At 68.9% G+C, this 112,408-nt stretch carries 109 protein-coding genes, 1 tRNA gene and 1 pseudogene (2 of these 111 only partly in view); 34 read left to right on the top strand and 77 right to left on the bottom strand.

The features are described 5' to 3' along the window. The 3 genes from ACYU7G_RS17005 to ACYU7G_RS16995 form a co-directional block, all read left to right on the top strand. Positions 1-83, top strand: the 3' end of a protein-coding gene (locus ACYU7G_RS17005; protein ID WP_461110013.1) for an undecaprenyl-diphosphate phosphatase. It extends 742 nt beyond the left edge of the window; only the last 83 of its 825 coding nucleotides appear in the window; the start codon falls outside the window, past its left edge; the stop codon is at positions 81-83. 9 nt (positions 84-92) lie between these two features. Then, complete coding sequence (locus ACYU7G_RS17000) at positions 93-1,055, top strand: aldo/keto reductase (protein WP_461110012.1); 963 nt, start codon at positions 93-95, stop codon at positions 1,053-1,055. A gap of 101 nt (positions 1,056-1,156) precedes the next feature. Next, positions 1,157-1,242 (top strand) — tRNA-Leu (locus tag ACYU7G_RS16995). 265 nt (positions 1,243-1,507) lie between these two features. On the opposite strand, the gene ACYU7G_RS16990 is transcribed toward ACYU7G_RS16995, so the two are convergent. The 5 genes from ACYU7G_RS16990 to ACYU7G_RS16970 all read right to left on the bottom strand — a co-directional run bounded on the left by ACYU7G_RS16990 (position 1,508) and on the right by ACYU7G_RS16970 (position 5,018). Further along, entirely contained in the window at positions 1,508-2,752 is a 1,245-nt protein-coding gene (locus ACYU7G_RS16990; RefSeq protein WP_461110011.1) for a site-specific integrase, read from the bottom strand. Between the two features lie 28 nt (positions 2,753-2,780). After that, positions 2,781-2,978, bottom strand: coding sequence for a hypothetical protein (locus tag ACYU7G_RS16985; protein WP_461110010.1), 198 nt, complete (start codon positions 2,976-2,978; stop codon positions 2,781-2,783). Between the two features lie 548 nt (positions 2,979-3,526). After that, a complete protein-coding gene (locus tag ACYU7G_RS16980; protein WP_461110009.1) occupies positions 3,527-4,126 on the bottom strand; it encodes a hypothetical protein in 600 nt (199 codons plus the stop codon). Between the two features lie 588 nt (positions 4,127-4,714). Continuing rightward, positions 4,715-4,864, bottom strand: coding sequence for a hypothetical protein (locus ACYU7G_RS16975; RefSeq protein WP_461110050.1), 150 nt, complete (start codon positions 4,862-4,864; stop codon positions 4,715-4,717). After that, positions 4,821-5,018, bottom strand: coding sequence for a DUF6228 family protein (locus ACYU7G_RS16970; protein ID WP_461110008.1), 198 nt, complete (start codon positions 5,016-5,018; stop codon positions 4,821-4,823). Before ACYU7G_RS16970 ends, ACYU7G_RS16975 begins: the two co-directional genes overlap by 44 nt. A 213-nt stretch (positions 5,019-5,231) precedes the next feature. Between ACYU7G_RS16970 and ACYU7G_RS16965 the strand changes: the two genes are divergently transcribed. The 8 genes from ACYU7G_RS16965 (at position 5,232) to ACYU7G_RS16930 (ending at position 14,968) form a co-directional block, all read left to right on the top strand. Continuing rightward, complete coding sequence (locus tag ACYU7G_RS16965) at positions 5,232-5,912, top strand: hypothetical protein (RefSeq protein ID WP_461110007.1); 681 nt, start codon at positions 5,232-5,234, stop codon at positions 5,910-5,912. A gap of 97 nt (positions 5,913-6,009) precedes the next feature. Continuing rightward, on the top strand, positions 6,010-6,546 hold the full coding sequence (locus tag ACYU7G_RS16960; protein WP_461110006.1) for an ankyrin repeat domain-containing protein: 537 nt from the start codon (positions 6,010-6,012) through the stop codon (positions 6,544-6,546). Positions 6,547-7,305: 759 nt separating this feature from the next. Next, positions 7,306-8,295: a type IV toxin-antitoxin system AbiEi family antitoxin gene (locus tag ACYU7G_RS16955; protein ID WP_461110005.1), complete on the top strand. Its 990-nt coding sequence runs from the start codon at positions 7,306-7,308 to the stop codon at positions 8,293-8,295. Beyond that, complete coding sequence (locus ACYU7G_RS16950; protein ID WP_461110004.1) at positions 8,292-9,065, top strand: hypothetical protein; 774 nt, start codon at positions 8,292-8,294, stop codon at positions 9,063-9,065. The genes ACYU7G_RS16955 and ACYU7G_RS16950 overlap by 4 nt, the downstream gene beginning before the upstream one ends. Positions 9,066-9,495: 430 nt before the next feature. Continuing rightward, positions 9,496-10,008, top strand: coding sequence for a SigE family RNA polymerase sigma factor (locus tag ACYU7G_RS16945; RefSeq protein ID WP_461110003.1), 513 nt, complete (start codon positions 9,496-9,498; stop codon positions 10,006-10,008). Beyond that, on the top strand, positions 10,005-11,378 hold the full coding sequence (locus tag ACYU7G_RS16940) for a serpin family protein (RefSeq protein ID WP_461110002.1): 1,374 nt from the start codon (positions 10,005-10,007) through the stop codon (positions 11,376-11,378). Before ACYU7G_RS16945 ends, ACYU7G_RS16940 begins: the two co-directional genes overlap by 4 nt. Before the next feature lie 105 nt (positions 11,379-11,483). Then, positions 11,484-13,193, top strand: a complete 1,710-nt coding sequence (locus ACYU7G_RS16935; RefSeq protein WP_461110001.1) for an outer membrane protein assembly factor BamB family protein — start codon at positions 11,484-11,486, stop codon at positions 13,191-13,193. Next, complete coding sequence (locus ACYU7G_RS16930) at positions 13,190-14,968, top strand: hypothetical protein (RefSeq protein ID WP_461110000.1); 1,779 nt, start codon at positions 13,190-13,192, stop codon at positions 14,966-14,968. Before ACYU7G_RS16935 ends, ACYU7G_RS16930 begins: the two co-directional genes overlap by 4 nt. Here ACYU7G_RS16930 and ACYU7G_RS16925 read toward each other — a convergent pair. Further along, a complete protein-coding gene (locus ACYU7G_RS16925) occupies positions 14,908-15,558 on the bottom strand; it encodes an HAD family hydrolase (protein WP_461109999.1) in 651 nt (216 codons plus the stop codon). The genes ACYU7G_RS16930 and ACYU7G_RS16925 overlap by 61 nt on opposite strands. Positions 15,559-15,791: 233 nt before the next feature. Here ACYU7G_RS16925 and ACYU7G_RS16920 point away from each other — a divergent pair, with 233 nt between their 5' ends. The 6 genes from ACYU7G_RS16920 to ACYU7G_RS16895 are packed head-to-tail and all read left to right on the top strand — an operon-like array spanning position 15,792 to position 22,381. Next, on the top strand, positions 15,792-16,442 hold the full coding sequence (locus tag ACYU7G_RS16920) for a hypothetical protein (protein WP_461109998.1): 651 nt from the start codon (positions 15,792-15,794) through the stop codon (positions 16,440-16,442). Positions 16,443-16,449: 7 nt separating this feature from the next. Then, positions 16,450-17,406: a hypothetical protein gene (locus ACYU7G_RS16915; protein ID WP_461109997.1), complete on the top strand. Its 957-nt coding sequence runs from the start codon at positions 16,450-16,452 to the stop codon at positions 17,404-17,406. Then, positions 17,382-18,560 carry an energy-coupling factor transporter transmembrane component T gene (locus tag ACYU7G_RS16910; RefSeq protein WP_461109996.1) on the top strand — a complete coding sequence of 393 codons (1,179 nt, stop codon included), beginning with the start codon at positions 17,382-17,384 and terminating at the stop codon, positions 18,558-18,560. The genes ACYU7G_RS16915 and ACYU7G_RS16910 overlap by 25 nt, the downstream gene beginning before the upstream one ends. Further along, a complete protein-coding gene (locus tag ACYU7G_RS16905; protein ID WP_461109995.1) occupies positions 18,557-20,125 on the top strand; it encodes an ABC transporter ATP-binding protein in 1,569 nt (522 codons plus the stop codon). Before ACYU7G_RS16910 ends, ACYU7G_RS16905 begins: the two co-directional genes overlap by 4 nt. Then, positions 20,112-21,005 carry an ECF transporter S component gene (locus ACYU7G_RS16900; protein WP_461109994.1) on the top strand — a complete coding sequence of 298 codons (894 nt, stop codon included), beginning with the start codon at positions 20,112-20,114 and terminating at the stop codon, positions 21,003-21,005. Before ACYU7G_RS16905 ends, ACYU7G_RS16900 begins: the two co-directional genes overlap by 14 nt. Beyond that, positions 20,987-22,381 carry a prenyltransferase/squalene oxidase repeat-containing protein gene (locus tag ACYU7G_RS16895; protein ID WP_461109993.1) on the top strand — a complete coding sequence of 465 codons (1,395 nt, stop codon included), beginning with the start codon at positions 20,987-20,989 and terminating at the stop codon, positions 22,379-22,381. The genes ACYU7G_RS16900 and ACYU7G_RS16895 overlap by 19 nt, the downstream gene beginning before the upstream one ends. Here ACYU7G_RS16895 and ACYU7G_RS16890 read toward each other — a convergent pair. The 14 genes from ACYU7G_RS16890 to rpsP all read right to left on the bottom strand — a co-directional run bounded on the left by ACYU7G_RS16890 (position 22,374) and on the right by rpsP (position 33,504). Then, on the bottom strand, positions 22,374-23,489 hold the full coding sequence (locus ACYU7G_RS16890; RefSeq protein WP_461109992.1) for a DNA-processing protein DprA: 1,116 nt from the start codon (positions 23,487-23,489) through the stop codon (positions 22,374-22,376). The genes ACYU7G_RS16895 and ACYU7G_RS16890 overlap by 8 nt on opposite strands. Then, positions 23,486-25,009 (bottom strand): YifB family Mg chelatase-like AAA ATPase, encoded by a 1,524-nt coding sequence (locus ACYU7G_RS16885; RefSeq protein WP_461109991.1) that lies wholly within the window; start codon positions 25,007-25,009, stop codon positions 23,486-23,488. Before ACYU7G_RS16885 ends, ACYU7G_RS16890 begins: the two co-directional genes overlap by 4 nt. After that, on the bottom strand, positions 25,006-25,383 hold the full coding sequence (locus ACYU7G_RS16880) for a YraN family protein (protein ID WP_461109990.1): 378 nt from the start codon (positions 25,381-25,383) through the stop codon (positions 25,006-25,008). The genes ACYU7G_RS16885 and ACYU7G_RS16880 overlap by 4 nt, the downstream gene beginning before the upstream one ends. Positions 25,384-25,460: 77 nt before the next feature. Further along, entirely contained in the window at positions 25,461-25,772 is a 312-nt protein-coding gene (locus tag ACYU7G_RS16875) for a DUF2469 domain-containing protein (RefSeq protein ID WP_143937920.1), read from the bottom strand. Then, positions 25,769-26,401: a ribonuclease HII gene (locus ACYU7G_RS16870; protein WP_461109989.1), complete on the bottom strand. Its 633-nt coding sequence runs from the start codon at positions 26,399-26,401 to the stop codon at positions 25,769-25,771. Before ACYU7G_RS16870 ends, ACYU7G_RS16875 begins: the two co-directional genes overlap by 4 nt. Next, positions 26,402-27,217 (bottom strand): signal peptidase I, encoded by an 816-nt coding sequence (gene lepB / locus ACYU7G_RS16865; protein WP_461109988.1) that lies wholly within the window; start codon positions 27,215-27,217, stop codon positions 26,402-26,404. Between the two features lie 151 nt (positions 27,218-27,368). Then, positions 27,369-27,716 carry a 50S ribosomal protein L19 gene (gene rplS, locus ACYU7G_RS16860; RefSeq protein ID WP_461109987.1) on the bottom strand — a complete coding sequence of 116 codons (348 nt, stop codon included), beginning with the start codon at positions 27,714-27,716 and terminating at the stop codon, positions 27,369-27,371. A gap of 186 nt (positions 27,717-27,902) precedes the next feature. Beyond that, positions 27,903-28,658 (bottom strand): succinate dehydrogenase/fumarate reductase iron-sulfur subunit, encoded by a 756-nt coding sequence (locus ACYU7G_RS16855; protein ID WP_461109986.1) that lies wholly within the window; start codon positions 28,656-28,658, stop codon positions 27,903-27,905. Continuing rightward, positions 28,655-30,670 carry a fumarate reductase/succinate dehydrogenase flavoprotein subunit gene (locus tag ACYU7G_RS16850; RefSeq protein WP_461109984.1) on the bottom strand — a complete coding sequence of 672 codons (2,016 nt, stop codon included), beginning with the start codon at positions 30,668-30,670 and terminating at the stop codon, positions 28,655-28,657. Before ACYU7G_RS16850 ends, ACYU7G_RS16855 begins: the two co-directional genes overlap by 4 nt. After that, entirely contained in the window at positions 30,655-31,296 is a 642-nt protein-coding gene (locus ACYU7G_RS16845; RefSeq protein WP_461109982.1) for a succinate dehydrogenase cytochrome b subunit, read from the bottom strand. The genes ACYU7G_RS16850 and ACYU7G_RS16845 overlap by 16 nt, the downstream gene beginning before the upstream one ends. Positions 31,297-31,478: 182 nt before the next feature. Next, complete coding sequence (trmD, locus tag ACYU7G_RS16840) at positions 31,479-32,171, bottom strand: tRNA (guanosine(37)-N1)-methyltransferase TrmD (RefSeq protein WP_461109980.1); 693 nt, start codon at positions 32,169-32,171, stop codon at positions 31,479-31,481. Then, entirely contained in the window at positions 32,168-32,686 is a 519-nt protein-coding gene (gene rimM / locus ACYU7G_RS16835; protein ID WP_461109977.1) for a ribosome maturation factor RimM, read from the bottom strand. The genes trmD and rimM overlap by 4 nt, the downstream gene beginning before the upstream one ends. Positions 32,687-32,768: 82 nt before the next feature. After that, a complete protein-coding gene (locus ACYU7G_RS16830; protein ID WP_461109975.1) occupies positions 32,769-33,017 on the bottom strand; it encodes an RNA-binding protein in 249 nt (82 codons plus the stop codon). 1 nt (position 33,018) lies between these two features. Next, complete coding sequence (gene rpsP / locus ACYU7G_RS16825) at positions 33,019-33,504, bottom strand: 30S ribosomal protein S16 (RefSeq protein ID WP_461109973.1); 486 nt, start codon at positions 33,502-33,504, stop codon at positions 33,019-33,021. Positions 33,505-33,707: 203 nt separating this feature from the next. Between rpsP and ACYU7G_RS16820 the strand changes: the two genes are divergently transcribed. Further along, positions 33,708-34,055 (top strand): metallopeptidase family protein, encoded by a 348-nt coding sequence (locus ACYU7G_RS16820; RefSeq protein ID WP_461109971.1) that lies wholly within the window; start codon positions 33,708-33,710, stop codon positions 34,053-34,055. Between the two features lie 8 nt (positions 34,056-34,063). On the opposite strand, the gene ACYU7G_RS16815 is transcribed toward ACYU7G_RS16820, so the two are convergent. The 15 genes from ACYU7G_RS16815 to ACYU7G_RS16745 form a co-directional block, all read right to left on the bottom strand. Then, positions 34,064-35,272, bottom strand: coding sequence for a S49 family peptidase (locus tag ACYU7G_RS16815; RefSeq protein ID WP_461109970.1), 1,209 nt, complete (start codon positions 35,270-35,272; stop codon positions 34,064-34,066). 133 nt (positions 35,273-35,405) lie between these two features. Beyond that, a complete protein-coding gene (locus ACYU7G_RS16810) occupies positions 35,406-36,932 on the bottom strand; it encodes a molybdopterin-dependent oxidoreductase (RefSeq protein WP_461109968.1) in 1,527 nt (508 codons plus the stop codon). Positions 36,933-36,964: 32 nt separating this feature from the next. Further along, positions 36,965-38,041, bottom strand: coding sequence for an amidohydrolase family protein (locus ACYU7G_RS16805; RefSeq protein WP_461109967.1), 1,077 nt, complete (start codon positions 38,039-38,041; stop codon positions 36,965-36,967). A 52-nt stretch (positions 38,042-38,093) separates the two neighbouring features. Further along, on the bottom strand, positions 38,094-39,656 hold the full coding sequence (gene ffh, locus ACYU7G_RS16800; protein WP_461109965.1) for a signal recognition particle protein: 1,563 nt from the start codon (positions 39,654-39,656) through the stop codon (positions 38,094-38,096). Between the two features lie 60 nt (positions 39,657-39,716). Further along, positions 39,717-40,874 (bottom strand): signal recognition particle-docking protein FtsY, encoded by a 1,158-nt coding sequence (gene ftsY, locus ACYU7G_RS16795; protein WP_461109963.1) that lies wholly within the window; start codon positions 40,872-40,874, stop codon positions 39,717-39,719. Positions 40,875-40,898: 24 nt separating this feature from the next. Continuing rightward, positions 40,899-41,102: a hypothetical protein gene (locus ACYU7G_RS16790; protein ID WP_461109961.1), complete on the bottom strand. Its 204-nt coding sequence runs from the start codon at positions 41,100-41,102 to the stop codon at positions 40,899-40,901. 35 nt (positions 41,103-41,137) lie between these two features. After that, positions 41,138-44,662, bottom strand: coding sequence for a chromosome segregation protein SMC (gene smc, locus ACYU7G_RS16785; RefSeq protein WP_461109960.1), 3,525 nt, complete (start codon positions 44,660-44,662; stop codon positions 41,138-41,140). Between the two features lies 1 nt (position 44,663). After that, positions 44,664-45,266, bottom strand: a complete 603-nt coding sequence (locus ACYU7G_RS16780; protein ID WP_461109958.1) for a GtrA family protein — start codon at positions 45,264-45,266, stop codon at positions 44,664-44,666. Beyond that, complete coding sequence (gene mutM / locus ACYU7G_RS16775) at positions 45,266-46,108, bottom strand: bifunctional DNA-formamidopyrimidine glycosylase/DNA-(apurinic or apyrimidinic site) lyase (protein ID WP_461109956.1); 843 nt, start codon at positions 46,106-46,108, stop codon at positions 45,266-45,268. The genes ACYU7G_RS16780 and mutM overlap by 1 nt, the downstream gene beginning before the upstream one ends. Next, complete coding sequence (rnc, locus tag ACYU7G_RS16770) at positions 46,101-46,787, bottom strand: ribonuclease III (RefSeq protein ID WP_461109955.1); 687 nt, start codon at positions 46,785-46,787, stop codon at positions 46,101-46,103. The genes mutM and rnc overlap by 8 nt, the downstream gene beginning before the upstream one ends. Positions 46,788-46,810: 23 nt before the next feature. Further along, positions 46,811-47,002 carry a 50S ribosomal protein L32 gene (rpmF, locus tag ACYU7G_RS16765; protein WP_143937900.1) on the bottom strand — a complete coding sequence of 64 codons (192 nt, stop codon included), beginning with the start codon at positions 47,000-47,002 and terminating at the stop codon, positions 46,811-46,813. A gap of 30 nt (positions 47,003-47,032) precedes the next feature. Continuing rightward, positions 47,033-47,581 carry a YceD family protein gene (locus ACYU7G_RS16760; RefSeq protein WP_461109953.1) on the bottom strand — a complete coding sequence of 183 codons (549 nt, stop codon included), beginning with the start codon at positions 47,579-47,581 and terminating at the stop codon, positions 47,033-47,035. A gap of 103 nt (positions 47,582-47,684) precedes the next feature. Beyond that, positions 47,685-48,161 (bottom strand): pantetheine-phosphate adenylyltransferase, encoded by a 477-nt coding sequence (coaD, locus tag ACYU7G_RS16755; RefSeq protein WP_461109951.1) that lies wholly within the window; start codon positions 48,159-48,161, stop codon positions 47,685-47,687. Positions 48,162-48,163: 2 nt separating this feature from the next. Then, entirely contained in the window at positions 48,164-48,748 is a 585-nt protein-coding gene (locus tag ACYU7G_RS16750; RefSeq protein WP_461109949.1) for an RsmD family RNA methyltransferase, read from the bottom strand. Further along, the gene (locus tag ACYU7G_RS16745) at positions 48,748-50,952 is read right to left on the bottom strand and encodes an ATP-dependent DNA helicase RecG (RefSeq protein ID WP_461109947.1); all 2,205 of its coding nucleotides are present in this window, start codon (positions 50,950-50,952) and stop codon (positions 48,748-48,750) included. Before ACYU7G_RS16745 ends, ACYU7G_RS16750 begins: the two co-directional genes overlap by 1 nt. Positions 50,953-51,075: 123 nt before the next feature. On the opposite strand from ACYU7G_RS16745, the gene ACYU7G_RS16740 reads away from it, so the two are divergent. Next, complete coding sequence (locus tag ACYU7G_RS16740) at positions 51,076-52,002, top strand: HNH endonuclease signature motif containing protein (protein ID WP_461109945.1); 927 nt, start codon at positions 51,076-51,078, stop codon at positions 52,000-52,002. A 44-nt stretch (positions 52,003-52,046) separates the two neighbouring features. Here ACYU7G_RS16740 and rpmB read toward each other — a convergent pair whose 3' ends face one another. Both rpmB and ACYU7G_RS16730 read right to left on the bottom strand, forming a co-directional pair. Continuing rightward, complete coding sequence (gene rpmB / locus ACYU7G_RS16735; RefSeq protein WP_461109942.1) at positions 52,047-52,232, bottom strand: 50S ribosomal protein L28; 186 nt, start codon at positions 52,230-52,232, stop codon at positions 52,047-52,049. Positions 52,233-52,343: 111 nt separating this feature from the next. After that, on the bottom strand, positions 52,344-53,225 hold the full coding sequence (locus tag ACYU7G_RS16730) for an alpha/beta fold hydrolase (RefSeq protein WP_461109940.1): 882 nt from the start codon (positions 53,223-53,225) through the stop codon (positions 52,344-52,346). Positions 53,226-53,373: 148 nt separating this feature from the next. Here ACYU7G_RS16730 and ACYU7G_RS16725 point away from each other — a divergent pair, with 148 nt between their 5' ends. Continuing rightward, positions 53,374-56,346: a family 20 glycosylhydrolase gene (locus ACYU7G_RS16725; RefSeq protein ID WP_461109938.1), complete on the top strand. Its 2,973-nt coding sequence runs from the start codon at positions 53,374-53,376 to the stop codon at positions 56,344-56,346. Between the two features lie 76 nt (positions 56,347-56,422). Here the strand turns inward: ACYU7G_RS16725 and ACYU7G_RS16720 are convergent, their stop codons facing one another. Next, on the bottom strand, positions 56,423-58,099 hold the full coding sequence (locus ACYU7G_RS16720) for a ribonuclease J (RefSeq protein ID WP_461109936.1): 1,677 nt from the start codon (positions 58,097-58,099) through the stop codon (positions 56,423-56,425). A 37-nt stretch (positions 58,100-58,136) separates the two neighbouring features. Between ACYU7G_RS16720 and ACYU7G_RS16715 the strand changes: the two genes are divergently transcribed. After that, complete coding sequence (locus tag ACYU7G_RS16715) at positions 58,137-58,673, top strand: GNAT family N-acetyltransferase (protein WP_461109934.1); 537 nt, start codon at positions 58,137-58,139, stop codon at positions 58,671-58,673. Between the two features lie 13 nt (positions 58,674-58,686). Here the strand turns inward: ACYU7G_RS16715 and dapB are convergent, their stop codons facing one another. From dapB to ACYU7G_RS16690, 5 genes are read right to left on the bottom strand one after another with little or no spacing between them, the layout of a single operon-like run. Continuing rightward, positions 58,687-59,427 carry a 4-hydroxy-tetrahydrodipicolinate reductase gene (gene dapB, locus ACYU7G_RS16710; RefSeq protein ID WP_461109932.1) on the bottom strand — a complete coding sequence of 247 codons (741 nt, stop codon included), beginning with the start codon at positions 59,425-59,427 and terminating at the stop codon, positions 58,687-58,689. Positions 59,428-59,456: 29 nt separating this feature from the next. Beyond that, a complete protein-coding gene (locus ACYU7G_RS16705) occupies positions 59,457-60,875 on the bottom strand; it encodes a xylulokinase (RefSeq protein ID WP_461109930.1) in 1,419 nt (472 codons plus the stop codon). 36 nt (positions 60,876-60,911) lie between these two features. Then, positions 60,912-61,910: an ABC transporter permease subunit gene (locus tag ACYU7G_RS16700; protein ID WP_461109928.1), complete on the bottom strand. Its 999-nt coding sequence runs from the start codon at positions 61,908-61,910 to the stop codon at positions 60,912-60,914. After that, complete coding sequence (locus ACYU7G_RS16695; RefSeq protein WP_461109926.1) at positions 61,907-63,454, bottom strand: sugar ABC transporter ATP-binding protein; 1,548 nt, start codon at positions 63,452-63,454, stop codon at positions 61,907-61,909. The genes ACYU7G_RS16700 and ACYU7G_RS16695 overlap by 4 nt, the downstream gene beginning before the upstream one ends. Positions 63,455-63,483: 29 nt before the next feature. Further along, positions 63,484-64,446, bottom strand: coding sequence for a substrate-binding domain-containing protein (locus ACYU7G_RS16690; protein ID WP_461109924.1), 963 nt, complete (start codon positions 64,444-64,446; stop codon positions 63,484-63,486). A 174-nt stretch (positions 64,447-64,620) separates the two neighbouring features. Between ACYU7G_RS16690 and ACYU7G_RS16685 the strand changes: the two genes are divergently transcribed. The 4 genes from ACYU7G_RS16685 to ACYU7G_RS16670 are packed head-to-tail and all read left to right on the top strand — an operon-like array spanning position 64,621 to position 68,751. Then, positions 64,621-65,601: a carbohydrate kinase family protein gene (locus ACYU7G_RS16685; protein WP_461109922.1), complete on the top strand. Its 981-nt coding sequence runs from the start codon at positions 64,621-64,623 to the stop codon at positions 65,599-65,601. Then, entirely contained in the window at positions 65,598-66,587 is a 990-nt protein-coding gene (locus ACYU7G_RS16680; protein WP_461109920.1) for a LacI family DNA-binding transcriptional regulator, read from the top strand. The genes ACYU7G_RS16685 and ACYU7G_RS16680 overlap by 4 nt, the downstream gene beginning before the upstream one ends. A gap of 8 nt (positions 66,588-66,595) precedes the next feature. Next, positions 66,596-67,594: a class I mannose-6-phosphate isomerase gene (locus tag ACYU7G_RS16675; protein WP_461109918.1), complete on the top strand. Its 999-nt coding sequence runs from the start codon at positions 66,596-66,598 to the stop codon at positions 67,592-67,594. Next, positions 67,591-68,751 (top strand): mannitol dehydrogenase family protein, encoded by a 1,161-nt coding sequence (locus ACYU7G_RS16670; RefSeq protein ID WP_461109916.1) that lies wholly within the window; start codon positions 67,591-67,593, stop codon positions 68,749-68,751. Before ACYU7G_RS16675 ends, ACYU7G_RS16670 begins: the two co-directional genes overlap by 4 nt. Here the strand turns inward: ACYU7G_RS16670 and ACYU7G_RS16665 are convergent. The 3 genes from ACYU7G_RS16665 to rpsO form a co-directional block, all read right to left on the bottom strand. Next, on the bottom strand, positions 68,744-69,172 hold the full coding sequence (locus tag ACYU7G_RS16665) for a hypothetical protein (protein WP_461109914.1): 429 nt from the start codon (positions 69,170-69,172) through the stop codon (positions 68,744-68,746). The two genes, ACYU7G_RS16670 and ACYU7G_RS16665, sit on opposite strands and share 8 nt — an antisense overlap. 90 nt (positions 69,173-69,262) lie before the next feature. Continuing rightward, positions 69,263-71,473, bottom strand: coding sequence for a polyribonucleotide nucleotidyltransferase (locus ACYU7G_RS16660; protein WP_461109912.1), 2,211 nt, complete (start codon positions 71,471-71,473; stop codon positions 69,263-69,265). Positions 71,474-71,746: 273 nt separating this feature from the next. Then, on the bottom strand, positions 71,747-72,010 hold the full coding sequence (rpsO, locus tag ACYU7G_RS16655) for a 30S ribosomal protein S15 (protein WP_461109910.1): 264 nt from the start codon (positions 72,008-72,010) through the stop codon (positions 71,747-71,749). A gap of 208 nt (positions 72,011-72,218) precedes the next feature. Here rpsO and ACYU7G_RS16650 point away from each other — a divergent pair, with 208 nt between their 5' ends. After that, positions 72,219-72,695, top strand: a complete 477-nt coding sequence (locus ACYU7G_RS16650; protein ID WP_461109908.1) for a GNAT family N-acetyltransferase — start codon at positions 72,219-72,221, stop codon at positions 72,693-72,695. A gap of 6 nt (positions 72,696-72,701) precedes the next feature. Here ACYU7G_RS16650 and ACYU7G_RS16645 read toward each other — a convergent pair whose 3' ends face one another. Continuing rightward, complete coding sequence (locus ACYU7G_RS16645) at positions 72,702-72,815, bottom strand: riboflavin kinase (RefSeq protein ID WP_461109906.1); 114 nt, start codon at positions 72,813-72,815, stop codon at positions 72,702-72,704. Between the two features lie 399 nt (positions 72,816-73,214). Between ACYU7G_RS16645 and ACYU7G_RS16640 the strand changes: the two genes are divergently transcribed. Together ACYU7G_RS16640 and ACYU7G_RS16635 are read left to right on the top strand one after the other, a co-directional pair. After that, entirely contained in the window at positions 73,215-73,631 is a 417-nt protein-coding gene (locus ACYU7G_RS16640) for a hypothetical protein (RefSeq protein WP_461109904.1), read from the top strand. Between the two features lie 129 nt (positions 73,632-73,760). Next, positions 73,761-74,414 carry a hypothetical protein gene (locus ACYU7G_RS16635; protein WP_461109902.1) on the top strand — a complete coding sequence of 218 codons (654 nt, stop codon included), beginning with the start codon at positions 73,761-73,763 and terminating at the stop codon, positions 74,412-74,414. A 24-nt stretch (positions 74,415-74,438) separates the two neighbouring features. On the opposite strand, the gene ACYU7G_RS16630 is transcribed toward ACYU7G_RS16635, so the two are convergent. The 11 genes from ACYU7G_RS16630 to rimP all read right to left on the bottom strand — a co-directional run bounded on the left by ACYU7G_RS16630 (position 74,439) and on the right by rimP (position 84,827). Then, a complete protein-coding gene (locus ACYU7G_RS16630) occupies positions 74,439-75,323 on the bottom strand; it encodes a bifunctional riboflavin kinase/FAD synthetase (protein ID WP_461109900.1) in 885 nt (294 codons plus the stop codon). A 22-nt stretch (positions 75,324-75,345) separates the two neighbouring features. Beyond that, entirely contained in the window at positions 75,346-76,209 is an 864-nt protein-coding gene (gene truB / locus ACYU7G_RS16625; RefSeq protein ID WP_461109898.1) for a tRNA pseudouridine(55) synthase TruB, read from the bottom strand. Next, positions 76,206-76,643: a 30S ribosome-binding factor RbfA gene (rbfA, locus tag ACYU7G_RS16620; RefSeq protein WP_461109896.1), complete on the bottom strand. Its 438-nt coding sequence runs from the start codon at positions 76,641-76,643 to the stop codon at positions 76,206-76,208. Before rbfA ends, truB begins: the two co-directional genes overlap by 4 nt. 32 nt (positions 76,644-76,675) lie before the next feature. Continuing rightward, entirely contained in the window at positions 76,676-79,525 is a 2,850-nt protein-coding gene (infB, locus tag ACYU7G_RS16615) for a translation initiation factor IF-2 (protein WP_461109894.1), read from the bottom strand. 178 nt (positions 79,526-79,703) lie between these two features. Then, the gene (locus tag ACYU7G_RS16610) at positions 79,704-79,982 is read right to left on the bottom strand and encodes a YlxR family protein (RefSeq protein WP_461109892.1); all 279 of its coding nucleotides are present in this window, start codon (positions 79,980-79,982) and stop codon (positions 79,704-79,706) included. A gap of 17 nt (positions 79,983-79,999) precedes the next feature. Next, on the bottom strand, positions 80,000-80,929 hold the full coding sequence (locus ACYU7G_RS16605) for an amino acid ABC transporter permease (protein WP_461109890.1): 930 nt from the start codon (positions 80,927-80,929) through the stop codon (positions 80,000-80,002). Continuing rightward, entirely contained in the window at positions 80,926-81,573 is a 648-nt protein-coding gene (locus tag ACYU7G_RS16600) for an amino acid ABC transporter permease (RefSeq protein ID WP_461109888.1), read from the bottom strand. The genes ACYU7G_RS16605 and ACYU7G_RS16600 overlap by 4 nt, the downstream gene beginning before the upstream one ends. A gap of 37 nt (positions 81,574-81,610) precedes the next feature. Then, positions 81,611-82,453, bottom strand: coding sequence for a glutamate ABC transporter substrate-binding protein (locus ACYU7G_RS16595; RefSeq protein ID WP_461109886.1), 843 nt, complete (start codon positions 82,451-82,453; stop codon positions 81,611-81,613). Between the two features lie 29 nt (positions 82,454-82,482). Beyond that, positions 82,483-83,235: an amino acid ABC transporter ATP-binding protein gene (locus tag ACYU7G_RS16590; RefSeq protein ID WP_461109884.1), complete on the bottom strand. Its 753-nt coding sequence runs from the start codon at positions 83,233-83,235 to the stop codon at positions 82,483-82,485. Positions 83,236-83,348: 113 nt separating this feature from the next. Continuing rightward, entirely contained in the window at positions 83,349-84,323 is a 975-nt protein-coding gene (gene nusA / locus ACYU7G_RS16585) for a transcription termination factor NusA (RefSeq protein WP_461109882.1), read from the bottom strand. Positions 84,324-84,326: 3 nt separating this feature from the next. Then, positions 84,327-84,827 (bottom strand): ribosome maturation factor RimP, encoded by a 501-nt coding sequence (rimP, locus tag ACYU7G_RS16580; protein WP_461109880.1) that lies wholly within the window; start codon positions 84,825-84,827, stop codon positions 84,327-84,329. Between the two features lie 75 nt (positions 84,828-84,902). On the opposite strand from rimP, the gene ACYU7G_RS16575 reads away from it, so the two are divergent. Continuing rightward, positions 84,903-85,832 (top strand): DUF4439 domain-containing protein, encoded by a 930-nt coding sequence (locus tag ACYU7G_RS16575; protein ID WP_461109878.1) that lies wholly within the window; start codon positions 84,903-84,905, stop codon positions 85,830-85,832. Between the two features lie 64 nt (positions 85,833-85,896). On the opposite strand, the gene ACYU7G_RS16570 is transcribed toward ACYU7G_RS16575, so the two are convergent. From ACYU7G_RS16570 to gdhA, 6 genes are all read right to left on the bottom strand, one after another. Continuing rightward, the gene (locus tag ACYU7G_RS16570; protein ID WP_461109876.1) at positions 85,897-87,678 is read right to left on the bottom strand and encodes a proline--tRNA ligase; all 1,782 of its coding nucleotides are present in this window, start codon (positions 87,676-87,678) and stop codon (positions 85,897-85,899) included. Between the two features lie 39 nt (positions 87,679-87,717). After that, on the bottom strand, positions 87,718-88,551 hold the full coding sequence (locus ACYU7G_RS16565) for a GNAT family N-acetyltransferase (protein ID WP_461109874.1): 834 nt from the start codon (positions 88,549-88,551) through the stop codon (positions 87,718-87,720). Position 88,552: 1 nt separating this feature from the next. Continuing rightward, positions 88,553-89,695, bottom strand: a complete 1,143-nt coding sequence (ispG, locus tag ACYU7G_RS16560) for a flavodoxin-dependent (E)-4-hydroxy-3-methylbut-2-enyl-diphosphate synthase (RefSeq protein ID WP_461109872.1) — start codon at positions 89,693-89,695, stop codon at positions 88,553-88,555. A 37-nt stretch (positions 89,696-89,732) separates the two neighbouring features. Further along, the gene (locus ACYU7G_RS16555) at positions 89,733-91,019 is read right to left on the bottom strand and encodes a M50 family metallopeptidase (RefSeq protein WP_461109870.1); all 1,287 of its coding nucleotides are present in this window, start codon (positions 91,017-91,019) and stop codon (positions 89,733-89,735) included. Further along, positions 91,016-92,218, bottom strand: coding sequence for a 1-deoxy-D-xylulose-5-phosphate reductoisomerase (gene dxr / locus ACYU7G_RS16550; protein ID WP_461109868.1), 1,203 nt, complete (start codon positions 92,216-92,218; stop codon positions 91,016-91,018). Before dxr ends, ACYU7G_RS16555 begins: the two co-directional genes overlap by 4 nt. Before the next feature lie 83 nt (positions 92,219-92,301). Further along, entirely contained in the window at positions 92,302-93,639 is a 1,338-nt protein-coding gene (gene gdhA, locus ACYU7G_RS16545) for an NADP-specific glutamate dehydrogenase (protein WP_461109866.1), read from the bottom strand. A gap of 121 nt (positions 93,640-93,760) precedes the next feature. Between gdhA and ACYU7G_RS16540 the strand changes: the two genes are divergently transcribed. Beyond that, on the top strand, positions 93,761-94,060 hold the full coding sequence (locus tag ACYU7G_RS16540) for a hypothetical protein (protein ID WP_461109864.1): 300 nt from the start codon (positions 93,761-93,763) through the stop codon (positions 94,058-94,060). A 21-nt stretch (positions 94,061-94,081) separates the two neighbouring features. Here ACYU7G_RS16540 and ACYU7G_RS16535 read toward each other — a convergent pair whose 3' ends face one another. The 4 genes and pseudogenes from ACYU7G_RS16535 to ACYU7G_RS16520 form a co-directional block, all read right to left on the bottom strand. Further along, the gene (locus tag ACYU7G_RS16535) at positions 94,082-94,270 is read right to left on the bottom strand and encodes a GMC oxidoreductase (RefSeq protein WP_461109862.1); all 189 of its coding nucleotides are present in this window, start codon (positions 94,268-94,270) and stop codon (positions 94,082-94,084) included. A 163-nt stretch (positions 94,271-94,433) separates the two neighbouring features. Further along, positions 94,434-95,330, bottom strand: a pseudogene (locus ACYU7G_RS16530) (GMC family oxidoreductase N-terminal domain-containing protein); the annotation flags it as partial. Then, positions 95,327-95,914: a hypothetical protein gene (locus ACYU7G_RS16525; protein WP_461109860.1), complete on the bottom strand. Its 588-nt coding sequence runs from the start codon at positions 95,912-95,914 to the stop codon at positions 95,327-95,329. The gene ACYU7G_RS16525 and the pseudogene ACYU7G_RS16530, both read right to left, overlap by 4 nt. Before the next feature lie 96 nt (positions 95,915-96,010). Then, the gene (locus tag ACYU7G_RS16520) at positions 96,011-96,790 is read right to left on the bottom strand and encodes an IclR family transcriptional regulator (protein ID WP_461109858.1); all 780 of its coding nucleotides are present in this window, start codon (positions 96,788-96,790) and stop codon (positions 96,011-96,013) included. 131 nt (positions 96,791-96,921) lie between these two features. Here ACYU7G_RS16520 and ACYU7G_RS16515 point away from each other — a divergent pair, with 131 nt between their 5' ends. Then, a complete protein-coding gene (locus tag ACYU7G_RS16515; RefSeq protein ID WP_461109856.1) occupies positions 96,922-97,242 on the top strand; it encodes a putative quinol monooxygenase in 321 nt (106 codons plus the stop codon). Positions 97,243-97,245: 3 nt separating this feature from the next. On the opposite strand, the gene rlmN is transcribed toward ACYU7G_RS16515, so the two are convergent. From rlmN to rpsB, 6 genes are all read right to left on the bottom strand, one after another. Beyond that, positions 97,246-98,373, bottom strand: coding sequence for a dual-specificity RNA methyltransferase RlmN (rlmN, locus tag ACYU7G_RS16510; RefSeq protein WP_461109854.1), 1,128 nt, complete (start codon positions 98,371-98,373; stop codon positions 97,246-97,248). Between the two features lies 1 nt (position 98,374). Beyond that, positions 98,375-99,238: a phosphatidate cytidylyltransferase gene (locus ACYU7G_RS16505; protein ID WP_461109852.1), complete on the bottom strand. Its 864-nt coding sequence runs from the start codon at positions 99,236-99,238 to the stop codon at positions 98,375-98,377. After that, positions 99,238-99,795, bottom strand: a complete 558-nt coding sequence (gene frr, locus ACYU7G_RS16500; protein WP_461109850.1) for a ribosome recycling factor — start codon at positions 99,793-99,795, stop codon at positions 99,238-99,240. The genes ACYU7G_RS16505 and frr overlap by 1 nt, the downstream gene beginning before the upstream one ends. A 29-nt stretch (positions 99,796-99,824) precedes the next feature. After that, a complete protein-coding gene (gene pyrH / locus ACYU7G_RS16495; RefSeq protein WP_461109848.1) occupies positions 99,825-100,538 on the bottom strand; it encodes a UMP kinase in 714 nt (237 codons plus the stop codon). A gap of 123 nt (positions 100,539-100,661) precedes the next feature. After that, positions 100,662-101,474 carry a translation elongation factor Ts gene (gene tsf / locus ACYU7G_RS16490; protein ID WP_461109846.1) on the bottom strand — a complete coding sequence of 271 codons (813 nt, stop codon included), beginning with the start codon at positions 101,472-101,474 and terminating at the stop codon, positions 100,662-100,664. A 29-nt stretch (positions 101,475-101,503) separates the two neighbouring features. Further along, positions 101,504-102,487, bottom strand: coding sequence for a 30S ribosomal protein S2 (gene rpsB, locus ACYU7G_RS16485; protein ID WP_461109844.1), 984 nt, complete (start codon positions 102,485-102,487; stop codon positions 101,504-101,506). A 288-nt stretch (positions 102,488-102,775) separates the two neighbouring features. On the opposite strand from rpsB, the gene ACYU7G_RS16480 reads away from it, so the two are divergent. Next, a complete protein-coding gene (locus ACYU7G_RS16480) occupies positions 102,776-103,693 on the top strand; it encodes a M23 family metallopeptidase (RefSeq protein WP_461109842.1) in 918 nt (305 codons plus the stop codon). Here ACYU7G_RS16480 and ACYU7G_RS16475 read toward each other — a convergent pair. Both ACYU7G_RS16475 and ACYU7G_RS16470 read right to left on the bottom strand, forming a co-directional pair. Beyond that, positions 103,686-107,555, bottom strand: coding sequence for a right-handed parallel beta-helix repeat-containing protein (locus ACYU7G_RS16475; RefSeq protein WP_461109840.1), 3,870 nt, complete (start codon positions 107,553-107,555; stop codon positions 103,686-103,688). The genes ACYU7G_RS16480 and ACYU7G_RS16475 overlap by 8 nt on opposite strands. 92 nt (positions 107,556-107,647) lie before the next feature. Continuing rightward, entirely contained in the window at positions 107,648-108,553 is a 906-nt protein-coding gene (locus ACYU7G_RS16470) for a tyrosine recombinase XerC (protein ID WP_461109838.1), read from the bottom strand. Between the two features lie 66 nt (positions 108,554-108,619). Here ACYU7G_RS16470 and def point away from each other — a divergent pair, with 66 nt between their 5' ends. Together def and ACYU7G_RS16460 are read left to right on the top strand one after the other, a co-directional pair. Further along, positions 108,620-109,219, top strand: a complete 600-nt coding sequence (gene def / locus ACYU7G_RS16465; protein ID WP_461109836.1) for a peptide deformylase — start codon at positions 108,620-108,622, stop codon at positions 109,217-109,219. A gap of 116 nt (positions 109,220-109,335) precedes the next feature. Next, positions 109,336-112,068: an ExeM/NucH family extracellular endonuclease gene (locus ACYU7G_RS16460; protein WP_461109834.1), complete on the top strand. Its 2,733-nt coding sequence runs from the start codon at positions 109,336-109,338 to the stop codon at positions 112,066-112,068. Between the two features lie 64 nt (positions 112,069-112,132). Here the strand turns inward: ACYU7G_RS16460 and ACYU7G_RS16455 are convergent, their stop codons facing one another. Then, a protein-coding gene (locus ACYU7G_RS16455; RefSeq protein WP_461109832.1) for a TrmH family RNA methyltransferase crosses the window boundary here: on the bottom strand, positions 112,133-112,408 show its end. 510 nt of this gene lie beyond the right edge of the window; only the last 276 of its 786 coding nucleotides appear in the window; its start codon lies beyond the right edge, outside the window — the gene reads right to left on this strand; it ends in the stop codon at positions 112,133-112,135.

The following is a 112,408-nucleotide window of genomic DNA, read 5'->3' as shown; positions in this document are numbered from 1 at the left end:
TCCGAGGGTTCGTCTACTACCGGCTGGGTCTCGCCGCCGTGGTGGCAGCGCTGCTGCTGACCGGCGTCCTGCAGGCGTCCTAGGCTGGCGGGATGGAACTTCGACCCCTCGGCAGCTCCGGCCTGCGCGTCTCCCCCCTCGGGATCGGCACCATGGCCTGGGGCCGTGACGTCAAGTGGGAGGAGGCCCGCGGCCTCGTCGTCGACTTCGTGGAGGCCGGCGGCAACCTCGTCGACACCGCTCCCGCCTACGGTGGCGGCGTCGCGGAGAAGATGCTGGGCAAGTTGTTCGCCGGCGGGCTCCCCCGCGAGGACCTGGTGGTGGCCACCAAGGGCGGCTTCGTGATCCGCGACGGCAAGCGGGTCATGGACACTTCCCGCGGCGCGATGCTGGCGGACCTCGAGCAGTCGTTGCGCCGGATGAACACCGACCACGTGGACCTGTGGCAGGTGCACGCCTGGGGCGAGGCGCCCATCGAGGAGACCCTCTCCGCCATCGACTCCGCCATCACCCGCGGCCTGGTGCGCTACGCCGGCGTGTCCAACTTCGTCGGCTGGCAGCTGGCCACCGCCGCCACCTGGCAGCGCGCACTCGGTAGCCGGACCCCGCTGGCGTCGGTGCAGGTGGAGTACTCCCTCCTGGCCCGTCGCGCCGAGGTGGAGGTGATCGGTGGCGCCCACCACCACGAGATGGGCCTGCTGGCCTGGTCCGCCCTCGGCAGGGGTGCCCTGACCGGCAAGTACCGCACCGGGATCCCCCGCGACTCCCGCGCCGCCGCCGACCACTTCTCCTGGTTCCTGGAGCCCTACCTGCAGCCGCGTTCCAAGGCCGTCGTCGACGCCGTGGCCAAGGCCGCCGAAGGGCTCGGGCTGACACCCGCCCAGGTGGCGCTGCTGTGGGTGCGCGACGCCCCGCAGGTGGCCTCCGCGCTGATCGGCCCCCGGAACAGGACGCAGTTGGCGGAGCTGCTGGAGACCGACACCAAACGCCTCGTGCCACCCATCGTCTCCGCCCTGGACGACGTCTCCGGCGGCCCGAACGGCCACCGGGAGTGACGCAGCAGGGCGCGCAGGAGCGCGTGTCCCGCTCGAATTGTGTCGACGCCGAAGCTCCTGCTATCTTTTGTTGTCGCGTTCCCACGAGGAACACACACCCTGTCCGGGTGGCGGAATTGGTAGACGCGCTAGCTTGAGGTGCTAGTGCCCTTTATCGGGCGTGGAGGTTCAAGTCCTCTCTCGGACACAGATCAGAACCCCTGGTTGACAAGGCGAAAGTCGAGTTGACTAGGGGTTCTTCTCATTTCACCTTCCGCCACCCTCCGCCAGCTATCGCCAGTTTGGGGCACATTCGCTGCACGTTCGCTGCACGTTCGCTGCACGCGTGGGCATGGGCAAGGCCTTCGGGATCCGTTCGGAGGCCTCTGGCCGAGCGCCAACCCGGCCCCGGCACGTGGAGGGGAATCTCACGAGCTGGGACACGTCAAAGGGCGTGACGAACTGCATCTGGCTCACCGCCCTGGGTTCTTGTCGCGGGTTGGTCCCCGTGCGGCTCTGCGGCGTGCATCGGCCAGCTGAGCTGACATCCTGCGGGCCCGTTCGGCGTCACGCTCCTTGGTGGCTGTCTGATACTGCAGAGCCATCGTGGGGGTCGTGTGTCCGAGCATCGCCTGGATCTCACGAACAGACGCCCCCGCAGCCGCGGCCAGAGTGGCAGCCGTCGCCCGGAGGTCATGGTCCTTCAGTTCGGCGCGTCCGATGCTCGCTGCAGCCTTCTTGTGCAACCGCCGCAACACGTCGTCGTTCAAGGGCCTGCCGAAGACATCACAGAACAGCAGCGCCTCCGGTTTCAGCTCACCACGGGATTCGCGCCATGCCTTGAGGCTCGGAACCGTGGCCGGCAGTAGCGCAAGGGTCCGGAAGGATGCTGGCGTCTTGGGATCCTGGACCTGCAGGCTCCGCGCCCCAAGCTCCCCCACCTTGGCAACCGTCCCGGCCACCGTGACGGTTCCGGCCTGCAGGTCCAGGTCCTTGGACCTCAACGCCAGGACTTCTCCGATCCGTAGCCCACAGGTGATCTGGAGGGTCAGGGCCATCCGCGCCCAGGGCACTCCCACCGAGTTCAGGAACCGGTCCACCTCCTCCAGTGACAGAGACTGGGGCTGCCTTGCCCGGTCAGGTGCTCCCGCCCCCCGCAATGTGCACGGGGTCGCGCTGATGAACTCAGCCCTCACGGCGTCGTCAAACACGGACACGAGCAGCTCGTAGGCTTTGCCACCCTGTGTTCTGGTTCTGCTGGGGGGACCGTTCCACCGCCAGTCGTAGACGTCTGCCCGCTTCACCTCGGTGATGCGGAGGCCGCCAAGCCTCGTTCCGTCGACGTTGAGCCGGGCCAGCTTTCGGTAGTTGTCTGCCGTCGTCTGCTTGATGGGTCGACGCGTCCGGTTCTGGCGCTCGTCGATGCAGGCACTCACCCATTGCTCGACCGTGGGAACCCGTGCCTCAGCCTCCGCCGCGAGAGCCTCAACTGCTTCCCGCTCGGAGCGCTCATCTTCAGCCGCCCTCTGGGCTTCCGCCCGTGCGACTGGACTGACCCACGCACCGTACTCAATGAGCCGTCGCTCCTCGGTGACCCAGGCTTGGGCATCTGCCTTGTGCGTGAAGGTCGCTGGAGCGTTGTACCGCCGTCCATCAGGGCCCGGGTAGCTCGCCTGGAAGCGGCCGCTGGGCAACTTGCGAATCTGACCGAACCTCATGCCTCTGTCCCAATCCTCAGGACGGCGGTCAACGGAAGTCGCCGCGGAGCAAGGAGTCGATCTCGTTGAGATCGACCAAAACTCGGAAGCCGTTCCTGAACCGTGTGAGCTTCCCTTCGGCGATCCTGCGCTCCAGAGATCTCCGCGAGCTCCGGCAGTACTCGACCGCCTCGGGCAGCGTCGCGTACCTGGGACGCTCTCCAGTCCCTACCTTCGTGCGTGCCATGGTCTTCACCGTCCCCCGTGGTGCACCGCACCGCCGATGCCTCGCGCTGCATCCCGACACTGGTGCTGTTCGACGTTGGTCATCTCATCCACCCTTCCTGAACGTCCTGCCCTGGTGGCCAAGGAGTCGTCTATGGATGAGATAGCCCGCTAGGCGCAGTGTGTGGCGCAATGACGCACCACGTCGATCCGATAAGAAGACCCGAGTTCCCACTCGATGGCGCCGGACTGTTGGGTGTGCCTCAAAGCACCGATCTGAGTATCCGGATCCGGCGCCACACCCGACGACGCCTGAGTTGCCCGGCTGCCCAACACACCTACCTCGCAGCACCAAACGACCTCACAGGCCGATCTGCGGAAGTTCGGATCTGCCGATCTGCGGAAGTTCGGATCTGCCGATGAGCGACCTCTCAACGCTGACTCCGAGATGTTGCCGACTCTCCGTAGATGGTTGCCGTGCGATTTGATCTGAAGGAACGGAGTCAGCGCGGCGGGGGTGTGGGTTGCATCGCGGGGTGATTGGGAGCACCTGCCCGCTGGCCGTGTTTCTCAGCCGGGAGGAGCGGTAGACAGCAGGGGCAGGACCTGAACGTCCCAGACAGCCCTCTGCAAGAGCGCCAAGGTCAGATAGACGCCAGCAGGGACGAACGCCTGCGCTTGCCACGACAACCGAGTGAAAAAGGCCATGGCGGCAAGCAGCAGAACCGCGACAGCCAGCGGTGCGGCGATCACAAGTTCTTGATACCCGAGTGGCCAGCAATCAACTCGAAGGCACTCTCCGTGATCGGGCATCACGAACTCGGCACCTGATCGAACCCGCGAAAGCAGGGCAAGCCAGCCGGCGATCCACAAGGCACCGAACAACTGAGGCACCCGCACCCATCCAACAGACTCACCCACGGGAAACACTGCAAGAAGGGCCACACCGGCCGCTGTCAACACGATGAACACAAGCTGGACCCAAAGCGGCACAAGGGCCACATCCAACTCCATGGTGTAACTCACGGTCTCGAGGCCCACGCGGCCCAGTCCCGTCCACGCCGCAGCCATCCAGACAAAGCCCAACAACGCCATGTAAAGCACCAAGGTCAGGCAGCTCCGCCAAGGGAACGACTCCCAACTAGGGTGCTGCTCAGGCAGTGATGTCATGGCCCATAGGGTAGCCAACACGTTCCCCTGACCCAGGAGCATAGGCCTCCTGCATCACACAGTGCAGTTGACGCACTCTTCTGCCGCGCTCGGCGCGCACGGGCGCGAAGCGCGCACGGGCGCGAAGCGCGCACCGCGCTGGTTTCTGGTCACTGCTTACGACGGAGGCCCAGCCGAAATCCGACAACTCCGCTAATGACGAGCGAGCCGACGATACCCAGACCCAAGCCCCAGACATGCCCAGGCTGCAGAACCATGGCGGCGGGCCACGATTGTTCCGCAAGAGGGGCATAGGCGAACCAGCCGAAAGAGCTAGATCCCGAGAGTGCGAAGGCGACGACTCCTGCAACGGCGAGTGCGGCCCCGATGCCACCCAGGACCAAGTGCGGTGCGATTCGTGTCTTCGCCATGCAAGGCAGTGTGGCACGCATCGGGCGCCGAGCTAGCAATCCTGACCGCAGACGCACTGATCTGCCGCGACGTGGACAGCCGGTCGGTCGTACAGCCACTCGCTGGGCCCTAGGTTCGGCGTCTTGTCACTCGGAGTCGTTCCGCACACCCGAAAACAACACCCCTAGGTCGAGTGAATCATTCACCACTCAGAAGTTGATGAACCTCCGTCGCTGCCTGGAGTAGTTCCTCCCCGGGGTCGAGAGTGATGTCGAGTTGCACACTCCATCCGTCATTGTCGGGTTCAACTCGCTGGTCGAGCAGTTGAGCAGTGATGGTGATGCCCATCGCGGCAGCGTGCAACGAGCCGGATGTCACCCTCCAGTGACTCCCACTGCTTGTGCCCTTCCCAAACCGACAGAGCGTGCTCTGCCAGATCTGCGAAGTACTCGGCCAAACCACGGAGATCGAAACCGTCTCGAGGACGCGACGCGGCAGACATCCGATCCGATTGGAGTGTCACGGCAATGTCGGCGGCGGACCCCTCTTTTCGGAGGTGGGCCGGGTTGAGTTGCGAGACGATGGCTCGGTGAACATGATTCGGGTTTCAGACCCTTCAAGCGAGGTCGCTTGGCTGGAGGCAAATGGTGGCGGTCCAAATCCGACTGGGTATGACCTTGAGGGTTGGCCAGCGACTACCTGGGTTCTTCATGCGATGTATGAGAACCCCGCGCTGCAGGGGTGGGGCACCCACGATGAGCTTCACAAGCAGCGGGTGGCTGCTGGTGAGATCGCGCCGGTCATCGTCGGTGGCGTCAATCTGGACGAGGCCACGGCGGTCGCTGGATCCTCATTGGGTTATGTGACGTCTCCCGGGGCCGGTTGGGAGCGTGTGTCTTGGGGTGAGTACATCGCCAAGTCAGGCGGCAGGGTCAGCGATTGCGGGGTGCCTCCGTGCTTTCGCTGGTTCCCTGCCGGTAGTTGGCCCATCTCGATTCAGCCACCCCCGGAAGGGTCATTGGACGAGGAGAGCCTGGACGCCCTCGTCCAGATTCTGGCGGCGGCTTCGCCCCACGGTTTGGATACCCAGTGCTTCGCGTTCTACGCGGCCTTGCCGGCTTCGGACTTCGACACACCGCACCTGTGGCGCGGCCCCTTGGGAGCAGTGCCGGAGCTGATCGAGCAACGCGGTGGAACGTATGGGTCGAGCCCTTCGAACTTCTGGTCCGTGGACCGAGAGTGGTTCGTGTGGTCGGATTGGGACCTGCAGGGCACCAAAGTCAGCGGCGCAGAGGGGCTGATCGGATCGCTCCAGAACACCAGCAGTTTGGAGACCCTTTCATGGCAACGACCAGTAGCTGGGACACCGACGACATCTGGGCCGGGTCGCGTCTGACGCCGGTTGAAGTCGAACCTGGGCTGGTAGGCCGCATGACCTACGAGAAATGCAAGCACTGCTCCGGTGGTCCCAATAGAGGTGCCATGGGTGCAGCATGATGGAGCCCATGGAACCTTCACGCGCTACCGACGCACCGGTGGGACTCGGCTTCGCTGTCTGGAAGGGTGACGTGGCGCGCGTGCGTCAATTGCTCCAGGAGGGCGCCGCAGCAGACGACTACGGCGACGGGGTTTACGACGTCACCCCTGTGATGGTGTCGGTCGATGAACCGCAACCGTTCTACGATTCCGATAACGAAGAGATCACAAGGCTGCTTCTCGACAACGGCGCGGACGTCGATAGACGTGACGGCGAAGGGCGGACAGCGTTGCACTACGCGACGCGCGCCGGGGGAGCAGCAGTCGTGCTGCTGCTCAACGCCGGGGCAGATCCCAACGCCCAATCAACCGATGGCTCGACCCCCCTGCATGATGCTGTCCGCTACATGAACACCTCCGCAGTGGAGGCCCTCCGGCAGCACGGTGCTGACCCAAGAATCCACGACCGTCAAGGGGCCACGGCCAGTGATCTCTTGAAGCTAGAACAAGCCACTGAAGAGGAACGAACCTTGATCTTGAACGCGATGTCCTAAACGCTGACTTACCTGCGGCAGGTGCACGGGGCAGCGCGGACGCTGGGTGAGGAGCGCCGATTGTCGACACATGACGAACTCGAATGGCGCGCGTCAGATGTGGAATTCCGTCCATTCGAGCATAGAAGAAGGTTCGTCAGCTGGGTGCCACCCGGCCAGCACCTACCAGCAACGCTCGTCGCCGACATCGAGATCTGGCGTGCCGCCACCGGCGTCGCCCCCGACGACCGTCGCCCCACCGGCGAGCCCCAACTGGGCGCGAGGGCACGCACTTGGCAACGGCACCTCGAACAACAACTGCAGACCCCCGCAACCAGAACATGGGCAGACGCCGTCGCGGCCATCCACCCCCAGATTCAGTCGGACCCATTCGCCCCGACGCTGGCCCAGCGCCTAACCGCACTCGACGAGGCCGGCCTCCGCCCTGATGCACTGCTGACCACAGCAGCTGCAGAAGGACCGCTGCCAGCAGAACAACCGGCGGCAGCCCTATGGTGGCGCCTCAGCCGGTACCTCGTTGCAGGCGATGCGGGACTGACTGGTGTCACTGGCGGCAGTCAGAGCCAGTCCTCGTCCAGGGCCGACCTGCCATACGCCCGCGGCTCCTCCAGTCCCCCACTGTCCGCCCGGCAACGGGACGAGCGCCATCGGAGGGTCACCTCCCAGCGCCCGCCAGCGCCGGGTCGGTGAGCACATGGCGATGCGCCGCCAATAGGGAACTCTGGTCAAAATGATGCAGCGGTCAGTAGTATTGAACACATGCCAACTTTGACCGATGTCATCTCCGAGGCGCTCCGCGGGTTCGGCCTCACGATCGAGGCACCCTCGACCTCCGATGGCCGAGCAGATCTGGTCGCCACCTTCCCAGGCCCAGACCCGGTGAGGGCGGGCGTGGATGTACGGCAGCGCTCCCAACCTTTGGGGCCGGTGGAGGCGGCGAACTGGGCGCGGACCCGTCAGGACGGCACGATCCTGGCCCTTCCAGCCATCCCCGCCGGTCGGGGCGCGCAGTACCGCGCGCTGGGAATCAACTACGTCGACAGCGGCGGAAACGCCCACCTGAGCGTTCCGGGATTCCACGTGCACGTCGAAGGTCGAAAACCACGCGCGATATCCGACGCTGCCCCGCGAGCGCAGTCTGCTTCCGCAAACCCTGCTGGCCTCAAGGTGACATTCGCCCTACTCGTCGACCCAGAGGTCGTCGGCACGAGCTACGAACAGCTGACTGCCCTGTCGGGGGTGTCGAAGGGCACCGTCTCCAACACCATCGCCGACCTCCGTGAGCGAGGCCACATCTTCACGGAGGGCCCCCGGCGCAAGCTCATCGACCCTGACCGGTTGGCGCGAGACTGGGTCGACGCGTACGTGCGCGTTCTGGCCCCTCGGCTGCGACGGCTGGAGTTGGCAGGACCTGAACCGCAGTGGTGGGAGCAGAACTGGAGGGACACAGCAGGAACCTTGGGGGGCGGTGTGGCATTGGCAGAGCTGGGAGCGGCGCTAAAGCCCGACCACACCGTCGTTTACGGGCGACCACCGTGGCAGGCCATCCGACGGGAGGCACGGCTGTCGCGGGACGGGAACGCGCCAGTGATCCTGCGTGAGCAGTTCTGGTCCGACGCGCTGCTGCGAGGCGCACGCTACGTCCCACCCCTGCTCGCGTACGCAGACGCACTCGCTGACACCGACCCTCGCGAGACTGAGGCAGCACAGGAACTGGCCGTACGAAACCAGTGGAGGTTCGCCAGATGAAGCATCTGTTTCCCGACCTCCCGGAAGGCCTCCTGCAGACCCTCGGGCAACTGGTACCTGAGTTCACCCTGGTGGGCTCCTTCGCCCGCGACTACTGGGTCCACACCATCACCGGACTCCCGCGAGGCGCCCGGACCCTTGATGTGGACATCGCGATCCTCGTCCCCTCCATCGACGCCTACCGAAAGAGGCTGGAGCGCCTTGACGGCCCGAACGCAACCGGGATCAGGTTCCTGGTGAACGGCTTCGGAGTCGACGTCATCCCCTACGGTTCCAAGGTCGCCCCCAGTGGGATCGTCGAGACTGCCGACGGAATCACACTCGACGTCACCGGCATGGCAGAAGCGGCAGCCGGAGCCAAGCGCATCGAAGCCGGGGGCCTGAGCAGCATCCAGGTCCCCACCCTGAGCTCAATGATCGGCCTCAAGGTCATCGCCTGGAACTACCGTGGCGCCACCACCCAGAAGGACGCACGCGACCTCGGGCCCCTCCTCCGGGCCACCTACCACGGGCCCAACAGCGAGGTCGTCTGGGAAGTCAGCGAGGCGGGTGAGCGGTGGGACTACGACGACGTGCTCGTCGGCCCCTACCTGGCCGGCCAAGAGCTCCGGGCCAACTGGCGACCTGCGTCCATCGAGCGCCTCACAGGAATCCTCGACGACTCAGGGATCGCAACGCTTGCGACCCAGATCTCCCGCCATGAGCGAACGCCCTCTGGGCAACTCGTGGAACAGATCACCGCGCTCCGCGCCGGCATCACCGGCGGGTGAGGCCAGAGTCAGGCATCCGAACCAGGGGCAAGAGTTGGCCGCACGTTCGCCGCACGAAACGGCCGATCAGACCCTTCGAAACCCGTCCTGCCTTGTCAGCGCGATTCCGCAGGAACTTCAAGTCCTCTCTCGGACACAGATCAGAACCCCTGGTTGACAAGGCGAAAGCCGAGTTGACCAGGGGTTCTTCTCGTTTCGGGTCCTTGTGCCCCGAAGACGCGCCACCCCGGCGGGAGACCACCGGGCTGACTGGCGCGAACGGCCCCGGAGACGGAGCCGATTGCAGCAGCCAACTGCGCCACCCTATTAACGTGTCGCACTTGGCTCCGTCTCCGGTGCCAAGTGCACCCACCTTCCGGAACCGTCCGCCATCTCCAGGTTGTGCCAACCTTTGGGCACACCACGGCGTCGTATGGAGTAGGAGGTCACGATGGAGGATTCGAAGGATGCCGCAGCGCACGGCATCGAGCGGTTCCTCGCCGACCGTGGAAGCGGCCTCCTGCGCGCCGCGTGGCTGCTGACCGGCGATGACCACCACGCAGAGGACCTGCTCCAGACCGCACTGGTCAAGTCGATGGGCAGGTACGAAGCACTGGGCAACGACCACAAGTTCGAGAGCTACCTGCGCACCACGATGTACCGGACCTTCGTCTCCTGGTGGCGTCGCAAGAGCTGGCAGTCCGAGGTGGTCACGGAGCAAACTCCGGAACGACCGGGCGACAGCTCCCCCGACGCGGTCCGGGTGGACGTGTTGCGCGCGTTGGACACCCTGCCGCGCATGCAGCGTGCAGTCCTGTCGCTGCGGTATCTGGAAGATCGCCCGATCGCGGAGGTCGCCCGGATCCTCGGCATCAGCGAAGGCACGGTCAAGAACCACGCCCACCGCGGGTGCTCCGCCCTGCAGGGGTCGGTGCACCTGACCGACGAGGAGGCAAGACGATGAACGATGACAAGATCTCAGAGACTCTCGACCGGGTCGTGCCGCACCGAGAAGTACCGGCCGGTCTGCTGGCCGGCGCCCGGCGCCGGCTCCGACGCGTTCGAACCATCACGGGCGCCGCGGTCCTGGCCCTCGTCGTGGCCGTCGCGGTCCCACTGGCCGTGACTCTCGGAGGCGCTGGCACCACCCGGGAGACCGCCGTCGCCGAAGACCTTCACGGGACCGCCATCCTGCTGGACCTCCCCCTCGAGACGCCGCACATCACCGACGCGGCCACTGCCAGTTCCCGCATCGCCTGGAACCTGATGGTCGCCGACGACGACGTGCGCTCCAGCAACGCGGCAATCGCCCCCGGATCCCTCGCCGTGACCCTGGCCATGCTCGCCGAAGGCGCCACGGGACCCAGCATTGAGAGTCTCGACGCCGCGTTCGGACTCACCGGCGACGACCGGTCCGCCGCCGTCGGCGCGCTCCGCCAGGCACTGGCGGACTACGAGGACCTACCCACGTCCGTGGACGCGGATGACCCGCCCGAGGCACCGCTGGTGCACCAGGCCAACCGCGTCGTCATCCTCGACGACGCCGAGATCGAGCAGGACTACCTCGACCGGCTCGCCAGCTACTACGACACGGCCGCCAAACGGCTCCCCCGTTCGGATGCCGAAGACGACCTGGACGCCTGGGCCCGGAAGCACACCGCCGGCCTGATCGAGCAATCAGCCATCGAGATCAACCCGGACCTCCGCCTCGTCACCCAGGACGCGCTGTTGTTCGCAGCCCCCTGGCGGCAGGCCTTCGCAAGGGACAACGTTCCCCTGGCCTTCGACACGGGCGCGGGCACGACCGAGATGGTCGAAGCGCTGGGAGACTCGTTCGTCGTCCCCCACGCCACCGGCGCCGGCTGGGAAGCAGTCCGGCTCCCCTACGACGACTTCCTGGCCATGGACGTCATCGTCCCCGAGGAAGGGGTCCATCCCAGCGAACTGGACTTCGACACCATCCACGCAAGCTCAACAGCCCTGGACACGGCCGCCGAGACTGCCCTCGACCTCACCATGCCGCCGAGCGACATCGAGACCAAGTGGGACCTGCTGCAGCCGCTCGCGGACCAAGGAGTCGACCTGTCTGAACTGGACGGCATCTTCGCGGACGCCTACACCGACCAGCTGGTGCAGCAGGTGCGGCTCACCGTCACGGCCAAGGGGACCGTCGGCGCCGCCCTGACCGAGGCGGCCGTCGCCGAGGAGTCCGCCTCCGTGGCGCCGTACCAGTTGATCGTGGATCGCCCCTTCGTGATGCGTGTCCTGGACACGCGAACCGGCTGGCCCCTGTTCGTCGCCATCGTCAACAGCCCTGGCGACACACCCGAGTGAGCTGCGGCGCCGCAGCCGTGACAACCCCCTTCGGGCTCACCAGGTGGCGGGCTCTGTTCGTCGCAACCCCGGCCGTGGCCCATGTGACTGGCTAGCCTGTTGCCCGTGACTCATGAGGGGGGACGTGACCGCACGGGCCGCGATGTGAGTGCGGGGATGCTGGTGCTCGCGTTCGTCGTGCTCGTGGCTCTCGTCTCGGCCACCACTGTGCTGGCCCGCCCCAAGGACACGTTGCCGCGCAACACCGCCACGTCCCTGCTGCCACCGGACGGCCACCGCGAGGTGCAACGGGGCGACGGGTCGGTGACGGTGCGCGAGTACGCGTTCAACTCCGGCGGGGCGATGGTGAACAGCGGTCCCATGGAACTGGTCCTGGCGTTCTCCGACCCTGAGTCGGTACTGGAGACCAGCTTCCTGCGGCTCCTCGAGACCACCGCCTCGGGCGACGACGTCCGGCACTCCGTGACCGCCCTCGAACTGGGCGACTGGGGGGTGCGGCGCAACCTGGACGTCTCCGGCGGCGTGATCCAGCACTGGGTTCCGGCACCCTTGCTGCTCCCAGCCGATGTGGAGCCAGGAACCACTTGGCGTTCCACCGGGTCCCTCAACACCTACGAGGACTTCCAGCCGACGGGGACCGAACGCTTCGACTTCTCCGCTTCCGCCACACTCCCCAACGACCCGGAGCAGGCCGCCGAGGGCTGCCTCGATGTCACCACTGTCCAGACGATCGGCGAAGCGGAGGAGACGCGCACCGAGACGTGGTGCCCGGGCCGAGGGGTGGTCGCGGGCGGTTGGGCCGCGGCGGACTCCCCCAATCCCACCGACCCGGGCTTGGGGGTGCCGGCCAACTGGGACCCGCAGCGGTGGGAGGCCGACGTCGTGGACCTGAACAAGTCCGAGCCCATGGTCTGGTCCAGCATGCTCGCGCGGGTGGGCACGGACGAGGCGCTCGTGGTGGCACACCAGACCACCGGAGACTTACTGATCGCCCCGGACGGGGACGTGGACCGGGCCGTGCGGGCGCACCCGGGCGGCAGCATCGTCGCGCTGGCCAGCTTCGGGGACCTCGTTGTCGCCGCGACGTCGCAGGCCACCGTCGCCGCCTACGACATCCGCGGGGTGTGGCAGTGGGAGACCAAGGTCCCCGACATCGTGTCCCTGTCCCCCGCCCTGGCCGACGGTTTGGTCGTGGTGGCCGACGGGTCCGGCAACGTGACCGGACTGCAGGCCCGAACCGGCGAGCGGGCCTGGACGACGTCTCTCCCGAACCAACCGGTCTCGGCCCCGGAGGCCTGCGGGAGCACCACGCTGGTCGGCACCACGGGTGCAACCCTGGTGATGCTCGACGAGCACGGCCGGGAACTGGCCACCGCCGACCTGTCCGACCGCTCCACCCGGTTCGCCTGCGGCGTCGCCGGCGAGGTCTACTCCGCCGGCACGAGCTTCCTGGAGCGCATCGACGCCAGCGGGAGCGTCCTGGTGCGACGACACATGCACGACGCCCTCATCGACGAGGTCCACCACTTCGACGACGTGGTGGTCACCGCGTCCGGCCGCGCGATCACCGCCTACGACGACGAGACGCTCGAGCGGTTGTGGCGCGTGGACGGGGACTTCTTCGACACCGCGATGGCCGACGACAGCATCATCGCGATCGACACCGAACGGCTCATGGCGCTGGACCTGCAGGGCAGGGAGGTGGCCTCCTGGCCGTCCGACGCCGCCCGGGACGGGTTCACCACCCACGTCGTGCCCTTCTCCGCCGGGGTCGGTGTGGTGTCCCCCGAGCTGCAGTTGACGAGGCTGCGATGAGGGCGCGCCAGCGGGTCGGTGCGGTGGCGGCGTTCGTGGGTCACGTCCTGGTCGCCCCGGTCAGGGACGGCCAGCTGAAGCCCTCGCAGTGGCACCCGATGCTGCGGATCCTCGGCGCCCTGACCCTGGTGGCGGTGCTCGCTGCCGTCGCCCACGTCATCGCCGCCGAGGAGATGCGTCGGGCCGGCGACGTCGTGAGTGTCGGGCCGGACATCTACCTGCCCGCCGCAGCGATGCCCATGGTGTCCGCGGGTCTTTTCCTGGCCATGACCCTCCTCCAGACCGCCGCCCTGCACGTCGCCGTCCCGCTGCGGGTGGTCGCGCTCGCGGCACTGGCGGCCACCACCTTCGGTTCCCTCAGCCAGACCACCGAGAGGGGGCTGGTGCTGTGGGTGCCCCTGGGCGCCCTGGTGGCGCTGGTCCTGTTCCACCTGGTCCGCGCCGGCCGACGCTTCGCCAGCTTCGAGGTGATCGTCGTGGCCGTCCTGGTGTTCTGCTGCACGCAGGCCGGGATGCTCGACTCGGACGCGGCGTTCCAGTTCGGTTTCGAGACGCGCGGCCTGGTCCTGACCGCCCAGATGCAGTTCGTGTGGACCCTGGCGGTGCCGGCTCTCGTGGCGGCGGGCACCGCACTGACTCAGGTGGCGGTCACCAGCGGCGAGGCCGTCGGCGCGGTGGCGAGCCGCCGGTTGGGAGCGTCCGCCCTGCAGGCCGCGATCGGCGTGCTGGTGCTGTGGCGCTGCTGGGTGGGGATCACCGACTTCGCCGGAGCCACGCGTGACCGCTGGCTGCCGGAGCTGTTCGGTTCCCTGCTCGTGCTGGCCCTGACGGTGTGCATCGCCGCTCCGTTCGTGCTGCGCGCCCGCCGGGTCCCGGACCGTGAACGCGCCGAGCCCGGGGCGCTGGCGGACAGCTTCGGGGGCGTGTCCTACCTGCTGGCGGCGCTGGCCACGTTGTGGCTCGTGTTCCCCAACACACTGCACGGTGTCCGGAGCCTGTTGGTGAACCTGGGACGGGACGTGCCCGAGTGGATCTGGACGGTGACGGGGATCACGAACCACCCCCTGGTTCCCAGCGTCAGCCGCCTCGTCGCAGGGGGCCTGTGCCTGCTGCTGGCCTGGCGCTGGGCGCGACGGGGACAGTGGCTGGGTGCCGTCCTGGTGGCCGGATTCATCGGGCCGCAGGTGATCTTCCTGGTGTTGACGCTCCGTCCCGAGACACCGCTCGGGTTCTCGAGCGAGGCGCTGGGGCTCTGGCTGCTGCTGGCGCTGCTCGTCACGGTGGCCGTCGTCGCGGCCTCACGGGACAGCAGCCCACGTCGCCTCGGCGCCCTGCTGTCTGCCGCGGCCATCCTGACCCTCCACGACTTCCGCCACGCCCTCGAGAACCCGCTGGCCGCCCTCATCGGCTTCTCGGCCCTGGCCTCGGTCCTGTTCGGCATCACGTGGCGGGTACTCACCGACGGCGAGTTCACCCACGGCGACTCCCGGGCGATGCCGCAGGGCACCCGCGTACTGCTCTACCTCGCCAACATCGCCTTCGTGACAACCGTGGTGATGTTCTCTGCCCTGACCAGGGACGCAACCGGCTTCTTCGACCTGTCCACATGGGAGGAGTTGGGCGACGAGGTCTTCGCCTACCCGCTGTACTTCACCGCGGTCCTCGTGGCGCTGTTCATCGCTGCGTTCGACCCGAGACGGGGCGACACGACGACTCAGAGCCCGGCGATGACTTCCAGCGTGAGCTCCTCCAGCGACTCCAGCACCCGGGTCTGAGCCAGCAGTTCGTCGGCAGGTCGATGGAAGTGCGGCGGCACGACGACCACCCTCATGCCCGCGTTCAACGCGGACCTGATGCCGTTGGTGGAGTCCTCGAAGGCCACGCACCGTGCCGGGTCGACGCCGAGGAGCTCCGCGGCGCGCAGGAAGCCGTCGGGCGCGGGCTTGCCCGCGGACACCTCCTCGGTGGAGACCCGCACCCTGAACACGTCCTCGAGCCCCAGCGCGTGGACGGCGGACTCGATCAGAACCCTCGGCGACGAACTGGCCACTGCCATCGGGTAGTGGTCCGCCAGCAACCGGACGGCCTCGATGGCGCCCGGGAGGACCTTCAGGTCGGTCTCGTGTCGGAGCGCCATGTGCTCGATGGTCAGCCGGGCCGCCTCCTCCGGTGTCATCGGGAGTCCGACCACCTCGACCAGGTGCCTGGCCCACTCTGGTGTGGACATCCCCATCATCGCCTGCGTGCTGCCCTCGGGCCATTCCAGCCCGGCGTCGGCTGCGAGCCCGCGACGCACCTCGTCCCACTCCGACTCGGTGTCGATCAGGGTGCCGTCGAGGTCGAAGATGATGGCGGCTGGCTGCATGTTTCCTCCGGGGTCCGTGTGGTGGCGACCCCCATTGTTCCAAACATGCAGCGTCGGAGTAGACTCGCCATCGTCGAGCTGGAAGCCGGTGTGAATCCGGCGCTGTCGCGCAACCGTGACCCACCCGTGGGAAGTCGGACCGAAGCTCGGCCTACAGCTAGTGCAGTCCCGTCGCGATCAGCGGACAACCGGCCCGAAGAGGCGACAACTGCTACGTCTCGAAAGGGTTGGAAATGACCTCATTGCACCAGCACACCACCCGCACCGGCTTCGCCGCGGCCGCCGTCGCCCTGGTGGCCATGGCCGTGCCGACTGGCTTCGCAGCAGCTGACGAGGCGGGCGACTGCCTCGTCGACGGCAACGTGTGGGTGGTCGTCGAGCAGGGCGACGCCGTGATCGCCGAGGGCTGTGCCACCGACTTCGGCACCGGTCTGGAGGCACTCACCAGCGCAGGGATCGCCTACGAGGCGCCCGGCGGATTCGTCAGCTCGATCGGGGGCGAGCCCTCTGACCCGGGCCCGGAGGACTGGTGGAGCTACTGGAGCGCCACCCCCGCCGAGGACGGCGCCCTGGAGTGGGAGTCCTACCTCGTCGGCGCCGGCGAGTCCCAGCCCGAGGCGGGCACCGTCGAGGGCTGGCGCCTGGCCACCAGTTGGAGCGAGCAGGCCCCGCCGCCGAGCCTGGCGTCTGTGGAGTTCCCCGCGGCCACCCCCTCGCCGAGCCCCACCCCGAGCGATTCACCGTTGCCCACCCCCACGGTCTCCGAGACTCCGACGGAGGCTCCCTCGGCCGAACCCACAGTCACCGACGCACCGTCGCAGGCACCCTCGCCTGCGCCCACCGCCACTGCAGGGGTCCCGGGACTCCCCAGCTCGGGGGTCTGACCCAACGATGGCACCCCGCGGAACCCGCCTCTGGTCGGCGGGGCTACTGCTCCTGCTGCCCGCCATGGGCGCCTGGGCGGGGGCCCCGTCGGCGGCCGCGGCCTACCACGACGGAGCCTGCACCGACGACACGGGCGTGACCGTGGTGGTGGACCACAAGGAGCTCGGCGGAGGCACCATCATCCGCTGCGCCACGGACTTCCCAGCCCAGGGCACCGCACTGCAGGCGCTGCAACTGGCTGGCTTCACCGCCGAGGGCACCGTCAAGGACGGTCCCGGGTTCGTCTGCCGGATCAACGGCCGCCCAGCCGCCGACGAGCCCCTCACCGTCGCGGGAAGCGAGTACCGCGAAACGTGCATCGCGACTCCTCCCAGCAGTGCGTTCTGGAGCTACTGGCATGCTCCCGCGGGGGGCGACTGGACGTTCTCCAGCATCGGCGCGGCACGCAGTGTCCAGCCCGGGGGCTACGAGGGTTGGGCATTCTCACTGAACCGGGCACAGGCGCAGGAGCCGGGAGTGGCGCCGGCTGCCCGGCCCGACCCCACACCCATCCCTTCACCGACCGCCCCGCCGCCCAGCGCGACACCCCCGACAACATCCGCAGCACCACCGACGGTGGAGACGTCGGCCGCCACGACGGTCCCCCCGGCACGCCCGTCCCCCTCCGCGGCGGCAACATCCACGCCTGCTGCCACCACTGCGCCCGTCACCACCGCGGCACCCACGCCAACCCCAACCTCGGCATCCCCGAGCACACCGACGTCCGCCCCCAGCCAGACCTCCACGAGCGCGCCCGCACCCTCCTCGCACGTGCCGCAGGAGCCCAGCGCATCCGAATCCGCCGTGCCCGAGGCACCTGCAGCCGATGCCCCGGGGGCAGGCACGTTCCTCGGAGTCGGGGCCGTCGTACTGCTCGCGGCTGCGGGCAGCATCGTGTGGTGGCGCCGTCGCGGCGCGGCATGATGAACCGGTACTTCCTCCCTCGCCCCATCCACCCCTTCGCCTGGTGGGCGTGGGCGATCGCTCTGGCGGTGGCGGCCAACTCGACCACCAATCCCCTGCTGCTCATGCTGCTGATCGGCGCCGCCTGTGTGGTGACGCTGTCCCGGCGAGGGGACAACCCGTGGGCCAAGGGGTTCGTGGTCTACCTGATCCTCGGCGCCGCGATCGTCGTGGTGAGGGTGGGGTTCCGGATCCTGTTCGGTGGTGGCGACGGCCCCACCATCCTGTTCACGTTGCCTCAGATCCCGTTGCCGGACTGGGTCACCGGCATCCGACTACTGGGGCCAGTCTCCCTGGAGGCTGTCCTGTCCGGCCTCTACGACGGGCTCCGGCTCGCGACGATGATCATCTGCCTGGGTGCCGCGAACTCTCTTGCCAATCCGAAGCGCCTGCTGGCTTCGCTGCCGGGAGCGCTGTACGAGCTGGGCACGATCCTGGTGGTGGCCATTGGCGTCTTCCCCCAGCTGGGGGATTCCGTGGTCCGGGTGCACCGGGCGCGCAAACTGCGCCGCGCCCCGGCCGGAAGGGGTCAGCGGGCCAGGCACAAGGTGGTGGAGACCATCATCGTGCCCGTCCTCTCGGATGCGCTGGAGCGCTCGCTGAGGCTGGCCGCGTCGATGGATGTCCGCGGCTACGGAAGGCAGGGCACCGCGTCGCGGACCGAGCGCCGCTGGACCACCGCCATCGGGATGTCAGGACTGGTTGTGGTTGCGGCCGGCGTGTACCTGTTGCTGTCCCGCTCCGCGCAGGGGCCCTCGCTGGGAGGTCTCCCAGTGCTGCCGCTGGGCCTGCTGCTAGTGGGCACCACCGTGATCGCGCTGGCCATGCGCAGGGCGGGCCGCACCGTCACCAAGTCCTCGTACCGCCCCATCCGCTGGTCCGGAGCCGAGTGGCTGGTGGTGATCTGTGGCGTCACCGCGATCGTGGTGTGCGAGATCACGCGGCGTGGCCCCGACGCCGCGGCACTGGTGCCGGCCATCAGCCCGTTCGCCTGGCCCACCCTGACGCCGCTCCTGCTGCTGGGCGTGGTCGTCGCAGCGCTGCCGGCATTCCTCACTCCCGCGCCGAGCCTCGCCGGGGCGCGGGTACTGACCACCTCGGAGGGACTGTCATGATCCGGTTCGACGACGTCAGCTTCCGCTACGCGAGCAACGACGCCCTCCGGCTCCGCAAGGTCGGCTTCGAGATCCCGGAGGGTGAGCTGGCCCTCGTGATCGGCCCCACCGGCAGCGGGAAGTCGACGCTGCTCGGCTGCATCAACAACCTCGTGCCGCAGTTCACGGGAGGGATCCGCTCGGGCCGCGTGGTCATCGACGGCCGGGACACCACCTCCCTGCTCCCGCGTGAGCTGGCCACCACGGTGGGCTACGTCGGGCAGGACCCGCTGGCCGGGTTCGTCACCGATGTGGTGGAGGAGGAACTCGCCTACTCGATGGAACAGCTCGGCTTCGCGCCCTCGGAGATGCGCCGTCGCGTGGAGGAGACCCTGGACCTGCTCGGCATCGCCGAACTGCGAAACCGTCCGCTGCGCAACCTCTCAGGGGGACAGCAGCAGCGGGTGGCGATCGGCAGCGTCCTTGCCTCGTCCCCCAAGGTGCTGGTCCTCGACGAGCCCACCTCCGCACTGGACCCGGTGGCCGCCGAGGACGTGCTGGCACTGGTGAGCCGTCTGGTACGGGACCTCGGCACCACCGTCGTGATGGCCGAGCACCGCATGGAACGGGTCATCGAGTTCGCGGACTCCGTCCTGCGCGTGGCGGCAGACGGCTCCGTGTCCCACGGCCCCACCCGGGATTCCCTGGGGCAGTCCCCGATCAAGCCCCCGCTGGTCGAGCTCGGCTGCGCACTGGGGTGGGACCCGCTCGCACTGACCATCCGTGAGGGTCGCCGACACGCCACCGAGGACCGGCGCGGCTGGGTGCAGGAACCACCACAGCTGGCCCTTCCCCGGCCGGCGGGAGACGTCGCCCTCTCGGCACGCTCACTGGTGGTGAAGTATCCACAGGTGGTGGCCGTCGCCGGTATCGACGTCAGCCTGCGTCGCGGCGAGGTGCTGGCGCTGATGGGCCGCAACGGCTCGGGCAAGTCCACGCTGCTGTGGGCCCTGCACGGCGCCGGACGCAGGGACGCCGGCACCGTCGAGGGGCCCGGAGAAGGCCACGTCTCGTTGGTGCCGCAGACCGCCTCCGACCTCCTCTACCTGGCCAGTGTCGCGGCCGAGTGCAGCAACGCCGACGCCGAGTCCGGGCACCCCGACGGCACCACGCTGGAGCTGCTGCGTTCCCTCGTGCCCGGCATCGACCCGCAGGCACATCCCCGCGACCTCTCGGAAGGGCAGAAGCTGGCCGTCGTCCTGGCCGCCGAGCTCTCCCGACGCCCCGACGTGATCCTTCTGGACGAGCCCACACGTGGGCTGGACTACGGAGCCAAGCAGGCCCTGAACCACGTGATCCGTGCGTTGGCCGACAAAGGGCACAGCGTCGTGGTGGCGACCCACGACGTCGAACTGGTGGCCACCGCCTGTGACCGGGTGGTGGTGATGGCCGAGGGCGAGATCGTCTCCGACGGCCCCACCCGGGAGGTGCTACCCGGTTCGGCGCTGCTGGCCACCCAGGTGGCCAAAGTGGCCAGCCCTGTCCCACTGCTCACGGTTGAGGAGTACCTCGATGCGCGCGGCTGAGCTGGAAGTGGCACCACCCACGGTGGGAGTGCAGTTGGGCTGGCGGAGCTGGTCGGTGATCATCGCGAGTTCCCTGATCGGCCTATTCACGATTGCCTGGCCGCTGCTGATGCCGGCAGTCGACGTCGCCCCGCAACATGCCGACGATGCGCCGTACGTGTTCGTGTTCCTGTTGCCCGTGGTGCTGTTGTTGGCCGTGGCGCAGGTCAGCGACGGTGGCCTCGATGCGAAGGCCCTGTCCCTGTTGGGGGTGCTCGCCGCGATCAACGCTGCCATCCGCCCTGTCCTGGGTGCGGGCACCGCGGGAGTGGAGTCCATCTTCTTCCTCCTCATCCTCGCCGGTCGGGCTTTCGGCCCGGGTTTCGGATACCTGTTGGGGTTGACCTCCATGTTCGCCTCGGCGCTCCTGACCGCAGGGGTGGGCCCGTGGCTGCCGTCGCAGATGCTGTGCGCCGCCTGGGTGGGTCTGGGTGCCGGCCTGCTGCCGCGGGGGGTCTCGGGGCGGCGTGAACTCTGGCTGCTGATCGGTTACGGAATCGTCGCGGCCTACGTGTTCGGCGCACTCATGAACCTCTGGTTCTGGCCCTTCATCTCCGGGACCAGTGTCGAGGGGGCCGGCGTCGGCACCGGCAGCCTCGACTACGTGCCCGGCGCGCCCCTGCTGGAGAACCTTGCCCGCTTCGGCTGGTTCACGCTGTTCACCTCCACCGCCGGCTGGGACACCGGCCGCGCCATCACCACCACCATCGCCCTGCTGCTGCTGGGCGGCCCGGTGCTGGGAGTCCTCCGCCGCGCATCGGGCATGGCCCGCATCATCCCCGCCACCGGGGCAACACTGACCACCGAACGAAAGGACCCGTCATGCGAGAGCGTCTCCTGAGCGCCGTCGTGGCACTCGGCTCCGCCCTGGCGCTGGTGCTGGGGCTGGCTCCCCAGCCCGCACACGCCGAGATCCCCACCGGCACCCCTGCCGGCAGCGCAGCCAGGTGGCTGCTCGCCGAGGCCACCAACGGCACCCTGCCCCGCTTCGACGGGGAGGTGGACTGGCAGTTGACCTCCGACGCCGTGCTCGGCCTCGCGGCCGCCGGCGCCACCAACCAGCAACTCAAGCCCTTCCTCGACTCGCTCGAGTGGGCCGTCCACGAGGGCAGGTACGGGATGCTCGGCAGCGCCACGGACGGGGGCTCCCTGGCCAAGCTGCTGGTGGTCGCCAATGCGACCGGCCGCAACCCCCGCAGCTTCGGCGGCGTGGACCTGGTGGCCCGCGTCACCGGTGACCTCGTCGACGGCCGGGTGGGCAACAGCGACATTCCGGGCAACACGTTCGGACAGTCCTACGTGGTGCTGGGGCTGCTCGGCGCTGGTCAGGGCGCCCGCCCGGCAGTCATGGCCCTCATGCAGCAGCAGTGCCCCTCCGGAGACTTCCGTCTGGGCCTGGGAAGCACCAACTGCACCTCGGCCGCCGCGGCCGCGGACCGGGACGTCACCGCCATCGCCATCCACGCCCTCAGGGCAGCCCAGCGCAAGGGGTTGCCCGTCACCACAGCCCTCAACAAGGCCGTGACCTGGCTGGCGAAGGACCAGGCCGCCAACGGAAGCTGGATCGGCAGCCCCGGCACCAACGTGGCCAACACCAACACCACCGGGCTGGCGGCGCAGGCGCTGGCCGGGGTGAAGCCGATGGCCACTTCCAAGGCCGCCGGGTTCACCCGGTCGCTGCAACTGGCCTCCGGGGCCGTCGCCTACGACGCCGACGCCTTCGGCAAGGGAATCAGCGCCAACCGGATCCAGTGGATCCGAGCCACCACGCAGGCCCTGTTCGCGCTCGTCCACTGGGACGTCTACAGCGTCGAGGGCACCCACTTGCACAACGGCAGGCAGTGGCGCACCACGTGCGAGCCCTACTCCCAGACGTTCCGCTGCCGCACCGAGATCCAGGCCACCACCGTGGTGAACCAGGGCGGCAAGCTGGTCAAGACCACGGGGTGGACGTTCAACAACCTCACCTACCTGCCGTCGGCCCGCTCCCTCTGGGCGTCCAACCCGCTGGGCAACGCGCCCCGCGGCGGCCAGAAGGAGTGGACCTCCGAGGGGCGCCGGTGGAAGACCGAGTGCGACACCCCCGCCACTGGCCGCAACGGCTGCCGCAGCTACGTGTGGGCGCGCTTCGTCGCCGGCAGCCAGGCAGCCAACGGCACTTGGACCTACTCGATGGCCGAGGGCTGGATCTTCAACAACATCACGAAGTTCAGCTAGGTCTGCCCGGTAGCCGCCAGGTCTGGGGAGCCACCTCCTCCAGCCAGCCACGCTCCACCAGTTCGTCCACCCCTGCGAGGCAGTCCACCACTGTGGCGCCCGTACGGCCGGCTAGCTCGGCCACGCCCAGTTCCTCCCGCGGCCGGAACGCCTCCCGGAGTTCCCGGAGTTCGGGCGCGAGCTTGTCGAAGCTGGTGTCCTCACCCTGGAGCGGGAGTTCGTCCTGCGGGGACAGCGGCTGCAGCAACGCCACCACCTCCGCCGGTGATGTGACCAGCACGGCGGCCGAGTCACGGATGAGCCGGTTCGGCGTGGCCGACATCGAGGAGGTCACCGGGCCCGGAACAGCCATCACGATCCGTCCGAGGTCATTGCCCCACGACGCGGTGTTCTTCGCCCCGGAACGCGCGGCGGCCTCGACGATCACGACGCCGGCGCTGAGCGCAGCGATCAGCCGGTTCCGGGCCAGGAAGCTGGCCTTGATGGGGTGCGAGCCGGGCGGCACCTCGGAGATCACCGCTCCCTTGTCGACGATCCCGCGCATCAGGGAGGTGTTGGCCACCGGGTAGGGCACGTCGACGCCGCTGGCCATGACCGCGAGGGTGGGGCGGCGGGCCTGCAGGGCGCCGCGGTGGGCGGCCGCGTCGATCCCGAACGCGAGCCCCGAGATCACGAGCCGCCCGGCCAGCGCCAGATCCGCCGCCCATTCGTTGGCGACGTGGGTGCCGTAGCCGGTGGCGGCCCGCGCCCCCACCAACGAGACCCCGCCCTCGGCCTCACGCAGGTGGAGACTCCCCCGCACCCACAGTCCCAGGGGCGGGCCACCGTCGCCGGTCGACGTCGCGCCGCCGAGATCCGCCAGCCCCGCCGGCCACTCGTCGTCGCCCGGCACGAGGAACCGGGAGCCGCACGCCTTCGTCGCCGACACCAGTTGTTCGGGAACCACCGAGGCGGCCTTCCGGCCCCAGCGGGACTCCTCCCCCATGGCACGCACCGCGTTCCAGACCGCCTCCGCCCCCTCCTGGTCGACCAGGTTGGCCAGCGCCGGGTTGCCCAGCGGCTGCAGCGCGCAAAGCGCCATCCGTGCCGCACGTTCGTCGAGCTTCATACCGCCTCCAGCACTGCGCCCTGGCGCATCTGCATGGCCACTCGCAGGTTGGCCGGGGAGAGGGTGTCCCTGCCGGAGAGGTCGGCCACCGTCCACGCCAGCCTCAGCACCTTGTCCAGGCCGCGATGGCTGAGCGTGCCCCGCGCCAGGGCCCGCTCCAGCGGCCCGAGGTCAGCGGGCAGGGGCAGGCGCTTTCGCAGGTAGGACCCCGGCACCTCCCCGTTCGTGCTCCAGGGCGTGTCCCGGAGCCGCGCCGCCTGTCGGCCACGGGCCTCCAGCACACGCTGCAGCACGGCGGCACTGGATTCGGGCTTCTCGACCGTGTCACCGAGGAAGGCCCGCTTCAGCGGCAGCATCTGGTGCCGGATGTCGATCCTGTCCAGGATGGGTCCGGAGAGCCGCTCCTGGTATCTCCTGACCTGCATGGGAAGGCAGGTGCACTCCCTGCCCACGACGCCGGAGTTGCCGCAGGAACAGGGGTTGGCCGCGAGCACCAGCTGGAACCTGGCCGGATAGCGGACCTGCTGGTTGGCGCGTGCGATGGTCACCTCCCCCTTCTCCAGCGGGGTGCGAAGCGAGTCCAGCAGCTTGGCCCCGAACTCGGGGGCCTCGTCCAGGAAGAGCACCCCGCGGTGGGCCAGCGAGATTGATCCCGGCCGGATCTCCCTGCCTCCCCCGATCAGGCTGGCCATGGTGCAGTTGTGGTGCGGGTCCGCGTACGGTGCGCGGGTCAGGAGCCGGGAGCCGAGGTCCACCCCGGCGAGGGAATGGACGGCCGAGACCTCGATTGCCTCCTGGGCCGACAGCTCCGGCAGGATCCCGGGCAGGCGTTCTGCCAGCATCGTCTTGCCCACCCCGGGAGAGCCGTGCAGGTACACGTGGTGCCGGCCCGCAGCCGCCACCTCCATCACCCAACGACCATCCGCATGCCCGTGCACGTCGGCCAAGTCGTGCGGGCGGTCCTCGGGATGCGACCGGGTGTCCGCGCCGGCCTCGTCGAGCTGCGGGCCGCGGCCGGACACCACGTCCTCGAGGTCCCGCAGGTGCGCCACCGGCCAGATCTCCAGCCCCGGCACGAGGTTGGCCTCCCCCACCTGCCCGGCGGGCACGACAGCCTTGTCGAAGCCCGCGCGCGAGGCGGCGAGCAGTGCCGGCAGGATGCCCCGGACCCGCCGCACCTTCCCGTTCAGGGACAGCTCCCCCAGGTACACGAACCGCTTCACCTTCTCGGCCGGGAGCTTCGCCGTGCAGGCCAGGGTGGCCGCCGCAATGGCAAGGTCGAAGTGGGTGCCGTGCTTGGGCAGGCCCGCCGGCGACAGGTTGATGGTCAGGAGCACCTGTGGGAACCCGTAGCCGGACGCCACCATGGCGGCCTTCACTCTCTCCTTGGCCTCGTTCAGGGACGCATCCGGCAGGCCGACCACCTTGACCCGTGGCAGGCCGCCGCCGAGGGCCGTCTCCACCTCCACGATGGCACCCTCGATGCCGGACAGCGCCACGGACCACGACGACGCCGTCACAGTTCACCGATCCCGCGGAGATGGGTCAATTCCTCACTGCCGTCGGGCGGCAGGATGAGTCCGATGGCGTCCACCCGGATGTTGCGGGCCCGGGCACTGTGCGCCCGCAGCCACGCCATGGCAAGTCCCCGCAGACGGGCCGCCTTGGCGTCGGTGATGGTCTCCAGCGGATGGCCATAGGCGGTTCCGGATCGTGTCTTGACCTCGACGAAAACCAGCGTGTCCGTGTCGGCGTCATGGGACACCAGGTCCAGCTCGCCCTCGCGGCAGCGCCAGTTGCGTTCCAGGACCTGCCAGCCGAGTTCCTCGACGTATGCCGCCGCGCGGTCCTCACCTCGTCGGGCCAGCTCCCGGGCCCTTGCATTGATCGACATTCTCAGACCACCTCCACACCACACTCTGGTAGTTGGAGGGGGCCGAACTTTTTTGTCCACAGGCCGCCCTTGACGGGCTACTTGTCGTCGGGCACCTGGAAATCAGAGTGGGCGATCTCCTCGATGGAGACGTCGCGGAAGGTGAGCACCTTCGCGGACTTCACGAATCGGGCGGGGCGGTACATGTCCCAAACCCAGGCGTCCCCCATGGACACCTCGTAGTAGACGTCGCCACCCTCGGTACGGACTTTCAGGTCCACGGCGTTGCACAGGTAGAAGCGCCGCTCGGTCTCCACGGCGTAGGTGAAGATGCTCACCACGTCCTTGTACTCGCGGTACAGGTCGAGCTCGAGCTTGCTCTCGTACTGCTCCAGGTCCTCGGCACTCATAGTGAACCAACTCTAGCCGTCCTGGCGACGTTCTCGAATCGCCAGCGGTGGATCGGTGACGGCCCCAGCGCGTCCAGGGCCCGCTGGTGGGCCGCCGTGCAGTAACCCTTGTGGATGGCGAAGCCGTAGTCGGGGAACTCGTCGTGGTACTCGGTCATGATCCGGTCCCTGGCCACCTTCGCCACGATGGACGCGGCCGAGACGCAGGCCGCCACCTTGTCGCCCTTCCAGATGGCCAGGCCCGGGGCGCCGATGCCGTCGACGGGGAAGCCGTCGGTGAGGACGAACGCGGGCCGCACCGCCAGTCTGGCGACGGCGCGGCGCAGCCCGGCCAGGTCCGCCTGGTGCATGCCCAATTCGTCGCACTCGGTGTGCGTCACCACAGCCACCTCCACGGCGACGGCGCGGCGGCGGATCTCCTCGTCGAGCCGTTGCCGCGCCAGTGCGGTCAGCGCCTTGGAGTCGTCGAGTCCCTTGATGGGACGCTTCGGGTCCAGGATGACGGCAGCCGCCACCAAAGGGCCCGCGCACGCTCCCCTACCGGCCTCGTCGGCTCCCGCCACCGGAGCCAGGCCCGCCCTGTCCAGTGCCCTCTCGTACCCGTAGGGTCCTCTTCCCGGCCGCAACACTCAGCACCCCGGGTTCGCTTCGATGATCTCGGGCTTCTCGGGCGCCGGGAGTTCAGGGTCCGGAACGCTCGCGAAGGTCTCGGGAACACTGAAGGTGGAGAGCCTGTCGAGGGGCGCGACGATGGCGACCGCCGCGCCGACCACCTTGTCGGTGGGCACGAACGCGGCCATGCCGGGAGGTTCACCCTGGGTCTGGACCGTGAGTCGGCAGCGCGAGTCCGCCGACTGGTTGCGGTGGTCGCCCAGCACGAAGACGTGGTCCGCGGGAACGATGATGTCGAAGGGCACGTTGGCAGGGGCGACCTGCACACCCGCCTCCGAGTAAAGGTAGGCGGACTCCTCCAGGGCGTACCCGTTGACGGTGATGCGGCCGTCGGCGTCGCAGCACACGACGTGGTCACCGGGCATCCCGATCACCCGCTTGATGAGGTGCTCGATGCTGGAGTTGGGGAGCACGCCGATGAACTCCAACGCCTGCTTGAACGCGTTGCTCTCCTGGGGGCTGGGCGTCAGCCAGTTGTGCGGGTCCTCGAACACGACGACGTCGCCGCGCTGGAAGCCGCCGAACTTGGCCACCACGACCCTGTCGTTGACCTGGAGGGTGTTCTCCATGCTCCCGCTGGGGATGATGAACATCTGGGCGACGAAGCCACGCAGCAGGGTGGAGATGACCAGGGCGCCGACGACGATGATGGCACCCTCGCCGAGCCAACCCAGCACGCGTCTGCCCAAGGACTTCTTCTCGTCCGCGGCGGCTCTCCTCGGTGTGGGGCTCTCAGCCGGTTCCTCGACACCGGGCTGGTGTTCAGCTTGCACAGGTAAGGCCCCTTCAGTTGCTACGAGCGGCCGGACCGCTCCAAAGGATCATAGCGCCGCTCGGCGAACCACCCGTGCAGGGCGCTCCGAGGCGGGAATGCGACGGAGCCGCCGGTCCTGGACCGACGGCTCCGCCTCAGAGTTGCTGTGATCAGCGCTTCTCGCGGATCTTGGCTGCCTTGCCACGCAGGCCGCGCAGGTAGTACAGCTTGGCGCGACGAACGTCACCACGACGCTCGACCTCGATCTTGTCGATGATGGGGCTGTGCAGCGGGAACGTGCGCTCCACGCCGACGCCGAAGCTCACCTTGCGAACGGTGAAGGCCTCCTGGACGCCACCCGCGTTGCGGGCGATGACGACGCCGGCGAACACCTGGACGCGGGAGCGGCTGCCCTCGACGACCTTGACGTGCACCTTGACGGAGTCACCGGCGCGGAAGGCCGGGAGGTCGTCACGCAGGGAGGCCTTGTCGAGCTCCTGGATCAGCAGATTGGTCATGTTGTGTCCTCGTCAGTGCCACAGGTCACCGCGGTTGGTTCGGATTCACACCCACTCCAGACGATCCCCCCGTGGCAGGAGCTGGAACTGAGTGGGTTGCCCACTGGCAACAACTACCAATTGTGCCACAACGCCAGCGGGCGGACCAAAGCGAATGCCCTGGCCCGCCCGGATGGGTTCGTGGTCCTACTTGCCGTCCTTCATGAACAGCGACTTCACGAGGTCCTTGTTCAGCTGGGAGATGGACTCCAGCGGGATGCCCTTCGGGCAGACCGCGGCGCACTCGCCGATGTTGGTGCAGTTGCCGAAGCCCTCGGCGTCGTGCTGGGCCACCATCGACTTCACGCGGGTGTAGCGTTCCGGCTGGCCCTGCGGCAGCAGCGCCAGGTGCTGGATCTTGGCCGAGGTGAACAGCATCGCGGAGCTGTTCGGGCAGGCCGCGACGCAGGCGCCGCACCCGATGCAGGTGGCGTTGTCGAAGGCCTGGTCCGCCTCCCGCTTGGGCGCCGGCGTGGCGTGGGCGTCGGGGGCCGAGCCCGTGTTCGACGAGATGAAGCCGCCGGCCTGGATGATGCGGTCGAACGCGGACCGGTCCACGGCCAGGTCCTTCAGCACCGGGAAGGCACCCGCCTGCCAAGGCTCGATCTCGATGGTGGCCCCGTCCTCGAAGGAACGCATGTGGAGCTGGCAGGTGGTGGTGCGCATCTTGTCGGCGCCGTGGGCGACACCGTTGATGACCACACCACACATGCCGCAGATGCCCTCGCGGCAGTCATGGTCGAATGCGACGGGTTCCTGGTTGGCCTCGGTGAGGTTCTCGTTGAGCAGGTCGAGCATCTCGAGGAAGGACATGTCCTCGGAGACGCCGTCGATGTCGTAGTCAACCATTCGGCCCGTGGCGTTCGGCCCGGCCTGACGCCAGATTCGTAGCTTGAGCTTCACTTGTAACTCCGTTGCTTCAGTTCGATTGCCTTGTAGTTGAGGGGTTCGCGGTGCAGGACCGGCTTGCCGCCCTCGCCTCCCCACTCCCACGCGCCGACGTAGAGGAACTCGTCGTCGTGGCGGAGCGCCTCACCGTCCTGGGTCTGGGACTCGGCGCGGAAGTGGCCGCCGCAGGACTCGCGGCGGTGCAGGGCGTCGATGCACATCAGCTCACCGAGCTCGAAGAAGTCGGCCACGCGGCCGGCCCGCTCGAGGGCCTGGTTGAAGTCCTCGTTCACGCCGGTGACGCGGACGTTGCTCCAGTACTCCTCCTTCAGCTTGCGGATCAGGCCGATGGCCTTGATCAGGCCCTCCTCCGTGCGCTCCATGCCGCAGTACTCCCACATGATGTGGCCGAGTTCCTTGTGGAAGGAGTCGACGGAGCGGGTCCCCTGGATGGACAGCAGCTTGTCGATCCTGGCCTTCGCGGAGGTGACGGCCTCCACGACGTCCGGGTGGTCGTCGGCGAGCTTCTCGAAGGGGGCGTCGGCGAGGTAGTCGTTGATGGTGTTCGGCAGCACGAAGTAGCCGTCGGCCAGACCCTGCATCAACGCCGAGGCGCCGAGACGGTTGGCACCGTGGTCGGAGAAGTTGGCCTCGCCGCACACGTACATGCCGGTGATGGAGGACTGCAGGTCGTAGTCCACCCAGAGCCCACCCATCGTGTAGTGGACAGCGGGGTAGATCCGCATGGGAACCTCGTACGGGTTCTCACCGGTGATCTGCTGGTACATGTCGAACAGGTTGCCGTACTTGGCGGCGACGGCCGACTGGCCGAGCCGCTCGATGGCGTCCGCGAAATCGAGGTAGACGCCGCGACGCACCATCTGCTCGGTGCCGTCGACGCCGATCTCACGAACGGCAGGGCCGACGCCGCGGCCGTCGTCGCACATGTACTTCGCCTGGCGGGAGGCGATGTCACGGGGAACCAGGTTGCCGAAGGAGGGGTAGATCCGCTCCAGGTAGTAGTCGCGGTCCTCCTCCGGGATCTGGCGTGGGTCCTTGCCGCAGTCCTCGGCCTTCTTCGGCACCCAGATGCGGCCGTCGTTGCGCAGCGACTCGGACATCAGCGTGAGCTTGGACTGGGTCTCGCCGTGCACGGGGATGCAGGTGGGGTGGATCTGCGTGTAGCAGGGGTTGGCGAAGTGGGCGCCCTTGCGGTGGGCACGCCACGAGGCCGTGACATTGCAGCCCATCGCGTTGGTGGACAGGAAGAACACGTTGCCGTAGCCGCCGGTGGCCAGCACCACCGCGTCGGCGGTCCAGGCCTCCACCTTGCCGTTGACCATGTTGCGGGTGACGATGCCCCGGGCCCGGCCGTCGACGACGATGAGCTCCACCATCTCGTGGCGGGTGTACATCTTCACCGTGCCGGCCGCCACCTGCCGCTCCAGCTGCTGGTAGACACCGATCAGGAGCTGCTGGCCCGTCTGACCGCGGGCATAGAAGGTGCGCTGCACCTGTACGCCACCGAACGAGCGGGTGTCGAGGAGGCCGCCGTACTCGCGGGCGAACGGGACGCCCTGGGCGACGCACTGGTCGATGATGTTGGCCGAGACCTCCGCCAGCCGGTAGACGTTGGTCTCGCGGGAGCGGTAGTCACCGCCCTTGACCGTGTCGTAGAACAGGCGGTAGTCCGAGTCGCCGTCGTTGCGGTAGTTCTTGGCCGCGTTGATGCCGCCCTGCGCGGCGATCGAGTGGGCCCGACGCGGGCTGTCCTGGTAACAGAAGTTGAGGACGTTGTAGCCGGCCTCACCCAGCGTCGCGGCGGCAGCGCCGCCGGCGAGTCCGGTGCCCACGATGATGATCGAGAGCTTGCGGCGGTTCGCGGGGTTGACCAGGCGGGCCTGGAACTTGCGGGTCTCCCAGACCTTCTCGATCTCGACGTCGGGCGCCTTGGCGTCGGCGATGTCGGCACCCTCGGTGTAGAAGTCGGTGGGGAGCATTCGGGTCTCAGTCACAGTGTGATCCATCCAAACAGTACGGCCAGCGGCGGGAGCATGAAGCCGATGAAGAGCAGGGCTGCGGCGGCAATGGCGAGCACGTTGAGCACCTTGCGGGACTTGGCCGAGGAGTTGGCCCCGAGCGTCGCGAACGCGCTCCAGAAGCCGTGGCGCACGTGCATGCACACGACCACCATGGAGATGGCGTAGACGAGCACCAGCCACCACTGCTGGAAGCTGAGCACCACCATCTCGAAGGGTCCGGCCTGCAGGGCGTCGAAGCCCGGCGTGACCCACTTCACCGTGAACTGCAACAGGTGGAAGACGATGAACACGAACAGGATGATGCCGCCCCAACGCATGGTGCGCGCCGAGTAGGTCTGGTCCAGTCGCTTGGTGGTCTGGTAGCCGTCGCCGCGCACCTTGAGCGTGCTGATGCTGAGGCTGATGGCCGCCCACATGTGCAGCACGAGGGCCGCGAGCAGGACCACCCGGAAGATCCAGATGAACCAACCCTGGGGGACGATCGGGTAGAGGATGTCGCCCTTGAGCCAGTGCGCGTAGTGGTCGAAGGCCTCGGCACCCGAGAACATCTTCAGGTTTCCGTACATGTGCATGAGCAGGAAGGCCACCATGATGAGGCCACTCACCGCCATCACAGCCTTCTTCACAACGCTGGACCGAAGTGCGCGCTGATGAGTCGAGAGTTTGATTGCCACGAAGGTCACTTTAGCCCCATGACACCCGACATTCTCACGCGGGGTGGCTTTCAGCGTGCCGCACCGCGCATTTCCGATTTAGGCATGAAATCCCTAGCGAAACTAAGGTCGGGATTGGTTCAGTCCAGCAGGTCCGGCCGGCGCTGCCGGGTCCGTTCGAGAGCCTGCTCACGGCGCCATGCTGCGATCAGGCCGTGGTTGCCGCTGAGCAGCACCTCGGGCACAGCGCGGCCGCGCCACAGTGGCGGCTTGGTGTAGTTGGGGTACTCCAACAGCTCGTGCTCGAGTGAGTGGGACTCCTCGACCAGGGAGGCGGGATTGCCCACCACGCCGGGCAGGAGCCGGACCACGGCCTCTGTGATGGCGAGCACGGCCACCTCACCGCCGTTGAGCACGTAGTCCCCGAGGCTGACCTCGACCAGTTCGTGGTTCTCGGCGAACTCGTCGAGGACGCGCTGGTCGATGCCCTCGTAGCGGCCGCATGCGAACACGAGCCGCTCCCGCTCGGCCAGTTCGTGCGCCAACCGCTGTGAGAACGGCTGCCCCGCGGGCGTGGGGACCACGATGGTCATGGGCGTCGGGTCCGCCTCGGCGAGCGCGTCCAGCGCCTCGCCCCAGGGCTCGGGCTTCATCACCATGCCGGCACCCCCGCCATAGGGGGTGTCGTCGGTGGTGTGGTGGCGGTCGTGGGTCCAGCTCCGCAGGTCGTGGACGTGCAGGTCCACGATGCCCGAGGTGATGGCCTTGCCCACCAGGGACAGGGACAGGGGCGCCAGGTAGTCGGGGAAGATGGTGACGACGTCGAGCCTCACTCCAGGTCCTCCAGCAGCCCCTCCACCGGGGCCAACGTGAGCGTGCCGGCCGCCAGGTCCACCTCGGGCACCAACGCCTTGACGAACGGCACGAGCCGCTCCCCCGCGGGCGTGTCCAGCTGCAGCACGTCCTGCGCGGGCAGGTGGAGGACCTCGGCGACGGCGCCGACCTCCGAACCGTCGTCGTCGAGGACCCGCAGGCCCACGAGCTGCCGATCGAAGTACTCCTCGGCCTCGCTCGGTTGCTCGTCGGCCGGTACGTCCATGAGCAGGTCCACGCCGCGCAACGCCTCGACGGCGGTCCGGTCCGGGTGGCCCACGAACGTCACCTGGAGCTTGCCGCGTTGCCACGCGACGGAGCCCAGCTCGAGCTCTCCGCCGTCGCCCCGACGCAACTTGGCGCCCTTGACGAAGCGGCGGCCGGGTTCGTCGGTGCGCACGTCGATGGTGACGGCACCCTTGATGCCGTGGGCCCGCCCCACCCGGCCCACGATGACCTCGACCACGTCGCTCACGGTTGTCCCTCCTGGAAGTTCTGCGGATGCGAAGTGCCCCGGTCCTTGACGGATCCGGGGCACTCGCGGTTCTTCGACGCCCTCAGTGACGGCGCGGGCGGTCGACGTCGACGAAATCGACGCGGACCTGTTCGTTTCCGGCCAGCGCACCCACGACGGTGCGCAGCGCCTGCGCGGTGCGACCCTGGCGGCCGATCACCTTGCCGACGTCGTCGGGGTGGACCCGGACCTCGAGCAGGCGCCCACGACGCAGGTCCTTGTCCTTGACACGCACGTCGTCCGGGTTCGAGACGATGCCCGCGACGAGGTGCTCCAGCGCCTCAGCCAGCATCTCAGGCCTCGTCGGCGGGGGCCTCGGCGGCCTCGTCGGCAGGAGCCTCGGCTTCTTCGGCCTTCGCGGCCTCGGCTGCCTTGGCCTCCTCGGCGGCCTTCTCCTCCGCCTTTGCCTTGGCCTTCGAGATGGCGGGCGCGGTGGCGTCGCCGTCCTCGGCCAGGGCCTTGGCGAACTCGGCCTCGCGGTCACGCTTCTCGGGCTGCGGGTCGATACCCGACGGCGAGGTGTCGCCGCTGAACTTCTGCCAGTCGCCCGTGCGCTTCAGGATCGCGACGACGGCCTCGGTGGGCTGGGCGCCCACGGACAGCCAGTACTGGGCGCGCTCGGAGTCCACCTGGATGACCGACGGGTCGTTCTTCGGGTGGTAGAGACCGATCTCCTCGATGGCCTTGCCGTTGCGGTGCGCGCGGGAGTCCATGATGACGATGCGGTAGTGCGGGGAGCGGATCTTGCCGAACCGCTTCAGACGAATCTTGGTTGCCACTGGTGTGGGTTCTCCTGTGTGTTTTGTCTGGGTCCCAGACGAGTCGTGTGGTGTGCGGTGCGACGTGTGGGGCACGCCGTCCGCAAAGCCGGTTGGACCGTGCTGTCAGAGTTAGAGGGCGCCAACGAGCACAAGTGCATCGCTCATTGTGCCAGATTCTGGCCCTCTCGCCCAAAAGTTCACCCGGCACTAGTGTTCGGGCCATGGATCTGCCCGAGGAACGCTTCGACGAACTGGTGGACGAGGCACTGGGAAACCTGCCGCCGGAACTCCTCGACGGTCTCGACAACGTCGTGATCGTCACCCAGGACGAACCCGAGGACGGTTCCGACACGCTCGGCTGGTACGAGGGCACCGCCCTGACGGATCGCGACACCAGCTACGGCATGGGCCAGTTGCCGGACAGGGTGGTGCTGTTCCGCGGCCCCCTCACCCGGATGTGCGAGGACGAGGATGACCTCCTGGACGAGTTGGAGATCACCCTCCTCCACGAACTGGGCCACTACCACGGCATCGACGAGGAGCGGCTCCACGAACTCGGGTGGGGCTGAGCCCTGCCCTACCCGCAGACCGCGGCCAGGTCACCGGTGAACACCAGCGGCGAACGGCCACCACAGATGCCGGCGTTGATGAATGGCACCTCACCCGCCGCGGGCTCGAGGGCGGGCGAGTGGCCCCACACCCGCTCGATGCCGAACAGCGACTCGAACGCCCCGGGAGCTGCGAGCCGCACCACGGCAGTGTCCTCCGGGTCGAGCCCGGCACGGGTGGCGGCCTCGCGGAAGAACTCGTCGCGGCCCATGGTGCCGTCGATGTAGCCGAGGTCCTCGGCCTTGCCGGACTCGAAGATGCCGGCGCCGAACTCCTCGACGATGCGGGTGGCGTCCATGCCGCGGTGGGTGGCCATGTGCTCGACGAAGCGCTCGTACTCGGGCTGGATGAGGTCGGCGAACATCTGGCGCTCACCCTCGGTCAGCTCCCGGAAGGGCTGGCCGGCATCCTTGCCCGTGCCCCGGGTGATGTACTCCTGCGTGATGCCGCCCGTGGTGGTGACGCCGGTCTCGAGGAGCGAGCCGCTGGTGGCGACGACGCCGTCGTAGTGCACGAAGGGCCCGTAGATGACGCCGATGCTGCCGATGATGGAGCCGTGGTCGGCATAGATCACGTCGGCGGGGGCCGTCGAGTAGACGCCGCCGGAGGCGGACATGCCCTGCACGTGCACCATGACCTGCTGCCCGGTGCGCTCCTGGTATCGGAGGATCGCGTCGGAGATGGCGCGGGACCCGGTGATGCTGCCGCCGGGGGTGTTCACGAGCAGCACGACGCCGGCGGCGTCGTCGGCCTCCAGTTCGTCGAGCATGTCGGCCACCTCGTAGCCGTAGGTGCCGGCGGCGAGCAGGCCGCCCTCGGAGGCCGAGGTCATGATGGCGCCCGAGATCTCGATGGCCCTGAGCTCGGAGCCCGCCCCGGCCTCTCCCCAGATGGTCTCGGTGGTGGTGGTCTGGGCGTCACCCGAGGAGGCTCCGGCGAGCACGCTGAGGGACAGGACGGACATGATGCCGCCGACGACCGCCAGCGCGGTGACCATCACGGTCAGACCCAGGCCGAGGCCGATGCCCTTGCCGAAGCCGCGCTTGAACCCTCCCGGCGGCGTCGGCTGCGGGGATGGTTGCGCATACTGCAGCGGTGGCGGGTAGTTGCCGGGCTGTGGGGCAATGGTTGGGTCCTCGGCGGGGGTGGTGTCGTTAGGGGTGTTCGACGAGCTCATTCGGCGCCTCCTGGAGTTGCTGTGGACCCCAAGTGAAGCAGCGCCGGCGGGCCACCTGCCACGACCTGCGGCGGTCCTGTGGACAATTCAGCCGGGTGGGTGAGCGGGCCCTCCCCCACGAGGCGGAGACCGGCTAGCCGGCGGTGACGGAGACGGTGTGCCAACCGCTGGCGCCGTCCGGCGCCGGTGGTACGACGCGGTCGGTCTGGACCCGACCCAGCCCGTCGGTCGCCCGCACCTGGAGTTCGTGCTCCCCGGGTTGCAGGTCCAGTTCCAGGGACCACAACCGCCACGCGTCGATCGTGGGCTCCTCCCGCAGCTCGGCGGGCAGCCAGTCCCCGCCGTCAACGCGCACCTCGACGGCATCGACGCCGCGGGTCTGGGCCCAGGCGACACCGGCGACGGTGGTCCCGCCGGCCGGCAGCCGGGCACCGGCGCGTGGTACGTCGATGCGGGAGGCGGACTTGATGGGGCCACGCTCGGCCCAACCGCGTGGGGTCCAGTAGCCCTCGTCGGCGTCGAACCGGGTCACCTTCAGCTCGGTCACCCACTTGGTGGCGGAGACGTAGCCGTAGAGCCCGGGGACCACGAGCCGCACGGGGAACCCATGCTCCGGCGGCAGCGGCTCACCGTTCATCCCGACCGCCAGGAGGGCGTCCCGCCCATCGGTGAGAGCCTCGATCGGCGTGCCGGCCGTCCAGCCGTCGACGCTCCGGGACAGCACCATGTCCGCTTCGGGCCGCACCCCGGCACGCTCCAGGAGAATGCGCACCGGCCAGCCGGTCCAGACCGCGTTGCCCGCCAGTCCCCCACCGACCGGGTTCGAGACGCAGGTGAGGGTGACCAGGGCCTCGACGTGGGCCTCCGCCAGCAGGTCCGCGAGGCTGATCTCGAGTTCGTTCTCCACCAGCCCCGTGACGCGCAGCGTCCAGGTGGCCGGGTCCACCTGCGGGACCACCAGTGCCGTGTCGATCCGGTAGAACACGTCGTTGGGCGTCTGGAAGGCGGTCTGTCCGGTGACCGTCGCGAGCGCCGTCTCGGGCACCACCACCGGCTCCGCGACGTCGGGTACCTCGAACTCCTCCCGCGCCTGTCGGGTGGTGTCGACGGCACTCTGCAAGCCTCGCCCCACCCCCAGTCCGACGAGTCCGAGAACCGCGGCACCACCTGTCCGGGCGAGCAGGTCCCGGCGGCCGATGCCGTCGCCGGCCCCCTCTTCGTCCGCCCGCCGCAGCAACGCCCGCAGCGTCAGGATCCCCGCGACCACCCCACCGATGGTGGGCAGCGCATCCAGCCAGGCCACATCGGCGCGGGTGAGGACCGCAGCGACGCCCAGCAGCCCGCCGATGCCCAACCCCACGGAGCCGACGACGCGGTTCCATCCCGCCAGCACCCCCAGGAGTGCGCAGAGCAGGACGAGCACAAGTCCCATGCCGACGAACAGGGCGATCTTGTCAGCCGTCCCGAACGTAGCGATGGCCCAGTCCTTCAACCAGGCAGGCGTGAGGTCCACGAACGCAGCGCCCACCGCCAGCAGCGGCGACGGCGTGGCTTCGGAGCCCAGGGTGCGCACCAGTGCCGCTGCCAACACCTCGGACATGCCGAGGGTCACCGCTCCGGCTGCGATGCCGACGGCTGCGTTCACACTGCGCGGGCCCATGCCCCCATTTTGTCACTCCAGCGCGCCAGACGTCAGACGGGAACCCCACGCAGCAGCTTGGCCAAGGGGTTGCGCAGCGTCGGCAGGTGCTCCCGCGGGTCCGCCGCGCACACGATCAGGTCGGCGCTGGCTCCCGGGTTGAGGTTGTCGGCTCCGAGCCAGGCACGGGCTCCCCAGCTGGCCGCCTCGAGCGCGAACGCGGTTCCTCCGAGTCCTGAGAGTTCCGCGATCTCGTCCTGGATCTGCCCGTGCGGCACGACGGTCCCCGCGTCGGTGCCGGCATGGACCTCGATGCCGGCCTCGATGGCGCGCCCGAGCGTCTCGAAGCGTCGCTCGTAGAGGTGCATCAGGTGGTGGGAGAAGTTCGGGTACTTCTCCCTGCCGGGAGCCGCGTAGTCGGGGAAGCGGTTGAGGTTGATCACCGTGGGGACCAGCACTGTGCCGCGGGCCGCCATCTCCTCGATGACGTCATCGGTCATGCCGGTGCCGTGCTCGATGCAGTCGATGCCGGCCGAGACGAGTTCGGCCACGGCCTGCTCCCCGAACACGTGGGCGGTCACCCGGGCGCCCTCGTCGTGGGCGGCGGCGATGGCGGCAGCGGCGACGTCGGCCGGCCAGAGGGGTGCGAGGTCCCCGATGCTGCGGTCGATCCAGTCCCCCACGAGTTTCACCCAGCCGTCCCCGGCGCGGGCCTGGAGGCGGACCTGCTCGACGAGGTCCTCGGGCTCCACCTCGACGCCGAGGTCGCGGATGTAGCGCTTGGGCCTGGCGACGTGCCGGCCGCTGCGGACCAGGCGCGGCAGGTCGGGACGCTCCTGCACCCAGCGGGTGTCGGAGGGGGAACCGGCGTCGCGGATGAGCATCGTGCCGGCGGCGAGGTCCGCACGGGCCTGGGAGAGCGTCGTCGCGTCGTCGACCGCGCCGCCGGGGCCGAGCCCGATGTGGCAGTGCGCGTCCACGAGCCCGGGCAGGATCCAGGCGTTGCGCGCGATGGTGGTGGCGCCGGGCACCGGCTCGGGGCTGACCACTCCGTCGACGACGTAGAGGTCGGTGGGTTCGTCCCCGGGCAGCACTACCCCGTGGATGTGGAACGGTCCGGTTTCACTCATGCCCGAACCCTAGTACCCGGCAATCGGCTCCGAACCCTCGGGGCCCCGTGAGCTACTTGTTCTGGTCGAACATCTTCTGCAGCTCGGGGGGCAACTCGAAGTCGTCCATGGTCTGGGGCGCCTGCTGCTGCTTGGGCTGGTCCAGGCCGAGTTCCTGCTGGCGCCGCTTCGCCGGGTTGCCGGAGACCTTGTGGCCGCGCTTCTTGGCGGCCTTCTTGCCCTGCCGCTTGGCTGCCCGACCCCCACCGCCCGGGGCACCGGGCATACCGGCCATCCCGCCCGGCATTCCCGGCATCCCGGGCATGCCACCTCCGCCGGCCATCCGCTCCATCATCTTGCGGGCCTCGACGAAGCGGTTGACGAGCTGGTTGACGTCGGAGACCTCGGTGCCCGAGCCCTTCGCGATGCGGGCGCGCCTGGAGCCGTTGAGGATGGCGACGTCGTCGCGCTCGGCCGGGGTCATCGACCTGATGATGGCCTCGATCCGGTCCACTTCCTTCTCGTCGATCTCGTTGATGGCGTCCTTGAACTGGCCGGCGCCGGGGAGCATCCCGAAGATCTTGGACAGCGGCCCCATCTTGCGCAGCTGCTGCATCTGGCCGAGGAAGTCGTCCAGGCTGAACTTGGCCTTGCCGCCCATCAGCTTCTCGGCGGCGGCACGCGACTGTTCGGCGTCGAAGGTCTTCTCGGCCTGCTCGATGAGGGTCAGGACGTCGCCCATGCCGAGGATGCGGCTGGCCATGCGGTCCGGGTGGAAGACGTCGAAGTCCCCCAGGCCCTCGCCGTTCGAGGCGAACATGATCGGCTTGCCGACCACCTTCGCGATGGACAGTGCCGCACCGCCGCGGGCGTCGCCGTCGAGCTTGGTGAGGACCACACCGTCGAAGCCGATGCCCTCGTCGAAGGCCTTCGCGGTGTTGACCGCGTCCTGGCCGATCATGGCGTCGACGACGAACAGGACCTCGTCGGGGTTCACGGCGGCCTTGATGTCCGCGGCCTGCTGCATCAGGGTCTCGTCGATGCCGAGACGGCCGGCGGTGTCGACGATCACGACGTCGTAGAGGCGACGCTGGGCGTGCTCGATGGCGTCGCGCGCCACCTTGACGGGGTCACCGACGCCGTTGCCGGGCTCGGGCGCGAAGACGTGCACGCCGGCGCGTTCTCCGACCACCTGGAGCTGGGTGACGGCGTTGGGGCGCTGCAGGTCCGCGGCGACTAGCAGCGGGGCGTGCTTCTCAGCGCGCAGCCACTTGGCCAGCTTTCCGGCGAGGGTGGTCTTTCCGGCGCCCTGCAGGCCGGCCAGCATGATGACCGTGGGCGGACGCTTGGCGAAGCGGATGGTGCGGGCCTCGCCGCCGAGGATGGTGACGAGTTCCTCGTTGACGATCTTGATGATCTGCTGCGAGGGGTTGAGGGCCTTGGACACCTCGACGCCGAGGGTGCGCTCCTTGACCGCCGCGATGAACTCCTTGACGACGCCGAGGTTGACGTCGGCCTCGAGCAGCGCGATGCGGATCTCGCGCATCGTGGTGTCGATGTCGGCCGCTGTCAGGCGACCCTTGGAACGCAGACCCTTGAATACGTCCGCCAACCGGTCCTGGAGCGTGTCGAACACTGGATGCTTGCCCTTCGAAGAAAACTTTGACTCGGGCAAGCATACCGGCAGTGGGGAGGGCTACTCCCCCAGGATGCCGGCGACGAAGCCCTCGGGATCGAAGGGTGCCAGGTCGTCGACACCCTCCCCCAGGCCGATCAGCTTGACGGGGACGCCGAGTTCCCGCTGCACCTGGACGACGATGCCGCCCTTGGCGGAGCCGTCGAGCTTGGTGAGCACGATGCCGGTGACGTCCACCACCTCGGAGAAGATCCGGGCCTGGGTCATGCCGTTCTGACCGGTGGTGGCGTCGAGGACGAGGAGCACCTCGTTGACCGTGGCGCGCTTCTCGACGACGCGCTTGACCTTGCCCAGCTCGTCCATCAGGCCCACCTTGGTGTGTAGTCGGCCGGCGGTGTCGACGAGGACGACGTCGGCGCCGTCGTCGGCTCCCCGGCTGACGGCGTCGAAGGCCACCGATGCGGGGTCGGCGCCCTCGGGGCCACGCACGGTGGGCACCCCCACGCGCTCGCCCCAGGTGGCGAGCTGCTCGGCGGCGGCGGCGCGGAACGTGTCGGCCGCGCCCAGCACGACGGACTTGCCCTCCGCCACCAGCACTCGGGCGAGCTTGCCGACGGTGGTGGTCTTTCCGGTGCCGTTGACGCCGACGACCAGCACGACGGCCGGGTCGTCCTCTCCGGAGTCGAGGTTCAGCGAGCGGTCGAGGCTCGGGTCCACCAGCTTGAGTAGCTCGGCGCGCAGCACCTTCTTCGCGGCCTCGGGGTCCGCGACGCCGTCGACGGCGAGTTGCTTGCGCAGTGCGTCGGTGAGTTCGGTGGTTGGCCCGACGCCGAGGTCGGAGGTGATCAGGGTGGCCTCGAAGTCGTCCCAGACGTCCGCGTCGATCCGGTCGACGCTGAGCAGGTCGGCCAGCGCCCGCGCGAGGACGTTCTGGCTGCCGGAGAGGCGGCGGCGCAGGCGCGCGAACCGGGACTGCGGGGCCTCGATCTCCTCGACGGCCGGGGCCTCGGGTTCCACGGCTACGGGGGCTTGGGACTCCGGGACCTCGATGACCTCGGTCTCGGGCTCTTCGGCCGGCTCCGGGGCGGGCTCGATCGCCTCCGGCTCCTCGGGGGCCTCGATGGCGCGGCGGCCACGGTAGGCGAGGATGCCGCCGCCGATGAGGCAGAGGCCGAGCAGGGCGATGATTAGCCAGAAGATCCAGTCCACGCCCGACATCCTAGCGAGCCCGTCGGTAGCCCCTCACTCGGAGCGCTCGTCCAGCCGCTCGAGGAACTTGGGCGGGTGTCCCTTGCCGTTGAGGTGCCTGCTGGTGGTCTCGGCCACCCGTTCCCACTTGGCGGCGCGGGTGCCGCTGAGCCGGCCGGCCGACAGCGCCACCACCGCCATCAGGCCGAGCGCCAGCACCAGCGTGACGACGATGGCGATCAGGAAGACCCATGGCATGCACGAATCCTACGACGACCGGCGCCGAAATCGCGTCAGGCGAGCCGTTGGCTCACAACTGTCGAGATCCCGTCTCCGCGCATCGTGACCCCGTAGAGCGAGTCGGCGATCTCCATGGTGCGCTTCTGGTGGGTGATGACGATCAGCTGGGACTTCTCGCGCAACTCCTCGTAGATCCCCAGCAGGCGCCCGAGGTTGGCGTCGTCGAGGGCGGCCTCCACCTCGTCGAGGATGTAGAACGGGCTCGGGCGCGCGATGAACAGGCTGACGAGGAAGGCCACCGCCACCAGGGACCGTTCGCCACCCGACAGGAGGGACAACCGCTTCACCTGTTTGCCGGCGGGGCGGGCCTCCACGTCGATGCCGGTGTTGAGCCAGTCGCCCGGCTCGGTGAGCACCAGCCGGCCCTCGCCGCCGGGGAACAGGCGGGGGAACACGTCGTTGAAGGTGGCCTCGACGTCGCGGTAGGCCTGTTCGAAGACCTCCTGGACGCGTCGGTCCACCTCCTCGATGATGTCCACCAGGTCCGCCCTGGTCCGCTTCAGGTCCTCGAGTTGCTCGGCCAGGAATGCGTGCCGCGCCTTCATGGCGTCGAACTCCTCGAGCGCTAGGGGGTTGACCCGGCCGAGGACGGCGAGGTTGCGCTCCGCCTTGCGCAGCCGCGCAGCCTGTTCCTCGCGGACGTAGGGCACGGGGTCCGGCACCTCGTCGTCGTCGGTGAGGGCGGATCCGTCGGGTCGGGTGATGACCGGAACGAGCTCCTCCGGGCCGTACTCCCCCACGAGGGTCTCGGCGTCCAGACCCAGCTCGGAGAGTGCACGGTCCACGAGTTGCTCGATCTTCATGCGGTGCTCGATGCGGACCATCTCGTCACGGTGGGCGCCGCGCACGAGTTCCTCCAGCTTCGCGGTGGCGGCCCGCGCCTCGTGCCTTACCCTGACCACCGTGGCCTCGGCATCGGCCCGGTTCTGCTCGGCCAGGTCCCGCTCCCGGGAGGCCTGCTGCCGCGCCACCTCGACGTGCTCGGCCAACCTGGTGGCCGCCTCGTTGACGCTGCCGGCCACCTCCGCCTCACGCCTCAGCTGCTCGGCCCTCGCCTTCGCCTTCGCGCGGGAGGCCCGTTCGGACTGGGCCGCCCGCAGCAGGCCCTCGGCCCTGCCCGCGAGCGCCTTGGCCTGTTCCTCGGCGGTGCGCAGCGCGAGCCGCGCCTCCATCTCCACCTGCCGGGCGCGCCGGGCCTCGAGGGATTTGTCGTCCCGCTCCGACGGGTCGGGCTCGCTGATCTCCTCGTCCCCCGCGGCCGCGAGACGGGCCTCGAGGGCCTCGAGCTTCTCGGTGTCGCTGACCCTCGCTGCGGTGGCGGCCTCGATCGCCTCCGCGAGCCGCTCGGCCTCCCTGAGTGCCGCGGCCTGCGTCTGTCGGAACTGCCCCAGCTGGTCCGCCACCGCTGCCAGTTCGGCATCCGTTTCGTGGAGCTGTGCCAGCGCTGCCGCCTCGGCGCGCCTGGCGTCCTCGAGGGCGGGCGCGAGCTCGGCCACCCGGAAGCGGATGCGGTCCAGCTCGTGACCCTGCGCCAACAGGGCCTCTTCGGCAGCGGTCAGTTGGGCGGAGAGTTCGAGCAATGACGACGACGCGGCCGAGCCGCCCTCCACCAGCCAGGAGGAGACCAGGTCCCCGTCCCGGGTGACAGCAGTCACGTCACTGTCGGCCTCGACGGCGGCGCGCGCCTCGGCGAGGGAGTCGACCCCCACCACACCGTGCAGCAGGCGTGCGATGGTGCCGCGCAGTTCCTCGGGCGCGCTGATGCGCCCGACGAGGGCTCCCGGCGGACTCGGCCCGTCGAACGCGGCACCTCCGACCACCAGCGGGGCACGCCCCAGGTCCGCCGAGGCGAGGTGCTCGACGGCGTCCACCGCGGGGGCGAGCCCATCGGCGACGATGGCCTCGGCTGCGGCCTGCAGGCCGACGGCGACTGCGTTCTCCCAGCCCGCCTCCACAGTGATCAGGTCCGCTAGGCGGCCACGGATGCCCTCGCGGCCCGACTCGAGCAGGTCCGTCGAACCGTCCCGCCGCTCGGTGGTGAGGCGCAGGGCCTCCACGCGCGCCTCGAGTGCCGCCTTCTCGCGGGCGGCGGCGGTCTCGGCGGCCCTCAGCTCGGCGAGCTGCTCCTCGTGCCGCGCCACGGCGGCGGCGGCGTCCTCGTACTCGGCGTCGAGGTCCGACTCGTTGGCGCCGAGCCCCGCGAGGGAGGACTCGGTGCCGTGGTAGCGCCGTTCGGCCTCGGCGGCACGCTCGGTAGCCTCGTCGCGACGGCGGGCCAGCCGCTCGACCTCCTCCTCGGAGGCCTCGAGCCGGGACTTGATGGAGTTCACCTGTCCCCCAAGCCGGGCCAGGCCCTCGCGGCGGTCCGCGATGGCCCTCAGGGTGGTGGCGTAGGTCTGCTCGGCCGCTGCGTGCTCCTTCTCGGCGGCGTTGCGGCGCAGGGTCGCGTCAGTCAGGGCCTCGTGGGCGGCCTCCACCTGTTTGGCCAGCTCAGCCTCCTTCTGCCTGGCCTCCGCCGCGTCGCGCTCGAGGGCCTCGGGGTCCCGGCCCCCGACGTCGAGCGCCGGCTGCGCCTCCCCGGCTCGCATCCGCTCCGCCGAGATGGAGATGGTGGTCGAGACGCGCTCGCGCAGGCTCGCGAGGGCGTACCACGCCTCCTGGGCCCGGTCGTAGGCTGCACCCGCCTCCCGCAGGGCCTGCTCCGAGGCCTCCTCAGCCTCGGCGGCGCGCCTGACCTCCAACTCGGCGCGCTCCTTGGCGGCGAGCACCGCCGCCTCGTCGGCCAGTTCCTCCGCGAGTGCCTTCTGGGCCCCGGCCAGTTCGTCGGCGAGCAGTCGCGCCTTCGAGTCGCGCAGCTCGGCTTGGATGACCGCGGCCTTGCGCGCCGCCTCGGCCTGTCGGCCGAGCGGCTTCAACTGGCGCTGCAGTTCCCCGATCAAGTCCGTGAGGCGCTCGAGGTTGGCCTTGGTGCCGTCGAGCTTGCGGAGGGCCTTCTCCTTGCGCTTGCGGTGCTTGAGCACACCGGCGGCCTCCTCGATGAAGCCGCGCCGGCTCTCGGGGGTGGCCTGCAGGATGGCGTCGAGCTGGCCCTGCCCGACGATGACGTGCATCTCCCGGCCGATGCCGGAGTCGCTGAGGAGTTCCTGGACGTCGAGCAGCCGGGCCGGGGCACCGTTGATGGAGTACTCGGAGCCGCCGCTGCGGAACATGGTGCGGGTGATGGTGACCTCGGTGTACTCGATCGGCAGCGCGCCGTCGGAGTTGTCGACGGTCAGCTCCACCTCGGCCCTGCCCAGGGGGGCCCGCTTGGCGGTGCCGGCGAAGATGACGTCCTCCATCTTCCCGCCCCGGAGCGACTTCGCTCCCTGTTCCCCCATGACCCAACTGAGGGCGTCCACGACGTTGGACTTGCCGGAGCCGTTCGGCCCCACCACGCAGGTGATCCCCGGTTCAAATGCGAGCGTCGTCGCTGACGCGAAGGACTTGAAACCGCGCAGGGTCAACTGCTTCAGGTACACGTCAGGTGCCCTCCTGTTGGATGTCCTCCGGGTGCTCGGCCTCTTCGGTCTCGTCCAGGGTCCTGATTGCCTTGAAGGTCCAGAACTTGTTGACGAGGAACGTGATCGGAATCGTACACACGATCATTATCAGCTGTGCCCAGTACTTGCGGGTCCGGAACCCGGTGGAGTCGTCGAGAATGTCGGTGGGCAGCGCGATCGGGGAACTCGTGTGCATCAGTGCGGTCAGGATCAGCAGGCCGACTCCCTGCGCGATCAGCCCCACGGTGAGGAACGGGAAGTACTCGCGGAACCAGTTCGCCGAGTGGTGGGACTTGAAGGTCCAGCGACGGTTCAGCTGGAAGTTGAACAGGTTCGCCACGAAGAACGACAGCATCGAGAACACGTGGTACCAGCGCACGTTGAACTCGGAGAACGGGATGTTCCACCACACCTCGGTACCGGCGGCATGGCCCGCGCTCTCCCAGACCAGTGGCAGCAGCTTGCCGACGAAGATGAAGGCGACGAAGTTCACGAACACCCCGAGGCCACCCACCACCCCGAATCGGAACAACTGCCAGATGGACTTCTCGTAGCGCTCGTACTTGGACTTCAGCCACTCCATCAGCGCACGCTTCCTCTCGGCAACCGCTGGCACCTCGTGCACAGGAAGCTGCTGCGGTTGGCGAATTGTCGCCTGACCATCGGGGTCCCGCACCGGTTGCACGGCAGACCCTCACGGCCGTAGGCGTCCAGGGAACGGGCGAAGTAGCCCGACTCGCCGTTGACGTTCACGTACAGCGAGTCGAAGGACGTGCCACCCTGCTGCAGCGCGTCGGCCATGACGTCGCGGGCATGCTCGAGCACCTCGACGGCGCGCTTGCGCGTGAGCCGGTTGGTCGGGTGCTCGAAGTGCAGCCGGGCCCGCCACAGGGATTCGTCGGCGTAGATGTTGCCGATCCCGGACACGAAGCGCTGGTCCAGCAGGGCCCGTTTCACCGTGGTGTTGCGGCGTCTCATGCGCTCGCCCACGGCCTCGGCGTCGAACGCGGGGTCGAAGGGATCGGGTGCGATGTGGGGCACGGGGTTCTCGGCACCGCCCTCGGCCAGGGTGAGGCCGCCGAACATGCGCTGGTCCACGAACCGGAGCTGGCGCCCGTCGTCGAGGTCGAACAGCACGCGGGTGTTGCGGACGAGTTCGTCATCGGCGTCGTTGATCCGGAATTGGCCGCTCATCCCGAGGTGCACGACGAGCGCGTCCTCGGCCAGTGCCAGCCACATGAACTTGCCGCGACGGCGCACCTCGTCGATGGTGCGGCCCTCGAGCGCCGTACGCATCCCCTCGGCGCCGAAGGGGTGCGAACGCACGGGACGCGGGTGCAGCACGGTCAGCTTCTCGATGCGGCGTCCGGTTGCGTGGGAGGCGAGCCCGCGACGAACGACCTCGACCTCTGGCAGTTCAGGCATTGGTGCCGCCGAGCGCCCTGTAGGCGATGGTGGCTGCGCGCTGCTCGGCGAGCTTCTTGCTGGGTGCGGTGCCCGCTCCGCGGGGTTGTCCGTCGACGACGACCGTGGCGGTGAACACGCGCTGGTGGTCCGGGCCGGTGCCGACCACCTCGTAGACCGGCAGGCCCCAGCCGTTGCGCGCCGCGAGCTCCTGCAGGGAGGTCTTGAAGTCGGCGTACTCCCCGTCGGCCTGGGACTGCGCGATCCGCTCGTCCAGGAGCGCGTGGACGAACCGTGCCGACGCGTCCGCTCCGCCGGAGAGGTGGACGGCGCCGATGATGGCCTCGGTGGTGTCGGCCAGGATGGAGGACTTGTCGTTGCCCCCGGTGGCGACCTCGCCCTTGCCGAGCAGGATGTGCCCGCCGAGTTCCAACTCCCGGGCCACCTTGGCCAGGGCGTAGGTGCTGACGACGGAGGCGCGCAGCTTGGCCAACTCCCCCTCGGCGAGTTCCGGGTAGGTGTTGAAGATGTGCTCGGTCACCACGATCTGGAGTACCGCGTCGCCGAGGAACTCAAGCCGCTCGTTGCTCGGGATCCCGCCGTTCTCGTAGGCGTAGCTGCGGTGCGTGCATGCCAACTCGAAGAGCTGGGTGTCCACGTGGACACCCAGCTCCTCAAGTTGTTGTGTGAGTCTGCTCACCCTCGTCGGGGCGGAGGCTCGCGTCAGGCCTGGACGACCTGACGGCGTGCGCCCTTGGGACCGTACTGGCCGCAGGACGGGCAGGCGGTGTGGGACAGGTGACGCTCACGGCAGGCCGGGTTCACGCACTCGACGGTGGGGACGACGGACGTCTTCCACTGCGCACGGCGGGACCGGGTGTTGCTGCGCGACATCTTCCGCTTCGGAACGGCCACGATCTTCTCCTACTACTCAGGTTTGAAAGTTCAGTTGTTCGACTCGACGTCCAGTTCCGCCAGTGCCGCCCAGCGGGCGTCGATGACGGCTTCGTGCTCGTGGGAGGGATCATCGTTCAGGTTGAACCCGCATTCGGGGCACAGACCCAGACAATCCTCCTGGCACAGGGGCGTGAACGGCAGTTCAAGCACCACGGCGTCGCGCAGTACCCCGTCGAGATCGATCGTGTCCTCGACGATCTGCCGCTCGTCCTCCTCCACCTCGTGTCCGGGGTGGAAGAAGAGCTCCTGCAGGCGGAACGTCTCGGAACCATCGATGTCCCTCAGGCACCGGGCACAGGCGCCGTGAATCAGCACGGCGGCCGTCCCCGAGACCAGGACCCCTTCACCCACGGCCTCCAGACGGAGGTCGAGATCGATGGCGGAGCCCTCGGGCACTCCGATCACTTCGAGACCAAGGTCGCCGGGCGCAGGAACACTCTTCCTGACCTCGCGCATCGCGCCGGAGCCGTGCCCCAGCGCCTGGACGTCGAGGACCAGGGGCGAGCGACGATCTGCTTTGCGATGTACGGACGTCATGCGAGCAATCCCTTCGTACGTCGACCATGTTCTCGAAACATGACCGACTGCTTACGATACCTGAGCGGACGTCGTGGCCAAAATCCTCCCACGGGGACCCGGCTCAGTCCCAGTTCCGGTCCGCGATCGCCCTGGCGACGTTGTCCGGGACGTAACGGGTGACGTCGCCCTTCAACTTCATCACGGTGCGCAGGATGGTGCTGGAGAGCGTGACGTGCTCGGCGGCCGCAGGCAGCAGCACGGTCTCGAGCCCGGACAGCCCCTGGTTCATGTGGGCCATCTGGAGTTCGAAGTCGAAGTCCGCACCGAACCTGAGGCCCTTGACGACGGCGGTGATGCCGCGCTGGGCGCAGAAGTCAACGAGCAACCCGTCGATCTCTTCCACCTCGACACCCTCCATGCCCGCGACGGCACCCCTGACCAGGTCCATGCGTTCCTCGCCGAACAGGTACTTCTTCTGGTCGTTGCGGCCCACCCCCACCAGCACCGACCCGAACAGGTCCCGGGCACGGGTGATGATGTCGATGTGCCCGAGGGTGATCGGGTCGAAGGAGCCCGGGCAGAGCACGGGTGCGGTCATCGTCACTCCTGTTCCTCGCGGAGCGCCCCGAAGTGGAGCGTCGTCTCACCGTAGCCGCGTTCCCACACGTCACCGAACGGTTCCGGCCAACTGGGGTCCCCGGACCGCTTGGACCGCTCCACGACGACGAGCGCCTGGGGCAGCAGGGCGTCGCCGGCCACCAGCGAGCCGAGGATGCGTTCGACGGTGGCTGTGGGGACGTCGTAGGGCGGGTCGATGAAGACCAGGTCGAAGCGGCCGGGCGAGGACTTCAACGCGGCGTCGACGGAGCCGGAGTTGACCTCGACTCGCAGGCCCGCCGTGGCGGCGTTCTCCCGGATCAGCGGGCCCGTGCGGTTGTCGACGCACACCACCCTGGCGGCCCCCCGGCTCGCGGCCTCGAGCCCGAGGCCACCGCCACCCGAGTACAGGTCGAGCACCGCGACCCCCTCGAGCTGCTGCGAGGAGTCTGCATCCACGGTCCCGAACCACGTCGCCAGCGAGGAGAACAACGCCTCCTTGACCCGGTCCGTGGTGGGTCTGGTGGCATCGCCCTTCGGGGACGCCAGACGTTTGCCCCGGGCACGGCCCGAGATGATCCTGCTCATCAGCTCTTCTCCAACCAGTCGCCGGCGGCCACGAGTTCGGCTGCGGTCACGAGATCGGCCAGCCGCGGGTCGTCGCCCGCCCGCTCGTCGGCCACGACGCGTTCGGCCAGGACCTTCGCCTGCTGGATCATGGCCGCGTCGGTCAGGACCCGCAGGAGCTTCAGGGAGGACTGCCCGGACTGCGAGGCGCCGAGCACGTCACCCTCGCGCCGCAGCTGCAGGTCCCGCTCCGCCAGCGCGAACCCGTCGGTGCTGGCCACGAGCGCGTCCAGCCGTTCCACGGCGGTGAAGTTCTCGTCGGCCGGGGCGGCCAGCAGCAGGCAGAGCCCGGGGTGGGCGCCACGGCCGATGCGTCCCCGCAACTGGTGCAGCTGGGAAATACCGAAACGGTCCGCGTCCATGACCACCATCACGGTGGCGTTGGGTACGTCGACCCCCACCTCGATCACAGTGGTGGCCACCAGCACGTCGGTCCGTCCGGCCGCGAAGTCCGCCATGGCGGCGTCCCGCTCCGCGACCGGCTGCTTGCCGTGCACCATCCCGAGGCGGAGGCCCTGCAACGGACCTGCCTCGAGCTCGGGCAGCAACTCCGTGACGGCGGTGAGCCCCTCCCCCGCCTCCAGGTCCGCGTCGGTCTGCTTGCCGGTGATGGCCGGGCACACGATGAACGCCTGCCTGCCCTGCACCACCTCCTCGCGGATGCGTTCCCAGGCGCGCTCCACCCAGGTGGGTTGGGTCCGGGTGTCCACACTCACCGTCTGCACCGGGGAGCGTCCCGCCGGGAGCTGGCGCAGTTCGGAGACCGCCAGGTCACCGAACACGGTCATGGCGATGGAGCGGGGGATCGGTGTGGCCGTCATCACGAGGGTGTGGGGCTGGCGTTCGGCCTTGGCGGCCAGCGCAGCCCGCTGCTCCACCCCGAAGCGGTGCTGCTCGTCGATCACCACCAGGCCCAGGTCCTGGAACCTGACCGGGTCGCTGAGCAGGGCATGGGTGCCGACGACGATGCCGGCCTCCCCGCGCTCGATCTCCGCGAGTGTGTCCCGCTTGGCCGCCGCGGAACGGGCACCGGTCAGGAGGGCGACGGAGGTGGCGTCCGGGTGGGCGCCCAGCTGTTGGCCGGCACCGAGCTCGCCGAGGAGCTTGGTGATGGTGGCGTGGTGCTGCTTGGCGAGCACCTCCGTCGGGGCGAGCAGGACGGCCTGGCCGCCGGTGTCCACGACCGCGAGCATGGCCCGCAGTGCGACGATGGTCTTGCCAGAACCCACCTCGCCCTGCAGCAGACGGTGCATCGGGTGGTCCTGGGCCAGGTCCGCGAAGACCTGATCCCCCACCTCCTGCTGGCCCTCGGTGAGGGTGAACGGCAACCGCTGGTCGAAGGCCGCGAGCAGGCCGTCGTCGCGGCGGGGTCGGGGGGTGGCGGCCTGACCCTCGAGCTCCGCCCGTCGGTGCGCCATGGCCAGCTGCATCCCGAACGCCTCGTCGAAGCGGAGCCTCTCGATGCCCTTCGCCGCGTCGGCCTTGTCCACCGGCTCGTGCACCTCGGCCAGCGCCTTGTCCAGGGGCAGCACCCCGGCCTCGGCCACCACCCAGTCCGGCAGCGTGTCCCCCAGCGGCGTGACCGTGGGCAGCACGAGGCTGATGGACTCGGCGATGGTCCAGGTGGGCAGCTTCGCGGTTGCCGGGTACAGGCCCACCATCGTGCTGCGCTGGACGGCGCGTTCCATGTGCTTCTGGACCTCGGACTTCTTGGCCGTCACCTGCCCGGCGGCGTCGATGATGACGAAGTCCGGGTGCGTGAGCTGGAACTCGTTGTTGAACACGCCCACCTTGCCGATGAAGATCCCGCGACTGCCCTGCGTCAACAGACCGGACCACCACTTGGCGAGGTGCGGCTTGGGCGCGAACAGCGTGATGCGCAGGTAGTTGTCCCCGTCGGTGAGGATGGACTCCACCCGGGTGCGGGCGCCGTGCTTGACCTCCGTGCGGTGCACCTTGGCCACCAGGGCGACGTCCTCGCCCACGCGCAGGTCACCCAGGTCACTCATCTCGGTGCCCGGGAGGTAGCGGCGGGGGGTGTGCCTGACCAGGTCACCCACCGTCGTGATGCCGAGCTTCGCGAAGTGCTCGGCCGTCTTCCCACCGACGACGTCACGGAGCCCACGATGCAGTTCCCGCTGGATCTCCGTTCGCCACTTGACCATGCCCGGAAGCCTACAAGTAGCGGCTGACACCCACCGCCGCCGCCGTCTCGGACGCCTGTCCCATGGAACTGTCAGTGCGCCATGACAGTGTGGACCAATGGAACGCAGGGATCCGTTGATCGGATGTCGTTCGGGAGGCTGCTGCGCTTCGCGAGGGGTGCCGTTGCCCAGGCAGACCCGGAGGCGGCAGCCGCCAGGGAGCGCAAGCAGAAGCGTGGCCGTGCCGTCTTCATCGGGAACCACGACTCGGGCACCAGAACCGTGTTCGCGCGGATCGCCACCCGCGACGCCCTCCTGCTCCAGCGGAGCCTCCAGGAACTCGCAGGCGTGATGGTGGAGCACGGAGACACACGCAGCCTCGACCAGCGGCGGGCCTCGGCACTCGGCTGGCTGGCAGACCCGGACCGGGCTGCGAGCTGGCTCTCCGGGGACGCCACCGCCGCACCGCACAAGGGGCGCAGCATCGTGTACGTCCACCTCGCCGCCGAGTCGCTGGGCAGCCAACACGATCCGGACCAGACGCCCGCGGTGGCCCGGGTGGAGGGCATCGGCCCGATCGCCTCGGACCTGCTGCCGGAGTTCCTCAGCGGCACCAACGTCACCGTCCGCCCTGTGGTGGACCTGAACGGCCTCCCACCGGTCGACGCCTACGAGATCCCCCGGATGATCCGCGAGGCAGTGCTCACGCGGCACCCCGTGGACGGGTTCCCGTTCTCCTCGCTGCCCGCACGCCACCTGGACCTGGACCACATCCGGCCGTTCCAGCGGGGCCCGGCGGGCGGCCGGGGGCAGACCCACGTGGACGGCTTGTTGCCGCAGTCCCGCCGCGCGCACCGGGCGAAGACCCGCGGGGACTGGCGGGTGCGGCCCGACTCCCCCGGTGTCGCGGAGTGGACCTCCCCGCTGGGATGGCGCTACCGGGTGAATCCGGACGGCACCACACCGCTGACACGCCCCAGGCTGATGGCCGGGCACCTCAGGATCGCGCGGAGGGCGACGATGCGTGTCCGCACGGTTGGCAAAGGGCGCAAAAAGGCCGATGACCCGTAGCCACGGCCACGGGTCATCGGTACTTGGTTCTGTGTCTGCTCAGGTCAGCGTGAGACCTTGCCGGCCTTCAGGCAGGAGGTGCAGACATTGAGACGCTTGGGGGCGCCGTCGACGGTGGCACGAACGCGCTGGATGTTCGGGTTCCAGCGACGATTGGTCTTCTTCTTGGACCAAGGCACGTTGTGACCGAAGCCGGGTCCCTTGGCGCAAACATCACATACGGCGGCCACTGGAATCTCCCTTGTTGCTTGCCAGACGCAGGATTGCGTCCGGTCGATCGTCAACTGCCCGACGGCGACGGCCGTAGGCAACCTGTAGATCATAACCGAGGCCCGGGTGATTCACAAAGTTGGGTCGAGCACTTCCCGGAGTCGGGCTGCGAACGCGTCCGGCCGCCCGCCCGAGGCCTCATCTGCCACGAAGCTCCCGTGCCCGCCCGGGAAGCCCACCACCGTGAGCCCGAGCGCTTCCGCAGCGCTCCGGGCCCCACGGGCGGCGACCCCGCCACCGGACTCGTCCCCCACGCCGACGCGGATGCGGCCGGACACGGCGGCGATCGCGGACGCGTCAAGTTCATGGCTGGGTCCGTTGTGGATGCTGCCCGCGAGCATCGGGTCATCGCGGGACCCGTCGTCGGTGGTGGGCAGACCGAAGGCCTGCGGCTCTGGTACCGGGGCACGCAGGTAGTCCTCGTCGAGTTCCCCGTCATGCATCACCAGCGTGATGAACCGCGCCATCGCCGGCCCGAAGCCCTCCCGCTGGTAGCTGTCCGCGATGTCGGCCATCGCCTGCCGGACGTGGCGTCGGTCGGGCAGGAACTGGGTCAGTGGCGGTTCGTGAGCAACCAGGAGGTGGACCAACTCGCCGTGGCGTTCCATCAGGGCCAGCGCGTTGATCGCCCCACCGCTCGACGCGAACACGTCCACGGCACCCACGCCGAGCGCGTCGACGAGTGCCGCGAGGTCCGAGGCGTGGTCCGCCGGTCCCAAGAGTCGGTCGTCCTGCGGTGCGCGCACGCTGCGGCCAACACCCCGCGGGTCGTAGGTGACCACCACCCTGTCCGTCATGCGCTGGGCGAGGGCTTCGAACTCCTCGCCGGACATCGGGAAGCCGGCCACCAGAAGCACCGGTTCGTCGCCCGGGTCCGAGAGGTCGCCGTGGACTCGGTAGTGGATGGCGGTGCCCTCCACCTGGATGGAGTGGTTCGTGGTGGATCCGTACATGCCTGCTCCTCGGTTTCGTCTTCGAGACCAACCGCTCACCGACCCTTTGCACTTGGGTTCACGCGAGCGGACTTCGCGCCCTTCGATCCTAGACTGCCGAGGTCACAAGATCATCGATGACCTTTGTCAAACCCTGATTGGAGCCTGAATGCCTACAGGAACCAGACCCCGCAACCTGGCTGCCGCCATCGCCGGCGCGGCGCTCCTCCTCGGGCTGGCGCCCGGGGCGGTGCCCGCCGAGGCCGCACAGAACCTGGGGCTGAACCGACCCGTCACCGCGTCCGGGCAGGAGTCCGGATTCGCACCGACGCGCGCCTTCGACGGCGACGCCGGGCCTGAGGACCCGACCCCGCCGGCCGTGCACAACGACCCGGCCGCCTCGCGCTGGTCCGCCGGCACGGCCGACGGTGACAGCGCCTGGATCGCCGTGGACTTCGGCGCGCCCGCCACCCTCGAGTCGGTGGAGGTCCGCTGGGGCAACACGTATGCCACCAGCTACTCCCTCCTCGGTTCGGCCGACGGCCAGAACTGGAGTGAACTGGAGACCGAACTGGCAGGCGCCCGGGGGCAGTGGACCACCGTCGAACTCGAGGCCGATGGGGTGCAGCACCTGAAGCTGCAGATCCAGGGCAAGTCCCAGGAGTGGCCGCTGTCGATCTGGGAGATCGAGGCCAACGGTGAGCTCGAGGAACCAATCACCGAGCCGTTCTCCGTCCCCGTCGTCCCCAAGCCGGCAGCCGCGGTCGAGTCCGGGCTCGGCGAGTTCCAGTTGACCACGGACACGGCGGTCGCGGCCACCGGGGAGGCCATCGCGGTGGCCGAGGGCTTCGCCGAGACCCTGCGCACCTCCACCGGCTTCGAGCTCCCGGTGGGGGCAGCGGGCGAGGTCGAGTTCCTGCTGGACGCCGAGGCGGGCCTCCCCGCCGAGGGCTACACCCTCACCTCCGGCAGCGACGGCGTCACCGTGACTGCCTCGACGCAGGCCGGGCTCAACTACGGTGCGGTGACGCTGCTGCAGCTGCTGGGTCCGTGGGCCCGCTCGGCCGAACCCGTCGCCGCTGACTGGACCGTGCCCGGCGTGGAGATCACCGACGCCCCCCGCTACGAGTGGCGCGGGTTCATGCTGGACGTCTCCCGCTCGTTCTTCCCGAAGGACGAAGTGCTCACGATGATCGACCAGATGGGCCAGTACAAACTCAACGTGCTGCACCTCCACCTCTCCGACGACCAGGGCTGGCGGATCGCCATCAGCAACGAGGGACGTGTCGAGGGCGACGACATCGACTACACGCTCCTGACCAGCGTCGGCGGCCAGACCGCAGTCGAGCAGGCCGCCTGGACCGACCTGCCCGGCCGCACCGGCTTCTTCACCGCCGAGGACTTCGCCGAGATCGTCGCCTACGCCGACGCCAGGCACATCGCGATCGTCCCGGAGATCGACGGCCCCGCCCACGCGCAGACGATGCTGCACTCCATCCCGCAGCTGAACTCCGAGAACAGCTTCCCGAAGCCGGCCGCCGGCGAGGACACCGCCCCGCACAACCCCACCACGAGCGTCGGTGAGTCCACCCTCGACGTGCACAACGAGTACACCTACATGGCCATCAACCATGTGCTGGGCCAGCTGGTGGAGGCCAACAGCACCCTGGTGGCCGACGGGCGCTACCTGCACATCGGCGGCGACGAGTCCTTCAGCACCAGCCACGCGGACTACCTGACCTACATCGACAGGGTCTCCGACATCGTCACGGACCTCGACGCCACCCCGATGGTCTGGAACGAAGCGGCGAACAGCTCCACCACGGAGCTGCCCGACGGGACGGTCATCCAGCTGTGGAACGGCGGCCTCAACGCCAACGCCAAGGCCCTCGTCAACAAGCGCGGCGGCAAGGTGGTGCTCTCCCCCGCCAGCAACGCCTACCTCCCCCAGCGCCCCGGCACGGACATGAACGGTGTCGCATGGGCGTGCGGCGCCACCGGTGGCGCGTGCGGGATCAACGCCTTCTACAACTGGAACCCCACCACCTTCGCCGGGGTGCCGGAGGAGCGCGTCTTCGGAGTGGAGGCTCCGATGTGGGGCGAGCACACCCGCAGCCTCACCTCGATCGAGTACATGATCTACCCGCGCCTCATGGCCACGGCCGAGGTGGGTTGGACCCCGCAGGCACAGCGCAGCGAGGCCGACTTCCGCGAGCGGCTGGGTGCGATCGGTGCGAGCCTGACGATCCAGGACCGCAACTTCTACCCCACCGACGGCAACTGGAACACCGACGTCGCACCGCTCGTGCGCGACGAGGTGGCGGCCGAGGCCGTCGTCGGTGACATCGCGGTGGCGTCGATCCCCCGCACGGAACTGGACGGGGTCTCAGCCGAACTGGTCCTGGACGGCGAGCAGGTGCCTGTCGAGGTGTCGGTGGAGCGCGAACTGGCCTACAACCCCGACAAGTTCGACTACCGCCACGTCAACGGGCTGTTCCGGGTGACCCTCGAGCAGGCCCTGCCCGCCGGCGCCCACACCGGCACCCTCGACGTGACGGCCCACGGCGAGACCGTCTCCGTGCCCGTCAGCATCCAGGTCGCGGCCGAGGACCCGGACCCCACGGAGGAGCCCACGGAACCGACCGAGGAACCCACGGACCCCACCGAGGAACCCACGGACGAGCCCTCCGAGGACCCCACCCAGAAGCCCACCGACGAGCCGTCGGAGCGGCCCTTCAGCGTTTACACCACGCCGGGACTGCACTTCCACAACGGTCGCCACTGGTCCACCACTTGTGAGGCCTACTCCGTCACGGAGCGCTGCCGCACCGAGATCTGGGCCACGACGGTCCACGTCGAGGGCGGGCGGTTCGTGAAGGAGAACAAGTGGGTGTTCAACAACCTCACCTACCTCCCGAGCTCCCGCAGCGTCTGGGCGGACAACCCGCTGGGCAACGAGGGGCGCTGGACCGCGGCCGACGGCAGGCAGTGGACCACCGACTGCGACAGCGCGACCACCGGCCGCAATGGCTGCCGCAGCTACACGCTGGCCAGTGTCGTGGTCTCGACGCAGACCGCGTCGGGCTGGACCTACGCCGTCAAGGACGAGTGGGTGTTCAACAACATCGTGCTGTTCAGCTGATCGGCTGACCAAGTCAGGATGCAAACACCGCCCGGGCCGATCGGCCCGGGCGGTGTTGTCGTTGGGGTGCGGCGGCTCAGGTGGTGACCACGACCGGCACGATCATGGGGCGCCGGCGCAGGCGCTTGGAGACCCACGCCCCCATCACCCTGCGGGTGACCTGCTGCAGGCGGTAGGTGTCGTCGACACCCTCCTTGAGCGACTTGATGAGCGCCTCGGCCACCTGGCGCCGGACGTCGTCGAAGACCGAGGGGTCCTCGGCGAAGCCCCTGGCGTTGATCTCGGGTCCGCTGATGAGTTCCTTGTTGTGGAGGCTCACCACGGACACGATGGAGATGAACCCCTCCTCGCCCAGGATCATGCGGTCGGTCAGGGACTCGGAGATGTCACCCACCGTGGAGCCGTCCACGAAGATGTAGGAGGCGTCGATGCGGCCCACCTTGCGAGCCCTGCCCTTGGCGAGGTCGACGGCGTCGCCGTCCTCGGCGACGATCACGCGGTCCGCGGGCACTCCGGTGGAGATGGCGAGCTTCGCGTTGGCGATCAGGTGCCTGATCTCGCCGTGCACCGGCATCACGTTCTTCGGGGTGAGAATGTTGTAGCAGTAGAGCAACTCGCCCGCCGACGCGTGACCGGAGACGTGCACCAGGGCGTTGCCCTTGTGGACCACCTGGGCCCCGAGCTTGGACAGGCCGTTGATGACGCGGTAGACCGAGTTCTCGTTGCCGGGGATCAGCGAGGACGCCAGCAGCACGACGTCACCGGGGGCTACCTCGATGACGGGGTGCTCCTTGTTGGCGATGCGGCTGAGCGCGGCGAGCGGCTCACCCTGGGACCCGGTGGAGACGATGACCACCCGGTCCTCGGGGTACTTGTCGATGTCCTTGAGCTCGATGAGGGTGTCGGCGGGGACCTTGAGGTAGCCGAGTTCGCGGGCCGTGGCCATGTTGCGGACCATCGAGCGGCCGACGTAGACCACCTTGCGGCCGTGCTTGACGGCCATGTTGAGCACCTGCTGGACCCGGTGCACGTGGGAGGCGAAGCAGGCCACGATCAGCTTCTGGCGGGCCTGGTCGAACACCCGGGCGATGGCGGGCTCGACGTCCTTCTCCGGCGTCGTGAAGCCCGGCACCTCGGCGTTGGTGGAGTCGCTCATGAACAGGTCGATCCCCTCCTCCGCGAGACGGGCGAAGGCGCGCAGGTCCGTGATGCGGCCGTCGAGGGGCAGCTGATCCATCTTGAAGTCACCGGTGTGGAGGACAGTTCCGGCGGCGGTGCGGATGGCGACGGCGAGCGCGTCGGGAATGGAGTGGTTCACGGCGATGAACTCGAAGTCGAACCCACCCTGCTTGAGACGCTCGCCCTCCTTGACCTCATTGAGGACGGTGTTGCGGATCCGGTGTTCCTTGAGCTTGTTGCGCACCAGCGCGAGCGTCAGCTTGGAACCGTAGACGGGGATGTCGGCGCGCTTGCGCAGCAGGTAGGGCACCGCGCCGATGTGGTCCTCGTGGCCGTGGGTGAGGACGAGGGCGACGATGTCGTCCAGCCGGCCGTCGAGGTAGTTCAGGGCCGGCAGGATCAGGTCCACGCCGGGGTGCTGGTCCTCGGGGAACAGGACCCCGCAGTCCACCAGGGCGATCTGGCCGTCGATCTCGAAGGCCGCCATGTTGCGTCCCACGTCCCCGAGGCCTCCCAGCGGGATGACGCGCAGGGTTCCGGGCTTCAGCTTGGGCAGAGTCTTCGAATCAGTCACTGGGTCAGCCTAGTCCACAGGGCATACACTGGCCCCCATGCCTGTTCCAGACTCAGTCCGTCTCGCCATGCCCGCGGAAGCCGTGGACGTCGCCCGGCTCCAGCGCAGGGCGTGGGGCGCCAACCCCGTGATGGCCCGGGCACTGGGTGAGATCAGCGCCGACGAGACCGTGCGTGCTTGGCACGAGGCCATCGTGAAGCCCCCGCTGGCCCACCTGCGGGTGCTGGTGGCGCAGGCCTCCGGCATGATCGTCGGGTTCGCGGTGACCGGCCCCAGCAATGACCCGGACGCCTCCCCCACCGACGGCATGATCGCCGAGTTCGTGGTGGACGAGGACTCCGTCGAGGACGGGCACAGCTCGCGCCTGATCAACGCCGCCGTGGACACGCTCCGCGCGGACGGTTACGAGGTGGCCACCACCTGGATCCCCACCGACGCCGACGAGAAGCGCCAGTTCCTCGTGGAGTGCGGCTGGGCCACCGACGGCGCCCACCGCGAGGTGGGCACCGAGGACGGTGACGACGCGGGTGCGCTGAAACTGCTGCGCCTGCACACCGACATCAAGCAGGACTGAACCGCCGGGATCCTCAGATCCCCAGCACGCCCTCGATGCCCTCGGTGAGTCCGGGGGCCGCCACGACGTGGCGCACGGCGGCCACCACCCCGGGCATGAAGCTGGCCCGGTCGAAGCTGTCGTGGCGGATGGTCAGGGTCTCCCCGGCAGCACCCAACAGCACCTCCTGGTGGGCGACGAGTCCCTGCAGGCGGACGCCGTGGACGTGGATGCCGTCGACGACGGCGCCGCGCGCGCCACCGTCGTGGACGGTGGCATCCGGGACAGGCCCGAGCTCCGCCGCGGCCCGTGCGGCCGCAACCTTCTGTGCCGTGGTGGTGGCGGTGCCCGACGGAGCCTCGGCCTTGCCGGGGTGGTGCAGTTCGACGATCTCGACACTGGGGTAGAAGGGTGCCGCGAGGGCGGCGAACTTCATCATCAGGACGGCCCCGATGGAGAAGTTTGAGGCGATCAGGACCCCGACCTCAGGGTGTTCGGCGCACAACGCACGCACGCGGCCCAGGCGCTCGGCGTTGAAGCCGGTGGTGCCGACGACGAGGTGGATGCCGTTGGCGAAGGCCCACTCGATGTTGTCCATGACCGCGTCGGGGTGGGTGAAGTCCACCACCACGCGGGCGTCGCGTAGGTCGTTGCGGTCACCGTCGACGTCGACGCCGCCGACGAGGACCATCCCCTCGGCCTCCTCGACCGCGCGGCCCACCTCGCTGCCCATCTTGCCGCCGATTCCAAGGACCCCGACCGGGATGTCACCCATGCTTGCCGCCTCTCGCGTTGACTGCGGCCCTACTCGGACCACTTCCTGAACTCACGGTACCGCGCCAGGATCGACGGGTCGTGGTCACCGCCCAGCCGCTGGGCACCCTCGGCGTCCCACTGCGGCGGCGTGTCGCCGCCGGCGAGGATCCACGCCGCCTGTCGGGCGGCCCCGCGGGCCACGTACTCGCCGGGGGTGGGCACGACGACGTCCGTCCCGAAGATCGTGGGTGCGAGTGCCTGCACCGCGGCCGAGCGGGCGGCGCCGCCGGTGAGGACCACCTCGTTGATGTCGACGCCGTGGACCTTGATGGCCTCCATGCCCTCCGCCAGCAGCGTGAGCAGGCCGTTGAACGCGGCGCGGGCGAGGTTCTCCCTCGTGAAGTTGGCGTAGGTGAGGCCGTGCAGGCCCGCGGTGGCGTCGGGAAGGTTGGGAGTGCGCTCGCCACCGAAGTAGGGCACCAGCACCGCTCCCCCGGCGTCCGGGCCAGCAGCCAGCGCCAGGCGGGCGAGTTCGTCGTGGTCCACCCCGAGCACGCGGGCCGCGGCGTCGAGGATCTGTGCACCGTTGAGCGTCACGGCGAGGGGCAGGTAGCGTCCGGTGGCGTCGGCGAAGCCGGCCACCAGTCCGCTGGGGTCCTTCACGGGGGTGTCGCTGACGACCCCCACCACGCCGGAGGTGCCGAGGGAGACCGAGGTCATGCCGGGTGCGAGGCCCAGCCCCAGCGCCGCGCCGGCGTTGTCGCCGCAGCCGGGGCCGAGTGCCGCGCCGCCGCCGGCCAGTCGCCCGACCACCTCGCTCGGGCCTGCCACTCGCGGCAGGGTGATGCCCGACGGGTCGCGACGCAGCGCGAGTTCGAGGAGTTCCGGCAGGTAGGAATTGCTCGCGGAGTCGAAGTAACCGGTGCCCGAGGCGTCGGAGCGGTCGGTGACGAGGTCCGCGAGGGTCGTGGAGCCGGAGAGCTTCCAGGTGATCCAGTCGTGCGGCAGACAGACCGCGGCCACCCGGTCCAGGTTCTCCGGTTCGGCGTCGGCGAGCCAGCGCAGCTTCGTGACCGTCAGCGACGCCACCGGGACGCTGCCGATACGCTCCGCCCAGGCCCCCCGTCCGGCGGCGACGTCGCCCGACCCCAACTCGTTGACGAGGTCGGTGGCCGCGGCGCCGGAACGGGTGTCGTTCCACAGCAGCGCATCCCGGACCACCTCCCCGTCGGCGTCCAGGCACACCATGCCGTGCTGCTGGCCCGAGACACTGACGGCCTCGACGTCGTCGAGCCCGCCCGCCTCCTCGATGGCCTGCTGCAGGGCGGTCCACCAGGCGGCGGGTGCCACCTCGGTGCCGTCCGGGTGCTTCGCCCGGCCCTCGCGCACGACGGCGCCGGTGGCTGCGTCGCACACGAGGACCTTGGACGACTGGGTGGAGGAGTCGATTCCAGCTACGAGAGTCATGTCACCAGATTAGGGTATGTCAGAAACAAATCAGGCTCAGGTGCCGGACTTGCTGAGACGACGGAGGCTGTCGATCGCGACGGCCAGCACGATGACCAGGCCCTTGACGATCAGCTGGTAGAAGAACGGAACGTTCATCAGCACCAGACCGTTGGACAGCACACCGATGATCAGCGCACCGACGAGCGTGCCGAGGATGCGTCCGCGGCCACCCATCAGCGAGGTGCCACCCAGGACGACGGCCGCGATGGCGTCGAGCTCGTAGCTCTCCCCCGCCGTGGGCTGTGCGGAGAGGACTCGGGCGGAGAAGATGATTCCCGCCAGGCCGGCCGCGGCACCCGCGAGGGTGTAGACCCAGGCAAGGACGCGCTTGACGTTGATGCCCGCGAGCCGGGCGGCCTCGATGTTGCCGCCGACGGCGTAGACGTGGCGCCCGAAGGTGGTGCGCTCCAGGATGAACCAGAACACCACGTAGACGATCACCATCACCACCACCGGCGTCGGGATCCCCGCGATGGCGCCGTTGCCGATCCCCCGGTACCCGAGGTCGGAGGCGATCAGGGGCTGGCCCTCCAGCAGGGAGTAGGCGATGCCGCGCAGGTAGGTCATGGAGCCCAGGGTGACGATGAAGGCCGGCAGCGCGAGCCACGCCACGAAGGCACCGTTGATGAAGCCCGCGAAGGCGCCCACCAGGATGCCGCCGAGCACCGCGAGCACCGACGGGGTGCCGGAGACGAACAACAGCACGCCGGCGACGCCGGAGACGGCGAGGATGGAACCGACCGAAAGGTCGATGCCGGCCGTGATGATGATCATCGTCATGCCGGCGGCCAGGATGGCGTTGATCGAGACCGAGCGGGCGACGTTGAGGCCGTTGTCGATGCTGAGGAAGTTCGGGGCCATGATGGCCATGAAGGCGCACAGCAGGATCAGGACGGCGAAGATCCCGACCTTGTCCCACCAGTAGCCCAGATTGGCCAGGGCCTTGCGCGCCCCGGGAGAAACATTCGTTGCTGCAGCGGTGTCGGTGCTCATGCGTCGTTCCTTGTGGTGTCGTCGGCGTAGACGCCGGTTGCGTGTTCCATGACGCCCTCCTCGGTCGCGGAGGGGGCGTCGAGCTCGGCCACCAACTGGCCCTCGCGCATGACGAGGAGGCGGTCGCTGATGCCGAGTGCTTCGGGAAGGTCGGAGGAGATGACGAGCACGGCGGTGCCGGCCTGGGCGATCTCCTTGATGATGCGGTAGATCTCGCTCTTGGCGCCGATGTCGACGCCCCGGGTGGGCTCGTCGAGGATCATCAGCGAGGGGCGCTCCAGCATCAGGCGCCCCAGGACCAGCTTCTGCTGGTTGCCGCCGGAGAGGCTGCGCGACTCGGTGGCCTGCGAGGCGGTCTTGACCCGCAGTGAGTCGAAGATCTCGGTTACCTTGGAGCGCATCTTTCGGAAGTTCAGCACTCCTGCCGAGGAGTAGTTCGCGAGGGTGGACATGGCGGTGTTGTCACGCACCGACATCTCCAGGAACAGGGCCTGGTCCTTGCGGCTCTCCGGCAGCATGCCGATGCCCTTGGCGATGGCGTCCTTCGGGTTGCGGATCCGGAGCTCCCGGCCGTCGAGGACCACGGAACCGGATGCGATCCGGTCCGCCCCGTACAGGAGCCGGCCCACCTCGGTGCGGCCGGCGCCGATCAGGCCCACCATGGACACGATCTCACCGCCGCGCACGTCGAAGGAGACGGGGCCGATGGCCGCGCCGTCGGTCAGGTCACGGACCTCGAGCCGCACCTCACCCAGGGCGTGGCGCTCGTGGCCGTAGAGGTCGTCGACGTCGCGGCCCACCATCATCTTTACGATGTCGTTGGGCTTGACGGCGTCGGGGCCCGTGGCGCGCATGTCCCGCGTGCCGACGAGCTGGCCGTCGCGGAAGACGGTGACCCTGTCGGCCAGGTCCCAGACCTCCTCCATGCGGTGGGAGATGTAGATCAGCCCCATGCCCCGTTCCCGCATCTCGCGGATGAGTTCGAACAACTGGTTCGACTCACTGGTGGACAGCGCGGCCGTGGGCTCGTCCAGGACGAGAACCTTCACGTCCTCGGCCATGGCCCGGGCGATCTCCACCATCTGCTGCATACCGACGCTGAGGCGGCCGATGGGGGTCTTCGGGTTGATGTTGGTGGCGCCCACGTGGTCCAGCTTGTTGCGAGCGTCCACCAGCATCTGGCGCCGGTTGAGCACGCCCGCACGGTTGGGCTCGTTGCCCACCGCGAGGTTCTCGGCGACGGTCATCTCGGGGAACGTGTTGAGTTCCTGGTGGATGATCCCGACGCCGGCGGTCATGGCGTCGCGGGGCGACGCCATGACCACCTGCTCGCCGAGCATGTGGATGGACCCGGCATCCGGCGTGTAGTTGCCGGAGATGATCTTCATGAGTGTCGACTTGCCGGCGCCGTTCTCACCCATCAGGGCGTGCACTTCACCGGGTCTCAGGTCGAAGCTCACGTCGTTGAGGGCCTGCGTGGCCCCGAACCGCTTGCTGACGCCGCGCACCTCGAGCAGGGGCGCCTGCGTGACTACTTCACTCATGGAAGATCCTTCCGTCCGGACTCAGTGGATCACCAGCCGGCGTACTCGCCGACGTTGTCGCGATCGATGAGAGTCGGGTTCAGGAGGGTGACCCGGTCCTCGGGCGCGTTGCCTGCGATGATCTCGACGCCCACCTCGTAGGCCTTGGCGGCCATGCCCGCGGGGTCCTGGGCGGGGGTGGCCCAGAAGTTGGAGTTCTCGTCGTTCAGCGCGGTGACGGCCTCGGGGGATCCGTCCACACCGGTGATGACGATACCGTCACGGCCGGCCTGCTGGACGGCGAGGTCCGCACCGAGGGCCTCCGGGTCGTTGATGGCGAAGATGCCCTGGACGTCGGAGTTGGCGGTCAGCATGTCCGTGGCCAGTTCGAGGCCGGAGGCGCGGTCGTTGTTGCCGGCCTGGCTGGCGAGGACGGTGACGTCCGGGTTCTCGTCGAGCACCTCGTGGCAGCCCTGGACGCGCTCCTGCGGCGCGGTGGTGGGGGTGCCCTCGATGATCAGGATGTTGCCCTCGCCACCGATCTTGTCGATCAGGGCCTGGCAGGACTGGCGCCCGGCCTCGACGTTGTCCGTGGTGACCGCGGCGTCCGCACCGGAGGCGTCCACGTCCACGGCCACGACGACGATGCCCGCGGCCTGCGCACGCGCCACGGCGGAGGCGATGCCCTCGCTGTCCACGGCGTTGAGCAGGATCAGGTCCATGCCCTGCTGGATGAACGCGTCGATCTGGTCATTCTGTGCGGCGAGGTCCTGGCGGCCGTCCTGGACGTTGATCTCGAAACCCTCGGACTCGGCGAGCTCGGTCATGGACGTCTGCATGGCCGCGAAGAACGGGTTGGAGATGTCCTGCAGCATCAGGCCGACCTTCTCGACGCTGCCGTCGCCTCCCTCACCGGGAGTGTTGTTGTTCTCGTCGCCAGTGGTGCACGCCGAAGCAAGAAGCGTGACGGCGGCTGCAGCGGCCACGAGGGCCTTGCGTGCGGTGAACTTCATTGTGTTCCTCCGTGTTGTGATGCCGGTTGGGGGTACTCCACGAGCGCCGGCACGCGTTCTCCTCGTTGAGCAGGGGTCAACAGTAAGACACCTGGGACAACGTTGTCTAGAATGGTCCCGAAGTGAGACGATTCCGTTACACGGCTTGCAAGGAAGCAACGAAGGAGAATCACGATGAAGGTCCTGGTGGCGGGTCACTGCTGCGTCGACATCACACCTGTGCTGCCCGGCACCTCCCCCGGGATGGAGCCGGGGATCCTGTACGCGGTGGGTCCCCTCAGGTTCAAGGTGGGCGGTTCCGCACCCAACAGTTCCGGAACCCTGCAGGCGCTGGGGGCCGACGTCGAGCTCGCCGTCAGCATGGGCGACGACGAACTCGGCCACATCTGTCGGCAGCAGCTGGACGAGCGGGGCACCAAGCTGCACTGGACCAGTTCCCCCCTGGCCTCCTCCTACAGCATCGTCGTGGAGCACGGCTCGCACGACCGGACGTTCTGGCAGCACGAGGGCTCGAACGCCACCTTCGACCCGCGGGACCTGGACCTGGACGCCATCGCCCCTGACCTCCTGCACTTGGGCTACCCCTCGCTGCTGCCCCTCACCTGCACCGACCCCACCGTGATGGCGGACGCGTTCGCCTCCGCCCGGGCTCGGGGCATCACCACTTCCCTGGACCTGGCGCACGTCAGCGAGGACTCGGTCGCCTCCAGGGTGGATTGGGAGGACTGGTTCACCCGGACTCTCCCCCACGTCGACGCCTGCTCCCCCAGTTGGGACGACGTCTCCAGCGCGCTGGGAACCCACGCCGAGGCCACCCGGGAGCGGCTCGAGGAGACTGCCGACAGGCTGCTCGGTTGGGGCGCCGCGGTGGTGAGCCTGTCCGCGGGCAGCCTGGGATTCGTCCTGCGCACGGCTCCGGCCGAGCGACTGCGCGCCGGCGGACGGGTGCTGGCCCGTGTGGCGGACACCTGGGCGGACCAGCGGCTCTGGTTCCCCGCCGAGCACGTGGCCGATCCCGCCACCACGGTGGGCGCCGGGGACGCCCTGACGGGCGGCCTGCTGTTCGCGCTCACCCGCGGGATGGACCCGCAGGAAGCCGGCAGCTTCGCGCGCACCACCGTCGGTCGACACCTGAGGCAGGTTCCCCTCGCATGAAGCAGTCCCCGGCGAAACGCGCCACCATCACCGACGTCGCACGGGAGGCGGGTGTCAGCCTGAAGACGGTCTCCCGCGTCATGAACGGTGTGCAGACGGTGGACGCGAAGATGCGCGAGGACGTGCTGGCGGCCGCCAAGCAGCTCGGCTACCGGCCCCACCGCGGCGCCGCGATGATGCGCTCCGGCCGCTCCTACATGGTGGGCATGATCATCCGTGACATGACCAACCCCTTCTACTCGACCGTGGCGGCGGGGGCCGCCGACGAGGCCGAGGAGCACCGGTGCCTGCTGATCACCTGCAGTTCCGAGGGCTCGCCCGAACGGCAGGAGCAACTGGCCGAGGCAGTCTTCGCCCAGCGCCCCGCCGGGCTGCTGGTCACCCCCACTCGCGGCACCGGCGGGACCATCGCCGCCGAGGTGGCGATGGGAACTCCGGTGGTCGCGGTCGACGAGTACCTGGACGGCCTGGTCGTGGACAGCGTCAGCTTCGACAACCGACGCGCCGCCCGGGGAGCCGTCTCGACGGCGGTACGGATGGGCAGGCGTCGCTTCGCGGCCCTCAGCGACTCCGCCTCCCTGGCCACGATGCCCTTGCGGGTGGCCGGTGCGACAGAGGCCCTCAAGGAGAACGGCCTGGCCTTCGGGCAGGGCCATGTCCTCACCGACATCCACACCGAGCCGGAGGCCCGGGCCGCTGCGGCCCGCCTGCTCTCGGTGGCCGAACCCCCCGATGCCATCTTCTGCGCCAACAACGTCTCCGCGATCGGAGCCGCCGCCGAGATCCACGAACGTGGACTCGACGTCGCGATCGTCGTGTTCGACGAGTTCCCCCTGAGCCGCACCCTCCCCTTCCCGGTGGTCGCCGTGGACCACGACGACCGGGAGATGGGCAGGGCCGCGGCCCGACTGCTGTTCCGACGGATCGCCGAACCCGGCCGCCCCATCGAGAACGTGATCATCCCCACCACCCTGCGAACCCACTGAGGAGCAACATGACCCCCGAACCCATCGTCCTGCCCGCCAACCAGCCCGCCGACCGCTTCTACGCCGGCGGCCGGCAGATCGCGGAGTTCCGGGGGGACGTCCACGACGGCGGCAACACCCCCGAGGACTGGGTGGCCTCCACCACCTGCCTGTTCGGCGAGGCGCGTCTGGGCCTGACCCGCCTGCCCAGCGGTGAGCACCTGCGCGAGGCCGTGGCGGCGGACCCCGAGGGCTGGCTGGGGGCGGAGCACGTCGCCCGCTGGGGCGCCGACACCAAGCTGTTGACCAAGCTCCTCGACGCGGGGCAGCGCCTCCCGGTCCACATCCACCCCGACGGCGCCTTCGCCGGTCGCCACCTCGGGCACGCCCACGGCAAGACCGAGGCCTGGCTGGTGCTGCGGCCCGGGACCGTGCACCTGGGCCTGCGTCGTGAGGTGTCCCCCGAGGAGTTGGCGCGGCTGGTGGCCGAGCAGGACACCGCCGCCCTGCTCGACGCGTTGCACCCGGTGGCGGTCGAGGCCGGCGACGCCGTGTTCGTCCCATCCGGCTTCCCGCATGCCATCGGCGAGGGCATCCTCCTGGTGGAGGTGCAGGAGCCCGAGGACCTCTCCATCCTGCTGGAGTGGGAGGGCTTCGCGCTGGACCCGGAGGCCCCGAAGGACCTCGGGCTGGGCTTCGAGCTCGCGCTGCAGGCCACGGACCTGCGGGTCCGCAGCACCGAGGAGATCGAGTCCCTCGTGGTGCGCGGCGGCAAGGGCTCCGCGATGCCCGATGCCGCGGCTCCCTACTTCCGGGCGCACTGGGTGGGGGCCGGTGCGTTGGAGCAGGGCTTCGCAGTGGTGGTCATCCTCGAGGGCGAGGGCACGCTGGACTGGGACGGGGGCTCGATCGAGGTCTCGCGCGGGAGCACCGTGCTGCTCCCCCACGTCACCGCCACCACCCTCACCGGCGAACTGCGCGCCGCCTGGTGCCGTCCCCCGGCCCCCGACGCCCCGGACGCAGCATGAGCGGCACCGGGCGCAGCGTCGTCGTCTTCGGCGCCGGCGCGGTGGGGCGCGGGTTCATCGGCGAGATCTTCTCCGACGCCGGGTGGCACGTGACCTTCGTCGACGCCGACCCCGAACTCGTCGCCGCCCTGCGCTCCGGCTCCTACCCACACGACACGGTGGCCAGTGCGGGCACCGTGCGCAAGTACGTCACTGGATGCACCGCCGTCGCCGCCCAGGACCCGGACGCGGTCCGACAGGTGGTGGCGGGGGCGGACGTGGTGTTCACCAGCGTCGGGGTGCGCAACCTGCCGCGCGTGGCCCCCGCACTCGCGGCCGGGCTCGCCGACCGGGCCGCCGCATCGGGCGCCCCGCTCGACGTGTTCCTCGCCGAGAACGTCCACGACGGCGCCAGCCTGGTGCGGGGTCTGCTGGCCACCGAACTGGCGACCCTGGGCGCGGACGCCGAGGCCGTCCTGGCCGAAGTGGGCGTGGTGGAGTGCTCCATCGGACGCATGATCCCGGTCCCCACCCAGGCACAGCGACGCGAGCACCCGGCGCTGGTGGCGGTGGAGCCCTACCGCAGCCTCCCCTTCGACGTCGCGGCCTGCCGTGCCCCCGTGCCAGAGCTTTCTGAACTTCTCGGCAACCCCGAGGTCGACTTCGAGTTCTACACCGAGCGCAAGCTCTACGTGCACAACCAGGGTCACTGCGCCACCGCCTACCTCGGGGCACGGGCGGGCCACACCGAGATCGGCGCGGCCATCGCGGATCGCGAGATCCTCGAGCAGGTGCGGGCCGCGATGTACGCCCCGGCCCGGGCGTTGGCCCGCAAGTACGGACAGCCAGAACACGAGTTGCTCGCCCACGCCGACGACCTGCTGGGGCGGTTCGCGAACAACGCCCTGCACGACACGGTGGAGCGCGTGGGGCGTGACCCCGAGCGCAAGCTGCAGCCGGGTGAACGGTTCCTCGGGGCGCTGGCCCTGTGCAACCGGTGGGACGATCCCCGTCCGGTGCTGCCGGGCATCGTGCTGGGCCTCGAACAACTGGCCGCAGCCGGCGGCGGGGCCGAGGGCGTGGGTGCCGTGATCGAGCGGGTGTCCGCGATCAACCCAGAGCTCGGCGCCATGTTGGGCGACGAGCTGCGGGCACTGCGGGGGCGGGACCTCAGTTGAAGCCGTGGAGCAGGATCGTGCTGCCCACGTTGACCAACGTCATGACAACCACGTAGGCACCGACCCCGAACCCGACGCCGGCGGCCCCCTTCGCGGCACCCGGCTTCCGCAGCCCGACGATCCCGAGGACCATCGCCAGCAGGGCGAACGCGACCGCCCCGAGGTTGAACCAGCCGCTGACGGCTCCCACGACCCCGAAGTTCCCGTTCCCAACGATCGAGTGGAACACGAACTGCCCGATCACCTGGATCACCACGGTGACCACTGCGAGACCCAGGGCGGCCCTGCCCTGCGGGTTGTCACCGGAGCCGCTCCCTGCGGGCGACACCTCGTACATCCCGGGGCCGGGCGGAGGTCCGCCGTAGCGGCCGAGGGATTGCGGTTCGTTCCCGGAACTCTGGTTGGACGGGTACTGGCTCATGGGAGCCAACTCTGTCATGTCCGGGGGGCATGCAAGAGGCGGGCCACCCCGGATGGGATGGCCCGCCTCTTCATCGGTCGGTGAGTGGACTCACTCGTCCTCGGGGGTCTCCTCGTCGCCGCCCTCGATGACGGGGACCAGGGAGAGCTTGCCGCGGTCGTCGATCTCGGAGATCTCAACCTGCAGCTTCTGCCCGACGCTGACGACGTCCTCCACGTTCTCCACGCGCTTGCCACCGGCGAGGTCGCGGAGCTTGGAGATGTGCAGCAGGCCATCCTTGCCCGGGAGCAGCGACACGAAGGCACCGAAGGTCGTGATCTTCACGACGGTTCCCAGGTAGCGCTCGCCCTTCTCGGGCATGGTCGGGTTGGCGATCGCGTTGATCATCGCCATCGCCGCATCGGCCGACTCGCCGGTGGTGGCACCGACGTAGATGGTGCCGTCGTCCTCGATGGAGATGTTGGCGCCGGTGTCGTCCTGGATCTGGTTGATGACCTTGCCCTTGGGGCCGATGACCTCGCCGATCTTGTCCACCGGGATGCGCACCGAGATGATCCGAGGTGCGTACGGGCTCATCTCGTCGGGGACGTCGATGGCCTCGGCCATGACCTCGAGGAGGGTGTGACGGGCCTCGCGGGCCTGCAGCAGGGCCTTGGACAGCTCCTCCGACGGGATGCCGTCGAGCTTGGTGTCCAACTGGAGGGCCGTGATGAAGTCCTTGGTGCCGGCCACCTTGAAGTCCATGTCACCGAGGGCGTCCTCGGCTCCCAGGATGTCGGTCAGGGCGACGTACTTGGTCTCACCGTCGACGTCCTCGCTCATGAGGCCCATGGCGATACCGGCGACGGCCGCCTTCAGCGGCACACCGGCGTTGAGCAGGGACAGCGTCGAGGCGCAGACCGAGCCCATGGAGGTGGAGCCGTTGGAGCCGAGCGCCTCGGAGACCTGGCGGATGGCGTAGGGGAACTCCTCGCGACGGGGCAGCACCGGGGTGATGGCGCGCTCGGCGAGTGCGCCGTGCCCGATCTCGCGACGCTTCGGCGAACCGACGCGACCGGTCTCACCGGTGGAGTACGGCGGGAAGTTGTAGTTGTGCATGTAGCGCTTGGTCGTCTCCGGACCGAGGGAGTCGATCTTCTGCTCCATGTCCAGCATGTTCAGCGTCGAGACACCCAGGATCTGGGTCTCGCCGCGCTGGAACAGTGCGGAGCCGTGGACGCGCGGGATGGTGGCGACCTCGGCGGACAGGGTGCGGATGTCACGCGTGCCGCGACCGTCGATGCGGACACCCTCGGTGAGGGTGCGGTGGCGCACGATCTGCTTGGTCAGCGCCTTCAGGGCGGCGGAGACCTCGTTGGTGCGCTCGGGGAACTTGTCCGCGAGCTGCTCGGTGACGTCCTGGCGGATGGCGTGGGTGGCGTCGTCGCGGTCCTGCTTGCCGACGATGGTCATGGCCTCGGCCACGCGTGCGGAGGCGAGCTCCTCGACGGCTGCGAAGACGTCGTCCTCGTAGTCGCGGAACACGGGGAAGTCGAAGGTCTCGCGCGGCAGCTTGGCGGCGAGCTCGGACTGGGCGTCACACAGGACCTTGATGAAGGGCTTGGCCGCCTCGAGGCCCTGGGCGACGATCTCCTCGGTCGGCGCAGCAGCGCCGCCCCGGACGTTCTCCCAGGTGGCGTCGGTGCCGCCGGCCTCCACCATCATGATGGCGACGTCACCGTCGGCGAGGACGCGCCCGGCGACCACCATCTGGAAGGTGGCGGACTCGACCTGCTCGACGGAGGGGAAGGCCACCCAGGTGTCGTCGATGAGAGCGACGCGCACGCCACCGATCGGGCCCGAGAACGGGAGACCGGCGAGCTGGGTGGACATGGAGGCGGCGTTGATGGCCACGACGTCGTAGAGGACGTTCGGGTTGAGCGCCAGCACGTTGACGACCACCTGGACCTCGTTGCGCAGGCCCTTCACGAAGGCGGGGCGCAGCGGGCGGTCGATCAGACGACAGGTGAGGATCGCGGCCTCGCCCGGACGTCCCTCACGACGGAAGAACGAGCCGGGGATGCGGCCGGCGGCGTACATGCGCTCCTCGACGTCGACCGTCAGCGGGAAGAAGTCGATGGAGTCGCGAGGGGTCTTCGCGGCGGTGGTGGCGGCGAGCAGCATGGTGTCGCCGTCGATGTAGACGGAGGCCGAGCCGTCGGCCTGCTGGGCGAGCAGCCCCGCCTCGAAGCGGATGGTGTGCTTGCCGTGGGCGCCGTTGTCGATGACGGCTTCGGAGAATTCGAGACCTGGTCCTTCCATGGACAGGCTCCTTTCAGTGAGTGTGCGCTGCCGCCCACCCGTGCGGGTGGGGACCGTCACGTCCACCGGCCTTCGATCGAGGCCCGCGGGGGCGATCGCTCGCACCCGAAGGCCACTACCGAGGACCAGATGAGACCGTGCGGCGGACAGCACTGGGTTCGGTTCGGTGTTCAGTTGTGGGTTTGCGCTCTCAGCCTAGCGTGAGCGCACCGGAGGCCAGTCCCCGAGATTCGGGAACTGGCCTGCCGGGATTGCTGGGATTGTGGATTGCGATCAGCGACGCAGACCCAGACGGGCGATCAGCTCGCGGTAGTGCTCCACGTCGGCCTTGGCGACGTAGTTGAGCAGACGGCGGCGCTGGCCGACCATCAGCATCAGGCCGCGGCGGCTGTGGTGGTCACCCTTGTGCTCCTTCAGGTGCTCGGTGAGGTGAGCGATCCTGGCGGTCAGCAGGGCGATCTGAACGTCGGGCGATCCGGTGTCACCCGGGACGGTCGCGTACTCTTCGATGATCTTCTTCTTCAGCTCAGCATCCATCTCGGGATCCTCTCGGTCGCTGCACGGCGCTCCACTCGCGGGTGCTGTCGGAGCACTTCTTGGGCCGTGGCCGATCAAACGGCAACCTGACAACATTAGCACTTCGCCGCTTCCGTTCCCAACCGGTGGCCCCGGGATCCCGCCGGGGGCTGCTTGGCGCTACTGTTGGTGCACCACCCCTTTGTACCCGGAGAATCCAGGAGCAGTAATGGCCATCGTCGTCCGTCGTGCCGAGGAAGCCGACCTGCCCGCACTGCGTGAGATTCAGGCCCGGCCGGACCTCAACCTCGTGGACAAGCACTTCGAGGCGCAGTCCGCGGGTCTGCTGGTGTTCGCCGTGGCCTTCGACGGTGACGAGCCCATCGGCTCCGCACTGCTGGACCTGGACTCCGAGATGACCCCGGAACTGCGCAACATGTACGTCGTCCCGGGTGCGCGCCGCAAGGGTGCCGGACGAGCACTCTCCCGCTGGATCGAGGACCAGGCCCGGGAGGCCGGCCACACTGCCGTGTTCCTTGCCGTGGACCCGAACAACGAGAAGGCCGTACCGCTGTACGTTTCGCTGGAGTACCACCCGACTGGTGAGCACCTGTTCGTCGAGACACCCGACGTCGCGCAGGTGACCGAGGAGTCCGAGGCCAGCCAGTACTACGCCATCTACAAGAAGTCGCTGACGGCCCGCTGAGCAAACTCAGGCGACGCCGAGCATCTCCTCGGCGCGCTCCACGTCGAGTTCCATCTGCTCGATGAGCGCCTCCACGCCGGTGTACTTGACCTGGCCACGCAGTCGAGCGACGAACTGCACGACTCCTCAAAGGTCGAGGTCCGCCATCCGGTCGACATCCTGCGCTGGATAGACGTTTCAAGACACGCTCTGCGCCCAACAGGCCGCCGAGCCAACAAAACTGGGTCCGTTCGTACCCAACAACCTGCTGGGTTGTGATTTTCCACCACGGCGACTGCATTCCCTCATACAGTGTCAGCATTCCGACCAACATCCGAGCAACGGACCCGTTCAGAAAGCAAACCCATGGCACGGAAATCTACGAGCACGCTGACCCTCGCCACGCTGGCGGCGGTCCTCCTCGTCCTGCTGATCCCACACTCCTCTGCACGCGCTGATGCTGGGAGCCCGCCTGAGGAACTAAAGTAGATCCGAGTTTCACCCGAGGAGGAATCAGCGCTGACGCAAGGAGACGACTCGGTGATGGACAAGTACTATGACTCGGAGCAAGGACTGATGCAGCCCATGGTCAGCTTCGAGGCAAACCCGGACGGCTGCCTTTTGAACGCAGCGGATGTCCACTGGAGGAAATCCACCTCTAACATTGGATACAAACCAACAGTCAAATGCGACCGTAGGCCGCTCGCCGTCTCCCTCTCCAACCACCTTCAGAAGTATATGGTTCTTGGCTGGTGGAAGACGGAGTGGAGTAACACCTATCCGCTGACCAGCAATAATCTGAACGTAACCACTTGGAAAGCAGGATACACTTACAAGGCCATTGACAAGGAGTGCGACAATAGCCTCTCTACGCGTTGGAGAGGACACACGTCGTCTACCATGAAGGCAACGAATGGTTCGACGTACTACGCGCGACTACAGCACTCACATCTTTGAGGCAAAGTGCGGGACCTGAGCACAACACACTCCATGCCCTTGCTCGGTGCACTACTCGAGCTCTGCCCGGGGCATGGGCCCCGCGCATGGCAACGCGCTCTGGGTGAGATCGTCGACGAGCTGCCTCCCATGGGTTCCAGAGATTGGCTTCCAGACCGAAGGTTCACCCTGTTAGAGCTGGTCTCGCTCATCCCCGACGATGTTCTGGTCGGCTGGACACTGCCGTTCGGCGGTACCCAAGTGGAGGTGTCCCACACGGAGCGATTCGTCGAGCGCTACACCGCCCCGGTCGGCAACGGCCCGGATGACGCTCTGTGGTGGACCACCCCCACACAGGGGAGCACGCGCCGAAGGGTCCTGACCACTACCCGCGGGCCGTGGCATCGGGCCCCCTGTGTCGAAGCGTTCGGGACTGAGGACAGCTTCTGGGACACGTCGGACGGCCCGGCACACTGGCGGACGATTGAACCCACCTTTGATCCCGTACTTTACGAGATCGATGGCCCCCCGGCCTGGAGATCACTCGTGGAAGCCTACCCCAGACGGCTCGAGGACCCCAGCCCGTCGAACGCTGCCGGTTCATTGGCCAACTGGTTCGGCGATCCATTCTACGTTCCTGACTGGGCCAAGGTGTCCTCAGACTTCGACGCCGTGCACCTCACCCAACTGGGTTACGTGACCACCGCGTACGCGCCCATTCCCTGCCGCGGCGGCACGACCTCGGTGTGCGGCTGGGGACCCGACCTGACCGCATGGCTGCGGCACCCGAGCCCTGGCGCCTGACGCCACGGAACGCCGGACGTTCCTTCACACGACGCCGAGGATCTCCTCGGCGCGCTTCACGTCGAGTTCCATCTGCTCGATGAGCGCCTCGACGCCGGTGTACTTGACCTGGCCGCGGAGACGGGCGACGAACTCCACCGTCACCTCGACGCCGTAGAGCTCGAGGTCCGTCTCGCCGATGACGTAGCTCTCCACGCGCCGGTCCACACCGTCGAACGTGGGGTTGGACCCCACCGAGATCGCAGCCGCACGTCGCACGCCGTCCTCGGCCGTCAACCAGCCGGCGTAGACGCCGTCGGCGGGCACGGCCATCTCGTCCCCGACGCTGAGGTTCGCGGTGGGGAAGCCGAGTTCGCGGCCCCGCTGGTCCCCCATCACGACGACGCCGCGGAAGGTGAACGGCCTACCCAGGTGGGTCAGCGCCTCGGAGACGTCGCCCGCCTCGAGCGAGGTGCGGATCAGACTGGAGCAGGTGACTGACTCCCCCACGGCCTCCAGGGACAGGGGAACCACCTCGAAGCCGTGCTCCCGACCGAGCTCGGTGAGGGTCCCGACGTCACCCTTGGCGCCCTTGCCGAAGCGGAAGTTGTCTCCCACGACGACACGGGCGGGTTCCAGCGGCAGCACGTAGGTGTCGACGAACTCGGCGGGGCTGAGCGAGGACACGGCGGGGGTGAAGTTGATGACCCGCACCTCGTGGGCGCCTGCCTGCTTCAGCAGTTCGATGCGGTCCGGGAGGTCGGTCAGCATCCTCGGTGCGCGGTCGGGGCGCAGGACGCTGACGGGGTGGGGCCAGAAGGTGATCACCACCAGTGGCAGCGCACCGTCGCCGACGGCCTCGGTCAACACCTTGCGGTGTCCACGGTGGACGCCGTCGAAGTTGCCGATGGCCACGACGCTCTGGTTCACACTTCCTCCAGTTGGCAAGGGGTCAGACGAGCACGGCGAGCGGCTTGGAGCCGTCACCGTCGCGACGATACAGGGCCAGCAACTCCCCCGCCGGGGAGATCATGCCGGTGACCTCGGCGGGCACCGGCAGTGCCAGGGGGCGACCGTAGCGGATGTCGGTCTCGGCGGCGTCGTCGACCTCGATGCAGGGGAAGCTGCGGCGGGCACCTTCGGCCATGGTCATGAGCTCGGGCGCCTCGTCGCCGAGGGTGACCGCGGCGTCGACGTCGTAGCCGCCGATGCGCGTGCGCCGCAGGCTGGTGAGGTGGCCGCCGACGCCGAGGGCGGCGCCGAGGTCGCGCGCGATGGCGCGGATGTAGGTGCCGCTGGAGCACTCGACGTCCAGGTCCACGTCGAGGACACCGACACCGGGGCGGGTGGCGAGGACGTCGAGTCGGCTGACCTCCACCTCCCGGGCCTTGAGCTCCACTTCCTTGCCCTCCCGGGCGAGCTTGTAGGCGCGCTGGCCGTTGACCTTGATGGCCGAAACGGAGCTGGGGACCTGGGAGATGCGGCCGCGCAGCGGCGCCACGGCCGCTTCCAATTGGTCTGCGGTGATTGCCTCGGCGGGCGCCACGGCAGTGACCTCGCCGTCGGCGTCATCCGTGCTGGAGGACTCCCCCAGCCGGACGGTTGCCAGGTAGCGCTTGTCGTGCAGCGCGAGGTGGCCGAGCAACCGGGTGGCGCGGTTCACGCCGAGGATGAGCACGCCGGTGGCCATGGGGTCCAGGGTCCCGGCGTGACCGATCTTGCGGGTACCCAGGAGCCGACGCAGGCGGGCCACCACCTGGTGAGAGGTGGCGCCCGCCGGCTTGTCGACCACGACGAGACCGGAGGACTGCGTCACTCCTGCTCGCCGGACTCGGCCCGGGGCTCCCGGTAGGGGTTGGACTCGCCTGCGTAGGCAGCGCCCTGCGCCCGGGCCGCAGCCTCGGCGTCGCTGGCCTGGACCCTCGCGAGCAGGTCCTCGATGTTCTTCGCCACCTCGGAGGTGGCGTCGAGCACGAACTCCAGCGTGGGCGTGAACTTCATGCCCAACTGCTGGCCGACCGTCGAGCGGAGCATGCCCTTGGCGGACTCGAGGGCGGCCGCGGTTCCGGCGCGCTCCTCCTCCTCACCGAGCACCGTGTAGAAGGCGGTGGCCTCCCGGTTGTCACCGGTCAGCCGCACCTCCGTGATGGTGAGGAACCCCATGCGGGGGTCCTTCACACGGCGCTCGATCGTGGAGGCGAGAATCACCTTGATCTGGTCTGCGAGTTTCGCATTCCTCGGGTTGGGCATGGGGTTATCCCTTCGCGGACGGAGACGGGCGGTCAGGACCGCTCGCGCTCCACCATCTCGTAGGTCTCAACGACGTCACCGATCTTGATGTCGTTGTAGTTGTTGAGGGTAAGACCACACTCGAAGCCCTCGCGGACCTCCGTGGCATCGTCCTTCTCGCGGCGCAGCGACGAGATCGAGGTGTCCGCGATCACGACGCCCTCGCGCAGGAGGCGCGCCTTCTGGTTGCGCTTGATGGCACCGTCGGTGACCATGCAACCCGCGATGTTTCCGAACTTGGAGCTGCGGAAGATCTCGCGGATCTCTGCCTGGCCACGGATCTCCTCGGCGAAGATCGGCTTGAGCATGCCCTTGAGGGCTGCCTCGATCTCGTCGATGGCGGAGTAGATGACCGAGTAGAAGCGGATGTCCACGTTCTCGGAGTCGGCCATCCGGGCAGCGTGCTGCGTCGGGCGGACGTTGAATCCGATGATGACGGCCTTCGAGGCGGCTGCCAGCGAGACGTTGGTCTCGGTGATGGCACCCACGCCGCGGTCGATGACTCGCAGGGAGACCTCTTCGCCGACGTCGATCTTGGACAGTGCGTCCTCGAGGGCCTCGACGGAACCGGCGCCGTCGCCCTTGAGGATGAGCAGCAGCTCCTGCGTCTCGCCCTTCTCGAGCTGCTCGAACAGCTGGTCGAGGGTCTTGCGACGGGAACCGGCGGCCTGCTGCGCGGCGCGCATGCGGGCAGCACGCTTGTCCGCGATCTGGCGGGCCATGCGGTCATCGTCGACGACGAGGACGTTGTCACCCGCACCGGGCACCGACGTCAGGCCGAGGACCTGCACCGGACGCGACGGCTCGGCCTCGTCCAGGTTGTCCCCGGTGTCCGAGATCAGCGCGCGGACACGGCCGTGGGCCGAACCGGCGACGATGGAGTCGCCGATGCGGAGCGTTCCGCGGTGCACCAGCACCGTGGCCACGGGGCCGCGGCCCTTGTCGAGGTGGGCCTCGATGGCCACACCCTGGGCAGGCATGTCCGGGTTGGCACGCAGGTCCAGCGCGGCGTCCGCGGTCAGGACGATCGCTTCCAGCAGGTCGTCGAGGCCCTGGCCGGTGGCGGCCGAGACGTCGATGAACTGCGTGTCGCCGCCGTACTCCTCCGGCACCAGGCCGAACTCGGAGAGCTGGCCGCGGACACGCGTCGGGTCAGCCGTGTCCTTGTCGATCTTGTTGACCGCCACCACGACGGGCACGTCGGCCGCCTTGGCGTGGTTCAACGCCTCGATGGTCTGCGGCATCACGCCGTCATCGGCTGCGACCACGAGCACCGCGATGTCCGTGGACTTCGCACCGCGGGCACGCATGGCGGTGAACGCCTCGTGGCCCGGGGTGTCGATGAAGGTGATGGCGCGCTCGGAATCGTCGACCTCGGTCTCCACCTGGTAGGCGCCGATGGCCTGGGTGATGCCGCCGGCCTCCTTGCCCGCCACGTTGGACTTGCGCAGGGCGTCGAGCAGGCGGGTCTTGCCGTGGTCGACGTGACCCATGACGGTGACGACCGGCGGACGGGACTCGAGGTCCTCCTCGTCGCCGAGGTCCTCGCCGAACTCCAGGTCGAAGGACTCGAGCAGCTCGCGGTCCTCGTCCTCGGGCGAGACGACCTCGATGTTGTAGTCGAGTTCCGCACCGAGCACCTCGAGGGTGTCGTCGGCGACGGACTGCGTGGCGGTCACCATCTCGCCCAGGTGGAACAGCACCTGCACGAGCGATGCCGCGTCGACGCCGATCTTCTCGGCGAGGTCCGTCAGCGAGGCGCCGCGGCGCAGGCGGACCGTCTGGCCCTCACCCTTGCGGACGCGCACGCCACCGATCGACGGGGCCTCCATCTGGTCGAACTCTTGCCTGCGCTGCTTCTTGGACTTGCGTCCACGACGACCTCCGGCGCCACCGCGACCGAAGGCACCCTGGGTGCCACCGCTGCGACCACGGCCGCGGCCGCCGCCACCCATGGGCGGACCGCCGAAGCCGCCGCCACCACCGGGACCGCCGCCACCGGGACGACCGGGACCGCCGCCACCCGGACGGCCGCGACCGCCGCCGGGGCCACCACGGCCACGGGCGGGCGCGCTCGAGCCGAGCTGGGCGGACTGCTGCTTGGGCATCATGGCCGGGTTCGGGCGGGGCATTCCGCCCGTGCCACCCGGACGGGGCATGCCGGTGCCGCCGGCACCGCCGGGAGCACCCGGGCGTGCGCCGGGGCGCTGGTCACGACCCTCGGGGCGACCGCCACCCTCGGGACGACGGCCGGGACGCTGGGTCCCCATTCCCTGCGCCGGGGCGAACGGGTTGTTGCCGGGACGCGGGCCGCTGGGCTTGCGCCCGACCGTGCCGGGCGTGGGTCCGCCGGGACGGGGCGCCGGACGGGCCGCGCCACCGGGGCGCGGGGCCGGGGCCGAGGACGACGGGGCCGGACGGTCCGCGCTGGGACGCTCGGCCTCGGCCGGCTTCGCGGCCGGCTTGGGTGCGGGTGTCGGGGCCTTGGGGCCGGGACGGGCACCGGGCTTGGGACCGGCGGCGGGCTTCGGGGCCGCCGAGGTCACCTCGCCCTCGTCGGACCTGACGGGCGCACCGGGGGTGGCGCGAGGACCGGCGGGCTTGGCCGGCTCGGCCTTCTTCTCCGCGGCAGGCTTGCCGGCCGGGGCTGCCTTCTTGGGCGCCTCGGACTTGGCTTCTTCAGAGGGTCCGCTGAGTGACTCCCGCAGGCGGCGCACAACGGGCGCCTCCAACGTGGAGGATGGGCCGCGAACGTATTCGCCCATCTCGTTGAGCTTGTTCAGAAGCTCCTTGCTTGTGATCCCGATCTCTTTGGCGATCTCGTGGACGCGAGGCTTGGCCACTACTCTCCTTCACGGCCCAGACCCCAGGTCCGGACCAGTTAGTTTGTTGACTTGCTCATCGTTGGGTACTCATCGAGTGGTCATGAGCGTTAGCCCACTTTCTGGTTCGTGCCGACGCGGATCGTCGGCATTCAGCGATGCGGCCAGCGCACGATTCAGCGCACGGCCATCGTGCAGTCTACTCCCCCGAGGGGCCCCGAATCCAGCCGGGCGCCATCGCGGCCAGCTGTTCGGCGAGAGCGGCGTCCGGTTTCACCGCTGCCCGGAACGCCCTGCGCAGCGCGTTGCGCTTCAATGCGTTCTCCACGCACGTGGCCTCCGGGTGGAGGTAGGCGCCGCGTCCCGGCAGCCGTGGGCGGGTGGCGTCGACCACCTCGTCCCCCACCCGGACCATTCGGAGGAGCCGGTCCTGGTCATCGGTTCGACGACAGCCGAGGCAGGTGCGTTGGGGAGTCACGCTCCCAGACTACGCCGCTACTGCGCCCTGCCGTCGTCAACGAGCGACGGATCCTCCGTGACTCCCTGGGCCGCCAGGCTGAGGTCGCCGCCACCGGTCACGTGGGCACCGGCCTTCGGCCCCGACCGGGCCGCGATCCAGCGGGCGAGTGCCGAGAGCGCGAAGTTGACCACGAGGTAGATGCCCAACGTGACCAGGAAGATCGAGAAGGAGTACGTGGTGGAGCCGTAGTAGTCCTTCAATTGCTGGCTGATGCGCAGGATCTCGGGATAGGCGACGACGTAGGCCAGGGAGGTGTCCTTCAGCAGGACCACAAGCTGCGCGACGATGATGGGCAGCATCTGGCGGAACGCCTGCGGGAACTCGATGATGATCCGCGTGGTGAAGTCGGTCAGCCCCAGGGAGAGTCCGGCTTCCCGCTGTCCCTTCGGCAGCGCCTGCAGCCCGGCGCGCAGCGCCTCCCCGATGATGGCCCCGTTGTAGACGGTCAGCGCACCCACCACTGCCCAGTAGCCGCTGGTGGCCAGTGCCAGCAGGATGAACAGCATCATCAGCAGCACCGGCATGCCGCGGAAGAACTCGAGCAGGATGGCCGCGGGAACCCGGATCCACTTCTGGGGCGCGGTGCGTGCGAAGCAGAGCAACACCCCGAACAGGATCGCGAGCACGGCCGCAAGGCCGGCGGCGCTGAGGGTGCCCATGACCAGCCCGCGCCACAGCAGGGCGTGCCACACCTCGGTGCCCTCGAGGAAGATGTCCCACCGCTCCGGGGCCCAGAGCCCCGGGAGCACGGCGCCGTTGACCGTGGTGCGGGGCTGGCCGAGCCGGTAGATGAACCAGGCGAGGCCTCCGACCACTACCACGGCGGTGACGATGGAGAAGGCCCGTGACAGCAAGCGGGCGCGTGGGCCCGGTGCCTCGTAGAGGACGGTCGCCTTGTTGCTCATCGCAGCACCGCCACTCGCTTCTCGATCCGCGCGGCCACCTGGCCGAGCGGAATGGTGATGACCAGGTAGCAGAACGCGATCCCCAGCAGGATGGGGATGACGGCGTTGCCGTGGGCGTTGGAGAGGGTCTTGGAGATGGCGAACAGCTCCACCACCAGGAAGCCGCCCGCCACGGAGGTGTTCTTGGTGAGCGCGATGAACACGTTGATCAGCGGTGGCACCACCATCCGCATGGCCTGCGGGAACACCACGAGGGTCACCGTCTGCATGAAGTTGAGGCCGACTGAGCGGGCCGCCTCCGCCTGGCCCACGGGGACGCCGTTGATCCCGGAGCGCAGCGCCTCGGCGACGAACGCCGAGTGGTACACCGACAGCGCGATGTAGGCACCGAGCGTGGAGTGCACCCCGAGTTCCAGTGAGGGCAGCACGACGATGATGAAGAAGAACACCAGCGTCAGCGGGGTGTTGCGCACCAGCTCGGTGTAGCCGGTGGCGATCCAGCGCAGGCTCGGGATGGGTGAGATCCGCAGGAACGCGATCACCACACCGATGACGGAGGCACCCAGGCCGCCGACGACCAACAACTCCAGGGTCATCCGCAGCCCCAGCCAGTAGCTGTCGAGGTTGCCGAACACGGCGTCCATGGGTGCCTTCCGTCTCAGTGCAGGTCAGCTGCGCGGGTCAGTAGCGGTCGACTGCCGGGGGCTCGGGGGTGTCCAGCACGGTACCGGCCGTGTTCTCCCAGGCCTCGGCCCAGGAGCCGTCCTCGTAGGCCGCCTCGAGGGTGTCGTTGATGAACGTGCGGAACTCGTCGTCGCCGAGCGTCAGGCCGATGCCGTAGGGCTCCTCGGTGAAGGTCTCGGAGACCACCTCGAACTCGTCGCCGCTCTGGTCCACGAGACCGGCGAGGATCACGTTGTCGGTGGTCAGGGCCTGTGCCTCACCGGTCCGGATGGGCTCGAGGCAGTCGGAGTACTTGTCGACGGTGATGACGTTGTCGGTGTACTCGCGCACGTTCGTCTCCGAGGTGGATCCGGTGACGGTGCACACCGTCACGTCACCGAGCGTCTCGGGACCGGCGATACCGTCGGGGTTGCCCGCCGGGACGAGGAAGCTCTGGCCCGCGATGTAGTACGGCCCTGCGAAGTCGACGACCTCCTTGCGGGTGTCGTTGATGGTGTAGGTGGCGATGACGATGTCCACGGTGCCGTTCTCGATGAACGGCTCACGGTTCTGGGAGACCGTCTCGGTCCATTCGATCTTGTCCTCGGGGATCCCGAGCGCCTCGGCGATCAGCTTGCCGATCTCGATGTCGAAGCCCTCCGGGTCACCACTGGGGCCGGCGAGCCCGAACAGCGGCTGGTCGAACTTGGTCCCGATGGTGATCGACTGGGCCGAGGCGAGTTCGGCCATGGTCGAGCCCTCGGGGAAGTCGTTCTCGGCCGCGCCGTCGCCACCACACGCGGCGAGGGCGGGGATCGCGAGGGCCGCCACCGCGGCGGCTGCGAGCTTGTTGGGCTTCATGTTTCTCCTCATTTCTGGTTGGTCTGCATTCAGTGCAGGATCTTGGACAGGAAGTCCTGGGCCCTGTGGGAGGACGGGTTGGTGAAGAACGTCTCGGGCGGCGCCTCCTCGACGATGGCGCCGTCGGCCATGAAGACGACGCGGTCCGCAGCCTTGCGGGCGAAGCCCATCTCATGGGTGACCACGATCATGGTCATGCCGGAGTGCGCCAGCGCCACCATGACGTCGAGGACCTCGTTGATCATCTCCGGGTCGAGCGCGCTGGTGGGTTCGTCGAGCAGCATCAGCTTGGGGTCCATCGCCAGGGTCCGAGCGATGGCGACGCGCTGCTGCTGGCCACCGGAGAGCTGGGACGGCAGCTTGTGCGCGTGGTCCTGGACCCCGACGCGGGTCAGGAGCTCCATCGCCCGCTTCTCCGCCTCCTGCTTGGGCACCTTCTTCACCTTGATGGGCGCCAGCGTGACGTTCTCCAGGACGGTCTTGTGCGCGAACAGGTTGAAGGCCTGGAACACCATGCCCACCTCGCTGCGCAACTGCGCGAGCTGTTTGCCCTCCTCGGGCAGGCGTCTCCCGTCGATGATGATGTCGCCGGAGTCGATCGTCTCCAACCGGTTGATGGCGCGGCACAGCGTCGACTTCCCGGAACCGGATGGTCCGATGACGATCACCACCTCGCCCTTGGACACCTCCATGTCGATGTCCTTGAGGACGTGGTGCTCGCCGTAGTACTTGTTCACCCCGTGGACCTGGACCAGCGGGGATGACGTGCTCGCGTCTGGCATGGGCGTCAGACTAGGCCCAACGCCGGGCCACTCAGGGGAAATTTACCGCATCGTTACCCAATCGATTCCCTGGCGGCGGGTCCGGAGGAGCCGGATCCGCCGCCGGGTGCGCCTCAGTTCTGGGGCTGGGTGTCAGGCTGGATGTCGATGCGCCAACCGGTCAGCCGGGCCGCCAGGCGGGCGTTCTGGCCCTCCCGGCCGATGGCCAGCGAGAGCTGGTAGTCGGGGACGACGGCACGGCACGCTCGCGCCGACTCGTCGACTACGTCGACGGACATCACCTTGGCCGGGGACAGCGCGGCCGCCACGAACCTCGTCGGGTCCTCGGACCAGTCGACGATGTCGATCTTCTCCTCGCCGAGCTCATTAGTAACGGCCCGCACACGCTGGCCCATCGGGCCGATGCAGGCGCCCTTGGCGGAGATGTTCGGGTCGTTGCTCATCACCGCGATCTTGGTGCGGTGGCCGGCCTCGCGCGCGATCTCCTTGATCTCGACGACGCCGGACCCGATCTCGGGGACCTCCATCGCGAACAGCTTGCGGACCAGGTTCGGGTGGGTGCGCGAGACCACCACCTGCGGGCCGCGCAGTTCACGCCTGACGGCGACGACGTAGACGCGGATGCGGCGGCCGTGGGAGTAGTCCTCGCCGGGGACCTGCTCGGCCTGGGGCATGATCGCCTCCAGCGCGCCGAGGTCGACCCGCACGGCCCGGGAGTCGCGGTCGGCCTGGATGACCCCGACGAGGATGTCGCCCTCGGAGCCGGAGAAGTGGCCGAACTTCTGGTCGTCCTCGGCCTCGCGGAGGCGCTGGAAGATCACCTGTCGGGCGGTGGCGGCGGCGACGCGGCCGAAGTCCTCGGGGGTGTCGTCGTAGTAGCCCACCACCTCGTCGTCGTCGTCGAACTCGGGGGCGAGGACCGAGACCTTGCCGGTCTTGCGGTCCACCTCCACCTTCACGCCGCGCAGGGGGTGGTCGGTCTTGTTGTAGGCGTTGAGGAGCGCGTCCTCGAGGGTCTTGATGAGGTAGTCCATCGGGACTTCCTTGTCACGCTCGATGGCGCGCAGGGCTGCGAGATCGACGTCCATGGCTCAGGCCTCCTTGTCGGCGTCGTCGGAATCGTTGCGGAATTCCTTGGGCGGGTTCATCTCCACCTGGACCACTGCCTTGTTGATGTCGGCGATGGCGAAGTCACGGGTCTGGCCCTTCACGTCCAGTGTCACGGTGCCTTCCTCGACGCCCATGATGCGGCCCTCGACCTCACGCTCTGCCAGCCAGAGCCTGACGAGGCGGTGCAGGTTGCGGCGGTAGTGCTTGTCCTCCACCAGCGGCTTGCTGACGCCACGGCTGGTCACCTCGAGCGTGAACGGCGCCTGGCCGACGGCGGTGCTGTCGTCCAGGGCTGCGGAGATCCGGGCGGAGGCGGCGGAGATGTCGTCGAGCAGCGGGCCACGGCCCGCGGGGCCGTCCCCGTCGACGGTGATCCGGAGAAGCTTCCGCTTGCCAACGGGCGTGACGTCGAGGCCGTCGAGTTCGAGTCCGTGCTCGGACAGGATCGGCTCGACCAGTTCGGTGAGCTGGCTTTCTTGCATGGGGGATTCTCCGATTCGGTTGTATGACCTGATTGTGGTGACCACCCAGCATACGACGCCGGTAGGGTTCAGCACATGCTTTCCACCCGTCGAGGCGTCCTTGCGCTGTTCGGAGCCCTTCCCGGGGTGGCGTTGGCGGGCTGCGCCCCGAGCCCCGTCGTGACAGGTGGTCCGTCCGCCCCCTTCTCCCCCACCCCCACCGATCCGGTCCAGGCACCGGGTGCGGCCCGCGCCGCGGCGTGGACGACGGAGGTGCTGGCCCTGCTCGCAACGGCACCGGAGGCGGAAGCCGAGTGGGCGGCCGCAGCGACGGTGCAGGCCCAGGTCCACTTGGCGCGGCTGGACTCGGCGGACCCGCTGGTGCCCGAGGCCGAACCCGTGTTCACCACCCCACCGGCCCCCGACGCCGCCCCCGCCGACTTCGACGCCGCCCTCGAGGCGCTGCTGGGCGACGGCGTCGAACTGTTCACCGGCCTCGTGGGCGCGGCAGGCACGCAGCCCGAGCGACTGCTGCACGCCTCGTTGGCCGCTGCGGCCGCGGGCCTGCGGAACCGCAGCCTGCCACCGGTCCCCGGCGAGGGAGAGCCCATCAGATTCCCCGAGACCACCTTCGAGGGTTCCCTGCTGGTGGCGCTGAGCCACGTCTGGGCCCTGCTGCACGGTTTGGAGGTGGGCCTCGGGCGCCTGTCCGACGGGGACACCCGCGACGCCGCCGCCACCCGGTTGGCGAGCGCGCGCCAGCTCCGGAACGACCTGCGTGCCGCAGTCGAGGGCGAGTCCCCGGAGCAGGAGGTGGCCTACGAGCTGCCCAACGCGATGGCCACCGCCGAGGAGGTCAGGGCCGGACTCGCGCTACTGGAGGAGGGAGTCCTGGACGCCCTGGCGCGGCTGGTGGCCTCCGGTCCCGAGGGGGACCGGTGGGTGGCCCCGATGCTGCGGCAGGTGCCCCGGGTGCAGTCCTGGGGCGGCCCGCTCCCCCACTGGCCGGGGTGGGCGCGGGTCTGAGCCGGCTTTTTCAGTTTCCCTGAGGCGCGAGGCTCGTTCCTCGCACCTCAGGGCAGCTGGCGCCTCAGGCCTGCTTGGCGCGCGCCAGTTCGAGAACCGCGTCCACTGCGGCGCCCACCGCCACTTCGTTGCGCTCGCCCGTGGCGCGGTTGCGGACCTCCACCACGCCGTCGGCGAGGCCACGGCCGACGACGACAGTGATGGGCATGCCCATGATCTCGGCGTCGGCGAACTTCACGCCCGGGCTGGCCTTCCTGTCGTCCACGAGTACGTCGAGCCCCTGCTCGGACAGGGCGGCGGCGATCCGTTCGGCCTCCTCGAAGACTGTGGCGTCCTTGCCGGTGGCGAGGACCTGCACCTGGTACGGGGCCAGCGCGAAGGGCCAGCTGAGGCCCTTGTCGTCGGCGGTGGCCTCTGCGACGGCGGCCACGGCGCGGGAGACGCCCACGCCGTAGGAGCCCATCGTGACGGTGACCAGTTTGCCGTTGCGGTCGAGCACCTTGAGGCCCATGGCCTCGGCGTAGCGGCGGCCGAGCTGGAAGATGTGCCCCATCTCGATGCCGCGGGCCAATGTCATGGGGCCGGAGCCGTCGGGCGCAGGGTCCCCCTCGCGCACGTCGGCGACGTCGAGAGTGCCGTCGGCGGTGAAGTCACGGCCCACGGTGACACCGCTGAGGTGCTCGTCGACGACGTTCGCGCCGGTCACCCAGTGGGTGCCCTCCACGACGCGGGGGTCGGTCAGGTAGCGGATGCCGGTGACGGACTCCTCGCCCAGCACGCGGGTGCCGTCGAGGCTGACGGGCGAGATGAAGCCGACCTTGAGGTCGGGGTACTTCTCGAAGTCATCCGCGGTGAAGGGCTGTGCCACGGCCGGCTCGAGGGCGGCCTCGAGGCGCTTGGCGTCCACCTCACGGTCGCCGGGCAGGCCGAGCGCCAGCGGGTGGGTCTCGCCGTTCGGCTCGGTGACCAGGAACAGCACGTTCTTCAGGGTGTCGGCGGCACTCCAGCCCTCGGGACGGGCGTGCTCCGCGTTCAGGAGCTCCACCACGGCGGCGATGCTGCCCGCACCGGGCGTGGCGACGGTGGCCATGGCGGGTGCGTCGGCCACGGACAGCGCCTCGGGTGCGGCCACCCGGACGGCCTCGACGTTGGCCGCGTAGCCGCCCTCGGAGCGCACGAACGTGTCCTCGCCGTTGGCGGCCACGGCCAGGAACTCCTCGGAGCGGGAGCCGCCCATGGCGCCGGCCATCGCCGAGACGATGACGTAGTCGAGGCCGAGGCGCTCGAAGATGCGGATGTAGGCGCCGCGGTGGGCCTGGTAGCTGGCGTCGAGGCCGGCGTCGTCGACGTCGAAGGAGTAGGAGTCCTTCATCACGAACTCGCGGCCGCGGAGCAGCCCGGCGCGGGGACGGGCCTCGTCGCGGTACTTCGTCTGGATCTGGTAGAGCGAGAGCGGCAGGTCCTTGTACGAGTTGTACAGGTCCTTCACCAGGAGCGTGAACATCTCCTCGTGGGTGGGGCCGAGCAGCATGTCGGTGCCCTTGCGGTCAACGAGCCGGAACAGGTTGTCGCCATAGTCGGTCCAGCGGTTGGTGGCCTCGTAGGGTTCGCGGGGCAGCAGGGCGGGCAGGTGCACCTCCTGCGCGCCGATGGCGTCCATCTCCTCGCGGACGATCGCCTCCACCTTCTGCAACACCTTCAGCCCCAGCGGCAGCCACGAGTAGATGCCCGGGGCCACCCGGCGGATGTAGCCGGCGCGGACCAGCCAGCGGTGGCTGGGGACCTCGGCGTCGGCCGGGTCGTCACGGAGGGTGCGTACGAAGAGGTTGGAGAGTCTGGCGATCACGGGGGCAACTCTACTTCAGCCCGGGGACTGCTCTTGCACTCAGTAGTGCACGGTGGCAAGCGCACCGACCGTGCGGAACCCGAGCCGCTCGTAGGCGCGGATGGCGGGGGTGTTGAAGTCGTTGACGTAGAGCGAGACCAGCGGGAACCGCTGCATCACCAGCCGGAGCATGGCCGCCAGCGCCGGCACGGAGAGTCCCTCGCCGCGTCGGTGCGGGTGGACCCAGACGCCCTGGAGCTGTGCCTGGTTGCCGAGCTTGGGGCCCAGGTCCGCCTTGAAGACCACCTCGCCCTGCTCCACGATGCCGTAGGCGTCGCCCTGCTGGAGGCGTTCCTTGACGTAGCGCTCGTAGCCGCCGCCGTACTTGAACGGTGAGCTGCCGATCTCCTCGGTGTACATGTGCACCGACGCCGCCAGGTAGGACTCGTACTCGCGGGTGCTGAGCAGCCGGACCCGCTCGTCACCATCGGCAGATGGCGGACGGTCCAGCACCATCAGGGGTTGGCGCTGCCGCACGTTGGACACCTTGCCCCAGGCGCCCGGCCAGCGCTCGATCAGGCCGACGTAGAGCCCGAGGGCCGTCATGCTGGGGCCGAGGATGGAGGCGGCAGTGCGGGAGGGTCCCAACGCACGGACGAAGGCGGGGACGGCGTCCGGGTCGAACCCGGCCGGGAAGATGGTGCCTCCGTCGAGGCACAGGGCGGTCAGCCTGCCCTCGCGCTCGAACCCGTGGATCTTGCCGACGCGGCGGCGGTCGATGCCGTACTGCGCGATCTTCGCCGCAAGGAACAGGTTCTCCACCGGGCGCTGTGCCAGGAGGGCCTCCACCTCGTGGAGGTCGTCGGGCCCGAGCGGCCTCAGGCCGGCCGTCATCTCAGGAGACCGAGACCTCGGGCGCACCGACCTCACCCATCTCTGCAGCGAGGCGACGGGCCTCGACGAGGAGGGTCTCGACGATCTCGGCCTCGGGAACGGTCTTGATCACCTCGCCCTTGACGAAGATCTGGCCCTTGCCGTTGCCGGAGGCGACACCCAGGTCGGCCTCCCGGGCCTCACCGGGGCCGTTGACGACGCAACCCATGACGGCCACGCGCAGCGGTGCCTCCATGCCCTCGAGGCCCTTGGTGACCTTCTCCGCGAGCGAGTACACGTCCACCTGGGCGCGGCCGCAGGAGGGGCAGGAGACGATGTCCAGCTTGCGGGGGCGCAGGTTGAGGGACTCGAGGATCTTCAGGCCCACCTTGACCTCCTCGGCCGGCGGGGCGGACAGGGACACGCGGATGGTGTCGCCGATGCCCTGGCTGAGGAGCGCGCCGAACGCGACGGAGGACTTGATGGTGCCCTGGAAGGCGGGGCCGGCCTCGGTGACACCGAGGTGGAGCGGGTAGTCGCACTGCTCGCTGAGCATCTCGTAGGCGCGGACCATCACCACCGGGTCGTTGTGCTTGACCGAGATCTTGAAGTCCCGGAACCCGACCTCCTCGAACAGGGAGGCCTCCCACATGGCGGACTCGACGAGAGCCTCGGGCGTCGGGGAGCCGTACTTGGCGAGCAGGCGCTTGTCCAGGGAGCCGGCGTTGACGCCGATGCGCAGGGAGACGCCCGCGTCGCTGGCGGCCTTGGCGATCTCGGCCACCTTGTCGTCGAACTGCTTGATGTTGCCGGGGTTCACGCGCACGGCGGCGCACCCGGCGTCGATGGCGGCGAACACGTAGCGCGGCTGGAAGTGGATGTCGGCGATCACGGGGATCTGGGACTTCTTGGCGATGATGTGCAGCACGTCGGCGTCGTCCTGGCTGGGGACGGCCACGCGCACGATGTCACAGCCGGTGGCGGTGAGCTCGGCGATCTGCTGCAGGGTGCCGTTGATGTCAGTGGTCTTGGTGGTGGTCATCGACTGCACCGAGATGGGTGCGTCACCGCCGACGAAGGTGGAGCCCACCTTGATCTTGCGAGTCTTGCGACGGGGGGCAAGTGTCGGTGCGGGGGCAGCGGGCATTCCAAGACTCACGGACATGGCCCCCAGAATACCCACCAGTTCCGGAGGGAGTGAATCAGAAGAGCTGGATCGGGCTGATGATGTCGGCGAGGATCAGCACGGCGCCGCCGAGGAGCAGGAATCCGCCCACCACGTACACGACGGGGAGCAGCTTGGCGGTGTCCGCCGGGGCGGGCCTCGGGCGGCCCCGCAGCTTCGCCCAGGTCCGGCGCACGCCGTCGTAGAGGGCGGCGGCGATGTGGCCGCCGTCCAACGGCGGCAGCGGGACCAGGTTGAGCAGGGCGACGAAGAGGTTGACGCTGCCCAGCAGGGACATCCAGCTGGCCACGCGGTCGGCGGCCGGGATCTCGTCGGCCGCACCGATCTCGCCGGCCACGCGGCTGGCCCCGACGATGGAGATGGGGCTGTTGACGTCGCGGGGTTGGCCGGTGACCAGGTCCGCGCCGACGTTCCAGACCCGCACCGGGAAGTCCACCAGGGCCACCACGGACATCTTGGTCATGTCCCACATCTGCACGACGGTGGCGACGGGACCGGCCTTGGTGAGCTCGTTGGTGGGTGAGACCCCGAGGAAGCCGGCCTCCACGTAGGTGGTGGGATCCAGCCGGTCCTGGACGTGGTGCAGGACGGTGTTGACGGTGGGGAGGGTGATCTCCTGGCCGTCGCGTTCGACGACGACCGTGGCCTCACCGTCGCGGTTGGCGCGGATCAGGTCACCCATCTGGGTCCAGTCGGTCAGGGGGTGCCCGTTGAAGGAGACCAGGACGTCGCCCACCTCGATGCCGGCCTCGGCGGCGGGGGTGGGCGGGTCGGTGTCCAGGCACGCGGCGGGTTCGCGGCCCTGCGGGATGACGCAGTCGCTGACGTGGGCCACCTCGAGGGTGGGCTGGTAGGTGCCGTGGATGGCGTTGATGCCGAAGAAGATCCCGAAGGCCAGCAGGATGTTCATGGCAGGCCCGCCGAACATCACGATCACCCGCTGCCACACCGGCTTCTGGTAGAGCAGTCGCCCTTCGTCGGCGGGGGTGATCTCCTCGTACTCGAAGCTGCGGGCCTCGTCGGCCATCCGGGTCAGCCAGCCCTTGGGCTTGTCCTGGGAGCGCTCCGGCGGGTACATCCCGATCAGGCGCACGAAGCCGCCCAGGGGGATGGCCTTGATGCCGTACTCGGTCTCCCCCTTCTTGCGGGACCACAGCGTCTTGCCGAAGCCGACGAAGTACTGGGTGACCTTCACGCCGAACAGCTTGGCGGGCACCATGTGGCCCACCTCGTGCAGCGCGATGGAGGCCATGATCAGGGCGAAGAACAGGACCGCCAGGCCGATGATGGTGAGGGTGGTCATGCGCGCTCCCCCACCAGTTCGGCGGCGCGGGCGCGGCCCCAGGCGTCGGCGGCCAGGACGGCCTCGACACTGAGCTCGGGGTCTGCGACATGGCCGGCTGCGAGGTGCTCGTCCAGGCAGTCGGTGATCACGTCGACGATCTCGGGGAAGCGCAGGCGGCCCTCGCAGAAGGCGTCCACGCAGGCCTCGTTGGCGGCGTTGTAGACGGCCGGCGCGGTGCCGGCGGCCTTGCCGGCGCGGCGCGCGAGTTCCACGGCCGGGAACGTCTGGTCGTCCAGCGGCTCGAAGGTCCAGGTGGCGGCCGTGGTCCAGTCGCACGGCGCGGCGGCGTCGGGCAGGCGCGCGGGCCAGGTCAGGGCCAGCCCGATGGGCAGCCGCATGTCCGGCGGGGAGGCCTGGGCGATGGTGGAGCCGTCGCAGAACTCCACCATGGAGTGGACCACGGACTGCGGGTGGACCGTCACGACGACGTCGTCGAGGGCCACGTCGTAGAGCAGCGCCGCCTCGAGCAGTTCGAGGCCCTTGTTGACGAGGGTGGCGGAGTTGATGGTGATGACGCGGCCCATGTTCCAGGTGGGGTGGGCCATGGCGTCCTCGGGGCGCACATCCTCCAGTTCGGCACGCGTGCGGCCGCGGAACGGTCCGCCCGAGGCGGTTAGCACGAGGCGGCGCACCTCGTCGCGGCGGCCCCCGCGCAGGGCCTGCGCGAAGGCGGAGTGCTCGGAGTCGACGGCGATGATCTGGCCCGGTGCGGCGGCCCCGGTGACCAGGCGGCCGCCGATCACGAGGGACTCCTTGTTGGCCAGGGCGAGGGTGGTGCCGGCCTCCAGGCAGGCGAGGGTGGGCTGCAGGCCGGCGGCGCCGGTGATGGCGTTGAGGACGAGGTCGCACTCGCTCGCGGCCAGTTGGGTGGCCGCGTCCGGTCCGAGGAGGATCTTGGGCAGTTGGTAGTCCCCCGTGGCCCAGCCGCGTTGGGAGGCCTCGGCGTAGAGGGCCTGCTGCAGTTCCCGGCCGGCGGTGGCCTTGGCCAGCGCCACCGTCGCAGGTGCGAACTCGATGACCTGGCGCGCCAGCTCCGCGATGTTGCCCCCGGAGGCCGCCAGGGCGACGACGTCGAACTCGTCACGGCGGGTCCTGATGACGTCGAGGGTCTGGGAACCGATGGAGCCGGTACTGCCTAGGAGGACGATTCTGCGCACCGTCTCAGTCTCTCACGCGGGACAAGACGACGCTCGCCCCCTCGGACCGGGTCCAAGGGGGCGAGAAACACCGCTGGGTGGGATCAGACCACGCCGAATGCCTCCATGGCGTTGGCCACCTTGCGGAAGCCACCGATGTTGGCGCCCATCACGTAGTTGCCCGGGTCTCCGTACTCGTCGGCGGTCTCGGCACAGTCGTCGTGGATGCGCTCCATGATCTTGGTGAGGCGCTCCTCGGTGTACTCGAAGTCCCAAGAGTCCCGCATGGCGTTCTGCTGCATCTCCAGGGCGGAGGTGGCCACGCCACCGGCGTTGGCCGCCTTGCCGGGGCCGTAGAGGATGCCGGCCTCCTGGAAGTGGCCGATGCCCTCCGGGGTGGTGGGCATGTTGGCGCCCTCGGCGACGGCGATGACGCCGTTCTTGATCAGGGTGGCGGCGTTGGCGCCGTCGAGCTCGTTCTGCGTGGCGCACGGCAGGGCGACGTCGACGGGGAGGTCCCAGATGCTGCCCTCGGTGGCCAGTTCGGCGCCGGGGCGGCGGGCGACGTAGTCGGAGACGCGGCCGCGCTCCACCTCCTTGACCTGCTGCAGCAGTTCGAGGTCCACGCCGTTCTCGTCGACGACGTAGCCGCCGGAGTCGGAGAACGCGATCACCTTGCCGCCGAGCTGGTGGACCTTCTCGATGGCGTAGATGGCGACGTTGCCGGAGCCGGAGACGGACACGCGCTTGCCGTCGAAGCTCTGGCCCTTGGTCTTGAGCATCTGGTCCGCGAACACGACGGTGCCGTAGCCGGTGGCCTCCTTGCGGACCAGGGAGCCTCCCCAGTCGAGGCCCTTGCCGGTGAGGACGCCGGACTCGTAGCGGTTGGTGATGCGCTTGTACTGGCCGAACATGTAGCCGATCTCGCGGCCGCCGACGCCGATGTCACCGGCGGGCACGTCGGTGTACTCGCCCAGGTGGCGGTACAGCTCGGTCATGAAGGACTGGCAGAAGCGCATGACCTCGTTGTCCGAGCGGCCGCGTGGGTCGAAGTCCGAGCCGCCCTTGCCGCCGCCGATGGGCAGGCCGGTGAGGGAGTTCTTGAAGATCTGCTCGAAGCCGAGGAACTTGATGATGCCGAGGTAGACCGACGGGTGGAACCGCAGGCCGCCCTTGTAGGGGCCGAGCGCGGAGTTGAACTCGACGCGGAATCCACGGTTGACCTGGACCTGGTTGTTGTCGTCCAGCCACGGGACGCGGAAGATGATCTGGCGCTCGGGCTCGCAGACGCGCTCGAGGATCTTGGAGTCCAGGAGTTCCGGGTGCTTCCGGACCACTGGCTTGAGGCTGTCGAAGACCTCCTTGACGGCCTGGTGGAACTCGGCCTCCCCGGGGTTCCGGGCCACGACCGACTCGTAAATGCCCTGCAACCGCTCTTCCATAGCTCTCCTCAAATCCTTGCGCTTTTCAACAAACAGGCCGATCCTAGCTTCCCTGCCCCGGATCTCCCCATCCGGTGACCAGTTTCCATGATGTGGTCCAGGCCGACGTAGGCTTGGGGGCATGCAGCGAAGGCCCCGCGGACCGCAGTTCGAACGCTCCCAGGAGCAGCGAGTTGTGATCGGGGACTACCAGCCGGCAACCCGCCCCGAGCCGGCGCCGCCGTCGCACAGCAGCCGCAGGCCCACCCTTCTCGAGAGGCTGAAGGCGCGGTTCAGGGGCGAGGCGGTCGAGTCGCGCAAGGGCCCGGACTTCCAGCAGCCCGAGGGTGCCGCACGGGTGGGCAGGTACGAGGGCCGGCGGCGCAACCGGTCGTCCGACCAGCCGCGCCACCGGCCCACCGGCTACGAGTCGAACGACTGAACCGGCTTTCTGGGGGGAACCTCAGACCTCACCCTTCCTGAGTGCCTCGGCGAGGTACTCGGCCTGTCGGATGGCCAGTGCCACGATCGTCAGCGTCGGGTTGGCCGCGGCGCCGGTGGTGAACTGCGAACCGTCGGAGATGAACAGGTTCGGCACGTCGTGCGCCCGGCCCCACTTGTCCACCACCCCGTCCTCGGGCCGCTCGCTCATCCGGCAGGTGCCCAGGTTGTGCGTGGACGGGTACGGCGGGGTGCGATGCGTGCCGACGGCACCGACGCTGCGGTAGAGCTTCTCCGCCGGCCATGGTCTCGCCGCGGAACATGTGGACGGGCTTGTCGAACTGGGCGTAGACGCTGGCGGTCATGTGGCGCATGTAGTTGCGCCCCACCTGCCCCGAGGAGTTGGCGAGGCCGTCGGGGAACAGCGACGACGAACTCAGGTGGAGCAGGCGCGGAGTCTCGATGGAGTTGCCCGCCACGCACACCACCTTGGCGGCCTGGCGGTGGAGGTTGCCCTCCTTGTCCAGGTAGATGACGCCGTTCACCCGCCCGGTGCGGTCGTGCAGGATCTGCGCAACGTGGGAGTCGGGGCGCAGGTCCAGCAGGCCGGTGTCCAGCGCCCGCGGGATCTCGCGCACCATCGTGGACCACTTGGACTTGTTCTTGTCGCCCTGGAAGTTGAAGCCGTCCTGGATGGAGGCGGGCCGGCCGTCGTAGGGGGCGGCGTTGGTGCCGTAGGGGCCGGTGGCGTAGTAGCGGTAGCCGAGTTGCTCGGCACCTGCGGCCAGCACCTTGTAGTTGTTGTTGGCCGGCAGCGGTGGCCGCCCACCGCGGTGGGTGGAACCGATGGCGTCCTCGGCGCGCGTGTAGTAGGGCTCGAGCTCCGCCAGGGTGATGGGCCAGTCCAGCAGGTTGGCCCCGTCGATGCGCCCGTAGACGCTGCGGGTGCGGAACTCGTGCTCCTTGAACCGGGGCGTGGCACCGGACCAGTGGGTGGTGGTGCCGCCGACGGCCTTGACCACCCAGGCCGGCAGGTTTGGGAAGTCCTTGTGAATGCGCCACGAGCCGGAGGTGGTGCGGGTGTCGGTCCAGGCCATCTGGTTGAAGGCCTCCCACTCGAGGTTCATGTAGTCCTCGTTGCGCAGGTACGGCCCGGCCTCCAGGACGACGCACTCGATGCCCTGCTTGGTCAGTTCGTGGGCGAGGGTGCCGCCGCCCGCACCCGAACCGATGATGACCACGGCCTCGGTGTCGTGCTCGATGTGCTTCATGAACGCTTCCTTCCCGAGCCGACGCGCCCGGAGCGGGCCTTGCTCTGTCCTGCGGGGACCGCGGCACCCTTGGTGCTGCGGGTGCTCGCGGCCGTGGGCAGGTCGGAGACCACCTCCTGCAGCGGCTCGCCGTCGTACTCCTCGATGCGTGGTTCGGGGAGCCAGTCGAGGTCATTGAAGCCCCTGTCGATGTAGCCGCCCTTGTCGAACGACGGCCCCTCGTAGCCGAGTGCCTCCCAAACCTCCTCGTCCTCGTAGAGGTTCACCACCACGGTCTGGCGCACGAAACCGAAGAAGGTGGTGTGCTGGACGCGCAGCAGCACCAGGTGGGCCTCCTCCGGGGTGAGTTCGTGGAACGTCCCGCCCGTGAGGCCCTGCAGGGAGTCCAGGCCCTGCGCGAGCTTCACCCTCATCCAGGTGCTCGCGTCGGCCTGTTCCTGCACGGTTGCGGCGGCCCGCTCGTAGGCCGTGTCCGGCACCGCGGCGTGGGGGAACGCCGCCCGGACCAGTGCGACGAGGGTGTTCCTGAGTTCCTCGGACCCCTCGGCGTCGTTGACTGCCTCACCGCTTCCTGATGCGCCCATTGCATCTCCTTCCGGCTGCGTTGCCAGTGTCTTGGCCACAACCTAGGAAGACGGCGCGCCGTCGGCAACGGGCGTTATCGCCGGATGAGAACGGGCTCAGGAGTGGCTGGTTCCCAGCCGGTAGGCGCGGCCGGCGCGGGAGGCGCAGGCCCGGACGCGGTCCTCGACGTGGCGGGTGCGGCCCTCGTAGGCGGCCACGGGTGCGGACACGGCCACTGAGCCGATCAGCATGCCGTCGTCGGCCTTGATGGCGGCGGCCATGCAGTCGGTTCCGGTCTGGAACTCCTGGTGCTCCCACGCGACGCCGCGCACGGAGATCTCGTCCAGTTGGCTGCGCAGCACCCCCGCGTCGGTGATGGTGCGCGGGGTGTGGGCCCGCAGGTCGCCGTTCGCCAGCCAGGCGTCACGCTCCTCGGCCGGCAACGAGCCCAGCCCCATCTTCCCGAACGCCGTGGCGTGTGGGCTCTCGTGGAAACCGAATCCCATCGGGCTCAGCCGCGGGTACCGGGGCGAGTCGGCCACGAACGCGACGACGAACTCGGTCCCGCGATGGATGGCCAGGTAGGCGGCCATCCCGAGGTCCACGTGCAGGGAGCGCACCTCCTCGCGGACGCTCCTCGGGATGCCGAGGTCCTCGTGCAGGCCCACCGCGAGCCGGTGCAGCTGGTAGCCGAGCGCGAAGCGTTGCTCGTCCTTGAGGTGCACCAGGTACTCGGCCCGGATGAGCTCCTGGGCGATCCGGTAGACCGTGGGAAGCGGGATGCCGGTGACGTCGGCGGTGGTGCGTGCGGTGCTGCTGCCGTGCTCCGCCACCGCCTCGAGCACCGCGATGGCCCGCGCGATCTGCCCCGGCCGGACGCCGTCATCTCGCAACATCAACACTCCTCGTCGAGCATGGTTTGCGCCCCATTGTGCAGCAGGAGCGTTCTTGCCTTGCGAGAATCGGAGTTCCCGTTGCCCTCCGGTACGGGCAGGCTGTGTGCAGGACCCCGAAGGAAAGGACAGGCATGTACCTGATCAACGTGAAGTTCCCCATCAAGCCCGAGTTCGCGGACCAGTGGCCCGAGATCTCCCGAGAGTTCACCGAGACCACCCTCGCCGAGCCCGGCTGCCTCTGGTTCGAGTGGTCGCGCAGCGTGAAGGAGCCCAACACCTACGTGCTGGTGGAGGCCTTCACCGACGACGGCGCCGGCCCGCACGTCAACTCGGACCACTTCCGGAAGATGCAGGCCGAGTTCCCCCAGTACCTGACCGCCACCCCGTTGATCGTCTCCAAGCAGGTGGACGGGGACGGCTGGGCCCCGATGGGGGAGCTGAAGGTGGAGTGAGCCTCAGGCGCTCTCGGCCGTGACGGTGGCCGCGAGCTGGCCGCAGGCACCGTCGATCTCGCTGCCGCGGGTGTCCCGGAGCGTCACCGGGACACCGCGGCGCTCCAAGGTCTGGATGAAGGCGCGCTCGTCGGCCTTGCGGGACGCGGTCCACTTCGATCCCGGGGTGGGGTTCAGCGGGATCAGGTTCACGTGCACCCAACCCCAGTCGCCGCGCCGCTTCAGCACGTCGGCCAGCAGGTTCGCGCGCTCCACCTGGTCATTGATGTCACGCATCATGGCGTACTCGATGGAGACCCGTCGCTTGGTCTTCTGGGCGTAGGCCCAGGCGGCGTCCACCACCTCGTCTACCTTCCAGCGGTTGTTCACCGGCACGATCTCGTCGCGCAGTTCGTCGTCGGGGGCGTGCAGCGACACCGCGAGGGTCAGCGGGAGCCCCTCCTCGGTGAGCTTGTTGATCTGCGGCACCAGCCCCACGGTGGAGACCGTGATGCCGCGGGCGCTCATCCCGAAGCCGTTCGGGGAGGGCTCCAGCAGGGTGCGGATGGTGCCCATCACGGCCTTGTAGTTGGCCAGCGGCTCCCCCATGCCCATGAACACGATGTTGTTCAGGCGGCCGGTCGCGCCGGGCACCTCACCGGCGGCGAGCATCTGGTTCGCGGCGAAGGCCTGCACCGTGATCTCGGCCTGCGACAGGTTGCGCTTGAGGCCTCCCTGGCCGGTGGCGCAGAACGGGCAGGCCATCCCGCAGCCGGCCTGGGAGGAGATGCACAGGGTGGAGCGGTTGGGGTAGCGCATCAGCACGGACTCCAACAGGGAACCGTCGTGCAGCTTCCACAGCGTCTTGACGGTGGCTCCCTTGTCGGCGGTGCGTCGCGTCACCTGCTCCAGCAGGGAGGGGAAGAGCTGCTCGGCGAGGTCGCCACGGATGGCGGCCGGAACGTCGGACCAGCCCGCCGGGTCGTCGGAGAGGTGGTCGAAGACGTGGCGGGAGATCTGGTCCGCGCGGAATTTGGGCAGGCCGAGCTTCTCCGCGGTCTCGCGGCGCTCCTCGGGGGTCAGGTCGAGCCAGTGGCGCGGCGGCTTGCCGCGGCGCGGTGCTTCGAAGACCAGTGGCAGGAGAGTTGGCATTTCAGGCCCCCAGGGCGAGGTGTAGTACGAGCCAGCCGACGGGGACCGCGGCCAGCAGCGAGTCGAGCCGGTCCATGACACCACCGTGCCCGGGCAGGAAGTTGGACATGTCCTTGATCCCGGCGTCGCGCTTGATCAGCGACTCGACGAGATCGCCCAGTGTACCCGCCAGTGCACAGGAGACGCCCAGCACCAGCCCCAGCCACCAAGGACCGTCCAGGAACAGCATCACCGAGGCCACCCCCACGGCGGCGGCAGTGGCGACGCCGCCGACAACGCCCTCCCAGGTCTTGCTGGGACTGATCTGGGGGGCGAGCTTGTGCCGGCCGAAGAGGGATCCAAAGGTGTAGGCGCCCGTGTCGGAGGCAACCACGGCCAACACGATGACCAGGATCCGGAACACGCCGTCGGCCTCCCCCATCAGGAGGGAGACGAACACACCCAGCAGCGGGATGTAGGCGATGATCAGGGCCGAGGCCGCGGCGTCGCGGAGGAAGCCCTCCGGTCCGCCCCGCAGTCTCGCGGTGAAGCTGGCGAGCAGGGTGGCGCCCAGACAGACGACGATGAAGTTGGACGGCGCCATCAGCTCGAGGCGGGCGACGAGCCAGCCGCCGACGATGCTCACCGCGGTGCCGATCACGATGGGCACGATGGCCGAGTGCATGCCCTTGCGTTGCAGGGCCATGTGCACCTCGACGGCACCCAGGCACAGTGCGACGGCCGTGAGGAGGACGAAGAACCAATGCGCCCACACCAGCCCCACCACGAGTGCCGCGATCAGCCCGAGGCCGACGCCGATGGCGGCCGGCAGGTTCCGGCCACCCTTCGGCGTGGAGGCGGGTTCGCTCGCGACTGTGGTGGGCATCAGATCTCGGTGAGCTCGGCTTCCTTGGCCTTGAGGAGGTCGTCGACGCTCTCCACGAACTTCTTGGTGGAGGCGTCCATCGCCTTCTCGGCGCGGGCGAGGTCGTCCTCGCTGATGTCGCCGTCCTTCTCGAGCTTCTTGAGCTGGTCCATGGCCTGGCGGCGGAGGTTGCGCAGCGTGACGCGGGCCTCCTCGGCCTTGGCCTTGGCCATCTTCACGTACTCCTTGCGGCGCTCGGCCGTGAGTTCCGGCATGACGACGCGGATGGAGTTGCCGTCGTTGCTCGGGTTGACGCCCAGCTCGGCGTCGCGGATCGCCTTCTCGATGGCGGCGATGGCGCTGCGATCAAAGGGGGTGATCAGCATGGAACGCGGGTCTGACGAGGTGAAGGTGGCCAGCTGCTGCAGCGGGGTGGGGGCACCGTAGTAGTCGGCCTGCAGGGACGAGAACATCGCGGGGTGGGCCCGGCCGGTGCGGATGGTGGCGAGGTCGTCGCGGGCGAAGTCCACCGCCTGCTGCATCTTGCCCTGGGCTTCCTTCTGGGTTTCGGCGATCATGGTCCGACCGCCCTCCTTCCTTTGTGGGGTCAGCGGGTGACGAGCGTCCCGATCTGTTCACCGTCGACGACGCGAGCGATGTTGCCGGGCTCGGAGAGGTTGAAGAACACGATGTTCAGGTCGTTGTCCCGGGCCAGCGCGATGGCGGTGGCGTCGGCGACCTTCAGGTCCTCGGAGAGGAACTGGTCGTGGGTGAGGTGGTCGAACTTGGTGGCGGAGGGGTCCTTGACGGGGTCCGCGTTGTAGACGCCGTCGACGCCCTGCTTGCCCATCAGGAGCACCTCGGCGCCGATCTCCAGCGCACGCTGGGCGGCGACGGTGTCCGTCGAGAAGTAGGGCATGCCGGAGCCGGCGCCGAAGATGACGAGGCGACCCTTCTCCATGTGGCGCTCCGCGCGGCGCGGGATGTAGGGCTCTGCGACCTGTCCCATGGTGATGGCGGTCTGCACGCGGGTATTGACCCCCTCCTTCTCGAGGAAGTCGGACAGCGCGATGCTGTTCATTACGGTGCCGAGCATGCCCATGTAGTCGGCACGGTCGCGGGCGATGCCGGACTGGCTCAGCTCGGCGCCGCGGAAGTAGTTGCCGCCGCCGACCACGACGGCCACCTGGACGCCGCGGTTCACGACGTCGGCGATCTCCTTGGAGATGCTGCGGAGGGTCTCCGGGTCCACGCCCAGCTTGCCCCCGCCGAAAACTTCACCCGAGAGCTTCAGCAGCACCCGCTTGTATTGCTTGGTCATTGGTCCCCTCGGGGTTCGTGGCGGTCAGTTCGGTTTGCAGCCTATCGTCCCGGGGACACCCCCGGACGCAGACGGTGGCGTGTACCGCGAGATCTCGCGGCACACGCCACCGGGTTGTTGCACTCAGGCGGTGATGGCGAAGCGGGCGAACCGCGTCACCTCGGCACCGGCGGCCTTGAGCAGGTCACCGACGCTCTTCTTGTCCTCCCAGACGGCCGGCTGGTCCAGCAGCGCGACGTCCTTGAAGTAGCCACCCACGCGACCCTCGACGATGCGGGAGATGGCAGCCTCGGGCTTGCCCTCCTCGCGTGCCGTGGCCTCGGCGATGCGACGCTCGTTCTCCACGACGTCGGCGGGGACGTCGTCGCGCGAGACGTAGCTCGGGCTCATGGAGGCGATCTGCATGGCCACCTGGTGGGCCAGGGTCTCGTCACCACCGGTGTACTCCACCAGCACGCCGACCTGCGGGGGCAGGTCCGCGGCGCGGCGGTGCAGGTACAGGTGGGTGGTGCCGTCGAAGTGGGCGGCCTTGGCGACGGAGATGTTCTCCCCGATCTTGACGCCCAGTTCCTTGACGGCGTCGGCCACGGTCTCACCGGAGGCGAGCTTGGCGGCGTTGGTGGAGTCCACGTCGGTGGCGCCCTGCGCGATGATCGCGTCGACGATCTGGTCGGCCAGGCCCACGAACTCCGCGTTCTTGGCGACGAAGTCGGTCTCGGCGGCGAACTGGATCAGGACGCCGTCCTTGCCCGCGACGATGCCGTTGGCGGCCTCACGGTCCGCACGCTTGGCGGCCTTGGCCAGGCCGTGGACGCGCAGCACCTCAACGGCCTTGTCGTAGTCACCCTCGGCCTCGACCAGTGCGTTCTTGGCGTCCATCATGCCCGCGCCGGTGGCGTCGCGGAGCTTCTTAACGTCTGCGGCTGTGATTGCCATCAGTCAGTGTTCCCGTCTGGGTAGGAGGATTACTTGGTTTCGGTGGTCTCTTCGGTGGCCTTGACCTCGGCCGCCTCGACGTCCGCCTCGGCGGCGAGCTTGGTCTCGACGACCTCGGCGGCCTCGGCGGCCTCCTCTGCCTTGGCCTCCTCGGCGGGAGTCTCCTCAGCAGCAGGAGCCTCGGCGGCGGGAGCCTCGGCAGCGGGAGCCTCGGCAGCGGGAGCCTCAGCAGCGGCGGCGGCCTCGGCCTCGGACTTGGCGAGCAGCTCGCGCTCCCAGTCGGGCATGGGCTCGGCCTCGGCCTGCTCGCCGGACTTGCCGGAGGAACGCTCGATCAGGCCGGCGGCGACGGCGTCGGCGATGATGCGGGTCAGCAGGGCGACGGAACGAATGGCGTCGTCGTTGCCGGGGACCGCGTAGTCGACCTCGTCGGGATCGCAGTTGGTGTCGAGGATGCCGACCACGGGGATCCGCAGCTTGCGGGCCTCGTCAACGGCGAGGTGCTCCTTCTTGGTGTCCACGATCCAGACCGCCTGCGGGGTCTTGGTCATGTCCCGGATGCCACCAAGGGTCTTGTCGAGCTTGATCTTCTCGCGCTCGAGCTGCAGCAGTTCCTTCTTGGTGAGGCCGCTGGCGGCGACGTTCTCGAAGTCCATGACCTCGAGCTCCTTGAGGCGCTGGATGCGCTTGGAGACGGTGCCGAAGTTGGTCAGCATGCCGCCGAGCCAGCGCTGGTTCACGAAGGGCATGCCGACGCGGGTGGCCTGCTCCTGGATCGCTTCCTGCGCCTGCTTCTTGGTGCCGACGAACAGCACCTGGCCGCCGCGCGAGACGGTGGACTTGACGAAGGCGTAGGCCTTGTCGATGTAGCTCAGGGAGAGCTGCAGGTCGATGATGTAGATGCCATTGCGCTCGGCGAAGATGAACCGCTTCATCTTGGGGTTCCAACGACGGGTCTGGTGTCCGAAGTGGACGCCCGACTCCAGCAACTGGCGGGTGGTGACGACGGCCATGGCCGTTCCTTTCACAGCGGACGCTCGCGTCCGCCACTTTCTCGGGTGGGTACTGTGCCCCACGGTGGTTCGTACGGGACCTCGCGCGGGCGAGGCCGTTCCTGATGCACCCGGTGGCGGCACCCGACGAGCGGGACCACGCGGCCACCGACGGTTTCCCGTGAAGCGCATGCGAAGTCAATCGGCGAACCGATTGCGGTGGACATTCTAGACGCCGCCACCCCTGATCGCCAACCGCGCCCCTGTGGACAAAGACGGATCACCCTCGCGAACTCCCAGAGTGTGGGTATGCGCAATTCCACAACTGTCCTGACCCTGTTCTGCGTCCTTGCCCTGCTGCTCGTCGGCGTCCACCCCTCGCGGGCCGACGAGGGCCTTGTCCTGGAGCCACCCGTGCCCGGCTCGGCGATGAGGGGGTTCAGCGCCGGCCCGCACCCCTGGTCCCCCGGTCACCGGGGCGTGGACCTGGCTGCCGCGAGGGCGGAGCCTGCCCGCGCGGCGGCCACCGGCGTGGTCCACTTCGCCGGCACCGTGGCGGGCCGGCCTTCGGTCTCCGTGGACCACGGCAACGGCCTGCGCACCACCTACACCCCCGTGCGCGCCTCGGTGTCCGAGGGCGACGTGGTGGCCGCCGGAGATGTCATCGGGCGGGTGGTTGCGGGTCATTGCGCCACCGTCTGCCTGCACTGGGGCCTGACCGACGGCTCCGAGTACTTCGACCCGTTGGCGTACTTGGCCGTCCGCCCGGTGCGACTGCTGCCCGAGGGCACGCTCGTGGTGGCATCGCCGGAGTTCGGGGCCGCCAGGGCGGGCATGGCTTCGACGGACCTGCCTGTGGCCGGGAGGATCTCCTCGCGTTTCGGCATGCGAACCCATCCCGTGACGGGCGTGCGCAAGCTCCACGACGGACTGGACCTGGCCGCTGCCTGCGGCACGCCGGTACGCCTGCCCTGGTCGGGCCGGGTGACCACCGTCCAGCGACATCCCGCGTACGGGAACCGGGTGGTGGTCCAGCACGCCGGTGGCCGCAGCGCCTACGCCCATCTGTCACGGATGGACGTGCGGCAGGGCCAGCAACTGGGCGCCGGCGCCGTGGTGGGGGCGGTCGGGAGCACGGGCCTGTCCACCGGCTGCCACCTGCACTGGATGACCTGGCGCGGCGGCAGCCTGGTGGACCCGCTCACACTCGTCGACCGGTTCAGCTGAAGCGCACGATGTTGTTGAAGACCTCCTTGGTCACCACCTTGTAGCTGTTGCCGTCGCGTTCGATGACCTTGGCGGTCACGTAGCTGCGGCAGCCGTTGCCCCCGACTGCGGGGGTGTCGCACTCGGTGCGCCACTGGCGGCCGTCGTCAGCGGTCCACAGGCCGGTGTACCCCAAGGGGTTGTCTGCCCAGGCGCTGCGGGGTGAGCCGAGGTAGGTGAGGTTGTTGAAGTTCCAGCCATTGTGCTGGTAGAACTCACCGTTCCAGGTCCCGATGGTGGTGCCCCAGATGTAGGTGAAGCAGCGGGTGGTGACCGAGTACGGTTCGCACACCGTCATCCACTGGCGGCCGTTCACGGTGTGGAAGCCGGGGGTCTCGTAGAGATCACCGGGCTCCGGTTCCGTCGGCTCCTCGGTGGGTTCCTCACTCGGCTCCTCCGTGGGCTCGGGACTGGGCACAGCCACAGGCTCCACGGGCGGCAGGAGTTCCAGCACCGTCGGGTCCGGGTGCGCGGCGAGGCGCGCTCCCCAAGCCCCTGCTTCGGGGTCGACGAGTTCGAGCAGGCCCTGCATGTCGATGCTGCCGTCGTCGGCGATCCGCGGGGCGACGCCCAGGTCCACGCTCTCGAACCACTCGTCGGTGACCGGGTCACCTGCGAGCGTGACGCCGTCCAGCACGTTGGTGGGATCGGTCGAGATGTCGTCGTCCTGCCCCCGCAGCCCCAGGCTGTCGGCGGCACCACCCTCGGCGGAGAGCAGGCCGCGGACCTCGTAGGCGGTCTGGTCCGCCGACGTGTAGAGCCGCAGGTTGGGTCCGGCGTTGCCGTAGGAGGTGACGTCGAGGACACGCACGTCGGGGCCGGAGTTCGAGGTGACACCGGCACCTGCGTTGTCGAAGCTCACGGAGTTCGAGAGCAGGTGCGCACCGGGCATGTTCTCACCGCCGAGCTTGAAGCCGTTGCCCTCCCCCAGGACGTCGGGGGCTTCCTCGAGCCAGCCGTTGCGGTATGCCACCGAGTGCTCCACCACCACGTCACCGATGGGGCCCTCGGTTGACTTCGCGTACAGGTCCCAGCCGTCGTCGATGTTGTTGTGGGCGATGGAGTAGCGGAACACGTTCCCCTCCCCCGAGGTGATCTTGGCCGCGAAGCCGTCCGCGTCGTTGGCGAGCGGGTCTGCGTTGTTGTGGGAGACGCTGGAGACCACCAGGTTGTGGGAGGGCCACATCGACGGGGGCTCGGAGGCGCTGCCCGAGATCTGGATCCCGGTGTCCGCGTTGTGGTGCGACTCGATGCGCTCCACGACGTTGTGGTTGCCGCTGATCAGCAGCGGCTTCTGGTAGCCGCGGGAGCCGGTGATCTCCAGGTTGTACAGGTGCCAGTGGTCGCCGCGCAGGTGGATGCCGCCGGTGGGCGACTCCGACAGGTCCAGCACGGCCCGCTCCCCCGGTTCGGACATCAGTACGATCGACTGCTCGGCAGTGCCGTCGTTGCCCCGCTCAATGCTGATGCGCTTCGCGGGCCGGTAGGTGCCTGCCGCCAGCACGACCTGCTGTCCGGGCTGCGCGTAGGCGACGGCGGTGTGCAGGTCCAGCGGCTCGGCCGGGGTGCCGTCGCCTTCCGGGCTGCCATCGGGAGAGACGTGGATGGCCTGGCCCGGTTCGCCGTAGGAATGGCGGGTGATGGTCACCGGGATGCTGAGCGGTTCGTAGGAGGAGAGGTCCTCGTACTCCCCGAGGCCGCCCTGCTCCGCGCGCGGGGCCGGGACGATGGTGGCGGTGTAGTCGTTGGTGCCGTCAGCCAGGGGCACCTCGACAGTGGCGAGGTTGCCGGGCACCACCTCGACGGGCCCTCCGAGGGTTTCGCCTTCGGCGTCGGTCACCGTGGCGGTCCCGTGGATGTTGGACAGCAACGGGATGCCGAGGGCGTCGTGGGGCGTGGTGCGGGTCACGTCGGCGGTGAGCCACGGATCCACGTACGTGACGGGGCGCTCCAACGGGGCCTCGTCGTCGTCGGGGTGGATGGTGGTGAAGGTGAGGTCGCTGACGGTGACCACGATGTTGCGTGCCGTGAACACGCCCACGTAGTAGGAGTCGGCGGTCTGCTGCAGCAGCAGGTCGGGTTCGTAGGTGATGACCTCGTGCTCCTCGCCGTCCACGCTCCAGATGGAGTGGAAGCCGGTGTTGGACTTGCGCAGTGTGTACTCGTACACGTCGCCGTCGACGAACCGTGGCGGGTTGACGTTGACGCCCTCGGTCATGCCGTCGCGGTAGGCCCAGTCGAACGGCTGCGAGCCGGTCATGTCCCTCGCGGGGGTGGCCACGCGGGGACCCTCGGTGTAGCCGGTGACCACCTTGCTGCCGGGGGTGCCGTAGCGGGTGTCCAGGGAGTCACCCAGGTCCCGGACGTACTTGGCGGACATGGTGCCCACGTTGTTGAAGTAGCGGGCGTCCCGGTTGCCGGGCTCGAAGGTGTCCACGGCGATGATCCCGAAGCCGGACTGGTTGTCCTTGCCGGAGGCGTCGTCGACGGTGAAGGTGGCGGACAGGGTCCAGTTCTCCGTAGCCGGATCGATCTCGGTGTAGTAGTAGTAGAACCCGTCCTCGGAGTCGGCGATCTTGCCGTTGTTGCCGCGCATGTCGAAGGTCATGGAGCCGTCCTCGGCGTGCACGAGGGTGCCGTTGCTGGAGACTCCCGCGTGCGCCTCCAGCCAGCGCTCCACCACGTCACTCACATCTGCCGAGTGGATCTCCGAGATCGTCGACTCGGCCCCACGGCTGGTGACCACGCGGAGCTCCACGGTGGTTCCGGGTGCCAGACCCGGGATCTCGGCACTCGTGGCAGTGGTCTCCGTGAGGGCGGCCCACTCCGTGGATCCGCTTTCACGGAACTCGACCACGTACCCGTCGGCCTCCGGGACCGCGGCCCACTCGACCGTGATGGTCGCCACCGCTGCTTCAACCGCGCTGGTGAGGACCGAGACTACTTCCGAGGTGCCGAGGGGAAGGATGAAACCCGGCACCTCGAGCCGGTCCGAGAGCAGCGCCTCGTCCTCGTCGGTGCGCTGCAGGGCCACCTCGACGGTGTAGTTGCCGGAGGCGCTCGGCGTGAGGCGGATCTCTCCGGAACTCGCCTGCGCCCCCGAGATCCCGGTGGCAACGACGTCGTCGTCGCGGTAGAGGGTTGCGGTGGCGAGGTCCGCACCGTCGAAACCGACGACTCCGTCGAACTGGACGACGATGTCGCGCCCTTCCTGCCGGGCGTCGGTGAGGACCGGAGCGGCGACGGTGTCCCAAGCGGGCCGCTCGGGCGCCTCGCCGTCGACCAGTTCGAGGTGGAAGATGTTGACCCCCGACGAGGGGGACGCGACGTAGTAGGCGCCGGCCTCGGGGACGGTGAACCTTGCCAGCGGGATGTCGGTGGGCGCACCGTAGGCGGGCAGTGCCTCCACGAGCGCGCCGTCCTCGGCGTAGAGCGCCAGCTGCCTGTCGGCGCTCGCGCTGGCACTGAGCGCGTAGGCGTTGAGGACGGCGGGGCCGAAGGTGGTGAACGCGACGGAGCGCCGCTCCGCCGTGCCGCCGCCGTTCAGCTTGAGCCGTTGGGTGAAGACGTATTCGCCGCCGGTCCGCTCCTGCGCGTCCACCTCCACTGCGGCGGCTTCGGTGGCGCGGATGGTGTAGCGCCCCACCTGCACGTCGGAGGTGATGACCCCCAGGGGCATGGCACTGGGGTTGAGGACGTCGGGCGACTCGTCCGCCGACGCAGGGTGGTTCGCGCCCGGCCCGCTGAGCGCCAGGGCGAGGGCGGTGGCAAGGGACAGCGCCAGGGTGAGGAGCTTCCTCATCGGGCGGGTACGTGGGTTCATCGTCGACCTCCGGTTGGTTCGGCATCGTTGCCGCAGACTCGTGAAAGCGCTTTCTCGCAACCTATCGTGAAAGCGCTCCCCGGGTCAAGGGTTCAGGCGCGCGGGTGGGCCTGCCGGAAGGCTTCGCGGAGCCGCTGCGAGGTGACGTGGGTGTAGACCTGCGTGGTGGCCACCGACGCGTGGCCGAGCATCTCCTGGACGGAGCGCAGGTCCGCACCGCCCTCGAGCAGGTGGGTGGCCATGGCATGGCGCAGGCCGTGCGGCCCCACCTCGGCACCCCCGGCCCGGGTGACGTCATGGACCACCCGGCGCGCCACCCGCGGGTCGAGGCGTCCGCCCCGGGCTCCGAGGAAGACCAGGTCCGGGCTCTCGGGGCCGGCCACCTCGGGTCTCGCCGTCAGCCAGGCGGCCAGGGCCCGTCGGGCGGGGGCGCCGACGGGCACGCTGCGTTCCTTGCCGCCCTTGCCCAGCACCCGGATGGTGCCGCGCTCGGCGTCCACGTCGCGCAGGCGCAGCCCGCACAGTTCAGAGACGCGCAGCCCGCTGGAGTAGAGCAGTTCCACCAGCGCGAGGTCGCGGGCCGCCAAAGGGCCCTCCCCCTCCGCGACGCGGGCCGCCGAGGCTGCGAGGCTCTCCCCCACCGCACCCGCCGACGGCACCCGCGGCAGCTTGCGTTGCCGCTTGGGCGCCCGCAGTCGGGAGGCCGGATCCTCGGCGAGGAGTCCCTCCACCTTCACGGCCCAGGCGAAGAACCCCCGCACGCAGGCCACGCGCCGCTGGATGGTGGAGGGGGCGGCCCCGGCCTCGGCCAGGTCCGCCAGCGACGCCCGCAGCACCTGGAGGGTGACATCGCGCATGGGCCCGTCCACGAAGTCGGCCAGCGCGGTCAGGTCGGAGACGTAGGCGCGGACCGTGTGGGCCGACAGCCCACGGTCGGTCTCCAGGTGCTTGCGGTACTCGTCGATCACCGCCCGCCAGTCAGCGCCATCCTTCGCCATGGGCCCCAGTGTGCCGGAGGCGGCATACTGGTTGACTGCAGACACACCCCTCCCGAGGAGAACCACATGGCCCTGGACCTGACCACAGGCGGCAAGATTCGTCCGATCACCCGCTGGGGCACCCCAGTGATGCACGAGCAGACGAAGCCCGTGACCGAGTTCGGCGAGGAACTGCACGAACTGGTGCGCGACATGTTCGCCACCATGCGCGCCGCCGAGGGCGTCGGACTGGCCGCCACCCAGGTGGGCGTTGGACTGTCGGTGTTCGTCTACGAGTGCCCCAACGCCGACGACGTGATCGAGCGCGGCGTGGTGTGCAACCCCGTGGTGGAACTGCCCACCGGCAAGGACCGCAACCTGGATGCCAGCGACGAGGGCTGCCTGTCCTGGCCCGGCGGTTACCAGAGCGTCGCGCGCCCGGACACGGCACGCTGCACCGGACAGGACGCAGAGGGCAACGACGTCGACCTGACCGGCACCGGCCTGCTGGCACGCTGCTACCAGCACGAGACCGACCACCTGAACGGCACCGTCTTCGGGGACCGACTCTCTGCCCGCGCCCGCCGCAAGCTGGACCAGCAGGTGGAGGAGCTGGCCTACCGCTACCCCGACGACTGGCCGGTCTCCCCCAAGGCCGTCGCCACACCCACGGCCGACGCGGAGTGAAGTTCTCCGCGTTCACCTGACGAACACGCTGCCGAAAGGTAGCGTTCACCTCCTCTGGACCCAGAATTCACCGCGGCTCCGTAGGGTCGCGCCAGATCCCTAGGAGAAGGTGTTCCATGAAACTTCGCAGTCGCATCGCCGCGCTCTCCGCGGCGGCCGCAACGACGCTGGCCGGCCTCGCGGTCCTGACCACGTCACCCGCTCAGGCCGCGCCCCCGGCAGACCTGATGATCAGTGCCTATATCGAGGGCTCGAGCTTCAACAAGGCGATCGAGGTCTATAACCCCACCACGGCTGACATCGACCTGTCCGCCTACACGCTGGAGCTCTACAGCAACGGCAACTCGACCGCCACCGGCACCATCACTCTGAGCGGCACCCTTGCATCCGGCGGGCACTACCTCCTGGCGCACGGGCAATGGGCACTGGAGCCCACGCCCGACGCCACAGACAGCAACGTGGCCAACTTCAACGGGGACGACGCGATCGTCCTGCGCCGTGGGGCCACCGTGTTGGACTCCTTGGGGCAAGTCGGCGTCCAGCAGGATTGGCCGAACATGGAGAACAGCTCCTTGGTGAAGAATGCTTGTGAGGTGGACACTGACGTCACCGACGCATACGCAACCGCGCTGTTCGACGCATCTGCCTCCAACAACACCAGTGTCCTCGGCACGTTCGGGTGCGACCCGCTGGTGGAACCCGGCGAACCGACTGAAGAGCCCACCGAGACGCCCGAGCCCGGTGAACTGCTGATCGGCGACGTTCAGGGCACCACCGACACCAGCCCCTACGTGGGCGAGACGGTCACCATCGACGCGTGGGTCACCGGCACGTTCCAGGGCGAGGGCCAGTTCAACGGCTACTACGTCCAGGACGAGGGCGACGGGGACGAGGCCACCAGCGACGGCCTGTTCGTCTACGAGCCGGGCGGCGAGGCCCGCACGGTCGGCGAGCAGGTCCGCATCGTCGGCTCCATCACCGAGGCGTTCGGCCAGACCCAGCTCAACCCCACGTCCGTGACAGTCCTCCAGGCGGACGGCGACGGCGTCGCCGCCACCGAGCTGACGGTCCCGGTGGGCGACTTCGAGCGCTACGAGGGCATGTACGTCACGTTCCCGCAGGACCTGACCATCCTGGAGTTCTTCAACTTCGACCGCTTCGGCGAGATCGTCTACGGCCTGGACCGGCAGTGGACCCCCACCGGAGTGGCGGAGCCGGGCCCCGCGGCCCAGACCATCGCCGCGCAGAACGCGGCCAACCGCGTGATCGCCGACGACGGCTTCAACTCGCAGAACGTGTCCCCCGCGATCCACCCCAACGGTGAGCCCTTCGCGCGGGACAACTACTTCCGTGGCGGTGACAAGGTGGCCAACCTCACCGGCATCATGAGCTACCGCAACAACGCCTACAAGGTGCAGCCCACCCAGGGTGCCGACTACACGGCCATCAACGAGCGGCCCGCGGTTCCCGATGTCGGCGGTGACTTCAAGATCACCTCGTTCAACGTCCTGAACTACTTCACGACCCTGAACAGCCGCGGCGCCACCACCGACCTGGAGCTCGAGCGCCAGCAGGCCAAGATCGTCGCCGCACTGGCGGAGATTGACGCCGACGTCGTCGGGCTGATGGAGATCGAGAACAACGCCCCCACCGCCGTCGCCCACCTGGTGGCCGGCCTGAACGCCGAGGTGGGTGCCGGGACCTACGACTTCATCGACACCGGCGTGGTGGGAACCGACGAGATCTTCCAGGCCATCATCTACAAGCCGGCCACCGCCGAGCCCGTCGGTGACTTCGAGGCGCTGGACTTCAACGATGGCAAGAACCGGCCCAGCCTGCTGCAGACGTTCCGCCACACCGCCTCCGGCGAGTTGGTCAGCCTCAACGTCAACCACCTCAAGTCCAAGGGCTCGGACTGCCTGCCCGATGACCCGGACACCGGTGACGGGGCCGGCAACTGCAACCTGACCAGGGTGGCGGCGGCCGAGGACATCGTCGAGTGGATCGCCACCGATCCCACCGGCCAGGGCTCCACCCGCACCATCGTGATGGGTGACCTGAACTCCTACGACTACGAGGACCCGATCGACGTCTTCATCGAGGCCGGCTACACGGACCTGGAGAAGCAGTTCAACGGCGACGAGGCGTACTCCTACGTCTTCGACGGCCAGCTGGGTTACCTCGACTACGGTCTGGCGAACGAGGGCGCGGCCGCCGACGTGGTGGGCACCTCCTCGTGGCACATCAACTCCGACGAGTCGGACCTGTTCGACTACTCGATGGTGTTCAAGGCCGACAACGAGGACGCGCTCTGGGCGGCCGACCCGTACCGTTCCTCGGACCACGACCCCGTGATCATCGGCCTGCAGCTCGGCGAGGTGGTGGAGCCAACGGAGGAACCGACCGAGGAGCCCACGGAAGAGCCCACCGAGGAGCCGACGGAACCGGAGCCCGGTGATCTCTACGAGACCCCCGGCTTCCACACAGTGAACGGCCGCCAGTGGATGACGGTGTGCGAACCGTACTCGGTCACCACCCGCTGCTTCACCTACATCTGGGGCACCACCATCGGGACCTGGAACGGTGAGTTCTACCAGCACAACGGCTGGAACTTCAACAACCTCACCTACCTCGGCTCACCCCGCAGCGCCTGGGCCGACAATCCCCTGGGTCACACCGGCCGGTGGACCGCTGACGACGGCCGCCAGTGGCGCACCGAGTGCGACACCCCCGCAGTCGGGGGCAACGGCTGCCGCAGCTACGTGACCGCCAAGGTCATCGAACGCGACGGCAACAGCTACAAGGTGGTGGCCAAGGAGGTCTTCAACAACATCGTCCGCTTCAGCTGACGATCCACCTGCGAGCGCGGGGCCGGTCCTTCGGGGCCGGCCCCGCGTCGTGTGCCCGGGCGCCTCAACGCAACACGTAGGCCATGACGGCGGCGGCAGTGGCCACGTTCAGGGAGTCGATGCCCTCGGCCATCGGGATGGTGACCGCGACGTCGGCCTCCTCCTGCCAGCGCCGGCTGAGCCCGTGGCCCTCGTTGCCGAGGAGGAGCGCCACCTTCTCGTCGGGGCGGTAGTCCGCCAACGCGACGGAGTCGGCCGCGAGGGTGGCCGCCACCAGCGTGAAGCCCGCCTCTCGCAGGATTCCGAGTTCGTCGTCGGAGGACATCCGTCGCCAGGGCAG

The organism is Tessaracoccus terricola, assembly GCF_054776555.1.
Note: the sequence above shows the minus strand (reverse complement) of the source record. Positions and strands in the feature narration are given on the sequence as shown.

Bases quoted from the DNA above. Each gene is read 5' to 3' on its own strand.
- ACYU7G_RS17000 (WP_461110012.1), top strand. From the start codon at position 93: ATGGAACTTCGACCCCTCGGCAGCTCCGGCCTGCGCGTCTCCCCCCTC.
- ACYU7G_RS16990 (WP_461110011.1), bottom strand. From the start codon at position 2,752: ATGAGGTTCGGTCAGATTCGCAAGTTGCCCAGCGGCCGCTTCCAGGCG.
- ACYU7G_RS16985 (WP_461110010.1), bottom strand. From the start codon at position 2,978: ATGGCACGCACGAAGGTAGGGACTGGAGAGCGTCCCAGGTACGCGACG.
- ACYU7G_RS16980 (WP_461110009.1), bottom strand. From the start codon at position 4,126: ATGACATCACTGCCTGAGCAGCACCCTAGTTGGGAGTCGTTCCCTTGG.
- ACYU7G_RS16975 (WP_461110050.1), bottom strand. From the start codon at position 4,864: ATGGGCATCACCATCACTGCTCAACTGCTCGACCAGCGAGTTGAACCC.
- ACYU7G_RS16970 (WP_461110008.1), bottom strand. From the start codon at position 5,018: ATGTCTGCCGCGTCGCGTCCTCGAGACGGTTTCGATCTCCGTGGTTTG.
- ACYU7G_RS16965 (WP_461110007.1), top strand. From the start codon at position 5,232: ATGTATGAGAACCCCGCGCTGCAGGGGTGGGGCACCCACGATGAGCTT.
- ACYU7G_RS16960 (WP_461110006.1), top strand. From the start codon at position 6,010: ATGATGGAGCCCATGGAACCTTCACGCGCTACCGACGCACCGGTGGGA.
- ACYU7G_RS16955 (WP_461110005.1), top strand. From the start codon at position 7,306: ATGCCAACTTTGACCGATGTCATCTCCGAGGCGCTCCGCGGGTTCGGC.
- ACYU7G_RS16950 (WP_461110004.1), top strand. From the start codon at position 8,292: ATGAAGCATCTGTTTCCCGACCTCCCGGAAGGCCTCCTGCAGACCCTC.
- ACYU7G_RS16945 (WP_461110003.1), top strand. From the start codon at position 9,496: ATGGAGGATTCGAAGGATGCCGCAGCGCACGGCATCGAGCGGTTCCTC.
- ACYU7G_RS16940 (WP_461110002.1), top strand. From the start codon at position 10,005: ATGAACGATGACAAGATCTCAGAGACTCTCGACCGGGTCGTGCCGCAC.
- ACYU7G_RS16930 (WP_461110000.1), top strand. From the start codon at position 13,190: ATGAGGGCGCGCCAGCGGGTCGGTGCGGTGGCGGCGTTCGTGGGTCAC.
- ACYU7G_RS16925 (WP_461109999.1), bottom strand. From the start codon at position 15,558: ATGCAGCCAGCCGCCATCATCTTCGACCTCGACGGCACCCTGATCGAC.
- ACYU7G_RS16920 (WP_461109998.1), top strand. From the start codon at position 15,792: ATGACCTCATTGCACCAGCACACCACCCGCACCGGCTTCGCCGCGGCC.
- ACYU7G_RS16915 (WP_461109997.1), top strand. From the start codon at position 16,450: ATGGCACCCCGCGGAACCCGCCTCTGGTCGGCGGGGCTACTGCTCCTG.
- ACYU7G_RS16905 (WP_461109995.1), top strand. From the start codon at position 18,557: ATGATCCGGTTCGACGACGTCAGCTTCCGCTACGCGAGCAACGACGCC.
- ACYU7G_RS16900 (WP_461109994.1), top strand. From the start codon at position 20,112: ATGCGCGCGGCTGAGCTGGAAGTGGCACCACCCACGGTGGGAGTGCAG.
- ACYU7G_RS16895 (WP_461109993.1), top strand. From the start codon at position 20,987: ATGCGAGAGCGTCTCCTGAGCGCCGTCGTGGCACTCGGCTCCGCCCTG.
- ACYU7G_RS16890 (WP_461109992.1), bottom strand. From the start codon at position 23,489: ATGAAGCTCGACGAACGTGCGGCACGGATGGCGCTTTGCGCGCTGCAG.
- ACYU7G_RS16880 (WP_461109990.1), bottom strand. From the start codon at position 25,383: ATGTCGATCAATGCAAGGGCCCGGGAGCTGGCCCGACGAGGTGAGGAC.
- ACYU7G_RS16875 (WP_143937920.1), bottom strand. From the start codon at position 25,772: ATGAGTGCCGAGGACCTGGAGCAGTACGAGAGCAAGCTCGAGCTCGAC.
- rplS (WP_461109987.1), bottom strand. From the start codon at position 27,716: ATGACCAATCTGCTGATCCAGGAGCTCGACAAGGCCTCCCTGCGTGAC.
- ACYU7G_RS16850 (WP_461109984.1), bottom strand. From the start codon at position 30,670: ATGGATCACACTGTGACTGAGACCCGAATGCTCCCCACCGACTTCTAC.
- ACYU7G_RS16845 (WP_461109982.1), bottom strand. From the start codon at position 31,296: ATGGCGGTGAGTGGCCTCATCATGGTGGCCTTCCTGCTCATGCACATG.
- ACYU7G_RS16830 (WP_461109975.1), bottom strand. From the start codon at position 33,017: ATGCTGGCTGAGGCGCTGGAGCACCTCGTCGCGGGCATCGTCTCGAAC.
- ACYU7G_RS16820 (WP_461109971.1), top strand. From the start codon at position 33,708: ATGGATCTGCCCGAGGAACGCTTCGACGAACTGGTGGACGAGGCACTG.
- ACYU7G_RS16815 (WP_461109970.1), bottom strand. From the start codon at position 35,272: ATGAGCTCGTCGAACACCCCTAACGACACCACCCCCGCCGAGGACCCA.
- ACYU7G_RS16810 (WP_461109968.1), bottom strand. From the start codon at position 36,932: ATGGGCCCGCGCAGTGTGAACGCAGCCGTCGGCATCGCAGCCGGAGCG.
- ACYU7G_RS16805 (WP_461109967.1), bottom strand. From the start codon at position 38,041: ATGAGTGAAACCGGACCGTTCCACATCCACGGGGTAGTGCTGCCCGGG.
- ftsY (WP_461109963.1), bottom strand. From the start codon at position 40,874: ATGTCGGGCGTGGACTGGATCTTCTGGCTAATCATCGCCCTGCTCGGC.
- ACYU7G_RS16790 (WP_461109961.1), bottom strand. From the start codon at position 41,102: ATGCCATGGGTCTTCCTGATCGCCATCGTCGTCACGCTGGTGCTGGCG.
- ACYU7G_RS16780 (WP_461109958.1), bottom strand. From the start codon at position 45,266: ATGGAGTGGCTGAAGTCCAAGTACGAGCGCTACGAGAAGTCCATCTGG.
- mutM (WP_461109956.1), bottom strand. From the start codon at position 46,108: ATGCCTGAACTGCCAGAGGTCGAGGTCGTTCGTCGCGGGCTCGCCTCC.
- ACYU7G_RS16760 (WP_461109953.1), bottom strand. From the start codon at position 47,581: ATGACGTCCGTACATCGCAAAGCAGATCGTCGCTCGCCCCTGGTCCTC.
- coaD (WP_461109951.1), bottom strand. From the start codon at position 48,161: ATGACCGCACCCGTGCTCTGCCCGGGCTCCTTCGACCCGATCACCCTC.
- ACYU7G_RS16750 (WP_461109949.1), bottom strand. From the start codon at position 48,748: ATGAGCAGGATCATCTCGGGCCGTGCCCGGGGCAAACGTCTGGCGTCC.
- ACYU7G_RS16745 (WP_461109947.1), bottom strand. From the start codon at position 50,952: ATGGTCAAGTGGCGAACGGAGATCCAGCGGGAACTGCATCGTGGGCTC.
- ACYU7G_RS16740 (WP_461109945.1), top strand. From the start codon at position 51,076: ATGTCGTTCGGGAGGCTGCTGCGCTTCGCGAGGGGTGCCGTTGCCCAG.
- ACYU7G_RS16730 (WP_461109940.1), bottom strand. From the start codon at position 53,225: ATGTACGGATCCACCACGAACCACTCCATCCAGGTGGAGGGCACCGCC.
- ACYU7G_RS16725 (WP_461109938.1), top strand. From the start codon at position 53,374: ATGCCTACAGGAACCAGACCCCGCAACCTGGCTGCCGCCATCGCCGGC.
- ACYU7G_RS16715 (WP_461109934.1), top strand. From the start codon at position 58,137: ATGCCTGTTCCAGACTCAGTCCGTCTCGCCATGCCCGCGGAAGCCGTG.
- dapB (WP_461109932.1), bottom strand. From the start codon at position 59,427: ATGGGTGACATCCCGGTCGGGGTCCTTGGAATCGGCGGCAAGATGGGC.
- ACYU7G_RS16705 (WP_461109930.1), bottom strand. From the start codon at position 60,875: ATGACTCTCGTAGCTGGAATCGACTCCTCCACCCAGTCGTCCAAGGTC.
- ACYU7G_RS16700 (WP_461109928.1), bottom strand. From the start codon at position 61,910: ATGAGCACCGACACCGCTGCAGCAACGAATGTTTCTCCCGGGGCGCGC.
- ACYU7G_RS16695 (WP_461109926.1), bottom strand. From the start codon at position 63,454: ATGAGTGAAGTAGTCACGCAGGCGCCCCTGCTCGAGGTGCGCGGCGTC.
- ACYU7G_RS16690 (WP_461109924.1), bottom strand. From the start codon at position 64,446: ATGAAGTTCACCGCACGCAAGGCCCTCGTGGCCGCTGCAGCCGCCGTC.
- ACYU7G_RS16685 (WP_461109922.1), top strand. From the start codon at position 64,621: ATGAAGGTCCTGGTGGCGGGTCACTGCTGCGTCGACATCACACCTGTG.
- ACYU7G_RS16680 (WP_461109920.1), top strand. From the start codon at position 65,598: ATGAAGCAGTCCCCGGCGAAACGCGCCACCATCACCGACGTCGCACGG.
- ACYU7G_RS16675 (WP_461109918.1), top strand. From the start codon at position 66,596: ATGACCCCCGAACCCATCGTCCTGCCCGCCAACCAGCCCGCCGACCGC.
- ACYU7G_RS16670 (WP_461109916.1), top strand. From the start codon at position 67,591: ATGAGCGGCACCGGGCGCAGCGTCGTCGTCTTCGGCGCCGGCGCGGTG.
- ACYU7G_RS16665 (WP_461109914.1), bottom strand. From the start codon at position 69,172: ATGAGCCAGTACCCGTCCAACCAGAGTTCCGGGAACGAACCGCAATCC.
- ACYU7G_RS16660 (WP_461109912.1), bottom strand. From the start codon at position 71,473: ATGGAAGGACCAGGTCTCGAATTCTCCGAAGCCGTCATCGACAACGGC.
- rpsO (WP_461109910.1), bottom strand. From the start codon at position 72,010: ATGGATGCTGAGCTGAAGAAGAAGATCATCGAAGAGTACGCGACCGTC.
- ACYU7G_RS16650 (WP_461109908.1), top strand. From the start codon at position 72,219: ATGGCCATCGTCGTCCGTCGTGCCGAGGAAGCCGACCTGCCCGCACTG.
- ACYU7G_RS16635 (WP_461109902.1), top strand. From the start codon at position 73,761: ATGGGTTCCAGAGATTGGCTTCCAGACCGAAGGTTCACCCTGTTAGAG.
- rbfA (WP_461109896.1), bottom strand. From the start codon at position 76,643: ATGCCCAACCCGAGGAATGCGAAACTCGCAGACCAGATCAAGGTGATT.
- ACYU7G_RS16605 (WP_461109890.1), bottom strand. From the start codon at position 80,929: ATGAGCAACAAGGCGACCGTCCTCTACGAGGCACCGGGCCCACGCGCC.
- ACYU7G_RS16600 (WP_461109888.1), bottom strand. From the start codon at position 81,573: ATGGACGCCGTGTTCGGCAACCTCGACAGCTACTGGCTGGGGCTGCGG.
- ACYU7G_RS16595 (WP_461109886.1), bottom strand. From the start codon at position 82,453: ATGAAGCCCAACAAGCTCGCAGCCGCCGCGGTGGCGGCCCTCGCGATC.
- ACYU7G_RS16590 (WP_461109884.1), bottom strand. From the start codon at position 83,235: ATGCCAGACGCGAGCACGTCATCCCCGCTGGTCCAGGTCCACGGGGTG.
- nusA (WP_461109882.1), bottom strand. From the start codon at position 84,323: ATGGACGTCGATCTCGCAGCCCTGCGCGCCATCGAGCGTGACAAGGAA.
- rimP (WP_461109880.1), bottom strand. From the start codon at position 84,827: ATGCAAGAAAGCCAGCTCACCGAACTGGTCGAGCCGATCCTGTCCGAG.
- ACYU7G_RS16575 (WP_461109878.1), top strand. From the start codon at position 84,903: ATGCTTTCCACCCGTCGAGGCGTCCTTGCGCTGTTCGGAGCCCTTCCC.
- ACYU7G_RS16565 (WP_461109874.1), bottom strand. From the start codon at position 88,551: ATGACGGCCGGCCTGAGGCCGCTCGGGCCCGACGACCTCCACGAGGTG.
- ispG (WP_461109872.1), bottom strand. From the start codon at position 89,695: ATGTCCGTGAGTCTTGGAATGCCCGCTGCCCCCGCACCGACACTTGCC.
- ACYU7G_RS16555 (WP_461109870.1), bottom strand. From the start codon at position 91,019: ATGACCACCCTCACCATCATCGGCCTGGCGGTCCTGTTCTTCGCCCTG.
- gdhA (WP_461109866.1), bottom strand. From the start codon at position 93,639: ATGGAAGAGCGGTTGCAGGGCATTTACGAGTCGGTCGTGGCCCGGAAC.
- ACYU7G_RS16540 (WP_461109864.1), top strand. From the start codon at position 93,761: ATGCAGCGAAGGCCCCGCGGACCGCAGTTCGAACGCTCCCAGGAGCAG.
- ACYU7G_RS16535 (WP_461109862.1), bottom strand. From the start codon at position 94,270: ATGAGCGAGCGGCCCGAGGACGGGGTGGTGGACAAGTGGGGCCGGGCG.
- ACYU7G_RS16525 (WP_461109860.1), bottom strand. From the start codon at position 95,914: ATGGGCGCATCAGGAAGCGGTGAGGCAGTCAACGACGCCGAGGGGTCC.
- ACYU7G_RS16520 (WP_461109858.1), bottom strand. From the start codon at position 96,790: ATGTTGCGAGATGACGGCGTCCGGCCGGGGCAGATCGCGCGGGCCATC.
- ACYU7G_RS16515 (WP_461109856.1), top strand. From the start codon at position 96,922: ATGTACCTGATCAACGTGAAGTTCCCCATCAAGCCCGAGTTCGCGGAC.
- rlmN (WP_461109854.1), bottom strand. From the start codon at position 98,373: ATGCCAACTCTCCTGCCACTGGTCTTCGAAGCACCGCGCCGCGGCAAG.
- ACYU7G_RS16505 (WP_461109852.1), bottom strand. From the start codon at position 99,238: ATGCCCACCACAGTCGCGAGCGAACCCGCCTCCACGCCGAAGGGTGGC.
- frr (WP_461109850.1), bottom strand. From the start codon at position 99,795: ATGATCGCCGAAACCCAGAAGGAAGCCCAGGGCAAGATGCAGCAGGCG.
- pyrH (WP_461109848.1), bottom strand. From the start codon at position 100,538: ATGACCAAGCAATACAAGCGGGTGCTGCTGAAGCTCTCGGGTGAAGTT.
- tsf (WP_461109846.1), bottom strand. From the start codon at position 101,474: ATGGCAATCACAGCCGCAGACGTTAAGAAGCTCCGCGACGCCACCGGC.
- rpsB (WP_461109844.1), bottom strand. From the start codon at position 102,487: ATGGCCGTCGTCACCACCCGCCAGTTGCTGGAGTCGGGCGTCCACTTC.
- ACYU7G_RS16480 (WP_461109842.1), top strand. From the start codon at position 102,776: ATGCGCAATTCCACAACTGTCCTGACCCTGTTCTGCGTCCTTGCCCTG.
- ACYU7G_RS16475 (WP_461109840.1), bottom strand. From the start codon at position 107,555: ATGAACCCACGTACCCGCCCGATGAGGAAGCTCCTCACCCTGGCGCTG.
- ACYU7G_RS16470 (WP_461109838.1), bottom strand. From the start codon at position 108,553: ATGGCGAAGGATGGCGCTGACTGGCGGGCGGTGATCGACGAGTACCGC.
- def (WP_461109836.1), top strand. From the start codon at position 108,620: ATGGCCCTGGACCTGACCACAGGCGGCAAGATTCGTCCGATCACCCGC.
- ACYU7G_RS16460 (WP_461109834.1), top strand. From the start codon at position 109,336: ATGAAACTTCGCAGTCGCATCGCCGCGCTCTCCGCGGCGGCCGCAACG.